The 112,942-nt window shown below is 71.8% G+C and carries 100 protein-coding genes and 1 pseudogene (1 of these 101 cut by a window edge); 48 read left to right on the top strand and 53 right to left on the bottom strand.

The genetic code is table 11. The features are described from left to right. The 4 genes from ACZ7CH_RS09080 to ACZ7CH_RS09065 all read right to left on the bottom strand — a co-directional run. A protein-coding gene (locus ACZ7CH_RS09080) for an amidohydrolase (RefSeq protein ID WP_360393745.1) crosses the window boundary here: on the bottom strand, window positions 1-1,166 show its 5' portion. It extends 382 nt beyond the left edge of the window; only the first 1,166 of its 1,548 coding nucleotides appear in the window; it begins with the start codon at window positions 1,164-1,166; the stop codon falls past the left edge of the window. Then, window positions 1,159-2,169, bottom strand: a complete 1,011-nt coding sequence (gene kdd / locus ACZ7CH_RS09075; protein WP_360393623.1) for an L-erythro-3,5-diaminohexanoate dehydrogenase — start codon at window positions 2,167-2,169, stop codon at window positions 1,159-1,161. The genes ACZ7CH_RS09080 and kdd overlap by 8 nt, the downstream gene beginning before the upstream one ends. 70 nt (window positions 2,170-2,239) lie before the next feature. Next, on the bottom strand, window positions 2,240-3,748 hold the full coding sequence (locus tag ACZ7CH_RS09070) for an alpha-amylase family protein (protein ID WP_470373517.1): 1,509 nt from the start codon (window positions 3,746-3,748) through the stop codon (window positions 2,240-2,242). Beyond that, window positions 3,745-4,704 carry a TIGR03885 family FMN-dependent LLM class oxidoreductase gene (locus ACZ7CH_RS09065; protein WP_470373516.1) on the bottom strand — a complete coding sequence of 320 codons (960 nt, stop codon included), beginning with the start codon at window positions 4,702-4,704 and terminating at the stop codon, window positions 3,745-3,747. The genes ACZ7CH_RS09070 and ACZ7CH_RS09065 overlap by 4 nt, the downstream gene beginning before the upstream one ends. A gap of 130 nt (window positions 4,705-4,834) precedes the next feature. On the opposite strand from ACZ7CH_RS09065, the gene ACZ7CH_RS09060 reads away from it, so the two are divergent. Next, a complete protein-coding gene (locus ACZ7CH_RS09060; protein ID WP_470373515.1) occupies window positions 4,835-5,230 on the top strand; it encodes an SsgA family sporulation/cell division regulator in 396 nt (131 codons plus the stop codon). Window positions 5,231-5,290: 60 nt separating this feature from the next. Here ACZ7CH_RS09060 and ACZ7CH_RS09055 read toward each other — a convergent pair whose 3' ends face one another. Next, entirely contained in the window at window positions 5,291-5,851 is a 561-nt protein-coding gene (locus tag ACZ7CH_RS09055) for a GNAT family N-acetyltransferase (protein ID WP_470370294.1), read from the bottom strand. After that, window positions 5,848-6,312, bottom strand: a complete 465-nt coding sequence (locus ACZ7CH_RS09050) for an FxsA family protein (protein WP_360393610.1) — start codon at window positions 6,310-6,312, stop codon at window positions 5,848-5,850. The genes ACZ7CH_RS09055 and ACZ7CH_RS09050 overlap by 4 nt, the downstream gene beginning before the upstream one ends. Before the next feature lie 129 nt (window positions 6,313-6,441). On the opposite strand from ACZ7CH_RS09050, the gene ACZ7CH_RS09045 reads away from it, so the two are divergent. Then, window positions 6,442-7,830, top strand: a complete 1,389-nt coding sequence (locus tag ACZ7CH_RS09045) for a KamA family radical SAM protein (RefSeq protein ID WP_470373514.1) — start codon at window positions 6,442-6,444, stop codon at window positions 7,828-7,830. 756 nt (window positions 7,831-8,586) lie between these two features. Here the strand turns inward: ACZ7CH_RS09045 and ACZ7CH_RS09040 are convergent. Continuing rightward, a complete protein-coding gene (locus tag ACZ7CH_RS09040; RefSeq protein WP_470373513.1) occupies window positions 8,587-9,045 on the bottom strand; it encodes a DDE-type integrase/transposase/recombinase in 459 nt (152 codons plus the stop codon). Between the two features lie 103 nt (window positions 9,046-9,148). Beyond that, complete coding sequence (locus ACZ7CH_RS09035; RefSeq protein WP_458431621.1) at window positions 9,149-10,069, bottom strand: alpha/beta hydrolase; 921 nt, start codon at window positions 10,067-10,069, stop codon at window positions 9,149-9,151. Between the two features lie 107 nt (window positions 10,070-10,176). Between ACZ7CH_RS09035 and ACZ7CH_RS09030 the strand changes: the two genes are divergently transcribed. Together ACZ7CH_RS09030 and ACZ7CH_RS09025 are read left to right on the top strand one after the other, a co-directional pair. Next, window positions 10,177-11,028 (top strand): helix-turn-helix domain-containing protein, encoded by an 852-nt coding sequence (locus tag ACZ7CH_RS09030; RefSeq protein ID WP_458431620.1) that lies wholly within the window; start codon window positions 10,177-10,179, stop codon window positions 11,026-11,028. Between the two features lie 20 nt (window positions 11,029-11,048). Then, window positions 11,049-11,667: pseudogene (locus ACZ7CH_RS09025) on the top strand (IS5 family transposase); the annotation flags it as partial. A gap of 275 nt (window positions 11,668-11,942) precedes the next feature. Here ACZ7CH_RS09025 and ACZ7CH_RS09020 read toward each other — a convergent pair. The 3 genes from ACZ7CH_RS09020 to ACZ7CH_RS09010 all read right to left on the bottom strand — a co-directional run bounded on the left by ACZ7CH_RS09020 (window position 11,943) and on the right by ACZ7CH_RS09010 (window position 15,602). Then, complete coding sequence (locus tag ACZ7CH_RS09020) at window positions 11,943-12,323, bottom strand: hypothetical protein (protein WP_458431619.1); 381 nt, start codon at window positions 12,321-12,323, stop codon at window positions 11,943-11,945. Window positions 12,324-12,943: 620 nt separating this feature from the next. Next, on the bottom strand, window positions 12,944-14,143 hold the full coding sequence (locus tag ACZ7CH_RS09015) for a DegT/DnrJ/EryC1/StrS family aminotransferase (RefSeq protein WP_470373512.1): 1,200 nt from the start codon (window positions 14,141-14,143) through the stop codon (window positions 12,944-12,946). Continuing rightward, window positions 14,124-15,602, bottom strand: coding sequence for a hypothetical protein (locus ACZ7CH_RS09010; RefSeq protein WP_470372327.1), 1,479 nt, complete (start codon window positions 15,600-15,602; stop codon window positions 14,124-14,126). The genes ACZ7CH_RS09015 and ACZ7CH_RS09010 overlap by 20 nt, the downstream gene beginning before the upstream one ends. 333 nt (window positions 15,603-15,935) lie before the next feature. On the opposite strand from ACZ7CH_RS09010, the gene ACZ7CH_RS09005 reads away from it, so the two are divergent. Continuing rightward, complete coding sequence (locus ACZ7CH_RS09005; protein ID WP_470373511.1) at window positions 15,936-16,895, top strand: radical SAM protein; 960 nt, start codon at window positions 15,936-15,938, stop codon at window positions 16,893-16,895. Beyond that, window positions 16,895-17,959, top strand: coding sequence for a Gfo/Idh/MocA family protein (locus tag ACZ7CH_RS09000; RefSeq protein WP_470373510.1), 1,065 nt, complete (start codon window positions 16,895-16,897; stop codon window positions 17,957-17,959). The genes ACZ7CH_RS09005 and ACZ7CH_RS09000 overlap by 1 nt, the downstream gene beginning before the upstream one ends. Before the next feature lie 104 nt (window positions 17,960-18,063). Here ACZ7CH_RS09000 and ACZ7CH_RS08995 read toward each other — a convergent pair whose 3' ends face one another. From ACZ7CH_RS08995 to ACZ7CH_RS08975, 5 genes are read right to left on the bottom strand one after another with little or no spacing between them, the layout of a single operon-like run. Then, window positions 18,064-19,371 carry a UDP-glucose dehydrogenase family protein gene (locus ACZ7CH_RS08995; protein WP_470373509.1) on the bottom strand — a complete coding sequence of 436 codons (1,308 nt, stop codon included), beginning with the start codon at window positions 19,369-19,371 and terminating at the stop codon, window positions 18,064-18,066. Next, window positions 19,364-20,578, bottom strand: coding sequence for a hydroxymethylcytosylglucuronate/cytosylglucuronate synthase (locus tag ACZ7CH_RS08990; protein ID WP_470373508.1), 1,215 nt, complete (start codon window positions 20,576-20,578; stop codon window positions 19,364-19,366). Before ACZ7CH_RS08990 ends, ACZ7CH_RS08995 begins: the two co-directional genes overlap by 8 nt. After that, on the bottom strand, window positions 20,575-21,123 hold the full coding sequence (locus ACZ7CH_RS08985; protein WP_360393571.1) for a nucleoside 2-deoxyribosyltransferase: 549 nt from the start codon (window positions 21,121-21,123) through the stop codon (window positions 20,575-20,577). Before ACZ7CH_RS08985 ends, ACZ7CH_RS08990 begins: the two co-directional genes overlap by 4 nt. Window positions 21,124-21,154: 31 nt before the next feature. Then, on the bottom strand, window positions 21,155-22,102 hold the full coding sequence (locus ACZ7CH_RS08980; RefSeq protein ID WP_458431614.1) for a phosphotransferase: 948 nt from the start codon (window positions 22,100-22,102) through the stop codon (window positions 21,155-21,157). An 11-nt stretch (window positions 22,103-22,113) separates the two neighbouring features. Continuing rightward, window positions 22,114-23,358 carry a DegT/DnrJ/EryC1/StrS family aminotransferase gene (locus ACZ7CH_RS08975; RefSeq protein WP_360393565.1) on the bottom strand — a complete coding sequence of 415 codons (1,245 nt, stop codon included), beginning with the start codon at window positions 23,356-23,358 and terminating at the stop codon, window positions 22,114-22,116. Window positions 23,359-23,514: 156 nt separating this feature from the next. Here ACZ7CH_RS08975 and ACZ7CH_RS08970 point away from each other — a divergent pair, with 156 nt between their 5' ends. Together ACZ7CH_RS08970 and ACZ7CH_RS08965 are read left to right on the top strand one after the other, a co-directional pair. After that, a complete protein-coding gene (locus ACZ7CH_RS08970; protein ID WP_470373507.1) occupies window positions 23,515-25,143 on the top strand; it encodes an ABC transporter transmembrane domain-containing protein in 1,629 nt (542 codons plus the stop codon). Continuing rightward, window positions 25,140-26,888 carry an ABC transporter ATP-binding protein gene (locus ACZ7CH_RS08965; protein ID WP_470373506.1) on the top strand — a complete coding sequence of 583 codons (1,749 nt, stop codon included), beginning with the start codon at window positions 25,140-25,142 and terminating at the stop codon, window positions 26,886-26,888. Before ACZ7CH_RS08970 ends, ACZ7CH_RS08965 begins: the two co-directional genes overlap by 4 nt. A 344-nt stretch (window positions 26,889-27,232) precedes the next feature. Here the strand turns inward: ACZ7CH_RS08965 and ACZ7CH_RS08960 are convergent, their stop codons facing one another. Then, complete coding sequence (locus tag ACZ7CH_RS08960; RefSeq protein ID WP_470372335.1) at window positions 27,233-28,243, bottom strand: streptomycin biosynthesis protein; 1,011 nt, start codon at window positions 28,241-28,243, stop codon at window positions 27,233-27,235. A 366-nt stretch (window positions 28,244-28,609) separates the two neighbouring features. Continuing rightward, window positions 28,610-29,581: a polysaccharide deacetylase family protein gene (locus tag ACZ7CH_RS08955; protein WP_360393553.1), complete on the bottom strand. Its 972-nt coding sequence runs from the start codon at window positions 29,579-29,581 to the stop codon at window positions 28,610-28,612. A gap of 154 nt (window positions 29,582-29,735) precedes the next feature. Between ACZ7CH_RS08955 and ACZ7CH_RS08950 the strand changes: the two genes are divergently transcribed. Together ACZ7CH_RS08950 and ACZ7CH_RS08945 are read left to right on the top strand one after the other, a co-directional pair. Further along, the gene (locus tag ACZ7CH_RS08950) at window positions 29,736-31,307 is read left to right on the top strand and encodes a putative glycoside hydrolase (RefSeq protein ID WP_470373505.1); all 1,572 of its coding nucleotides are present in this window, start codon (window positions 29,736-29,738) and stop codon (window positions 31,305-31,307) included. A gap of 104 nt (window positions 31,308-31,411) precedes the next feature. Then, a complete protein-coding gene (locus ACZ7CH_RS08945; protein WP_470373504.1) occupies window positions 31,412-32,551 on the top strand; it encodes a Vgb family protein in 1,140 nt (379 codons plus the stop codon). Window positions 32,552-32,577: 26 nt separating this feature from the next. Here the strand turns inward: ACZ7CH_RS08945 and ACZ7CH_RS08940 are convergent, their stop codons facing one another. Next, on the bottom strand, window positions 32,578-33,372 hold the full coding sequence (locus ACZ7CH_RS08940; RefSeq protein ID WP_360393545.1) for a MerR family transcriptional regulator: 795 nt from the start codon (window positions 33,370-33,372) through the stop codon (window positions 32,578-32,580). 78 nt (window positions 33,373-33,450) lie between these two features. Between ACZ7CH_RS08940 and ACZ7CH_RS08935 the strand changes: the two genes are divergently transcribed. The 8 genes from ACZ7CH_RS08935 (at window position 33,451) to ACZ7CH_RS08900 (ending at window position 43,648) form a co-directional block, all read left to right on the top strand. Further along, window positions 33,451-33,813: a nuclear transport factor 2 family protein gene (locus tag ACZ7CH_RS08935; RefSeq protein WP_470373503.1), complete on the top strand. Its 363-nt coding sequence runs from the start codon at window positions 33,451-33,453 to the stop codon at window positions 33,811-33,813. 38 nt (window positions 33,814-33,851) lie between these two features. Continuing rightward, window positions 33,852-34,640 carry an SDR family oxidoreductase gene (locus ACZ7CH_RS08930; RefSeq protein WP_470373502.1) on the top strand — a complete coding sequence of 263 codons (789 nt, stop codon included), beginning with the start codon at window positions 33,852-33,854 and terminating at the stop codon, window positions 34,638-34,640. Between the two features lie 78 nt (window positions 34,641-34,718). Then, a complete protein-coding gene (locus ACZ7CH_RS08925; RefSeq protein WP_470373501.1) occupies window positions 34,719-35,729 on the top strand; it encodes an alpha/beta hydrolase in 1,011 nt (336 codons plus the stop codon). 905 nt (window positions 35,730-36,634) lie between these two features. Further along, window positions 36,635-39,358 carry an AAA family ATPase gene (locus tag ACZ7CH_RS08920; RefSeq protein WP_470373500.1) on the top strand — a complete coding sequence of 908 codons (2,724 nt, stop codon included), beginning with the start codon at window positions 36,635-36,637 and terminating at the stop codon, window positions 39,356-39,358. Window positions 39,359-39,391: 33 nt separating this feature from the next. Beyond that, window positions 39,392-40,618 (top strand): class I SAM-dependent methyltransferase, encoded by a 1,227-nt coding sequence (locus ACZ7CH_RS08915; RefSeq protein ID WP_360393533.1) that lies wholly within the window; start codon window positions 39,392-39,394, stop codon window positions 40,616-40,618. A 2-nt stretch (window positions 40,619-40,620) separates the two neighbouring features. Next, a complete protein-coding gene (locus tag ACZ7CH_RS08910) occupies window positions 40,621-41,592 on the top strand; it encodes an NAD-dependent epimerase/dehydratase family protein (RefSeq protein WP_470373499.1) in 972 nt (323 codons plus the stop codon). 75 nt (window positions 41,593-41,667) lie between these two features. Further along, a complete protein-coding gene (locus ACZ7CH_RS08905) occupies window positions 41,668-42,234 on the top strand; it encodes a dTDP-4-dehydrorhamnose 3,5-epimerase family protein (RefSeq protein ID WP_458431601.1) in 567 nt (188 codons plus the stop codon). 19 nt (window positions 42,235-42,253) lie between these two features. Continuing rightward, entirely contained in the window at window positions 42,254-43,648 is a 1,395-nt protein-coding gene (locus ACZ7CH_RS08900; protein WP_470373498.1) for an NDP-hexose 2,3-dehydratase family protein, read from the top strand. A gap of 30 nt (window positions 43,649-43,678) precedes the next feature. Here ACZ7CH_RS08900 and ACZ7CH_RS08895 read toward each other — a convergent pair whose 3' ends face one another. Further along, window positions 43,679-44,788, bottom strand: a complete 1,110-nt coding sequence (locus ACZ7CH_RS08895; protein ID WP_360393524.1) for a DegT/DnrJ/EryC1/StrS family aminotransferase — start codon at window positions 44,786-44,788, stop codon at window positions 43,679-43,681. A gap of 247 nt (window positions 44,789-45,035) precedes the next feature. On the opposite strand from ACZ7CH_RS08895, the gene ACZ7CH_RS08890 reads away from it, so the two are divergent. Both ACZ7CH_RS08890 and ACZ7CH_RS08885 read left to right on the top strand, forming a co-directional pair. Continuing rightward, window positions 45,036-46,256, top strand: a complete 1,221-nt coding sequence (locus ACZ7CH_RS08890; RefSeq protein ID WP_470373497.1) for a macrolide family glycosyltransferase — start codon at window positions 45,036-45,038, stop codon at window positions 46,254-46,256. Continuing rightward, on the top strand, window positions 46,253-47,728 hold the full coding sequence (locus ACZ7CH_RS08885; RefSeq protein WP_470373496.1) for an AfsR/SARP family transcriptional regulator: 1,476 nt from the start codon (window positions 46,253-46,255) through the stop codon (window positions 47,726-47,728). The genes ACZ7CH_RS08890 and ACZ7CH_RS08885 overlap by 4 nt, the downstream gene beginning before the upstream one ends. A 210-nt stretch (window positions 47,729-47,938) precedes the next feature. Here ACZ7CH_RS08885 and ACZ7CH_RS08880 read toward each other — a convergent pair whose 3' ends face one another. Then, window positions 47,939-49,549, bottom strand: a complete 1,611-nt coding sequence (locus ACZ7CH_RS08880; RefSeq protein ID WP_470373495.1) for an FAD-dependent monooxygenase — start codon at window positions 49,547-49,549, stop codon at window positions 47,939-47,941. Between the two features lie 142 nt (window positions 49,550-49,691). On the opposite strand from ACZ7CH_RS08880, the gene ACZ7CH_RS08875 reads away from it, so the two are divergent. From ACZ7CH_RS08875 to ACZ7CH_RS08795, 17 genes are read left to right on the top strand one after another with little or no spacing between them, the layout of a single operon-like run. Further along, window positions 49,692-50,438, top strand: coding sequence for a 3-oxoacyl-ACP reductase family protein (locus ACZ7CH_RS08875; RefSeq protein ID WP_360393512.1), 747 nt, complete (start codon window positions 49,692-49,694; stop codon window positions 50,436-50,438). A 55-nt stretch (window positions 50,439-50,493) separates the two neighbouring features. Continuing rightward, window positions 50,494-50,799 carry an acyl carrier protein gene (locus ACZ7CH_RS08870; protein WP_360393509.1) on the top strand — a complete coding sequence of 102 codons (306 nt, stop codon included), beginning with the start codon at window positions 50,494-50,496 and terminating at the stop codon, window positions 50,797-50,799. Next, complete coding sequence (gene fabZ / locus ACZ7CH_RS08865; protein ID WP_360393506.1) at window positions 50,796-51,275, top strand: 3-hydroxyacyl-ACP dehydratase FabZ; 480 nt, start codon at window positions 50,796-50,798, stop codon at window positions 51,273-51,275. The genes ACZ7CH_RS08870 and fabZ overlap by 4 nt, the downstream gene beginning before the upstream one ends. Before the next feature lie 7 nt (window positions 51,276-51,282). Continuing rightward, window positions 51,283-52,356 (top strand): aminomethyl transferase family protein, encoded by a 1,074-nt coding sequence (locus ACZ7CH_RS08860; RefSeq protein ID WP_470372347.1) that lies wholly within the window; start codon window positions 51,283-51,285, stop codon window positions 52,354-52,356. 46 nt (window positions 52,357-52,402) lie between these two features. Beyond that, the gene (locus ACZ7CH_RS08855) at window positions 52,403-54,676 is read left to right on the top strand and encodes a beta-ketoacyl-[acyl-carrier-protein] synthase family protein (protein ID WP_360393500.1); all 2,274 of its coding nucleotides are present in this window, start codon (window positions 52,403-52,405) and stop codon (window positions 54,674-54,676) included. Then, window positions 54,673-55,401, top strand: a complete 729-nt coding sequence (locus ACZ7CH_RS08850) for a nitroreductase family protein (RefSeq protein ID WP_470373494.1) — start codon at window positions 54,673-54,675, stop codon at window positions 55,399-55,401. The genes ACZ7CH_RS08855 and ACZ7CH_RS08850 overlap by 4 nt, the downstream gene beginning before the upstream one ends. Then, window positions 55,398-56,648: an FAD-dependent oxidoreductase gene (locus ACZ7CH_RS08845; protein ID WP_360393495.1), complete on the top strand. Its 1,251-nt coding sequence runs from the start codon at window positions 55,398-55,400 to the stop codon at window positions 56,646-56,648. Before ACZ7CH_RS08850 ends, ACZ7CH_RS08845 begins: the two co-directional genes overlap by 4 nt. Next, on the top strand, window positions 56,645-57,526 hold the full coding sequence (locus ACZ7CH_RS08840; protein WP_360393493.1) for an alpha/beta fold hydrolase: 882 nt from the start codon (window positions 56,645-56,647) through the stop codon (window positions 57,524-57,526). Before ACZ7CH_RS08845 ends, ACZ7CH_RS08840 begins: the two co-directional genes overlap by 4 nt. A 51-nt stretch (window positions 57,527-57,577) precedes the next feature. Beyond that, window positions 57,578-58,492 carry an ACP S-malonyltransferase gene (locus ACZ7CH_RS08835; RefSeq protein ID WP_360393490.1) on the top strand — a complete coding sequence of 305 codons (915 nt, stop codon included), beginning with the start codon at window positions 57,578-57,580 and terminating at the stop codon, window positions 58,490-58,492. After that, window positions 58,489-58,932, top strand: a complete 444-nt coding sequence (locus ACZ7CH_RS08830; protein ID WP_360393487.1) for a holo-ACP synthase — start codon at window positions 58,489-58,491, stop codon at window positions 58,930-58,932. Before ACZ7CH_RS08835 ends, ACZ7CH_RS08830 begins: the two co-directional genes overlap by 4 nt. After that, the gene (locus ACZ7CH_RS08825; RefSeq protein WP_360393484.1) at window positions 58,923-59,771 is read left to right on the top strand and encodes an ester cyclase; all 849 of its coding nucleotides are present in this window, start codon (window positions 58,923-58,925) and stop codon (window positions 59,769-59,771) included. Before ACZ7CH_RS08830 ends, ACZ7CH_RS08825 begins: the two co-directional genes overlap by 10 nt. Before the next feature lie 46 nt (window positions 59,772-59,817). Then, window positions 59,818-60,591 carry an alpha/beta fold hydrolase gene (locus ACZ7CH_RS08820; protein WP_458431593.1) on the top strand — a complete coding sequence of 258 codons (774 nt, stop codon included), beginning with the start codon at window positions 59,818-59,820 and terminating at the stop codon, window positions 60,589-60,591. Beyond that, window positions 60,588-61,103 (top strand): holo-ACP synthase, encoded by a 516-nt coding sequence (locus ACZ7CH_RS08815; RefSeq protein ID WP_360393479.1) that lies wholly within the window; start codon window positions 60,588-60,590, stop codon window positions 61,101-61,103. Before ACZ7CH_RS08820 ends, ACZ7CH_RS08815 begins: the two co-directional genes overlap by 4 nt. Then, a complete protein-coding gene (locus tag ACZ7CH_RS08810; RefSeq protein WP_458431592.1) occupies window positions 61,094-62,122 on the top strand; it encodes a right-handed parallel beta-helix repeat-containing protein in 1,029 nt (342 codons plus the stop codon). The genes ACZ7CH_RS08815 and ACZ7CH_RS08810 overlap by 10 nt, the downstream gene beginning before the upstream one ends. Before the next feature lie 13 nt (window positions 62,123-62,135). Next, window positions 62,136-63,074 (top strand): ABC transporter ATP-binding protein, encoded by a 939-nt coding sequence (locus ACZ7CH_RS08805; RefSeq protein ID WP_360393474.1) that lies wholly within the window; start codon window positions 62,136-62,138, stop codon window positions 63,072-63,074. Window positions 63,075-63,104: 30 nt separating this feature from the next. Beyond that, window positions 63,105-64,298 carry an ABC transporter permease gene (locus ACZ7CH_RS08800; protein WP_360393471.1) on the top strand — a complete coding sequence of 398 codons (1,194 nt, stop codon included), beginning with the start codon at window positions 63,105-63,107 and terminating at the stop codon, window positions 64,296-64,298. Then, window positions 64,295-65,443, top strand: a complete 1,149-nt coding sequence (locus ACZ7CH_RS08795; protein ID WP_360393469.1) for an ABC transporter permease — start codon at window positions 64,295-64,297, stop codon at window positions 65,441-65,443. The genes ACZ7CH_RS08800 and ACZ7CH_RS08795 overlap by 4 nt, the downstream gene beginning before the upstream one ends. A 149-nt stretch (window positions 65,444-65,592) precedes the next feature. Here the strand turns inward: ACZ7CH_RS08795 and ACZ7CH_RS08790 are convergent, their stop codons facing one another. From ACZ7CH_RS08790 to mbhE, 9 genes are all read right to left on the bottom strand, one after another. Continuing rightward, window positions 65,593-66,756, bottom strand: coding sequence for an FG-GAP-like repeat-containing protein (locus tag ACZ7CH_RS08790; protein ID WP_470373493.1), 1,164 nt, complete (start codon window positions 66,754-66,756; stop codon window positions 65,593-65,595). Between the two features lies 1 nt (window position 66,757). After that, window positions 66,758-68,071 carry a peptidoglycan DD-metalloendopeptidase family protein gene (locus ACZ7CH_RS08785; protein WP_470373492.1) on the bottom strand — a complete coding sequence of 438 codons (1,314 nt, stop codon included), beginning with the start codon at window positions 68,069-68,071 and terminating at the stop codon, window positions 66,758-66,760. Window positions 68,072-68,290: 219 nt separating this feature from the next. Beyond that, the gene (gene mnhG, locus ACZ7CH_RS08780) at window positions 68,291-68,599 is read right to left on the bottom strand and encodes a monovalent cation/H(+) antiporter subunit G (protein ID WP_360393461.1); all 309 of its coding nucleotides are present in this window, start codon (window positions 68,597-68,599) and stop codon (window positions 68,291-68,293) included. Continuing rightward, window positions 68,596-68,865 (bottom strand): MrpF/PhaF family protein, encoded by a 270-nt coding sequence (locus ACZ7CH_RS08775; protein ID WP_360393459.1) that lies wholly within the window; start codon window positions 68,863-68,865, stop codon window positions 68,596-68,598. Before ACZ7CH_RS08775 ends, mnhG begins: the two co-directional genes overlap by 4 nt. A 6-nt stretch (window positions 68,866-68,871) precedes the next feature. After that, a complete protein-coding gene (locus tag ACZ7CH_RS08770) occupies window positions 68,872-69,360 on the bottom strand; it encodes a Na+/H+ antiporter subunit E (RefSeq protein ID WP_470373491.1) in 489 nt (162 codons plus the stop codon). Window positions 69,361-69,374: 14 nt separating this feature from the next. Further along, window positions 69,375-70,751 carry a complex I subunit 5 family protein gene (locus tag ACZ7CH_RS08765; RefSeq protein ID WP_470373490.1) on the bottom strand — a complete coding sequence of 459 codons (1,377 nt, stop codon included), beginning with the start codon at window positions 70,749-70,751 and terminating at the stop codon, window positions 69,375-69,377. Between the two features lie 5 nt (window positions 70,752-70,756). Beyond that, a complete protein-coding gene (locus ACZ7CH_RS08760; protein ID WP_470373489.1) occupies window positions 70,757-71,194 on the bottom strand; it encodes a sodium:proton antiporter in 438 nt (145 codons plus the stop codon). Next, window positions 71,191-71,655 (bottom strand): MnhB domain-containing protein, encoded by a 465-nt coding sequence (locus ACZ7CH_RS08755; RefSeq protein ID WP_458431587.1) that lies wholly within the window; start codon window positions 71,653-71,655, stop codon window positions 71,191-71,193. Before ACZ7CH_RS08755 ends, ACZ7CH_RS08760 begins: the two co-directional genes overlap by 4 nt. Beyond that, window positions 71,652-73,940, bottom strand: coding sequence for a hydrogen gas-evolving membrane-bound hydrogenase subunit E (gene mbhE / locus ACZ7CH_RS08750; RefSeq protein WP_470373488.1), 2,289 nt, complete (start codon window positions 73,938-73,940; stop codon window positions 71,652-71,654). Before mbhE ends, ACZ7CH_RS08755 begins: the two co-directional genes overlap by 4 nt. 113 nt (window positions 73,941-74,053) lie before the next feature. Between mbhE and ACZ7CH_RS08745 the strand changes: the two genes are divergently transcribed. Beyond that, window positions 74,054-74,548 carry a cation:proton antiporter regulatory subunit gene (locus ACZ7CH_RS08745; RefSeq protein WP_360393443.1) on the top strand — a complete coding sequence of 165 codons (495 nt, stop codon included), beginning with the start codon at window positions 74,054-74,056 and terminating at the stop codon, window positions 74,546-74,548. A 10-nt stretch (window positions 74,549-74,558) separates the two neighbouring features. Here ACZ7CH_RS08745 and ACZ7CH_RS08740 read toward each other — a convergent pair whose 3' ends face one another. From ACZ7CH_RS08740 to ACZ7CH_RS08730, 3 genes are all read right to left on the bottom strand, one after another. Next, a complete protein-coding gene (locus ACZ7CH_RS08740; protein WP_470373487.1) occupies window positions 74,559-75,524 on the bottom strand; it encodes a universal stress protein in 966 nt (321 codons plus the stop codon). Window positions 75,525-75,575: 51 nt separating this feature from the next. Beyond that, window positions 75,576-76,046, bottom strand: coding sequence for a TraR/DksA family transcriptional regulator (locus ACZ7CH_RS08735; RefSeq protein ID WP_360393439.1), 471 nt, complete (start codon window positions 76,044-76,046; stop codon window positions 75,576-75,578). A gap of 125 nt (window positions 76,047-76,171) precedes the next feature. Next, window positions 76,172-77,380 (bottom strand): PucR family transcriptional regulator, encoded by a 1,209-nt coding sequence (locus ACZ7CH_RS08730; protein ID WP_470373486.1) that lies wholly within the window; start codon window positions 77,378-77,380, stop codon window positions 76,172-76,174. A 320-nt stretch (window positions 77,381-77,700) separates the two neighbouring features. Between ACZ7CH_RS08730 and ACZ7CH_RS08725 the strand changes: the two genes are divergently transcribed. Next, window positions 77,701-78,162, top strand: coding sequence for a hypothetical protein (locus ACZ7CH_RS08725; protein ID WP_470373485.1), 462 nt, complete (start codon window positions 77,701-77,703; stop codon window positions 78,160-78,162). On the opposite strand, the gene ACZ7CH_RS08720 is transcribed toward ACZ7CH_RS08725, so the two are convergent. Continuing rightward, the gene (locus ACZ7CH_RS08720; RefSeq protein ID WP_470373484.1) at window positions 78,112-78,984 is read right to left on the bottom strand and encodes a LysR family transcriptional regulator; all 873 of its coding nucleotides are present in this window, start codon (window positions 78,982-78,984) and stop codon (window positions 78,112-78,114) included. The two genes, ACZ7CH_RS08725 and ACZ7CH_RS08720, sit on opposite strands and share 51 nt — an antisense overlap. A gap of 138 nt (window positions 78,985-79,122) precedes the next feature. Here ACZ7CH_RS08720 and ACZ7CH_RS08715 point away from each other — a divergent pair, with 138 nt between their 5' ends. Continuing rightward, window positions 79,123-79,980, top strand: coding sequence for an NAD-dependent epimerase/dehydratase family protein (locus tag ACZ7CH_RS08715; protein WP_470373483.1), 858 nt, complete (start codon window positions 79,123-79,125; stop codon window positions 79,978-79,980). A gap of 12 nt (window positions 79,981-79,992) precedes the next feature. Here the strand turns inward: ACZ7CH_RS08715 and ACZ7CH_RS08710 are convergent, their stop codons facing one another. After that, entirely contained in the window at window positions 79,993-80,595 is a 603-nt protein-coding gene (locus tag ACZ7CH_RS08710; RefSeq protein ID WP_360393424.1) for a class F sortase, read from the bottom strand. Further along, window positions 80,592-81,704: a vWA domain-containing protein gene (locus tag ACZ7CH_RS08705; protein WP_470372362.1), complete on the bottom strand. Its 1,113-nt coding sequence runs from the start codon at window positions 81,702-81,704 to the stop codon at window positions 80,592-80,594. The genes ACZ7CH_RS08710 and ACZ7CH_RS08705 overlap by 4 nt, the downstream gene beginning before the upstream one ends. Window positions 81,705-81,915: 211 nt before the next feature. On the opposite strand from ACZ7CH_RS08705, the gene ACZ7CH_RS08700 reads away from it, so the two are divergent. Both ACZ7CH_RS08700 and ACZ7CH_RS08695 read left to right on the top strand, forming a co-directional pair. Beyond that, entirely contained in the window at window positions 81,916-82,470 is a 555-nt protein-coding gene (locus ACZ7CH_RS08700; protein WP_360393418.1) for a hypothetical protein, read from the top strand. A 109-nt stretch (window positions 82,471-82,579) separates the two neighbouring features. Beyond that, window positions 82,580-83,104 carry a hypothetical protein gene (locus ACZ7CH_RS08695; protein WP_360393415.1) on the top strand — a complete coding sequence of 175 codons (525 nt, stop codon included), beginning with the start codon at window positions 82,580-82,582 and terminating at the stop codon, window positions 83,102-83,104. A 108-nt stretch (window positions 83,105-83,212) separates the two neighbouring features. Here ACZ7CH_RS08695 and ACZ7CH_RS08690 read toward each other — a convergent pair whose 3' ends face one another. The 7 genes from ACZ7CH_RS08690 to ACZ7CH_RS08660 form a co-directional block, all read right to left on the bottom strand. Beyond that, window positions 83,213-84,175 (bottom strand): bacteriocin fulvocin C-related protein, encoded by a 963-nt coding sequence (locus ACZ7CH_RS08690; protein ID WP_470373482.1) that lies wholly within the window; start codon window positions 84,173-84,175, stop codon window positions 83,213-83,215. A gap of 295 nt (window positions 84,176-84,470) precedes the next feature. Next, entirely contained in the window at window positions 84,471-85,742 is a 1,272-nt protein-coding gene (xynC, locus tag ACZ7CH_RS08685) for a glucuronoarabinoxylan endo-1,4-beta-xylanase XynC (RefSeq protein ID WP_470373481.1), read from the bottom strand. A gap of 222 nt (window positions 85,743-85,964) precedes the next feature. After that, window positions 85,965-87,131, bottom strand: a complete 1,167-nt coding sequence (locus ACZ7CH_RS08680; protein WP_470373480.1) for a cellulose-binding domain-containing protein — start codon at window positions 87,129-87,131, stop codon at window positions 85,965-85,967. Between the two features lie 277 nt (window positions 87,132-87,408). Further along, window positions 87,409-87,909 (bottom strand): methylated-DNA--[protein]-cysteine S-methyltransferase, encoded by a 501-nt coding sequence (locus ACZ7CH_RS08675; RefSeq protein WP_360393400.1) that lies wholly within the window; start codon window positions 87,907-87,909, stop codon window positions 87,409-87,411. 76 nt (window positions 87,910-87,985) lie between these two features. Continuing rightward, the gene (locus tag ACZ7CH_RS08670; protein WP_470373479.1) at window positions 87,986-88,156 is read right to left on the bottom strand and encodes a hypothetical protein; all 171 of its coding nucleotides are present in this window, start codon (window positions 88,154-88,156) and stop codon (window positions 87,986-87,988) included. Between the two features lie 231 nt (window positions 88,157-88,387). Next, window positions 88,388-89,284 (bottom strand): TIGR03619 family F420-dependent LLM class oxidoreductase, encoded by an 897-nt coding sequence (locus ACZ7CH_RS08665; protein ID WP_470373478.1) that lies wholly within the window; start codon window positions 89,282-89,284, stop codon window positions 88,388-88,390. A 46-nt stretch (window positions 89,285-89,330) separates the two neighbouring features. Then, a complete protein-coding gene (locus tag ACZ7CH_RS08660; protein ID WP_470373477.1) occupies window positions 89,331-90,194 on the bottom strand; it encodes an NmrA family NAD(P)-binding protein in 864 nt (287 codons plus the stop codon). Between the two features lie 90 nt (window positions 90,195-90,284). Between ACZ7CH_RS08660 and ACZ7CH_RS08655 the strand changes: the two genes are divergently transcribed. From ACZ7CH_RS08655 to ACZ7CH_RS08640, 4 genes are all read left to right on the top strand, one after another. Further along, the gene (locus tag ACZ7CH_RS08655; RefSeq protein WP_360393390.1) at window positions 90,285-90,899 is read left to right on the top strand and encodes a TetR/AcrR family transcriptional regulator; all 615 of its coding nucleotides are present in this window, start codon (window positions 90,285-90,287) and stop codon (window positions 90,897-90,899) included. Window positions 90,900-91,011: 112 nt separating this feature from the next. Continuing rightward, on the top strand, window positions 91,012-94,188 hold the full coding sequence (locus ACZ7CH_RS08650; RefSeq protein WP_470373476.1) for a hypothetical protein: 3,177 nt from the start codon (window positions 91,012-91,014) through the stop codon (window positions 94,186-94,188). A 2-nt stretch (window positions 94,189-94,190) separates the two neighbouring features. Continuing rightward, window positions 94,191-98,240, top strand: coding sequence for a hypothetical protein (locus tag ACZ7CH_RS08645; RefSeq protein ID WP_470373475.1), 4,050 nt, complete (start codon window positions 94,191-94,193; stop codon window positions 98,238-98,240). A gap of 12 nt (window positions 98,241-98,252) precedes the next feature. Then, window positions 98,253-98,399, top strand: coding sequence for a twin-arginine translocase TatA/TatE family subunit (locus ACZ7CH_RS08640; protein WP_360393382.1), 147 nt, complete (start codon window positions 98,253-98,255; stop codon window positions 98,397-98,399). A 55-nt stretch (window positions 98,400-98,454) separates the two neighbouring features. Here the strand turns inward: ACZ7CH_RS08640 and ACZ7CH_RS08635 are convergent, their stop codons facing one another. From ACZ7CH_RS08635 to ACZ7CH_RS08620, 4 genes are all read right to left on the bottom strand, one after another. After that, a complete protein-coding gene (locus ACZ7CH_RS08635) occupies window positions 98,455-98,613 on the bottom strand; it encodes a hypothetical protein (RefSeq protein ID WP_360393379.1) in 159 nt (52 codons plus the stop codon). Window positions 98,614-98,683: 70 nt separating this feature from the next. Then, a complete protein-coding gene (locus ACZ7CH_RS08630; RefSeq protein ID WP_470373474.1) occupies window positions 98,684-100,072 on the bottom strand; it encodes an aminotransferase-like domain-containing protein in 1,389 nt (462 codons plus the stop codon). Next, window positions 100,051-100,371 (bottom strand): hypothetical protein, encoded by a 321-nt coding sequence (locus ACZ7CH_RS08625; protein WP_360393374.1) that lies wholly within the window; start codon window positions 100,369-100,371, stop codon window positions 100,051-100,053. Before ACZ7CH_RS08625 ends, ACZ7CH_RS08630 begins: the two co-directional genes overlap by 22 nt. A 55-nt stretch (window positions 100,372-100,426) precedes the next feature. Continuing rightward, entirely contained in the window at window positions 100,427-103,186 is a 2,760-nt protein-coding gene (locus ACZ7CH_RS08620; RefSeq protein WP_470373473.1) for a helix-turn-helix transcriptional regulator, read from the bottom strand. 177 nt (window positions 103,187-103,363) lie between these two features. On the opposite strand from ACZ7CH_RS08620, the gene ACZ7CH_RS08615 reads away from it, so the two are divergent. Continuing rightward, entirely contained in the window at window positions 103,364-105,772 is a 2,409-nt protein-coding gene (locus ACZ7CH_RS08615) for a hypothetical protein (protein WP_470373472.1), read from the top strand. Between the two features lie 89 nt (window positions 105,773-105,861). Here the strand turns inward: ACZ7CH_RS08615 and ACZ7CH_RS08610 are convergent, their stop codons facing one another. Then, entirely contained in the window at window positions 105,862-106,869 is a 1,008-nt protein-coding gene (locus tag ACZ7CH_RS08610) for a glycosyl hydrolase (protein ID WP_360393365.1), read from the bottom strand. 189 nt (window positions 106,870-107,058) lie between these two features. Here ACZ7CH_RS08610 and ACZ7CH_RS08605 point away from each other — a divergent pair, with 189 nt between their 5' ends. After that, entirely contained in the window at window positions 107,059-108,093 is a 1,035-nt protein-coding gene (locus ACZ7CH_RS08605; protein WP_470373471.1) for a LacI family DNA-binding transcriptional regulator, read from the top strand. 13 nt (window positions 108,094-108,106) lie between these two features. Here ACZ7CH_RS08605 and ACZ7CH_RS08600 read toward each other — a convergent pair whose 3' ends face one another. The 5 genes from ACZ7CH_RS08600 to ACZ7CH_RS08580 all read right to left on the bottom strand — a co-directional run bounded on the left by ACZ7CH_RS08600 (window position 108,107) and on the right by ACZ7CH_RS08580 (window position 112,404). After that, window positions 108,107-108,730, bottom strand: a complete 624-nt coding sequence (locus ACZ7CH_RS08600) for a UbiX family flavin prenyltransferase (RefSeq protein WP_470373470.1) — start codon at window positions 108,728-108,730, stop codon at window positions 108,107-108,109. Next, window positions 108,727-110,247 (bottom strand): UbiD family decarboxylase, encoded by a 1,521-nt coding sequence (locus ACZ7CH_RS08595; RefSeq protein ID WP_470373469.1) that lies wholly within the window; start codon window positions 110,245-110,247, stop codon window positions 108,727-108,729. The genes ACZ7CH_RS08600 and ACZ7CH_RS08595 overlap by 4 nt, the downstream gene beginning before the upstream one ends. An 81-nt stretch (window positions 110,248-110,328) precedes the next feature. Then, a complete protein-coding gene (locus ACZ7CH_RS08590; RefSeq protein ID WP_470373468.1) occupies window positions 110,329-111,225 on the bottom strand; it encodes a phosphotransferase in 897 nt (298 codons plus the stop codon). Further along, the gene (locus ACZ7CH_RS08585) at window positions 111,218-111,973 is read right to left on the bottom strand and encodes an HAD family hydrolase (RefSeq protein WP_470373467.1); all 756 of its coding nucleotides are present in this window, start codon (window positions 111,971-111,973) and stop codon (window positions 111,218-111,220) included. Before ACZ7CH_RS08585 ends, ACZ7CH_RS08590 begins: the two co-directional genes overlap by 8 nt. A gap of 5 nt (window positions 111,974-111,978) precedes the next feature. Then, window positions 111,979-112,404, bottom strand: coding sequence for a PPOX class F420-dependent oxidoreductase (locus ACZ7CH_RS08580; RefSeq protein WP_470373466.1), 426 nt, complete (start codon window positions 112,402-112,404; stop codon window positions 111,979-111,981). Window positions 112,405-112,942 lie beyond the last annotated feature (538 nt).

Genomic DNA, 112,942 nt, shown 5'->3' with positions numbered 1-112,942 from the left:
GCCAAGCGCGAGAAGGGGTTGAGCCCCACTCCGCGCTCGGCACCGAGCCGCTGCACGTACATGCCGGTCGGGCCGCCCCATTCGGCGTCGAAAAGCGGCTGCACCGAGGCGATGACGCCCCACCCGGCCAGCTGCTGGGCCTGTTCGGCCGAGACCATCTCGACGTGTTCGAGGCGGTGCCGGGCCGACGCCAGCGCCGGGGTGCCGAGCGTTTTCTCGGCTATTGCGAAGCCCTCGACCACGGCGGCCATGCCGGCGTCGCCGATGACGTGGAAGCCGGCCTGGATGCCCAGCTCCGTGCACTTCACCAGGTGGTCGGCGACCTGCCGGCCGGTCAGGTACAGCGCACCGGACGTGTCCGCGTCGGCGTACGGCTCGGCAAGCGCGGCGGTGCGGGAGCCGATCGCGCCGTCAACGAAGTGATCGCCAGCCAGGCCCTGCACGGGGACACCGGGCAGGTCGTGGTCTCCCCAGTAGGCCACGACCTGCGGGCCCTCGCCCAGCGCCAGCAGCTCGCGCAGGTCGTCCTCGCCGGAGATGTCCGGGCCGGCGCACTCGTGCACGGACGCGATGCCCATCGACGCCGCGTGGTGCAGGAACGCCAGCTGTGCCTCGCGGCGCTGCTCCGGCGTGATGGCGTCGCGTGCGATGCGTCGGACGTGATGGTGTGCGGCGCGCGCGAGGGGGCCCTCGGCGGAGTAGCCGTCAGCCGCGCGCGTTTCGTCCGTGACGAGGTTCGACGACACAAGTGCCGAGTGCACGTCGATGCGTGACAGGTAGACCCTCTTGTCGCCAGCCGCCTCGTCGATCTCCGCACGCGTCGGAGGGCGGTTCTCCGGCCACCGCGTCTCATCCCAGCCATGACCCCACACGAGCGGGCCCTCGGCGTTGCGGACCTGGTCCAGCAACGCCTCCAGCGACGGCGTGCGGGTCAGGTCGACACCGGTCAGCAGCAGACCGGCCGAGGTGGCGTGGACGTGGGCGTCGACGAACGCGGGCGCGACGAAGGCACCGCCGAGCTCGACGACCTCGGCGTCCGGGTGCAGCGTGCGCCCGACCGAGTCCTGTCCGATCCAGACGACCACGCCGTCCGTGACGGCCATCGCCGTCGCATCCGGTGCGTAGATGCGGCCGCCGACCAAAAGTTGCGTACTCACGTCACGCAGTCTGCCTCTGCTCGAACAACGCCCGCACACCCGCCTGGGTGCGGACGAGGTCGAGCGCGAACGCGGCGTGACCTGGCACATAGCCGTTGCCGACCAGCATCTCGACGTCCGCGGCCAGACCCTCTGCTCCCAGAGCGGCGGCGCTGAACGAGGTCGCCATGGAGAAGAAGATCACGGTGCCGCCGTCGGCGGTCGCGAGGATGGCGCCGTGCTCGCACCCCGGCACGTCCACGCACACGACCGTCACGTCGACCTGCTTGCCCACGGCTTCGGCGACGGCGACGGGGTTGCGTGCGTCCGCGATCACGACCTCGTCCGCCAGGCCTGCCGCACGGACCTGTGCCGCTTCACGTTCCGTGGGCACCAAAGCAACCAGACGCGACGCACCGGCCTGACGCGCGGCCGCGAGGGAGAGCGACCCCGACTTGCCCCCACCACCGAGCACGAGCACGGAACCACCGGGGTGCCGGCGCACGACCCGGTCGGTCAACGCGGGCGCACCGCACACGTCGAGCACCGACAGCGCGAGCCCGGCGGGCAGGTCGTCGGGCAGCACGGCCGCGATCGAGCGCCCGAACAGCACCGCGGTCCCCCGGCACGGCACCTGCTCGTCCTCGCCGCTCCAGTCCTGCAGCCCGTCGGTGATCCGCAACGGCGTCAGCGTGAGGCTGACCAGCGTCGCGATCCGGTCACCGGCCTTGAGCCCGAGCGGCGAGGACGGTCCCACCTCCAGGACCGTCCCGAACAGCATGCCGCCCGAGCCCGTGACCGGGTTCTGCATCTTGCCGCGCTCGGCGACGATGTCGAGCACCGCCTGCCGCACCGCGTCCGGACTCCGGTGCGCCTCCCTGAGCTGCCGGAACGACGCCGCGTCCAGGTTGAGCCGCTCGACCGCGACGACGACCTCGTCGTCAGCGGGCACGGGTGCCGCGTCGAGCCGCCACGCCTGCTGCGGCAACACGCCCGCAGGTTCGAGGACACGGTGCAGTCCGTACGCGCTCACCTGAAAATCCTTCGGTCGACGACGCTGTCTCGAAGATATCTTCACGTGAGGCGTTAAGATCCCGCAAGTATCATTCAGGATTCACGCGGAACCAGCGGCAGTCGTAGGGCGCCAGGTCGACCTTGGCACCGGTCTTGGCCGGCTTCACCGTGCCGCCCGTCGCCAGGTCCGTGAGCACCCCGTCGACCGGGACGCGCACGGTGACCTCCCGGTCGGCGAAGTTGTGCAGGGCGATCACCGCGCCACCGTCGCAGTCCGCGCGGTGGGCGAACACGGTCGGATCGCCGACGTCGAGCACCTGCACGGTTCCCCACGCCAGCTCCGGGGCCTCGCGGTAGAGCTCGACCAGCTTGCGCATCCACGTCAGCAACGAGTCGGGGTCGTGGCGCTGCTTGCCCGCCTCCTCCCAGTCCATCGGCACGCGCACCGCGAGCCGGCCTTCGAGCGACAGGTCCTCCTCCAGGCCGATCTCCTCGCCGTAGAAGAGCACCGGCGTGCCCGGCAGCGTGAACAGCAGGCTGTAGACCATCCGGATGCGGCGCTGGTCCCCGTCGAGCATCCCGGGGAGGCGGCGGCGCAGCCCCCGGCCGTAGAGCTGCATCGAGGGATCCGGCCCGAACGCGTCGAAGACCTCCTGGCGCTCGTCAACCGGCAGCTTGTCCAGCGTCAGCTCGTCGTGGTTGCGGACGAACGTCGCCCAGTGCCCGTCACGCGGTGGCTGCGGGCGTTCCTGCAGCGCCTTGGCCAGCGGCCCGCTCGTCTGCCGCGCCAGCGCCAGGTACATCGCCTGCATGCCGACGAAGTCGAAGCACATGGTCAGCTCGTCGCCGACGCCCTGGCCGTAGAAGGCCATCGTGTCCTTGTACGGCAGGTTCACCTCGCCGAGCAGGACAGCTTCACCGTTGCGGCGGTTGAGGAACGCCCGCAGGTCGGTGAGGTAGTCGTGCGGGTCGGGCAGCTCGATCGCGTCGGACCGCTCCTGGTGCTCCAGCAGGAACGGGACGGCGTCGACCCGGAAGCCGCTCAGACCCAGCTCCGTCCAGAAGCCCATGATCCGCGCGATCTCGTCGCGCACGGCGGGGTTGGCCACGTTCAGGTCGGGCTGGTGCTTGTAGAAGCGGTGCAGGTAGTACTTGCCGACCTCCTCGGAGTACTCCCACAGCGAGCTCTCCTTGTCAGGGAACGTGATGCCCTTCGGCCCGTCCTCCGGCGGCTCGTCGGCCCAGACGTACCAGTCGCGCTTGTCGGGGTCGTGGAACCACGGGTGCTGGTCGGACGTGTGGTTGACGACGAGGTCGGCGATGACGCGCATGCCGCGGTCCCGTGCGGCGCGGACGAACTCCACGAAGTCGCCCAGCGAGCCGAGGCGCGGGTCGACGGCGTAGAAGTCGGTGATGTCGTAGCCGTCATCGCGCTCGGGCGTGGGGTAGAACGGCATCAGCCACAGGCAGGTGATGCCGAGCGCGTGCAGGTGGTCGAGTCGTTCGGTGGCGCCGCGGAACCCGTTGTCGGAGAAGGTCTCCACGTCCAGGCAGTAGAGGACGGCGTTCTTCCACCACACGTCCGAGGTGCGGATCATGCCGTCACCTCCGGCAGCACGTGCTCGCCGAACGCGTCGACGAACGGCACCAGGTCCTGGCCGACGTGGTGCAGGTAGATCTCCTCGAAGCCCAGCTCGGCGTAGTCGTGCAGGCGTTCGGCGTGCCACTTGAGGTCGTCGGAGATGTTGACGACGCCTTCGAGCTGCTCGGCCGTGACGTTCTCGGCGACCACGTCGAAGTGCTCCGGCAGCTCCAGGTCCCAGCACACCGGCGGGCGGAACACGTTCGTGCGCCACTGGTCGTGCGCGATCGCGCGAGCCGTGTCGAGGTCCTGCGCCCAGCTCAGGTGCACCTGCAGGTGCAGCTTGCCGCGCCCGCCCGCGTCCCGATAGGCGCCCGCGACCTCGCGCAGGCGTTCCGGTGCGGCGTTGACGGTGATCAGCCCGTCCGCCCACGACGCGCACCACCGCGCGGTCTCGGGGCTCACGGCGGCACCGATCAGCTGCGGCACCTCGCGGGGCAGGGTCCACAGCCGGGCGCGGTCGACGCGGACCAGGCCGTCGTGGCTGACCTCGTCGCCGTTGAGCAGCGCGCGGATCACCTCGACGCACTCCTCCAGCCGCCGGGTGCGGACGTCCTTGCGCGGCCAGCCGTCACCGGTGATGTGCTCGTTGCTCGCCTCACCCGTCCCGAGCGCGGCCCAGAACCGGCCGGGGTACATGGCGGCGAGCGTGCCGATCGCCTGCGCGGTGATCGCCGGGTGGTAGCGCTGCCCCGGTGCCGTGACCACGCCGAACGGCAGCTCGGTCGCCTGCAGCGCGGCACCGAGCCACGACCACGCGTACCCGGACTGGCCCTGCCGTTCGCTCCACGGCGCGAAGTGGTCGGAGCTCATCGCGGCGGTGAAGCCGGCCTCCTCGGCCCTGCGCACCGCGGTCAGCAGCTCGGCGGGGTGGATCTGCTCATGTGACGCATGGACGCCGTAAACGGTCATGCGACATCGGTACCCAGGACGAAGATCCAGGCAACCTCCGCTTCGGCGGCAACTCCCGGCGGGCGCGTTGAACCGATCCCGGCCGGCGCCCGTGTCCACGTCAGCACCTCGGAGCTGAGGAGGATCGGCGATGTACAACGAGACCCGAGTCGGGACGGCGACCGTTGTCCAGTTCATCCGGCCGGACGGCACGGTCGAACCCATGGACGTCGACCTCCACTACCGCACGGACGACCCCCACGCGGTGACGATGCGGTTCCACACCCGCGACCAGGAGTCCACCTGGCTCGTCGGCCGGGAGCTGCTCGCCGACGGGGTGCTGGCGCCGGCCGGGCTCGGTGACGTGCGGCTGCGCCCCGGTGACGGTGACGTGCTGGTCCTGGAGCTGGTGACCGAGGACTCGCACGCGGTGTTCCACCTGCCGGCCGAGGAGCTGCACCGGTTCCTGCAGTCGACCTACCAGGTGGTGCCGTCCGGGCGCGAGGTCATCGACTTCGACCTGCTGCTCAAGAACCTGCTGGCCTAGTCCCTGCCGGTCTGGTCCCCGCTGATCTGGTCCTCGCCGGTCTGGTCCCCGCCGGTCTGGTCACAGCCGCAGGCCGAGCACCAGCTTCTCCTCCACGGCGATCTGCCGGAACCCGAGGTGCTGCCAGAACCCGATCGCGTGTGTGTTGTGGCGGCGCACGTGCACGTGGACGCCCTTCTCCAGGCGTTCGAGCACGGCACGCACGAGCTTGCCGCCGTACCCCTTGCCCGTCGCACGCGGCAGCAGGTTGGCGTGCATGTGCGCGGGATAGTCGATGGCGAGCATCGGGTCGACGCGCGCCGGGTTGTGGATGTGGCGGACGACCCGGTTCGCACTCGGTGTCATCGGGTAGCGAACGCGCAGGTCGGGCCACCAGTCGCGGTCCAGTCGGTCCTCGAACGCGAGGCTGTCGGCCGTGCCGATCGCGTAGCCGCAGACGCCGTCGTCGTCCTCCGCCACGAACGCGAGGTCGGGCTCGAAGGCGACGTACGGGCCGACGTGGGCGTGACCGAGCAGGCGCGGGTCGTCGAACAGGTGGCGGGCGCCCCGGCCGCCGTTGCCGGTGTCGAGGCAGATGTCGTGGAGCGCGTCGAGGTCGGCGGGGTGGTACGCGCGGATCACGGCAGTTCGCGGCGTTCCGCGACGACCACGTGGTCCGCGTCGACCGTCACGACCTCACCCTCGACGACCTGACCGGGGCCGAAGCGGCGCTCGTGCTCGAACTTGAGCGCGGCGGCCTCCGCCTTGCGGGCGATGCGGCGGCTGACGAGCCGGCGCGTGGGCGGGAAGAGCAGGAACAGCGCGGCCACGTCGCTGACGAAGCCGGGCACCATGATCAACGCGCCGGCGGCGGCGATGAGCACCCCGTCGGCCATCTCCTGGTGCGGCTGCTGCCGCTTGAACACCGACTCGGAGAACGCGGCCATCGTCTGCGCGCCCTGCCTGCGGACCAGCACGAGACCGACGAGCGTGCCGACCAGCAGCAACCCGATCATGGCCAGCGGGCCGATGGCGTTGCCGACGGCGAGCATGACCGCGACCTCGGCGAAGATCCCGGCGAGCAGCAGCGCGAAAAGGGGCATACCTCCACAACGCACGGACGCCCGCGGTTGCTCCCACGCCTCTTCGACCAGGGCTTGAGCCGAAATATTTACGGCACGCTAGCGGTGTGACAGGATATCTTTACGCGACCTCGACGCTGAGGAGTACGGATGACCGCGCTGCACGACGCCCCCACGGCGCTGGAGCGGCTGGACCGCCAGCCGTACACGTACGTCCGCCGTGAGCTGGTCGAGCCCGACTGGCGCCGGTTCCCCGGCTGGGCGCACGTGACCGAGGCGCAGTGGCGTGACGCCCAGTGGCAGCGGGTCAACTGCGTGAAGAACGTGAAGCAGCTCCGCAAGGTCGCGGGCGACCTGCTCACCGACAGGTTCTACGACGACCTCGCCAAGGACATGGACGCCTTCGCGACGATGTCGATGCTGATCCCGCCGCAGATGTTCAACACGATGGCGGTCGGCGCGGACCTCTCCCCCGACGCCTTCACCGAGGCGTTCCTGGCCGACCCGGTCCGCCGCTACATGCTGCCGGTCTCCTCCGACCGCGACCCGCGCTGGCCGTCGCACCCGCACTCGCAGCGCGACTCGCTGCACGAGGCGGAGATGTGGGTCGTCGAGGGCCTGACCCACCGCTACCCCACCAAGGTGCTGGCCGAGATGGTCTCCACCTGCCCGCAGTACTGCGGGCACTGCACCCGCATGGACCTGGTCGGCAACTCCACCCCGCTGATCGACAAGCACAAGCTGTCGCTCAAGCCGGTCGACCGCCAGGACCAGATGATCGACTACCTGAAGAAGACCCCCGGCGTCCGCGACGTGGTCGTCTCCGGCGGCGACGTCGCGAACGTGCCGTGGCCGCAGCTCGAGTCGTTCCTCATGCGCCTGCTGGACATCGAGACCGTGCGCGACGTCCGCCTCGCCACCAAGGCGCTGGCCGGCCTCCCCCAGCACTGGCTCCAGCCCCGAGTGGTCGAGGGTCTGGAACGCGTCGCCCGCACCGCCTCCCGCCGCGGCGTGAACCTCGCCATCCACACGCACGTGAACCACGCACAGTCCGTGACCCCCCTCGTCGCCGAGGCCGCCCGCACCGCTCTGGAAGTCGGTGTGCGGGACGTGCGCAACCAGGGCGTGCTGATGCGCGGGGTCAACGCCACCCCGGCCGACCTGCTGGACCTTTGCTTCGCCCTGCAAGGGGAAGCGAACATCCTGCCGTACTACTTCTACATGTGCGACATGATCCCCAACGCCGAGCACTGGCGCGTTGCCGTGTGGGAGGCGCAGGAGCTCCAGCACGCGATCATGGGCTACCTGCCGGGGTATGCGACGCCACGGATCGTGTGCGACGTGCCGTACGTCGGCAAGCGGTGGGTCAACCAGCTCGCCGAGTACGACCGTGAGCTGGGCATTTCGTACTGGACGAAGAACTACCGCACCGGGATCGAGCTCGAAGATCCCGAGGCGCTCGACCGCCGCTACCCCTACTACGACCCGATCTCCACGCTCGGCGAGGCCGGCCAGAAGTGGTGGGCCGACCAGACATGATGAGCCATGATGGGGCCGTTTTCGGGACATCCCCGAAGACGGCCCCATCGCCACGTTTTGCCTGTTCAGGCCCATTGTGACTCGTTAAGCTTCGACACCAAGGAGCCCAGAGAGTCCAAAATAGACGATCTTCACAGTCCACAGCGGACACACTTGGTCCGTCAATTGCCTAGTACGCGGTGACACCTCTCCTACCGTCACGCAGATACAGTCCCCTGCGACAGCGATCCCTCCACGCGGAGCAGTCAAGTCGCCAAGCCCGACGACATCCGACTCGTGTTTGTGCTGCTGTCCGCACACCACTCGCGCTCCGGAACGCTTCGATTTGGCGGCTCACTTCGAGTCAGGCCGGAGAGCGCGGCACGCCGATCTGTTGAACCTTCCGTCGGAATTCCTGGACGCGTGCGACGGTCGCCCTCCGTTCACACCGCTGAGCCGCGGTGGCAGGCGCTGACGCTGGCGATAGGATGACTGAGCGAATGGCTGGCGTAGATCTACTTCGCCCGAACAGGGGTGGCGATCAGTTTTACTATCGCTGAGCTGCCCGCCAGTCACTTCGACTTCCGCGCCCGAACTCCAAGCTGACGGAGATCCACGTTGAGGGTGCCGCAACCAGAGACTGAGGTTCACCCCGAACGGTGGACAGGGGCGTAAGAAGTTCAGGCAGCTGCTCGGAGTGACTTCTCATAGTCGCTGGGACTGCGCATCCCGAGCTTGGAGTGCCGCCGCGTACTGTTGTAGAAAATGACCCAATTGTCAATCGCGGCAACGAGTTCCGTCTTGGTGGCGTAAGACGTGCCGGTAGTAGTGCTCGTGTTTGAACGTCGACCAGAACGACTCCGCGGGGCTGTTGTCCCAGCAGATCCCGGTCGCGCCCATCGATCGGCGCAGCCCGTGCCGGAAACACGCCCGCGCGGTCAGGTTCGCCGTGTATTCGCCGCCGCGGTCGGAATGCAGGACTGTGCCACGACAGTCACCTCCACGGGCGGCCACCACGGCCTCGATGGCGGTGGTGACCATCTCGGCGCCGATGTGGTCGGCGACGCTGTAGCCGAGAACTGTGCGGGAGTGCCCGTCGCGGATCGCGCACAGGAACATCTCGCCCTCACCACAGGACAGGTACGTGATGTCGGTCAGCCACACGGCGTTCAGCCGGCTCTGGTCGAACTCGCGCTCGACGAGATCCGGCGGGAACGACGCGGACGGGTCGGTCACGGTCGTTCTCACCGTGAACGTGCGAGGGCTGATGCCCTCGATTCCGACATGGCGCTCGCCGCCCACGGGCAACGTGTTCGTGGGCGGTGAGCGTTTTCCCAGGTCAGGCGGCGTGCTGGGCGATCCAGTCGAGCATGGGGTGCGGGTTGCGCTGGAACTCCAGGTAGCCGTCCCAGCGGCGGTTGCTGCCTTCGATCCAGTGCAGGTGCTTGTCCTTCGTGGGCATCGCGTCGTACATCGACCGCACGTCGTGCGGGGTGACGAGGCTGTCGTCGCGGACCTGGTAGATCAACGTCGGTACGCTGACCGCGCCGGCCCAGGGCACCGGGTCCTGCGCGTCGAACCCGAGGCCGGTCACCAGCTGAATGCGGCGGTCGAGGTCGTCCACACGCACCGCGGGGATGCCCATGAGACCGAGCTGGTGGGTCATGATGACCTTGGTGGTCACCGGCTGGGCGGCCACGAGGGAGTCGATGCCCTCGAACGCGGCCGGGTCCTGGTAGGCGGCCGCGAACGTCGCGTTCGCGCCGAGGCAGCGGCTGAACAGACTGATCCGCATCGAACCGGTGTCGGTGCGGGTGCGTGCGTAGGTGAGGGAACCGATCACGTCGCGGGCCTCGTAGATGCCGCTGGAGGTGATGCCGCCGTTGGCGGACCCGCTGAAGCCGTGGTTGCGCAGGTCGTAGGTGAGGACGTTGTAGCCCGCGTCGTGCAGGATCTTGTAGTCCGGCATGAAGGGGATCTCGATGTTGTTGCCGCTGGGCGCCCAGATCGAGCACCACGGATCGAGGTGGCTGGGCAGGCCGGTACGGGTGAAGCCCATCGGGTGGTTCGCGATGACGAGCTTGTCGCCGGTGTTCGGGATGAACCAGCCTTCCAGCGGCACCCCGTCGCTGGCGGGGAAGGTCACGTCCTCGTACGCCAGCCCGAGATCGCCGGGGGTACCGATGACCGGGGCGCGCTGGCTGCCGCGGAAGTTGGCGGCGATCGCGTCGAGCATCTTCGACATCTGTTCTTCGTCCACGCGTCCAGCCTTGTCAGCGTGACCAGGCCGAACCAGGGGAGGCTGACCCCCCTCTCAGGGCACGTGACGCGTTGAAGCGCCGGTGCTGGTCCCTCATACTGGCTGCGATGGATCTTCCGCAGCTCGGCGCGTTCCTGCGCTCACGTCGCGACCGGGTGCGCCCCGCTGACGTGGGGCTGCCGATGGGTTCCCGCAGGCGGGTGACAGGCCTGCGCCGGGATGAGGTGGCCCAGCTCGCGCACGTCTCCACCGACTACTACATCGAGATCGAGCGCGGAACGGCTCAACCTTCATCGGCTGTTCTCGACGCCTTCGCCGAGGTGCTCAAAATGAGCGAGGACGAGCGCGCTCACGCGTTCACCCTCGCCGGGCGGCACCAGCCGCGCCGCTCGTCCGGGGCGGTCCTGCACCCCGCCATGCGGGATCTTCTCAGCCGTTTCGGGGACGACGTTCCCGCCTATGTCAGCACGGATCTGCAAATCGTTCTCGCGCAGAACGACGCGGCAGCCGAACTGCACGGCCCGATTCCCGAGTCCTCGGAGCTGACCGACAGCTACGTGTACCGGTGGTTCACTGATCCGGCCGTGCGGGCACAGTTCGATGAAAGCTGTCACGAAGCGGAAGCCGAGGCGCTCATCGCGGACCTGCGGATCGGTGTCGCTCGCCGCGGACCGGATGATCCTGATGCCAGAGCTTTGATCGAGGTGCTCACCGCGCACAGCTCCTGGTTCGCACGGCTGTGGGCTCAGCAGGACGTCGCCATCCGCCGGAGTGAGACGAAGAGACTGCGCCATCCACAGCGCGGTCCGATCGACTACGACTGCTACGCGTTGCTCAGCGAAGACGGGCGGGAACGACTCATCTGGTACGTGCCCGCGAAGGTTTTCGTGGCGGGTGCGGCGGACGATGGACGCGTGGGGAAGTGCACCGACCGCCGGTCATCTCCGCCGACGGTCTGAGCACGAGTCGTCAGGCCGCCTGGCGGCGGCTGCGGGACTGGCACCAGACGGGGGTCTGGCAGCGGCTGCACGAGAACCTGCTCGCCGAGCTCAACGCCGCGCACGCGCTGGACTGGTCGCGGGCGGTGATCGACGGCTCGCACGTCCGCGCCCTCAAAGGCGGCCCAAAACCGGGGCGAGCCCGGTCAACCGCGCCGGAACGGGCTCGAAGCACCGCCTGATCACCGAAGGACACGGCATTCCGCTGGCCGTGTCACTCACCGGCGGCAACCGCAACGACGTCACCCAGCTGATGCCGCTGATCGACCAGATCCCGCCGGTGCGCGGCAAACGCGGCCGGCCACGGTTCCGACCCAACACGCTGTACGCAGACCGCGGCTACGACCACGACAAGTATCGCACCCTGTTCCGCGACAAGGGCATCACACCGGTAATCGCCCGCCGCGGCAGCGAACACGGCTCCGGACTGGGCGTGCACCGCTGGGTCGTCGAGCAGACTTCGCGCTGCTGCACTGGTTCCGCCGCCTGCGGACCCGCTGGGAGATCCGCGACGACATCCACGAAGTCTTCCTCAGCCTGGCCTGCGGCCTCATCTGCTGGCGCCGCCTCCGCAACCTCCCATCGAGCCAGGAGTTCTGAGTCCAGCAGCGCCGTTACCGGGACTACGCAGGTGCAGCACCAATGGGTGCTCGTTTTGCTTGCGGACGCTTGCTCATTTCCCCAGCGGACCCCGGACGCGAGCCAGCGCCACCGATGGTCCCGCGCTTCCGGGCCGCGGAAAGCGCGGGACCATGAGGCCGTGCTGGTCGGGCTGCCCGCGATGACCACCGACACCGCCGAGCTTCAGCCCACTCGCAGTCTCCGTGCCGATCCGCTCGCGGCGCGGTGGATGGAGCTGCGAGACCTGACCGAGATCAGGTGGTGCTGACGGCGGTGCTGCTGCATCCCCTGCCGGGCACGCATACCTGCAGCGTGCCGGACAAGCCCTCGGGCAGGTCCAGGTTCTTCTGCCCGCACGGAGAACCCGCGCCACTGTCGGAAACCGAGTAGGTCCGTCCCTGCACGGTCAGGGTGGCGTTGACGTCGAGACCGTCCTCCCGGGTGTCACAGGCCCGCAGGACCTCCCCGTAGCTGTCGAAGTCCGCTCGCCCCAGAGAGCCGTAGGTGACCTGGTAAAGCGTCTGCACCCCGACCGGGGAAGCGGTGGCCGTCGTGGCCGCTACGAGCCCGGCCACCACCGCCATCACGGTCGTGGCGGCAATTCTGCCCCAATGCGGCATGTTCGTGATCTCCACTCTGTGGTCGGCGGACGCTTTCGTGCCCGCCACTCCATCAAGCCGCTTCCACCCCATCGTGTGAACCCTTCAGCGCCAGAACAACCCGATCGAGTATTGTTTGACTCCAACCCGTTTGGTGGATGCTTCTCCGTGTTGCCGTCACCCCACCTGCCATTCCAGGCAGGTCCGAATATCGGAACACGGAGCGCCGAGTTGCTGGGCGAACGCGGTCAGCGCGGCGTCTGGAGACCTGTCCCGTGGCTGCTCGTTGACGTCATGGCGGCCGGGCAGGCTTCGGTCTGGGTGCCGACGAGCGCGCGGCGCGCGTTGTGACCAGCCGTTCTCGGCGGTCTGCTCGCTGGATATGCCGTCCGCCTCCGCCGAGGGCCTGCCGACCCGCCTGCACGTGACCCGCGTGGCAGAGCCGAACGACAAGTTCGCCGGGCGACCGCGCGGTGCGGACGAGATCGAGTTGACCGCTGATGCCACCGCGCTCGCCGACCTGCTCGCGGCGACCCGAACCACCGCGTCCAACTCCGCGCCGGCCTCTGCCCCGCCGCGCTCCCCGCACCCTGGTCCGCCGCGCCGGTCTGTCGATCAGCTGTCGGTGTGGGCGGCGCGGGCGGCCGGGTGGCGGCTCACGGGCGGACGCGCCCCGAGGAGACCAGCTCGTCGAGCACCTCGCCCAGCCGCGTCATCCAGGCCCGCGGGCCGAGGAACATCTTGTGCGAGATGACGAACCCGGTGGTGTCCGCCGCCCGTTCCGCCTCCGGGCAGCCGTCGTTGCGGTGGTCGATCGGGTTGTCGAGGAACAGCGGGCGCCGGTACACCGGGTCGAGGTGGCCCTCGTGCGCCGACACCCCCTCCGCCGACAGCGCCTCGACGAGCTTGTCGCGCGACACCTGCTCCGGGTCCACCCGGAAGGGCACCGCGAACAGGCTCCACCTGGTCGTCGCCGCGGGCGGGGTCACCTGCTCGACCCCGTCCACGACGGTCGCGCGCAGCGCCTCCGCGTTGGCCGCCCGGTGCTCGACCTGCTCGTCGAGGCGGGGCAACCGGGCGCTGAGCACCGCGGCCTGGAACGGCGTGAGCCTGCCGTTGGTGGAGACCTCGTGCTTGTCCTGCTTGGGGGCTCCGCGCATCCAGAAGCCGTTGTGGTGGGCGAAGACCCGTCCGGCGACGGCCGGGTCGCGGGTGGCGACCGCGCCGCCCTCGCCCGCGGTGAGCTGCTTCTCCTGGTGGAAGGAGAAGGTGCCCGCGTCGCCGAACGTGCCGACCTGGCGGCCGCGCCAGGTCGAGCCCAGCGCCTGCGCGCAGTCCTCGACCAGGAACAGCGAGTGCCGCGCGCACAGCTCGCCGATCGCGTCCAGGTCGACCGGGATGCCCGCGAGGTGCACGACGAGCACCCCCACCGTGCGGCTGGTGACCCGCTCGGCCACCGACGCGGGAGAGATCGTGAAGGTCGCCGGGTCGATGTCGGCGAACACCGGGACCGCGCCCAGGCGCACCACGGGTGAGACCGAGGCGAAGAACGTCGACGCGGGCACGATCACCTCGTCGCCGGGACCGACGCCGAGTGCGGCGAGCGCGAACTCGATGGCGACCGTGCCGTTCGCCGTGGCGGTGACCTGCTCGGCCCCCAGGTAGCCGCCGAGCGCGGCCTCGAACCGGCCGACCTCGCCGCCGGCCCAGTCGCTGTCGCGGCTGCGCGACCACACGCCGGAGTCGAGGACCCGGCGCAGGCCGTCGAGCTCGTCGGGGTGCGTGCCCGGCCACAGGGCCTTGGCCTCGTTCGCGTCGAAGGCGGGGGTTCCGCCGTCAAGCGCTGGGGTGCGCATGGGTCTCCTCCTGGGGGCGGTGCGGGATGCGGCCGGTGGGACGGGCTGACTCGCCGATGCGCGGTGGCCTGCCCCGGTGCCTGGCGCGGAACCCGGCCAGCGCGCCGGCGAGGGCGTCCAGGCGCAGCAGGCGCACCCGGTCGCCGTCGACCCGCCAGTCCGAGGGGCGCAGGCCCAGCGCCAGGCACACCCAGCGCCACTGCTCGTCGGCGGCGTCGCGGCGCTTGCGCACCTTGCGGGTGAAGGCGAGGTCGCCGGAGAGCACGTCCTCGAACAGCTCGGCGTTCTCACGGGTGAGCCTGGCCGAGGGGCGGGCCAGCTCCAGCAGGTCGTGCGGGTCAGGGGACTTGATGCGCGCGGTGACGTCGGCGGAGAAGAAGTTCGCGTAGCCGCCGGACCGGTTGTAGGGCTCCACGTCGGCGGCCACCCGCAGCAGCCACCGCCGGGGCGAGCCCTCCGCCCTGGTGCGCAGCGCGCCGACAGTGCCCACCTCGGGGCGGAACACCGGCCCGTCCCAGCGGCCGCGCACGCAGCTGAGCCGCTCACCGAGGTCGACGTCCTCGCCGAGGCGGCGGTCGGGGGTGTAGCCGCCCATCGCCGCGAACGCCTCCGCGGTGATCGCGGTGTTCCAGCCGCTGGTCACCACCCGGTTCCAGGTGAAGTCGTAGTCGGGGTTGCGGTGCGGGTGCAGCGACTCGCGCATGAAGTAGGCCTCGGTGAAGTTCCACGAGCGGCGCAGCAGCACGAGCAGGTCGTTCTCGCACATGATCCACGGGCAGCGGTCCTGCTGGCCGCGCACGCCGTCCAGCGCCGGGTCGGCGTCGAGCGCGGCGACCTGGATGGCCAGCTGCCGGGGATCGAGCCACACCGTGTCGGCGTCCTCCAGCGCGAAGTACAGCGGCGCGCGCTGCCGGCCCCGCAGCGCCCTGACCGCGGTGATGTCCGCGCACAGCCGCCTGCACAGCGTCAGCGGGTACGGCTCGTCCGCGTCGAGCACCACGTCGACGAGGTGGAAGGCCGCGCCGACCGCGCCCGCCTCGGCGCGGAACCGCTCGAACACCGCGGCGGAGTCGTCCGGGTCCTCGCCCGCGAGCCGGTTGGTCAGCACCAGCACGTCGAAGCTGCCCGGCGGCAGCGGCGAGCCGTCGATGTCGCGCTGGTCGGCGTAGACGTCGAGGAAGCGGCGCAGGTACTCGGCCTCGAACCGGGCGGGCACCTGCACGCTGATCCGGCAACGCGGGTCCAGCGGGGGCAGCCGGTCGGCCAGGGCCAGCACCCTGGCACGGTGCGCCTGCGGCAGACCGTCGAAGTAGCGCCGCAGCTGCTCGCGCTCGCGCTCGACGTCGCGCCGGGGCGGGGCCAGGTCCTGGCCCATCAGACCCGCCGGTGTGCGCACGTAGGGTGCGCTGCCCGCGAGGGGGCCGAGGTTGTCCAGGTGGTCGGTCAGCGAGAGACCCATCAGCACCAGCCTTGTCGGTCGCGGCGGTCGGGCGATCGGACGCTAACAAGCGGCCGTGGCCGGGGCAAAGGCGCGCGTGTGGTGCTGAACAGTCCTTATGGAGCAACGGATGCCGGGTGCGGCACGCGATCTCACTCAGCGCGTCTGGCCAGTGTGGACGCAGGTCACGTCCTCACCCGTGCGCGCCCGGCGCCGCGCCTCGCCGACCACCGCGCGTGGCCGGCAATCATGTTGAACACCAACGGTGTGCACGGTGGCGGTCTTGGCCGCGTGCACCCGGCCCGCCTACCTTGCGGCCTTGAACCGCCCACCCCGCAAGGAGGTACCCCGACCATGGTGTCGCCCACGAGGCCGCAGACCGGCCTTGACCTGGTGTACTTCGGGTTGTTCGACAACTGCAACGCGCGCTGCAACATGTGCGACTGCTGGCTGTTGCCGCGCAGCACCCTCGGCGTCGAGCACTACCGCGAGGTCCTGGACAAGGTCCTGGAGCTCGCCCCGAAGTCGTTGCGCTTCACCGGCGGCGAGCCGCTGCTGCTGCACGGCCTGTCCGAGCTGGTGCGCCGCGCCACCGACGCGGGCACCAGGGTGTCGGTGATCTCCAACGGCCGCGTCCTGGCGTCCAAGGTCGCCGAGCTCGCCGGGGCCGGGTGCCAGGAGGTGGTGCTCAGCATCGACGCCGTCGGTGCGCGCCACGACACGATCCGCGACACGCCACAGCTGTTCGACCGGTGCGTGTCCGCCATGCGCCGCATGCACGAGGTCGGCCTGCCCTTCGGCGTCAACTCCGTGTTGCAGCGCATCGGCATCGACGACCTGGAAGAACTGGGCGACGTGCTGCTGTCGCAGCCGAGGCTGCCCGACTGGTGGCACCTGATCCCCATCCGCGGCGCGGCGGAGCAGCTGCCGACGCCGGAGCAGGTGCGGCGGGCCACCACGGTGATCGGGCGGTTGCGCGGCCGGTGCGCCGACGCCGGCGTGCAGCTCATCGCCCGCGAGGAGGGCTTCGCCGAGGACGACTCGCCGCACCCGTGCAGCGTGCCCACCTTCACCGCCTACGTCCGCGCCGACACCGGTGACGTGTTCGGCTGCAACATGCTCGTCTACGCCGACGCGCCGATCGGCAACCTGCTCACCTGGCGCCCGCGCGACGCGTGGAACAGCCTCAACGCCCTGTCCCTGCGGGCGCGCTGCGCGTCGGGGACCAACAGCGCCTGCGGGCGCTGCGACGTCAGCTCCCGCGTGATGAACCACTTCCTGCGCGAGCGCGCCACTGCCGTGGAGGTCTCCTGATGAGCGCACCGGTCGGCCTCGGCATCGTCGGGGCGGGCATGATCAGCCGCTCCTACGCCAAACACCTCGCCCAGCAGCCCTCTGTCCGGCTGGCCGCTGTGGCCGACGCCGACCCGGCGCGGGCCAGCGCGCTGGCACGTGAGGTCCCCGGACTGCGCGCGGTGCCCGTCGAGGAACTGCACCACGACCCGGAGGTCGCGGTCGTCCTCGTGCTGACACCGCCCGCCCACCACGCCGATGTCGCCCTCGCCGCCATCGCCGCGGGAAAGCACGTCTACACCGAGAAACCCCTTGGCGTTGACCGGACTGAGGCCGCCGCTCTGCTCGACGCCGCCGCCGCGGGCGGGGTTCGCGTGGGCAGCGCGCCGGACACCTTCCTGTCCCCTGCCTTCCAGTTCGCCAAGCGACTCGTCGACGAGGGCCGCATCGGCACGCCGGTGGGGGTCACCGCGCTGACCCTGAGCCCGGGGCCGGAGTGGTGGCACCCGGACCCGGCCTTCTTCTACCGGTCCGGCAGCGGTCCCCTGTTCGACATGGGCCCCTACCAGCTCAGCGCCCTGGTCTGCCTGCTCGGCCCGATCGCCGCCGTCTCCGCCGCCGCCGCGACGACCTGGCCCACCCGCACCGTGACCAGCGACCCGCTGGCCGGGTCCGTGGTCGAGGTCGAGACGCTGACCCACCTCTCCGCCGTGCTGGAGTTCGCGGGCGGAGCCGTCGGCACCCTCACGACCTCTTTCGACACCGCCGCCGATGTGTCCAGTTTGGACGTCCACGGCACCGAGGCGACGTTGCGCTGCCCCGACCCCAGCTCGTACGACGGACCCGTGCTGCTGCAACGGCGCGGCTCGCAGGAGTGGACGGAGGTCGAGCTGCCCGAGCCCGCCGGACCGCCGGTGCGGCGGGGAGCGGGTGTGGTCGACCTGGTGCGGGCGCTGCGGGAGGGCGGGCAGCACCGGGCCAGCGGGGAGCTGGCGCTGCACGTGGTCGACGTGCTCGACGCCGTGCTGACGTCGGCTGGAGAGGGGCGGCGGGTGCGGCCGGAGGGGCTGCGGACGCCGGTGTGACGCGCCGGCAGGCCCATCACGACCTGGGCAGCCGAGTGGCGGTCCCGCCCGAGGACGGGACCGCCACCTGTCCAGCCCACACCACCGGTCACCGGGCCGCGGACTCAGACCCCGATTCCCCGCCGGTCGAGACCGCAGCGGCGCAGCTGCTCCGGGTCGAGCTGGTTGCGGGTGTCGACGACCACGGTCCCGGCCATCAGGCCGGCCACGCGGTTCCAGTCCAGCGCCCGGTACTGCGGCCAGTCGGTGAGGAGCGCCACCGCTGCCGCGCCCTTGACGGCGAGGTCGACGTCGTCGACCAGGGTGATGCCCGGCAGTGGCGCGGTTCCGGGGGCGATGGCCGGGTCGTGGGCGACGACGGTCAGGCCGTGGGCCGACAGACGGGCGGCGACGGCCAGTGCGGGGGACTCGCGCAGGTCGTTGGTGCCCGCTTTGAAGGCCAGCCCCAGCACCGCCACCCGGTCGCCACCCGCTTCCCCGGCCGCGGTGCGGACCTTGTCCGCGATGCGGTCCTGGGTGGCGGAGTTGAGGTCCGCCGCGGCCCGCACCAGGGTCAGGTCCACGCCGCGGCGGTCGGCCAGGTGGAGCAGGGCCCTGGTGTCCTTGGGCAGGCAGGAACCGCCCCACCCCGGGCCGGGGCGCAGGTGGCCGGGGCCGATGCGCGGGTCGTGGCCCATCCCCTCCGCCACCGACCCGATGTCGCCGCCCACCCGCTCGCACAGTTCGGCGATGCTGTTGACGTAGGACAGCTTCAGGGCCAGGAAGCAGTTCGCGGCGTACTTGACCAGTTCGGCGCTGACCGGGTCGGTCACCACGACCGGGGCGGGCACCCCGGCGTAGACGCCGGCCAGCGTGGTGGTCCCGGCCGGGTCGTCGCACCCGATGACGAGCCGGTCGGGGTGCAGGAAGTCGGTGACGGCGGAGCCCTCCCGCAGGAACTCCGGGTTGCTGGCGACCGCGACGCCCGCTGTGCGCAGGCGGTCGCGCACGGCGTGCGTCGTCCCCACCGGAACTGTCGACTTGAGCACGAGGACGTCGCCTGCGACCAGTGCTCCGGCCACCTCGTCCACAGCGGACTCCACCGCCGTCAGGTCGGCCCGGCCGTCGGCGTCCGAAGGCGTGGGAACGCAGAGGAACACCGCCCGCGCGCCGGGAGCGCAGCCGCGCACGGCAGCCCCGGCCCCCAGCTCGAAGCGCAGCGACCCGTCGGCCAGGCCGGCCGCCACCAGCTCCGGCAGACCCGGCTCCAGGATGTCCACCCGGCCGGCGCGCAACCGGTCGACCTTGGCGGCGTCGACGTCCGCGCAGGCCACGCGGTGGCCGAGCGAGGCCAGGCACGCCGCAGTGGTCAGCCCGACGTACCCGGCCCCGATGACGACGACCGCGGTCGCCCGCCCGCCCCGCTCAGCCACGCGCTTGCGCGTCGACCGCGCGGTGCCGGTGCTCGCGCCCGCCGGTCGCCAGCACGATCTCGGCCACCTGCGCGGCCCCGGACGTGCCCAGCCTGGCTGCCAGCGCGCCCCAGTCGGTCCCGCCCGCGGCCACCGCCCGCAGCGCGTCGGCCAGCGCGGTGCGCAGCGCGGGGCGCACGGCTGCGGGCCGGGCGCGGGAGATGCCGCCGTAGACGACCTCCAGCGCCGCCTCCTCACCGCCCGCGCTGGCCGCGACGGCCTCCTCGTCGGTGAACACCCCCGCGGGCCAGCGCACGCCGAAGCGGTCGCCGACCGCGGCCCGGTGGAACCGGGCGTTGAAGACCTGGCTCAGGTTCTGCGGCGGCAGCGCCACCACCGGAACGCCCCGGCTGCTGGCCTCCAGCAGCGTGGTCAGCCCCGGCGAGGTCACCAGCACGTCGCAGCCGCCGTCGAGGCGGGCCAGGAAGTCCGCGCGGGCCAACGGCCCCGCCGACACCCGCAGCCGCTCCGGGGCCGAGCGGACGAGTTCCGCGGCCAGTTCGGCCGGTACGTTGCCGGCCACGTGCGCCTCCTCGAACCCGGTGTCGCGCAGCGCGGTGAGCACCGCGGGCACCACCAGGCGCGGGTAGGCGGCCCAGTCGGCGGCGTGCGGCGACCGCAGGCCGCCCAGGTTCACCAGCGCCCGGCCGCCCGCGCCGTGCCACCGCCCGGCGGGGACACCCGGCCCGCCGGCCGCCGCGTGCTCGACGACGGGGTCGACCCAGTGCAGCCGCTGGACCTGCCCCAGCACCTCCTCGCTGCCGGCGGGCAGCTCGAGGCAGCGCTGCGCGCAGTAGGCGGCCACGGCCACCGGGAACCCCGGCAGGTCGCCCCTGGTCCACAGGAACGGCAGGCTGTCGACGTAGGTCGTGGGCACACCGGCCGCGGTGCAGGCGTTGGCGATGGCGGGGTCGAGCACGACCAGCGCCGCGTCCACCTCCTCCTCGGCCAGCACCTCGGCCACCGCACCCGGCGTGGACACCTCGTGCACGGCGTCGATCCCGTGCCCGGCCAGCAGCGGGCGGCCCAGGCCGGAGCCGAGCAGCACCACCCGCCTCGGCCGGGGGTCGTCGGCGCGCAGAGCTGCCAGCACCGCGCTGAGCTTGCCCGCGCTGCCCCAGCCGAACTCCGCGGCCGCCACCGCCAGGGTGGGCGCGAGGGCGGTCATCCGACCAGCTCCGGCGTCGCGGTCCGCACGTAGCCGAGCGAGGTGTCCAGCGCGGTGCCCCGCCACGCCACCGGCGGCGAGCACTCCCTGGCCAGCTCCACCGTCGCCGCGGTGATCGCGTCGTGGGCCGAGGGGTCGAGGCCGTCGCGCACCACGAGCTCGCGCACCGGGGTCGTGGTGGACAGGCCCTGCACCATCTGGCTGTGCTCGACGCCCTCGTCGAGCACCAGCAGCACCGGCTTGTGCATGGCCGAGGCCCAGCCCAGTTCGAGGCAGACCCCGCCGGAGGCGGGCGTGCCCAGGTAGGCGCAGACCACGTCGGCGGTCTGCATGGCCCGGAAGTCGTTGGGCACGCACACCTCCGGTGGCAGCCAGCCCTGGCCCCAGCCCTCGTTGTGGTGGGCGTTGAACACCGGCAGGCCCAGGTCGAGGAAGGCCGTGCGCAGGCCTTCCAGCCGCTTGCGGGCCACCGGGTCCACGGTGCCGTCCGGCGCGAGCCACTGCGCGAACGGGGCGGCGAGGAACACGCGGAAGTCGTCGGTCATGTCGTCCTCCTGGGGACGGACGGCGCGCGGGTCAGTCCGTGGCGAACCCGCGCAGCCAGTCGTGTTGGCTGGTGAGCGCGTGGTAGGTCTGCAGCGAGCGGCACTCGGCGATCTCGAAGGCGTCCGGCCGCTTGCGGTGGTTGCGCTGGATGTACTCGGCGGCGTCCGCGGCGTTGAACACCCGCACCGCCAGCGGCAGCGCCGCCCGTTCCCGGTCCGACAGCGGGCGGACCCGCTCGTAGTCGGCCAGCAGGGAGCGCATGGCCGCGGTGTCGAAGCGGTCCTCGTCGTCGGTGGCCCAGGTGGTGAGCAGGGCGGCGACGTCGAGCACCACCGGGCCGGGGTAGGCCTCGTCGAAGTCGATCAGCCCGAGCACCCGGCCGCCCGCGTCGACGAGCACGTTCTCGTGGTAGTAGTCGTGGTGCACCGCGCCGTGCGGCAGGCCCGCGCCGAGCAGGTCGTCCACTTCGGACAGCAATGTGCGCAGCTCGCCCGCCAGCTCGCTCGCCCCTGCCTTCGTCGCCAGCGGGCCGCCGGCGTCCAGCTCGGCCAGCAGGTTCTGGATGCGGCCCCGGTCCGAGCGCGACCGGCGCGCCCCGGCGGGCAGGTCGGCCGTCGCCAGGTGCAGGCTCGCGGCCAGCTCGGCCACCGTGCGGCGGCTGGCGGGGGCGTCCTCGTCAATCGGCGAGCCGGGCACCAGCTCGAACAGCACGGCGTGCGTGCCCTCGTGCTCGACCCGCCGCGCGCCGTCCGCGGTGCGCAGCACGCGCGGGGTCGGGAAGCCGCGCTCGACCAGGTGGTCGATGAGGTCGAGCTCGACGTCGACCTCATCGGCCGGGGTCACCCGGTAACAGCGGAGCACGAATTCCGAGTTCACCGATGCGGTGAAGTTGTCGGCTCCCTGGTTGAGCGGTTCCACGGGCTTTCCGGCGAGCCCGTAGTGGTCGAGGACGGCGTCGAGGAAATTGTTCGTGATCACGTTTCCCGACCCTACCGCGAACCCGCCGCGGTCAATTGCGGGCCCTTGTCGTCGTAGCGGCCACCTTGGGCGGCGAACGCGAAGGCGGCGTCCTCGTTGGCCTGCACCCACTCCCACACCTTGAGCACGGCGCGGGCGCTGACCACGCCGTCGTCCGGCGTCATCAGCGGCCCCGACTCCAGGTCGACCGCGCGGCCGAGGTCGAGGTCGGCGACGGGGAACTCGCCCGCCCCGCCGACCCGCCCGCGCAACCACTCGATCGTGTGCAACGCGGCGTGCGGGGGCTTGGCGGAGACGTTCTCCCACTCCACCGCGCGCACGAACCAGTCGCGCAGCGGCAGGTACCGCGGCGGCAGCAGCACCACCTTGCGGAAGTACGAGTGGAACGCGACGTCCGGCGGCCGCTGCACTTCGAGGCCGCTGCCCGCGAGCTCGTCGTCGTAGGCGTCGGACACCGCGCGCCTGGCGGCCACCTCGGCGTCGAGCGCCTCCACGCCCTGGATGCCCAGCACCGCGCTCATCTCGGGCAGGTTGTAGGAGAAGCCCATCACCTTGTGGGTGAACCAGCCGTTGTCCTTGCCCTTGTTGGCGACTCGCCGCACGCGCAGTGCGAGCTCGTCGTCGTCGGTGACGACCATGCCGCCCTCGCCGGTGTTGATGTGCTTGCGGGGCGCGGCGAAGGAGAAGCAGCCGAGGGAGCCGAAGGTGCCCATGAGCGTGTCGCCCCACCGGGCGCCGTGGCTCTGGCAGGCGTCTTCGACCACGACGAGCCCGTGCCGCTGCGCGAAGGCGGTCAGCGCGGGCGCGTCGCCGGGGTAGCCGTACATGTGCACCGGAAGCACGGCCCTGGTGCGCGCGGTGACCTGGGCCGCCGCGGCGTCGAGGTCGATGGCCAGCGACCCCGGCAGGCAGTCGACCAGCACCGGGACCGCGCCGAGCTGCAGCACCGCGGTAGCGGCGGTGAAGAAGCAGCTGGTGGGCACCAGCACCTCGTCGCCGGGGCCGATGCCCGCCGCGGTCACCGCCGTGTGCAGCGCCGAGGTCCCCGAGCTGACCGCGATCGCGTGCCGGACGCCGAAGTGCTCGGCGAAGCGCCGCTCGAACTCGGTGCACCACCGGCCGCCGTAGAAGTCGCTGAGCGCCCCGTCCGCGAGCAGCTCGGCGACCCGCTGCCTGGTCGCCCCGGTCGGCTCGAACCGCGCGGTGATCTTCGCCGGACGCTGCGGCTCACCACCGAGAATTGCCAATGCACCCATGCGCTGGAACCTCTTCCGAAGAATGAGAATCGCACCGGCGGAGAATTCCGGTGCACATTCATGTCGAGTGCTTGTCCGCTGGGATTGATTTGAGTTTGAAGTAGGCTCTCGCAGGCTGTCAAGGCACCGCAGGCGAAGGGTCCAGGTGACGCGAATATGAATTCGGAAATCCATCGGAAGAACTTGACACCGCCTTTCCCGGGCACTAGCGGGGCGCGCTGGCTGGCCGGGGTGCTGCGCGCGCGGCCCGGCCTGGTCGCCGCGGCCGCCGGCACCTCGGCGTTGTGGGCGACACCGGGGGCCCTGCTGCCGTTGGTGGTCGGCGGCGGCGTGGGCGCCATCGACGCGCACGACACCGCGCGGGTGTGGTGGTGGGCCGCCGTCGCGGTTGCCCTCGGTGTGGCGCAGTCGGTCCTCAGCGCGGCGTCGGATCACTTGAACACCGGGCTGCGCCTGCACGGGGCAGAGCTGACCCAGCGGCTGGTGACCGCGCACCTGTCCAGGGTCGGCCCCGCCGTCCACAGCGCGACGACGGTCGGCGACGTCACCGCCGTCACTTCGTCCGATGTGGACTACATCGGCGCGGCGTGCAAGTCGGTCGGGCGCGCGTTCGGCACCACGGTCGGGTTCGCGGTGACCGCGGCCGCGCTGCTGGCCACGTCCGCCCCGCTGGGGCTGGCCGCGCTGCTCGGCGTGCCGCTCGCCGTCGTGTCGATCAAGCCGCTGTTCCGCCCGCTGCAACGGCGCAAGGCCGCCCAGCGCGGGCTGTTCGCCGCGGTGGGAACGCTCGGCGCGGACATCGCCTCCGGGCTGCGCGTGCTGCACGGCACCGGCGGTGAACGCCGCTTCCGCGCGCGGTTCGCCGCGGCCAGCGGCCGGGCCCGTGACGCCGGCGGCCCGGTCGGGCGCAGCGAGGGCGTGCTGTCGGCGGCCAACGTCGCCATCCCCGGCCTGGTCACCGTCGTCATCGTCTGGCTGGGCGCCAGGCTGGCCGTCGCGGGCGAGATCTCCGCGGGCGAGCTGGTGGCGTTCTACGGGGCATCGGCGTACCTGGTCATCCCGGTGACGACCGCGACCGAGGCCGTCGACGCGCTCTCCAGCGGCGTCGTCTCGGCCAACCGGGTGCTGGCCCTGCTGGCGATCGAGCCCGCGCTGACCGACGCCGCCGCACCGGTGCCACTGCCACCCGGCCCACTGTCCCTCGTGGACACCGAGACCGAGCTGGTGCTCGCGGCCGGGGCGCTGACCGTCGTCGCGGGCCCCGCTCCCGGCCTGGCCGACCGGCTCGCCCGCCTCGCCGACCCGGCCCCCGGGCAGGACGTGCTCGTCGGCGGCGTGCCGGTGCGCGAGGTGGCGTTGGGGCAGCTGCGTCGCAGGGTCGTGCTGGCCCGCCACGACGACCCCTGGTTCGCGGGTGTGCTGCGCGAGGAGTTGACCCCCGCGCACCCCGGGACGGTCGGACCGGCCGCGGCCGTGCGCGCGGCGGACGCCGACGACGTCGTCGACGCGCTCGACGGCGGGCTCGGGCACGCGGTCGGCGAGCGCGGCCGCGAGCTCTCCGGTGGCCAGCGCCAGCGCCTCGCGCTCGCCCGCGCGCTGGCAACCGACGCCGACGTCCTCGTCCTCGACGAGCCCACCTCCGCGGTGGACGCGCACACCGAGTCCAGGGTCGCGGCCGGGGTGGCCGGGCTGCGGCGCGGCCGCACCACCGTCGTGCTCAGCGAGAGCCCCCTGTGGGCCGGGGTCGCCGACCGGGTCGTCACCGCCGGGGCGGTGGCCCTGTGACCGGGCTGCCCACCGCGCCGCCGCGCGCGGTCCGCGACTGGGCCGTGGCCACCGCCCGCCGCCACGGCGGGCGCTTCGCCGTCGTCCTGCTCTGCTTCGGCCTGGCCACCCTGATCGGCCTGGCCCGGCCCAGGCTGCTCGGGGCCGTGGTCGACGGCGTCGGCTCCGGCGCCGGCCGGGGGCACGTCGACCTGCTGGCCTGCCTGCTGCTGCTCGCGGTGGTAGGCCAGGCCGCCGCCCGCGGCCTGGCCAAGGCCAGGTGCCGGGTCTTCAGCGAGACCGTCCTGGCCGACACCCGCGAACGCCTGGTCGACGACGCGCTCGCACTGCCGCTGGACGTGGTCGAGACCGCGGGCGCGGGCGACCTGCTCAGCCGCGCCACCAAGGACGTGTCCCGCGTGAGCCAGGCGGTGCGCGTCGCCGTGCCCGAGGTGCTGATCGCGGTGACGACCGTGCTGCTGACCACGGCGGCGATGCTGCTGACCTCGCCACTGCTGAGCCTGTGCCTGCTGGTGGCGCTGCCGGTGCTGGTCGCGGGCAACCGCTGGTACCAGCGCAGGGTCCCGGACGCGATGATCACCGCGCTCGGCCGGTGGGGTCGGGTGCAATCGACCGTCCACGAGAGCGTCGACGGCTCCCGTGCCGTGGAGGCGCTGTCGCTGGGCGGGCGCCGCCGCGACCTGGCCGATGCCGCGCTGGCGGACGCGCTGGCCGCCGAGCGCGGCATCCGGCGGCTGCGGGTGCGGTGGCTGGCCACGCTCGACATCGGTTACCTGCTGCCGATCGCGGTCGCCCTGGTCCTCGGCGGCCTCGCGCACGAGCGCGGCTGGGCCAGCCTCGGCGAGGTCGCCGCCGTTCTGGCCTACCTGCTGGCGATGATCACCCCGCTCAACGAGGCCCTGTGGTGGCTGGAGGAGCTGCAGGTGGCCTCCGCGGCGCTGCGCCGGGTCCTGGGCGTGAGCCAGGCCCGCGGCGCGGCCACCGTCCGCGACGGCTCGCCACCCGAGGGCCGCGACCTGGTGCTCTGCGGCGTGCGCTTCGCCTACCCCGGCGGCAAGCAGGTGCTGCACGGCATCGACCTCGTCGTCCCGCCGGGGCAGCGGCTGGTCCTGGTCGGGCCCTCCGGCGCGGGCAAGTCGACGGTGGGCAGGCTCATCGCCGGCATCGCCGCGCCGACAGCGGGCCGGGTGCTGATCGGCGGGGCGGACGTCGCCGCCATGCCGGACGACGTCCGCCGCGGCGAGGTCCTGCTGCTGACCCAGGAGAACCACGTCTTCGCGGGCACGATCCGCGACAACCTGACCCTGCCCGCCCGCCGGGGCGGCGGCGAGTTCAGCACCGAGGAGATCACCGCGGCGCTGACCGCGGTCGGCGCGCTCGCCTGGGTCGAGTCCACACCGGACGGACTGGACACCGCGGTCGGCTCCGGCGGGGCTCCCGTCCCACCCGCCGTCGCCCAGCGGCTGGCCCTGGCCAGGGTGCTGCTGGCCGACCCGCACACCCTGGTCCTCGACGAGGCCACCTCGCTGCTGGACGCGGGCACGGCCAGGTCCCTCGAACGCTCGGTGGACCGGGTCCTGGCGGGCCGCACGGTGATCGCCATCGCGCACCGCCTGCACACCGCCGCGGCCGCCGACCGGGTCGCCGTGGTCGACCGCGGCCGCGTCGTGGAACTGGGCGCGCCGGCGGACCTCGCCGCCGCCGACGGCCCCTACGCCCGGCTGTTGCGGGCCGCGCAAGGCTGAGCGGGCGCCAGCGGCGCGGTTCTGGGCCGGGCTCGGCGGGCTGGCCGACTGGCTGGTGCTGAGCCCGGTCGCCCCGGCGCGGTGGTGCCGGGGCGACCGGGCTCAGCGGGGCCGGTGCTCGGCCTGTTCCGCGAGGCTCGACGCGGCGGATGGCTGGGCGCGGCGGACAACTGCGCGCGCCCGGTTCCTGCCGCCGGTGCGGGGCGTTGGGTCGTCCCCGGTGCGCCTGGTCACGGCGTGGCGTGCCCGCACTGGCCGCCGTCGCGCTCGTCCGGGTGCCGTCGTCCGGTGTTGGCGGCCACCGGTGCGGTGCCAGGTGGCCCCCGCGGGAGCCTGCGCCGTTGTCAGGCTGGGCGTTTGCCGGTGTGGCGGCTGCCGGTGTGGCGCTGTTCGATGCGGGTCGCCAGGTCCGCCCACCGGCGGGCGCACTGCTGGGCGGCCTCGACGACCGCGTCGGCGCAGTGTTCGGGGAGCGAGTCGAGGATCGCGCTCCACCAGTCCGCGTCGGCGGAGGTGGCGGCCATCAGGCGGAGCATGTTGCGGCCGTTCTCGGTGTGCCGGACCGACGGGTCGTTCTTGAGGACGTCCAGGCCGCCGACCGGCCTCGGTGGCGGGCGGCGGGGCAGGGCCGGGGCGCGGTCGGGGGTCCTGGCCGGAACGACGTCGCGGCCGAGGCGCATGCGCTCGCGGACGTCCTTGACCGTGGCCACGGCGATGCCCGCTGTCCTGGCGATCTCGCGCAGGGACGCGCCGGGGTTGGCCGAGATCAGCTCCGCCGCCGCGATCCGGCCGGGAGCGGGGTCGACCGGCCTGCGCCTGCCGTCCTTGCCGACCCGGCTGGCCAACCGGGGAACCTCCTCGGTTGAACGGCGCAGCGCGGCCACGGTCTTGTTGTCCAGGCCGGTGGTCGCCGCGACCGCGCGGTCGGACCAGCCGGGGTGCGACACCAGCAGCCGCTGTGCCGCGGCGGTCCGGTCCGCCTGCGTCAGCGGCAGGCCGTGCGCGGCGTTCACCCCGACCGAGAGCGCGAACGCGTCGTCGGCCGAGCCGTCGAACCACCGCACCGCGATGGTCGCCGACCCGCGCAGCACCGCCGCACGCAGGCGGTGCATGCCGTCGACCACCCGCTTCGTCGAACGGTGCACGATGATGGGCGGGAATGTCGTCGCGGAATCAGCCAAACGGCGCACGTGCGCCATGTCCTCGCCACCACTGCGCGGCGAGTCGCCGGGAATGAGAGAAGCGGGCGGAACCATTTCCACTGTGTCGCCGACTCCCGGCAGGGCCGATGTCGACAACCGCGCGCCCGTCTCCTTGCCCGAGTCCGCTCCGCTGACCACGAATCGCCCTTCCACTGCTATAGTCCTGCATCCGCGCCAACACCACTGCGCGTTCGCTGCGCCCGCATCACCGTTCTGACCTGCGGTGATATGCCCACCAGCGTCGACCTCCGCTCATCCCATGTCTGTGTCCCCGCCAGCGAAGCAGCAATTCTTTCAGTCACCCGCGACCGCGCGGAACCTCCGATCGGGTGGCCTGACACCTCTCTCCAAATAAGGAGAATCGCCGTCGCGCATGCTTATTCCTGTGCGTTGCGACTATCCCAGGGGCACCTTGGAAACGTGCTGATAAATGGTGTGCAACCGGTGTCAACCAATTCGCGTTGAACACGGCCCGAGTGCCTGGGCCGGTCGGGGTGTTCCCCGGTGCCGAGCCGGTGTTCAGTACGAGTGGGCCATGGCCTGGTAGTCCGCCGCCACCGAGCGGGAACCGCCCTGGGGGAAGGCGATCCGGTCGCGCACCCCGTCGGAGGTGTAGCGCACGCTCGCGCCGGCGGCGAGCTTGTCGAGCCACACCGACGAGCCGAAGGCCGCCTCCTGGCCGGTCGGGCCCTGGGACCGGATGCGCGGGATGCGCAGCCGGTCGAAGTCGGCGGAGTACGGCGACGGGGCCGGGTTCGCGCCGACGAGCAGTGCGCCCGTGTACTCGTAGCCGACACCGTCCGCGCGGCCCTTGACGGCCAGCTCCTCCTGGACCGGGTGGACGCCGAAGGGCAGGGAGATGGTCACCGGCGTCGGCCCGGCCGCACGGATGGCGGCGTCGCCGCGGGCGATGTCGCGCTGGGCCTCCTCCGCCGGCGCAGCACCCAGGTTCGAGTGGGTCAGGGTGTGGTTGCCGACCTCCATGTCGTGGTCGGCCAGCCACGTCAGCGTCCGCTTGCCGCCGGGGTCCCCGAACGGGTCGCCGTTGACGTAGAAGCTGGCGACCGGGCGGAAGCCGGGGTGGCGGCCGGCGACCTCCAGCATGATCGCCACCGCCGTCCCGGGAACGGGTGTCCCCTCCGGAGTCAGCGCGAACTGCGTGGGGTGGCCGTCGTCGAAGGTGAGGACGACCGGGTGGGTGCCCGCCGGGATGTCGATCTCGCCGGAGGCGTACTCGGCCGTGGTGATCGGGACGTACCCCTCCCCGGCGAGGCGCTCCAGCTCGGCGCGGAAGTCGGCGGGGGTGCGGTCGTACACCGTCGCCGGGGTGTCGACGATGCGGTGGTACATCAGCACCGGGACGTCACCGAGCTCGTTGGCCGAGTACGTCCCGGGGTCCGGGGGCGGGGTGGTGACACGCTCCGATGAGGACGGTGCCGCCGCCAGGGGCGGCTCGGGAGCCGTCCCGCACGCGACCAACAAGACAGCCATCGCGCTCAGTGCGCCAACACGCCTACCAGTCACGTTCCCACGGTTGACGGCGATCCAGGCGGTCGCAACACGCGGACACGAACGTGTGCGTTTTGGTTGAAACGGACCTTGCTGGATACGCCACAGCGGAACGACATCGGCCGGGAGGGTGCGCATGCGATCTCGCAACAGCAGTCGCCGCAGCGTGTTGGTGGGGGCGGTCGTGCTCGTCGCGCTCGCCGTCGTCACCCCGTTGACCGTTCGCGCCTTCTCGGCCAGCCCCGTCGTGATGGGGGTGGACGACGGCGCCGTGCTGACGGCGGCCGCGGCGAAGGAGCTGGCGGTCACCCTGCCGGAGGGCATGGATCACGGCGAGGTGCGGCTGCTGCTCGACGGCAACCCGGTGTCCACCACGGCCGAGGGCAACCGGCTCGTGGTCACCGGCACCGAGCCGGCCGACGGCGAGCACGTCCTCACGGCGCAGTCCCCCGGCGCTGTGCCCCTGCTCCCCGACGACGAGGTGAGCAGGCGGTTCACCGTCGACAGCGCGCCGCCGGTCCTGACGGTCGACTCCGAGGCCGTGACCGACCTCCGCAAGCCCGTCGAGGTCAAGGGCAGGGCCGAGGGCGCGTCCGCGCTGAGCGTGGACGGCAAGCCCGTGGAGCTCGGCGACGGCGGCAGCTTCGCCGTGACCCTGCCGACGGCCGCGACCGCCCGCTTCGAGGCCCGCGACGTCGCGGGCAACGTCGCCAAGCAGGAGTTCGCCGTCAAGACGCGCCACCCCGGCATGCGCGCGGTGCACATGTCCGCGGCCGGGTGGTCGGCCACGGTGCTGCGCGAGCCGGTGCTGCAGATGATCAAGGAACGCCGCATCGACACGGTGCAGCTCGACATCAAGGACGAGAGCGGCGAGATCGGCTACCGCTCCCAGGTCCCGCTGGCGGGCGAGATCGGCGCCACCCGGGACTACTACGACGCCAAGGCAACGGTGGACGAACTGCACCGGCTCGGCGTGCGCGTGGTCGGCAGGCTCGTGGCGTTCCGCGACCCGGTCCTCGCCAAGGCGTCCTGGGAGTCGGGCAAGCGGGACCGCGTCATCCAGTCCTCCGCCGGCACCCCGTGGGCCGGCTCGTACGGCCAGTACTCGTTCACCAACTTCGCCAACCCCGACGTCGTCGCCTACAACGTGGAGCTGGCCGAGGAGGCCGCACGGCTCGGGTTCGACGACATCCTCTACGACTACATCCGCAAGCCGGAGGGCGCTCTGGAGCAGATGCGGCTGCCCGGCCTGGAGGGCTCCCCCGAGGACGCCATCGTCGACTTCCTGGCCCAGAGCCGCAAGGCGGTGCGGGCGCACGGGACGTTCGTGGGCGTGTCGGTGTTCGGCATCGCCGCGACCCGACCGGGCGCGGTCGCCCAGGACATCCCGAGGATGGCCGAGTACGCCGACTACGTCGCGCCGATGGTCTACCCGTCGCACTGGGGTCCCGGCGAGTACGGGGTCAGCCGCCCGGACAGCGAGCCCTACGAGATCACCAACCGGTCCGTGGCCGACTTCCTGAAGAAGGTCGAGGGCACCGGCAGCGAGATCATCCCGTGGCTGCAGGCGTTCAGCATGGGCGTCTCCTACGGGCCCAAGGAGGTCCGCGCTCAGATCGACGCCTCGAAGGCCGCGGGCGCGCCGTCGTTCCTGCTGTGGGACCCGGCCTGCCGGTACGACCCGGCCGCGCTGGAGCCGAAGAGCTGACGACTGCGCTTTTCAGGTGAAGGTTCACGGGGCCGTGTGGCGAAGCCGCTTTACTCGTTCTGGCAGCACGACCTGGCCAGACGGCGGATTCCCTGGAGTGGACCATGAGACCAGCACGGCACAGACGGTTGCTCGCGGTTGCCGCGGCGTTGCTCGCGTCGGCGCTCGTACCCGGTACCGCCGGCGCGGCGACGCCGATCACCGAGTACGGCCCGGTTCCCTCGTCACTGCCGGTCGGCGGTGTGTGCGAGGTGGAGTTCGACCACAGCGGAAACCTGTGGGTCGAGCAGTACCTGAGCAGCCAGGTCGCCCGGTTCGACCCGGCCACCGGGCAGTTCACCAACTTCTCCACGCCGATGCCGCTGTCGGTGCCCGGCGGCATGGACCTGGACGCGGCGGGTGACCTGTGGATGCCCCAGGTGACGGGCAACAGCCTGCTCCGCGTCGACACCGCCGACGGCTCCATGACCGAGCTCCCGCTGCCGTGGGCGGGCGCGTTCACCCCGCAACCGCTGGGGCTGCCGCTGCACAGCGGCCTCGGGTTGGCCAACGACCTCGCCCGCGGGCCGGACGACGCCCTGTGGTTCACGCTCGGCGGGCTGGACTCCATCGGCCGCTACGACCCGGCGACCGGGCAGTGGAGCAAGTACCGCGTGCCCGGTGAGGTCCTCGGTCAGGTCGCCGCGCTGTTCGGCATCATCAAACCGGGCCCTGGACGCACCGTCGTGTTCGACCTGCCGCAGCTGAACAAGGTCGCCACCCTCGACGTCGACACCCACCTGTTCACCCAGTACACGATGCCGACGCCGGCCTCCTTCCCCGTCGGCGTGCGCACGGCCGCGGACGGCACGATCTGGGTCGGCGAGTCCCTCGGCATGAAGATCGCCCGCATCGACCCCGCCACCGGGCAGATCACCGAGTACCCGTTGCTGGGCGTGGGCGGCCTGCTCACCGGCATCCTCAACGGGCTGGGGATCGGCAGCATCGGCAACCCGCTGCCGATGCCGGGACCGATCGCCGAGGCGAGCGACGGCAACATCTACTTCTCGGTCAGCTTCCCCGCGCTGTTCGGGCTGGGCAACCAGGTCGCCCGGTTCAACCCGGTCACGCACGAGGTCCGGATGTGGAGCACGCCGTCGTCGGCCTCCTACCCGTGCGACATCAACGTCCACCAACCCGGCGCGGTGTGGTTCGGCCTGCTGACCACCAACAGGGTCGGCAAGCTGGACATCAGCGCCACCTGACCAGACCTCCCACCGCGCCGGCCGCCTCAGGTGACGCGGAAGACGGGCCAGCCGATCTCGGTGCGCCACGCGGCGGGATCACCGGAGTCACGCGGGCCGACGGTGTAGACCTCCCGCACCGGCCCGGCCACCGACATCGCGTTCTCCACCACCCAGGCCCCGAGCTCGCCGTACGTGACGTCGGCGTTGTCGTGCTCGCCGACGTGGGTGGTGACGGCCAGTTCCGCGGCCGGGAGAACCACGGGGTGCACGCGTCCGGTGCGGGGTGGTGCCGCGGTGGGCAGGTAGAGCAGCGCGTGACCGCGTTCCTGTTCGAACAGGGCGTTGTCGTAGCAACCGCCGGGAGGTCCGGTCGCGGCGGAGCCGACGGCCGCCTCCAGCTCGGCCATCGCGCCCGCGAACCAGGACGCGATGTCACGACCTGCGACCACGGCCTCCACCGCCGCGACCGTCCTGGCCGGCTCCGCACGCAACTCGACGGCGATCGGCGCGGGATCGGGCCGGAGCAGGCGCCGCAGCGACACGACCGCGGCCCTGGTCCGGTCGAGCACGTCTTCGAGGCGCTGCAGGTGGTCCGCGACCAGTGCCGCCCGGACACCGGGGTCGGGGGTCCGCAGAATCCGCTGCACGTCGCTCAGGGGGACGTCGAGCTCGCGGAGCCGGTGGATCACCTGGGCGGTCGGGATCTGGTCGACGGCGTAGTAGCGGTAGCCGGTGCTCTCGTCCACCACGGCGGGCTCCAGCAGGGTCGCCTCGTGGTAGCGGCGCAGGGTCCGCACGCTCAGGTGGGTCAGACGCGAAAACTCCCCGATGGTCAGCACCCGTTCAGTGTGGACTCTCCCCCTGGGAGAGGGTCCACGGCTTGACCCTCCCGCGCCGTGAGGCGACACGGTGGGCTCATGACACAGCACACCGACCTCCCGTCCGACCTGCTCCCGGCCACCGTGCGCGATTTCTTCGCCGCCCACGTCGCCCGCGACGCCGACACCGCCTCGTCGTTCCTCACCGAGGACGCGGTGATCGTCGACCAGGACGAGACCTTCCGCGGCCGGGAGGAGACCCACGCGTTCCTGCGGGACGCCGGGTCCGAGTTCGAGTACACGACCGAGCAGATCGGCGCTCACCGCGTCGACGGCAGCCACTGGGTGGTGACCGTCCGGATCGAGGGCACCTTCCCCGGTGGTGTCGCCGAGCTCGACTACCGGTTCGCGTTGCGGGACGACCTCGTCGCCGAACTCGTCATCGCCAACCACGCAGCCTGACCGCGCCCGCGTCACATCGATCTTCAGTGGAGAGACAAATGTCAAGTTCGGATCGCGACCGCCTCGACGGTCGCCGGGCGCTGGTCACCGGCGGTTCGAAGGGCTCGGGCAAGGCCGTCGCCGAGAGGTTGCGGGAGATGGGTGCGGACGTCTTCGTGACGGCGCGGACGATGCCCGACGGGTACAAGCACCCCGACCGGTTCATCGAAGCGGACACGACGACGGTCGAGGGCACCGACGCCGTGGCCGCTCGGATCAGCGAGACCGGCGGCGCACTCGACATCCTGGTGCACGTCGTCGGAGGTGCGTCGACACCGGCCGGCGGGTTCGCGGTCATCACCGATGACCAGTGGCTCACCGAGCTGAACCTCAACTTCCTGGGAGCGGTGCGGCTCGATCGAGCGCTCCTCCCGGCGATGATCGAGTCCGGGTCGGGCGTGGTGCTGCACTTCACCTCGATCCAGCGCGAGCTGCCGCAGTACGACGCGTCCTTGGCTTACGCGGCAGCGAAAGCCGCGCTGCGCACGTACAGCAAGGGACTGGCCAACGAGCTCGCGCCGCGCGGCGTGCGGGTCAACGCGATCAGCCCCGGCGGGATCGAGACCGAAGCCTACGAACGGTTCGTGGACCGGATCGCCGAGGGCAACGGGATCACGCGGGAAGCAGCCAAGCAGACCATCTACGACTCCCTAGGAGGAGTACCGCTGGGACGGTTCGCGAACACCGAGGAGATCGCGGACCTGGTCGGGTTCCTGGTCTCGGACCGCGCCTCGGCGATCGTGGGCGCCGAGTACGTGATCGACGGCGGGACCGTCCCGACCGTCTGAGCCGAAACCCCTTCCACCTCATCGACGACCTGCGACTGCGGCAGGCGGACGTCCCGCCGCCTGCCGGTAGGAGAACCCATGACCACGCGGACAACGGAGCGGTCTTCCGGGCGGCCGGTCGGACCGCCGCCGCCCTTCGACCCGGAGCTCGCTCCCGTCGTCGAGGTGCTGAGCAGCCTGCGCCCTCCCGACGCGTACCGTCCGGACAACATCGCCGAGATGCGCGAGCCCGTTCCCGGGGTGGAGACCCCGACCGACGAGGTCCTCTCGCGCGGTGGCGCCTACAGCGTGCGGGAGCGGGTGGTGCCGGGACCGGACGGGGAACCGGACATCTCGCTGCTGATCTGCCTCCCGGTGCACGCGGCGACCCCGACGCCGGCGATCTACCACGTCCACGGCGGCGGCATGATCGTCGGGGACAACCGGTTCGGCCTGGCCGAGATGCTGGACCTGGCCGAACCCATGGCCGTGGTCTCGGTCGAGTACCGGCTCGCACCCGAGACACCCCACCCCGGTCCCGTCGAGGACTGCTACGCGGGCCTGGTGTGGGTGTCGGAGCACGCCCACGAGCTCAACATCGACCCCGGGCGCGTCGTCATCGGCGGTGTGAGCGCCGGCGGCGGCCTCGCGGCGGGTGTCACGCTGATGGCACGCGACCGCAACGGCCCGGCGGTCCTGGCTCAGCTGCTCCTGTCGCCGATGCTCGACGACCGCAACGACTCGCCCTCCGCGCGGCAGATGCGCGGCCTCGGCATCTGGGACAGCTCCTCGAACGAGACCGGGTGGAACGCGCTCCTCGGCGACGGCGTCCGCGGAGGACCGGACGTGTCCTCGTACGCCGCGCCTGCCCGCGCCGCGGACCTCTCCGGCCTGCCGCCCGCGTTCGTCGACGTCGGGTCGGCCGAGACGTTCCGGGACGAGGACGTCGCCCACGCGACCCGCATGTGGCAGGCGGGCTGCCACGTCGAGCTGCACGTCTGGCCCGGCGGGTTCCACGGGTTCGACGTCGTGGTGCCCCACGCCGTGCTCTCGCAGGACGCCATCGCCGCCCGAGCGGCGTGGCTGCGCCGTCAGCTGGCCTCCCGGTGAGGCGCTGAGCGGGACCGCTCGGGCGCGTCAGCGGCCGAGCGGTCCCGGGAGGCGTTCGAGCAGCACGTCCTCGTACTGCCGGTAGAGCCGCTGGCCGAACCCGCCTGGTGGTCCGAATTGGACGGTGACCGCCCCGTCGTCGTGGTGACGCGGGGAACGCCGGCCGACGACGACCTCGCCGAGCTGGTCGTGCCGGCGCCGTCCGGCAGGTGCTCGCCACGCCGTCCTATCGCGACAACGTGGCAACGTTGTCCAAGGCCTACCGGGTGATCAACGCATACCGGAAAAACCTCCGCAAGCGGAAGATTGTCGACGCAACCACGTGAACACGCCGTGGGTGCGCGGAAAATGGTCGGCCCCAGCGTCCACACCGGAGTCGACATATTCGGAGTTATGTCCGTTTCGCGGGAAGGATTCACCGTTCCGGCGGTGTATCGGTTACCCATGTCATTTGCCATGCACCGGCCCCGAGGCCACCTGTGGATCTTGGCCGTGGCCCGGACGCGCCGGGCGGCACCGGGGCGCCGCCCGGCGTGCGGCACTTCGGTGTCCCGTACCCGCCGCGGCGGCGTGACTACGGTTGCGACACGGATTCGATCAACACGATGATGTCCCGCCCAGGCTGTGCTACGGCATGCTCCGGAATCGCGCACCCGAGGTTCGGCAGACCGCGATTCGGCCGTACCGGTTAGCCCGTTCGCCGCCAATTGAGACGCGATCGGCCACATTCGGATTCGTGATTCCAATGGTTGCCAGGCGTGCCGCGAACACGTTTGGCCGCTGTTCTCGGGCGATGTCACCAAAGGCGCTGGACAAGCCGGGAAGCCGTGCTATAAAGCGTCCACTTGGGGTGAGCTGCAGCGGAAAGACCATCGGTGGCCATGTTGGAGGGAACTGGACGGTTGGTGCCGACAGACCATGGTGGTGCGCTTGCCGAGCTGGTCGGCCTGCTCGCGGAGTGCTCTGCGGGAACAGGCAGGCTCGCGCTGGTCAGCGGCGGTGTGGCCAGCGGGAAGACCGAGCTGCTGCAACGGTTCCAGCGGCACGCCGCCGCTTCGGGCGCGTTGTTGCTGACCGCGACCGGCGCGCCGGCCGAGCGTCCCCTGCAGGCGGGCGTCATCGACCAGTTGTTCCACGGCGCAGGTCTGCCGCCGGAAATAGCGGACCGCGTTTCCCACCTCATCACGCCGATTGCCGCGACCGTGACCGACCCCGGCGCGGACGTGCGGAGAATTCCTCATTCTTATGTGCGGCCCGTGCATGAACTGTGTCAAATTCTGCTCGAATTGTCGCGGGAAAGACCGGTCGTGCTGTGCGTGGACGACGTGCAATTCGCTGACAGTTCCTCGTTGCAGTTCATCCTCTACCTGCGACGGCGGATGAGAGCAGGACGGGTGGTCGTCGTGCTCGCCGAGTGGCAGCAGCCGCAGCCGACGCTGCCGCTGTTCCACGCCGAGCTGACCCGGCGGCCGCACCACCGCATCCGGCTCGCTCCGCTGTCGGTGTGCGGGATCGCCGAGCTGCTGCGCGACCGGGTGCCCGATCCCGACGCGCTCGCGCCCGCCTGGCACGGCCTCAGCGGCGGCAACCCCATGCTGGTCCGGGCCATGGTCGAGGACTTCGAGGCAGGGCACGAGATCGGTCAGGACCAGGTCGGTCCCGCGTTCAAGCGCGCGGTGCTGGAGTGCCTGCACCGCTGGGAGGCGGGGCTCCTCGAGGTCGCGCGCGCCATCGCCGTGCTCGGCGAGGAGCGGACCCCGGTCCTGCTCGGCCGGCTGGCCGGCACCACGCCCGAGGCCGTCGAGCAGGCGGTCGACGTGCTCACCGCCGCCGGTCTGCTGCTCGACGGCCGTTTCCGCCACCCCGGCGCGGGGGCGGCGGTCCTCGACAGCACGCCGGGTCCCGAACGGGTGCGGCTGCGCGCCCGTGCCGCCGAGCTGCTCTACCAGCGCGGTGCGGCGGCGGCCGTGGTGGCCGACCACCTCGTGGCCGCCGACCGGGTCGCGCCGGGCTGGCCGGTCTCCGTGCTGCGCATCGCCGCCGAACAGGCGCTCATGGGCGACGACGTGGCAGCGGCCGTGCGCTACCTGGAACCCGCGCTGCCCGTGGTCGAGCCGGACGAGCGGCTGGGCATCACCAGCGTCCTGGTGCGGGCGCTGTGGCGGGTCAACCCGGCCGCCGCCGTCGTGCACATGGAACCCCTGCACGAGGCGATGTGGGCCGGCCGGCTGCGCGGGCGCGACGCCATGACCGTCGTGCACCACGCGCTGTGGATCGGGGACGAGGCAACGGCCGTGCGCGCGCTCGCCGTGCTGAACCAGAACCCCGGCATGCTGGACGCGCAGAGCGCGGCCGAGCTGCGGATCGTCTGCCAGTGGTTCCACGGCCTCGACCCGGCGAGCGCCGTGGCCAGCGACGTGGTGGCCGACGCGGACCCGTGGGTGGCCGCCGCGCAGGCCATCGGCACCTTCTGGACCGCCGAGTTCCACCCCGACGCCATCGCCAGCGCCGAGCACATCCTGCGCAGCTGCCGGCTCGGCGACATGTCGCTGGAGGTCGTGCTCACCGCCCTGCTGATCCTGGTGCACAGCGGCCACCCCGACCGGGCAGAGCGGTGGTGCGACCGGCTCACCGCCGAGGCCGTCCGCGGCGGCGCGGTGACCTGGCAGGCGGTCCTGGAGGTCGTCCGGGCCGACATCGCCCTGCGGCGCGGGGAGGTGGCGGTGGCCGCCGCACGCGCCGAGACCGCACTCGCCCTGCTGCCGCACCAGGGCTGGGGCCTGTCCATCGGCTACCCGCTGGCCGTGCTGCTGGAGGCCAACACCGCGCTGGGCCGGCATCACGTGATCGCCGAGGTGATGCGGCAGCGCGTGCCCGACGCCATGTTCGCCACCGCCGCCGGCCTGCGCTACCTGCACGCCCGCGGCAACGGCAACCTCGCCGTCGGGCGGGTGCTCGCCGCCATCAGCGACTTCCAGAACTGCGGCACCCGGATGCTCGCGTGGGGCCTCGACCTGCCGGTGCTCGCGCCGTGGCGCTGCGGCCTCGCCCAGGCCAACCTCACCCTCGGCCGGCCGGAGGCGGCTCGCAAGCTGATCAGCGAGCAGATGCTGCTGCCGGCCGGCGACCGCCGCACCCGCGGTGCGGCGCTGCGGGTCCTCGCGGCCGCGGGCGAGCCCGCCGAGCGACCCGCGCTCCTGCGCGAGGCCGTGCGGCACCTGCGGCGGGCAGGTGACCGGGTCGAGCTGGCCCGTGCCCTGTCCGACCTGGGTGACGCGCTCGACGCCCTGGGCCAGCACGCCGAGGCGCGCGAGCTGTCCCAGATCGCGGTGGCCGAGACCGGGGCGTCGTGCCCCGGTGCCCTGCCCCTCCCGGCCGACTGGGGGGACGGCGACACCGGTGACGGGCGATCGGTCCTGAGCGACTCCGAGCTGCGGGTGGCCGAGCTCGCCGCGAAGGGCCACACGAACCGCGAGATCAGCGGAATCCTCTACATCACCGTCAGCACCGTCGAGCAACACCTCACCAGGGTCTACCGCAAGCTGGGCATGCGCAGCCGGGCGGACCTGCCGCGCCGCCTGTCCCAGCGGACCGGCGCCGGACCACGGGCCTTCGAAGCACGGGGGTGACCCGTGCCCCTCCCGAGTAGAAAGAACCCGCCAATGCCCAACCAGTCCACCTGCCGCGTCTGCGCAGGGACGGTCACCGAGTTCCTCGACCTCGGTCAGCAGCCGCTGTCCGACGCGTTCCGGCTGCCCGAGGACACCTCCGTCGAGTTCACCTACCGCCTCGCCGTGGGCGCGTGCGCGGACTGCGCGATGGTGCAGCTGATGGAGGAGGTGCCCAGGGAGAAGATGTTCCACCAGGACTACCCCTACCTGTCGCAGGGGTCCGCGGTGATGCGCGAGCACTTCCGCGCGCTGGCCGAGCGGTTCCTGAGCACCGAGCTGGCGGGCGAGGACCCGCTCGTGGTCGAGCTGGGCTGCAACGACGGCACCATGCTGCGCACCGTCGCGGCGGCGGGCGTGCGGCACCTGGGCGTGGAACCGTCCGGCGCGGTCGCCGACCTGGCCGCCGAGGCGGGTGTGCGGGTCCGCAAGGACTTCTTCGAGGAGTCCACCGCGCTGTCCATCCGCGACCAGGACGGTCCGGCCGACCTCGTGTACGCGGCGAACACGTTCTGCCACATCCCTTACGCGGACTCGATCCTGCGCGGTGTCGTGGCGCTGCTCAAGCCCGGTGGGGCGTTCGTGTTCGAGGACCCCTACCTCGGCGACATCGTCGAGCAGACCTCGTTCGACCAGATCTACGACGAGCACTTCTTCCTGTTCAGCGCCACCTCCGTGGACGCCATGGCCCGCCGGCACGGCTTGGAGCTGGTCGACGTCGAACGCCTGCCGGTGCACGGCGGCGAGGTCCGCTACACCCTGGCCCTGCCCGGTGCGCGCACCCCGTCCGCGGCCGTCGCCGCCCTGCTCGCCGAGGAGCAGGCGCGCGGCCTGCACGACCGCGCCGTCCTCGACGGGTTCGGCGACCGGGTCCGGACGATCCGCACCGACCTCCTGGCGTTGCTGAACGAGCTGAAGGCGAAGGGCGAGCGGGTCGTCGGCTACGGCGCGACCGCCAAGAGCGCCACCGTCACGAACCTCTGCGGCATCGGACCGGACCTGGTCGAGTTCATCAGCGACACCACGCCCGCCAAGCAGCACCGGCTGGCACCCGGCTCGGGCATCCCGGTGCGCCCGCCGGCCGCCTTCGCCGACCCCTACCCCGGCTACGCGCTGCTGTTCGCCTGGAACCACGCCGAGGAGATCATGGCCAAGGAGGAGGCGTTCCGCGCGGCGGGCGGCAAGTGGATCCTGTACGTGCCCGACGTCCACGTGGTGTGAGCGTGCCGGGAGAACTGAGCGGCGCTCTCGTCGCGGTGCTCGGCGGGTCGGGGTTCGTGGGTTCCGCGGTGTCCGCACGGCTGGCGGCGCGGGGCGCGCGGGTGCGGGTGGTGGCACGTGGTCCCGGCGTGCCGCCGTTCCCGGCCGAGGTCGTCGCGGCCGACCTGACCGAGCCCGGCGCGGTGGCCGCCGCGGTCGCGGGCGCGGATGTGGTGCTGCCGCTGGTGCTGTTCACCGGCGGCGGCACCTGGCGGGTCGCCGCCGGTGGCGATGCCGACGCCGCCAGGGTCAACGTCGGCATCGTCGCCGAGACCGTGGACTCGGCTCGCGGAACGGTCGTGTTCGCCGGCTCCACCTCGCAGGTCGGGCCGGGCGCGCCGGAGCGGATCGACGGCACCGAGACCGACCACCCCGAGTCGGAGTACGACCGGCAGAAGTGCGCCGCCGAACGGCTCGTGCTCGACGCGGGCGGCTGCTCCCTGCGGCTGCCCACCGTGTTCGGCCCCTCCCCCGGCTCTCCTGACCGGGGTGTGGTGACCGCGATGGCGCGGCGTGCGCTCGCGGGCGAGCCGCTGACCGTGTGGGGAGCCGGGGACGTGCGGCGCGACCTGGTGTTCGTGGAGGACGTCGCCGAGGCGTTCGCGGCGGCCGTGGCGCACGCCGACCGGCTGGCCGGACGGGCGTGGCTCGTCGGCTCGGGCACGGGCGTCCCGGTGCGGGCGCTGTTCGAGCTCGTCGCCGCCACCGTCGCGGAACACACCGGTCGCCCGGCCGTGCCGGTGCTGTCGGTGCCACCACCGCCGTACGCCACCGCGTCGGACTTCCACAGCCTCGTGGCCGACCCGGCCGGTCTCACCCTCGCCACCGGGTGGCGGGCCCGGGTTCCCCTCGCCGACGCGGTGTCGAGGACCGTCGCCCACCTGATTCAGTCCTCAGTGGACGGTCTGCGGCCGGACACCCCTAACCGCGGATAGGGGTTCCCCTAAGCTGGTTGACCACGCGGTTCGGGCCGCTGCACGCTGATCACCGTCCTGAGACGGAGGTCGTCGATGAAAGCCCGCGCACTCTCTGTCGGCGGGGCCTGGGAGTTCGAGCCCGAGGTGTTCCCGGACGACCGCGGCCTGTTCGTCTCCCCGTTCCAGCACGACGTGTTCGCCGAGGCGGTCGGTGCGCCGCTGTTCGCCGTGGCCCAGGCCAGCGCCAGCGTGTCACGCCGCGGGGTCGCCCGCGGCGTGCACTACGCCCGCACGGCACCGGGGTGCGCGAAGTACGTGACCTGTTCCCGCGGGCGGGTGCTGGACATCGTGGTGGACCTGCGGGTCGGCTCGCCGACGTTCGGCGAGTGGGACTCCGTCGAGCTGGCGGGCGACGGCTTCCGCGCCGTCTACCTCCCGCCAGGGCTCGGCCACGCGTTCATCGCCCTCGACGACCACTCCACCGTGCACTACCTGCTGTCCCGCGGCTACGAACCCGCGGACGAGCTGGCGGTGTCCATCGTGGACCCGGACCTGGCACTGCCCGTTCCGGCCGACGTCGTGCTGTCCGAACGCGACCGCGCCGCACCGGGCCTGGCCCTCGCGCGGGACACCGGACTGCTGCCGGTCCACGCCACCTGAGCAGAGGAGAGCACCCCAGGTGACCGCACCCACCCGCCGTCCTGCCCGGACGCGCCTGGCCGAGTCGATGCTCGCCGCGCGTGACGCCGACGCCGTGCACGCCTGGCTCGCCCGCACCGCGGAGCACAGCTGGATGAACGTCGAGCGCGTACCGCTGGACGGCCTCGCCGGCTGGCTCACCGAACCGGGCACCGGCAACCTGCGCCACCACACCGGCCGGTTCTTCAGCGTCGAGTCGCTCGCCGTCGACCTGCCCGGCGCGCTCGTGCCGCACTGGTCGCAGCCGATCATCAACCAGCCGGAGATCGGCATCCTCGGCATCCTCGTGCGGGAGGTCGACGGCGTGCTGCACTGCCTGATGCAGGCCAAGCACGAACCGGGCAACGCCAACGGCCTGCAGCTGTCGCCGACCGTGCAGGCCACCCGCAGCAACTACACCCGCGTGCACCAGGGCAAGCCCATCCCCTACCTGGAGCACTTCCGCGACACCTCCGGCCACCACGTCCTGGTGGACATCCGGCAGTCAGAGCAGGGCGCGTGGTTCTACCGCAAGCGCAACCGCAACATGGTCGTCGAGGTCGACGGCGACGTCGAGGTGCGTGAGGGGTTCCGCTGGTTCACCCTCGGCGAGATCGCCGGCCTGATGACCGTGCCGGACCTGGTGAACATGGACGCCCGCACGGTGCTGGCCTGCCTGCCCGGCGGCGGCGCGGCACTGGCCGCGGCGGCCACCGACCCGTTCAGCGAAGCCCTGGTCCGGTCGGGAGACCCGGCCACGCCCGGCGTGCACACCACCGGAGAGGTGCTGAGCTGGATCACCGAGGTCCGCACCCGCACCGACCTGCGGGTCGCCCTCGGCCCGCTGGCCGGGTTGCCGGACTGGACTCGTGAGAACGGCGTCATCGCGCACCGCAGCGGCGGGTTCTTCACCGTCGTGGGCGTGGACGTGCGAGCCGGCGGGCGTGAGGTCGGAGCGTGGTCCCAGCCGATGATCGAACCGGTCGGCACGGGGGTGATCGCGTTCCTGGTCAAGGAGATCGGCGGTGTGCTGCACGTGCTCACCCACGCACGCACCGAACCCGGCTACGCCGACGTGACCGAGCTGGCGCCCACCGTGCAGTGCGTGCCAGAGGCGCACGACCACCTGCCGGCGCGGCCCCGGTTCCTCGACGAGGTGCTCGGCTCGACCAAGATCCGCTTCGACGCCGTGCTGTCCGAGGAGGGCGGCCGGTTCCTCGGCGCCCGCAACCGGTACCTGGTCGTGGAGACCGACGCCGAGGTCGCGCGGGACGACCCCGAGTACCGGTGGCTGACCCTGCACCAGTACGAGGAGCTGCTGCGGCACAGCTTCTACGTCAACATCCAGGCCCGCAGCCTGCTGCTGTGCCTGCGCAGCCTCCTCCCGCGCGGGTGAGGCGGGCGGTGCCGCCCGCCACCGGCCCGGTCAGAGCGTCGCCAGCACCTGCTTGAGCGCGTCCACCACGTGCTCCTGCGTGTCCTGGGGCAGCGACGGGTACATCGGCAGCGAGAAGATCTCGCCGGCCACCCGCTCGGTCACCGGCAGGCTGCCCTCGGCGTAGCCCAGGTGTGCGAACCCGGTCATGGTGTGCACCGGCCACGGGTAGCTGATGTTCAGGTGGACGTCGTGCGCCTTCAGGCGTTCCAGGATGTCGTCGCGCCGCGGGTGGCGCACCACGTGGACGTAGTACGAGTGCGTGTTGCCCGGCGCGGTCGACGGCAGCACCAGGTCGGTGTCCGCCAACGCTTCCGCGTACCGCGCGGCCACCGCCTGCCGCGCCGCCACGTAGTCGTCCAGGCGGACGAGCTTGCGGCGCAGGATCTCCGCCTGCACCTCGTCGAGCCGGCAGTTGTGGCCGGGCGTCTCCACGACGTAGTAGGTCTTCTCCATGCCGTAGTACCGGTGGCGGCGCAGGTTCGCGTCCACCTCCGGGTTGTTCGTGATCGTCGCGCCGCCGTCGCCGTAGGCGCCGAGCACCTTGGTGGGGTAGAAGGAGAACGCGGCGGCGTCGCCCATCGACCCGGCCACCCGGCCGTGGTGGCGCGCGCCGTGCGCCTGGGCGCAGTCCTCCAGCACCAGCAGGCCGTGCTGCCGTGCGAGCTCCTGCAACGGTTCCATGTCCACGCACTGGCCGTACAGGTGCACCGGCAGCAGGACCTTGGTGCGCGGCGTGATCACCGAAGCCACCTGGGCGACGTCCATCAGGTAGGTGTCCGGGTCCACGTCGACGAACACCGGTGTGGCGCCGACGGCGTCGATCGCCAGCACGGTCGGCGCGGCGGTGTTGGACACCGTGACGACCTCGTCGCCGCGGCCGACACCGAGCGCCTGGAGCGCCAGGCGGAGGGCGTTCGTGCCGTTGTCCACGCCGACGCAGTGGGCGACGCCGTGGTAGGCCGCGAACTCCGCCTCGAAGGACGACACGCTCGGCCCGAGGACGAGCCTGCCGGAGGAGAACACGGTCTCGACCGCGTCGAGTATGTCCTTGCGCTCCATTTCGTATTCGCGCGAGTAGTCCCAGACGAGCGTGGCCATCGGCAGCCCTTTCGCTGTGGTCGGCTTCCCGGCCAGCCTAGGTCTGGCCCCCGGCTAGGGGGTAACCCCTAATCTGCAGGTCAGGGTGGCTGGAACCGACCCCCTGGAGGCAACCGGCGACCCGCTCGTCCGTGGCAGGGGAACAGGAGTGATAGGGGTGTCCAGGCCGCTTCCGGTCGCTTTACGGTGACCACGCTCCCGGCAGGGTCGCCGGATTCCAGCACAACAATCGGGGCGAGGACGACAAATGTCGCGGCATTTCCTGTTCATGTGCCACCCGGACCACGGGCACGTCATCCCGAACCTCGCGGTCGTCACCGAACTGGCCGCGCGCGGGCACCGGGTCACCTACCTGACCGCACCGAGCATGGCGGAGATCGCCGCCGAGGCGGGCGCCACCGTCGTGACCTACCCGTCCCGGTACCGCGACGCCGACTTCGCCCTCGTGGCGAACGATCCCGGCTACCTGATGGGCGTGCTGCTCGACGAGAGCGAGGCCATGCTCGCCACCGCGACGGCCGAGCTCGACGGCGACCGGCCGGACTGCCTGGTCTACGACACCTCGGTGCTCCACGGGGCCCGTGTGCTGGCCCGGCACTGGGACGTCCCCGCCGCGCAGGTGATCCCGGTGTTCGCCTCCAACGAGCACTTCTCCTTCCTCAACGCCATGTACAACCCCGAGTCCGACGCCGCGGAGCAGCCGGCCCGGGAACGGCCGAGGGAGATGCCCGAGTGGGTCGCCACCACGATGGGGCGCATCGGCGCGCTGTGCGCCCGCTACGGGGTGGCCGCCGCGCCGCACGAGGTGTGGTTCGAGGTGCCGCCGCTGAGCCTGGTCACCGTGCCGCGGGAGTTCCAGTACGCGGGTGAGACCTTCGACGAGCGGTTCGCGTTCGTCGGGCCGTGCGTCGGCGACCGCGGCTTCCTCGGGACGTGGACGCCGCCCGCCGGCGACCTGCCCGTGGTGCTGGTGTCGCTCGGCGCGGTGTTCAACGAGGACGAGGGTTTCTTCCGCACGTGCGTCGAAGCGTTCCGCGGCCGGCCGTGGCACGCGGTGATGACCACCGGCGGCGGTGTGGACCGCGCCTCGCTCGGCGACCTGCCGCCCAACGTCGAGGTGCACGACTTCGTGCCGCACGTGGCGGTGCTGGAGCACGCGGCCCTGTGCGTCACCCACGCCGGCATGGGCACAGTGATGGAGGCACTGCGGTCCGGCACGCCGATGGTGTGCGTGCCCGGTTCCGCGCTCGACCGGCCCACCGGGTGGCGGGTCCGCGAACTGGGCCTCGGCACCGTGCTCGACCCCGCCGGCCTCACGCCCGAGGCGCTGGTCGACGCGGTCACGTCGGTGCTCGGTGACCAGGAGATCGCGGCCAGGTCGGACCTCATGCGCAAGGCCGTCGCGGAGGCGGGCGGTGCGGCGCGCGCCGCCGACGAGGTCGAGAAGCACCTGGCGCGGTCGCGTTGACCCCCGCCCCTGCCGAGTTCGGCGTGCTGGGCCCGATCCGGTTCCTGCGCGCCGGCGTCGAAGTGCGGGTGGGCGGTCCCCGCGAGCGCGCGGTGCTGGCACGGCTGCTGTTCGACGCCAACCGCGTGGTCAGCGTGGACCGGCTCATCGAGGCGGTGTGGCACGGCGACCCGCCGGCCAGCGCACGCGGGCAGATCGCGATCTGCGTGTCCCGGCTGCGGCGGGCGCTCGGCGAGTCGGGCAGGGCCGTCGACACCGCGAGCCCCGGCTACGTGGCGCGGCTGGACGAGGACTCCGTGGACTGGTTGCGGTTCAACGGACTCGTCGGCAGGGCCCGGCCGCGCGCGGCGAGCGGTGACGTGGCGGGCGCCGCGGCGCTGTACCGCGAGGCGCTGGGGTTGTGGCGCGGTGTGCCGTTCGAGGACCTGCCCGGTCTGCGCGCGGAGGCGGTGTCGCTGCAGTCGGCGCGACTGGACGCGGTGGAGGCGTGCGCCGAGCTGGAGCTGCGGCTCGGGCTGCACCACCGGGTCGGCAAGGACCTGGCCGCGGTGGTGGCGGAACACCCGCTGCGCGAACGGGCGCGGGCGCAGCTGATGCTGGCCCAGTACCGGTCGGGCCGGCGGGCCGACGCGCTGCGCACCTACCAGGACGCCCGGCGGGTGCTGATCGAGCAGATCGGCCTGGAACCCGGTCCGGAGCTGCGGGAGCTGCACGAGCAGGTGCTGCGCGACGCGCCGGCGCTGCTCGCGCCGGTCCGCGTCGAGGTGCCGGCGGTGGCACCGTCCCAGCTGCCGCGCCAGGTCCTGCCGTTCGCCGGCCGGTCGGCCGAGCTGGCCGGGCTGGACGCCGCCCTCGCGCCGGGCACCGACGTGCCGGGCGTGGTCGTGCTGTCGGGCCCCGGTGAGGTGGGCAAGACGGCGCTGGCGCTGCGCTGGGCGCACCACCGCCTCGACCGGTTCCCGGACGGGCAGCTGCACTCCGAGCTGGTGGACGACTTCGGCCGCCCGGTGCCGCCGGCCGTGGTGCTCGACCGGTTCCTGCGGGCGCTCGGCGTGCCCGCGGCGTCCATTCCGGACGATCCGGGTGAGAAGGTCGCGCTGTACCGCAGCACGGTGTCGCACAAGCGGGTGCTGGTGGTGCTGGACGGTGCGGTGGACCACGCCCAGGTGCGGCCGTTGCTGCCCAGCGGCGCGCACACCAGGGCCATCGTCACCAGCAGGCACCCGATGGACGAACTGGTCGCCCGTCAGGGCGCGCACCGGGCGTTCCTGGAGCCGCTGACGGCGGACGAGTCGTGGCAGCTGCTGACCATGCTGCTCGGGAACGACTGGGTGGCGGAGGAACGCGGTGAGGCGAGCAGGATCGTCGGCTCGGCGGACGGCTTCCCGCTGCCGCTGCGCCGCGCGGCGGCGGGCGTCCGGCCGGCACCGCACCGCCAGGACCGCCGCTGGCTGACCGGCGTGCCCGCGTGACCGGTGCGGCCCGTCGAATCGCGCGACGTGCCCGCTTGACTGGTGCCACCCGCCAACCTCGCGACGTGCCCGCCTGACCGGTACCGCCCGCCAACCTCGCGGCATGCTCGCTTGAACGGCGCGGCGCGCCAAACCGCGCGACGTGCCCGCCTGACCGGTGCTGCCCGCCACACCGCGCGGCGGGCAGCACCACTCCGGCCAGTGGGCCGGTCAACCACGTGCGAGAACGGCGTCCACCGCCACTGACAGCGCGTCCGTCGACGCGGTGTCCGTGCTGCGCCAGGCCACGTGCCCGTCCGGCCGCACCAGCACCGCACCTGCCGCACCCACGCCGTAGACCGTGGCCCAGTCCGGTGACACCACCGCGGTCGAGCCGTCGGCCGACACCTCGACCGCGCTGATCGCCACCCCGGTCCGGGAGCCGGCCTCCTTCGCCGCCTGCGCCCAGCCGCTGCCCGCCGGGGTGAGCAGGACGAACCCCGCGCCGAACAGGTCCAATGTGGACAACACCTCCGCACCCCTGGTCAGCGGCACGTGCGGCGCGCGGTGGCCCGGTCGCGCGGTCGGGACGTAGGTCCGGTAGGGGTCCTCGACCACCGGTGCGCCGGTGCCGTCCGGCACGACGGCGGCGGAGTCGTAGTGGAAGCCGAGGACCAGGCCCTCGCAGCTGCGCCGGCCCGCCTGCTGCGCGATGGCCTCCTTCATGGACAGCTTGCCCTCCATCATCTGGAACGTGATGAAGGCGTTCGCCAGGCTCTCGCCGACGGTGCGCTCGCCGATCGGGTGGCGCTCGGCGTCGTAGGTGTCGAGCAGGGCCTCGCCGGCCGTGCCCGCCACCACCGCCGCCAGCTTCCACACCAGGTTGTGCGCGTCCTGGATGCCGCAGTTCATCCCGAACCCGCCCTGCGGCGTCGACACGTGCGCCGAGTCGCCCGCCAGGAACACCCGGCCCGAGCGGAAGCGCGTCGCGGTCACCGCCTGTTGCAGCCACGGCATCACGCCGACCAGCTCGACGTCCAGGTCCGGCACGCCGACGGCCTCGCGCACCACCTGCACGCAGAACTCGGGCGTGAAGTCGGCCTCGCTGCCACCCTCCGCCGGGTCGTAACCGGTCTGGATGATCCAGCGCCGCTGGTTGTCCACCGCCTCCACCGCGCACGGGATCGCGCTGCGGATGAAGTACAGCGCGCACATCCTGCCGGTCAGCAACGACACCAGGTCGGCGTCGAACATGATGCTGATCATGTGTCCGAGCGGTGGCGGGCCCTCGACGCCGATGCCGAGCCGTTCGCGCACGGTGCTGCGCCCGCCGTCCGCGGCGATGGCGTAGCGGGCGCGCACGGTGGCGCGGCCGGAGGCGGACTCGACCACGGCGTCCACACCGGACTCGTCCTGCTCCAGTGACGTGAGGGTGGTGGCGAACCGGACGTCCGCACCGGGCGAGCGCTCGGCCAGGCCGCGCAGCACCACCTCGAACCTGTCCTGCGCGCAGATGTAGGTGTACGTGGGGCTGTGCGGCGCGTCCTCGGCGAGCGGGGCGACCTCGCGGTGGAAGTCGTCCGCGGTCAGCGAGGAGCCGACGCCGACGGCCAGGCTGTCCTCGCGCGGCAGTCCGGCGCGCTCGACCTCCTCCCCCACTCCCCACGCCCGCACCAGCTCCATCGTGCGGGTGGACACCAGGCGCGCCTTGGGGAAGATCGACGTCCCCTGGTGCCGCTCCACCAACAGTGACGTCAACCCGTTGCGGGAGCACTCGATCGACGCGGCGAGGCCGACCGGGCCACCACCCACGATCAGGACGTCGACCTCGAAGTCAGCCATGAGCAGGAGCCTGCGACACCGCCGCGGGGACGTCAAGGAGGCGGATATCGAAGTGATAGAGCACTGAAGTCGCAGGTCAGTAGCGTTGCGCCGAACGACGGCGTGCACAGCGGGCAAGCCTTGGACAACGTGAGGGGGCACCATGTTCGCCGAAGGATCGGTCGCCGTGGTCACCGGCGGCTCGCGCGGGATCGGGCGGGCCGTCGTGGTCGACCTGGCGGCCCACGGCGTGCACGTCGTGGTCAACTACTCCCGCTCGGAGGAGCAGGCCGAGGAACTGGTCGCGCAGGTCGAGCAGAACGGCGGCAGCGCGAGCGCGGTGCGGGCCGACGTGACCGACGAGGACGCGGTGCGCGAGCTGTTCCGCTCCGTGCGCTCCGAGCACGGCCGGCTCGACGTGCTGGTCACCAGCGCGGGCGTGACGCGGGACCGGCACCTGGTCGCGATGAGCAGCGCCACGTTCCGCGAGACGATGGACATCAACGTGCACGGCACGTTCCTGGCCTGCCGCGAGGCGATGCGCATCATGCAGCACCAGCGGCGCGGGGCGATCGTGACCCTCAGCTCCGCGAGCGGCCTGGACGGCGGCTTCCCCGGCCAGACGAACTACGTCGCGTCCAAGGGCGCGATCATCGCGTTCACCAAGGCGCTGTCCTACGAGGCCGCTCCGCACGGCGTGCGCGTCAACGTGGTGGCGCCGGGGTTCGTCGAGACCGACATGACCAAGGTCATCCCCGCGAAGCTGCGCGACGACTACTCCTCGCGCATCCGGCTCGGCCGCATGGGCCGCCCGGAGGAGATCGCGAACCTGGTCACGTTCCTGGCTTCCGACAAGGCGTCCTACATCACCAGCGAGACGTTCGTCGCCAACGGCGGCGGGCTCGGCTGATCCCCCGGGCCGGAACACCCCCGAGCCGGACAACCCAGCGGACGGAAGGACAAGCGTGACCCTCGACGAACTGCGCGCCACGGCGGCCGCCCGACACGACACGTGCGCCCAGATCAAGAAGATGATCGTCTCTCGGCTCGACCTGCCGATCGAGCCCGCGTGGATCACCGACGACCAGCCGCTGTTCGGCCGCGGACTGGAGCTCGACAGCCTCGACGTGCTGGAGCTGTACGTGGCGATCGAGGCCGAGTTCGGCGTCGCCCTCTACGACAGCGACATGTCGGTGTTCGGTTCGGTGTCGCGCCTGGCCGACCACGTGAACCCGGCACTGGCCGAGCAGGCCTCGACCGGTTCGGCATGACCACCACCCGGGAGCCCGTGCGTGCGGGGACGTCGCTGACCAACGACCAGCTCCGGGAGGTCCTGCCGCACCGGTGGCCCTTCCTGCTGATCGACCGGGTCGAGAAGGTCGAGCCCGGTGTCGGCGCGGTCGGGATCAAGAACGTCGCGGCCACGGAGATGTGGTTCCAGGGGCACTTCCCGAGCGCGGCCGTGCTTCCGGGCGTGATCGTCGTCGAGGCGATGGCCCAGCTCGCCGGCGTGGTGTTCGCCCTCGCCGGCGCGGGGCCGATCGGCTACCTCGCGGGCGTGCGGTCGATGCGGTTCCGCCGCCCCGTCGTGCCGGGTGACCAGCTCGTCATCACCGCCGACCGCACGGCGGGAGCCCGCGGCTTCAGCGAGTTCAAGGTGAGCGCCAGGGTCGACGGCCAGATCGCCGCCGAGGGCACCATCACCATCGCCGACCCGGCAGCCACCAGCCCTACCGGAAAGGTTTGACACGCCAATGGAACCCCTGACGTCGCCGGTGAAGGCCGCGCACCCCGAGGGCACCGCGCACGGCACCGTCCTGGACGCCGAGGTCGCGCTCCGGTTCAGCACGCTCGACGCCGAGTACGAGGCGATCCGGGAGCGGGCCGCCCTGCTGGACCTGTCCGGCGAGCGGATCATCGAGCTCTCCGGCGGCGCCGCCGTCGACTTCGCGCAGAAGGTGCTGGCGCGCGACGTGGAGTACCTGACCGCCGAGCGCTGCATGACGAGCCTGGTGCTCGCCGAGGACGGCACCGTCGTGGACCAGGTCGTGGTGTGGGGCCGGGAGGACGGCCTGCTGCTGGAGTCCTCCACCGGCGCGGGCACCCGGCTGCTGGAGCACCTGCGCGCGCACGCCGAGCCCGGTGTGGAGATCACCGACCGCACGGACGAGTACGCGCTCTTCGGCCTGGAGGGCCCGTACGCGTGGGGCGTGGTCGGCCGGCTGATCGACGGCGAGCTGGCCGCGCTGCCGTTCGAGTCCGTTGTGGACAGCCAGTGGGACGGCGTGGACATCCTCTTCGCCCGCACCGGTGTGACGGGCGAGTACGGGTACAAGGTGCTGGTGCCGCGCGAGTCGGCCGAGCGGCTGTGGACCAAGGCGCTGGAGCACGCCGTGCCCGCCGGTCAGGACGCCGTGGAGCTGGCGATGCTGGAGGTGCGGCAGCCGGTCGTGCGCCACGAGGCGGGCGACGGCGTCGACGTGCTGGAGATGGGCGCGGGCTGGCTGGTGGACATCACCAAGGACGAGTTCGTCGGGCGTGCCGCCGTCGTGGCCGCCTTCGAGGGCACGGCCGAGCGCCGCACCGTCGGCTTCTCCGGCGGCACCGAGGTGCCCGCGCCGGGCACGCCGGTCACCGTGGGCGGGGAGAAGATCGGCGAGGTCGTCCACGCCGTGCACAGCATCGGGCTGAAGTCCTCCCTCGGCCTGCTGCGGCTGCCGCCGGACCTGGCCGCAGCCGGGCTCACGGTCACCGTCGGCGACACCGAGGTCGTCACGCTGACCAGCCCGTACGTCACGCCCAAGAGCTGGAGCACCCCGATCATCTGATCTGGTCCCCCGAGCGGTCGCCCGGGGTTTGCGAGGAGGAGCGAGCATGGCGCTGCGGCCAGTGGTCATCACCGGAGTCGGGGTGATCTGCGCGGCGGGCAGGGACCCGGAGGAGTTCTGGGCCCGGCTCACCGCCGGCGCGGGCGGCATCACCGCCGTGGACGACGAACGGTTCGCCGCGTTCGAGGCCAGGTTCGCGGGCCAGGTGCCCGACGAGTGGATCGACGCGCAGCTGCCGGCCGAGGACACCGGGCTGGACCGCACGGCCCGGCTCGCCCTCGTCGCCGCCCGGCAGGCGGTCAGCAGGGCGGGGCTGGGCGCGGCCACGCCCGCGGAGCTGCCCGGCGAGCGGTTCGGGTTGGTCCTCGGCAAGTGCCAGGCCACCCCGACCGCGGCGGGCGGCTACCAGCCCATGCACGCCACCGGTGACGTCATCGCGGGCAAGCTGGGCATGACCGGCCCGCGCGTCCTGGTCTCGACCGCGTGCGCGGCGGGCGGCAACGCGGTCGGCCTGGCCAAGGACAAGATCCTCACCGGTGAGGCGGACGTGGTGCTCGCCGGTGGCGTCGACCCGCTGCTGTTCGGCACCTACGCGGGGTTCGCGGGCCTGCAGGCCCTCAGCGCCCGCCCGTGCGGCCCCTACAGCCGCTCGGACGGCCTGAACCTGGGTGAGGGCGCGGCTTTCCTGGTCGTGGAGGCGCTGGACCACGCGCTGGCCAGGGGTGCGGAGCCGCTGGCGGAGGTCGCGGGCTACGGCCTGTCCGCCGACGCCTACCACGCCACCGCACCGGACCCGACCGGCCGCGGCGGCATCACGGCCATGCGCAGGGCTCTCGCCGACGCCGGTCTCGACACCGACGCGGTGGACTACGTCAACGGGCACGGCACCGGCACGCCCGCCAACGACGCCATGGAGAAGAAGGTCATGCGCGCCGTGTTCGGCGAGCGGGCGCCTCAGGTGCCGACCAGCAGCATCAAGAGCTTCATCGGGCACACGCTGGGCGCGGCGGGTGCGGTCGAGGCGGTGGCCAGCGTGCTGGCCCTGCGCACCGCGACCGCGCCGCCCACCATCGGGTTCACCGACGAGGCGATTGCGGAGTCCACTTTGGACTTCGTGCCGAACACCGCGCGTCCGCTGCACATGGACGTCGTGGTGTCCAACAACTACGCGTTCGGCGGCAACAACGCCTCGCTCGTGCTGCGCCGCCCCGGCGGCCCGCGCGAGTACGACGAGCTGCCGGCCACCGAGGTCGTCCTCACCGGCCTCGGACCGGTCACCGGTCTGGGCACCGGCATCGCCGAGGTCGCCGAGGCGGTCGCCAACGGCCGCACCGCGGTCGGCGCGGAGCCGTCGCTGGAGGGCCGCACGTTCGCGCCGCGCTCGCTGTGGCGGCACATGAACCACCTGTCCCGCATGGCGATCGCCGCCTCCCGGCTGGCCTGGGAGGACGCCGGGCTGAAGCTGCCCCGCGCCGCCCTGGACAACGTGGGCGTCGTCTTCGCCACCGCGGCGGGCTCGGTGGAGAGCACCGGCGGGTTCGACGAGAGCGTGCTGGCCAACCCGAACAAGCCCGCCGTGCTCAGCTTCTCCAACGTGGTGCTCAACGCCACCGGCGGCGCGGTGTGCCAGACCCTGGGCCTGCGCGGCCCGACCACGACGATCTGCAACGGCGGCGCGTCGGCGTCCATCGCGCTGGACTGCGCGGTGGAGATCATCCGGTCCGGCAAGGCGGACGTGGTGGTCGTGGTCGCCGCCGACGAGTCACCGCAGCCCGGCGACGGCGCGCAGGTCGACCCCTACGACCGCAACTCGGGCGAGGCGTCCGCGTCGGCGTCGGTGGCCCTGGTCGTCGAGTCGGCCGCGCACGCCGCCGCCAGGGGCGCGACCCCGTACGCGCGGGTGCTGAGCAGCGCCCACGCGAGCGCCGGAGCGGACGACGAGCAGGCCCTGGTGGAACGCGCCATCGCCGCACTGCCCACCGACGGCGTGGACCTGGTGGTCGGTGCGGCCACCGGCAGCGCGACCGACGAGGCGGAGGCGGGCGCGGTGCTCGGCGCCGTCCCGTCCGCCCGGCTCACCGCCACCGCGGGACTGACCGGTGACGCGGGAGCGGCCACCGGCGCGCTGAACCTGGCGCTGGCCGCGCTCGCGCTGCGCGACGGCGTCGCACCGGCCATCGCGGGACTGACCAGCCCCCGTGCCGGCACGGTCGAGTCCTACGTCACCAAGCCCGAGCTGCCGGCCAGGCCGGCCAAGGCACTCGTGCTCAGCGCCGCGCCCGGTTCGGTGCGCGGAGGAACCCTGCTGGGTGCGGTGTGACCGGCCTGCCCTTCGACGTGCTGGAGACCGACCGGCTGCTCACCACCACCCGGTCGGTGCGCCGCCGGCTCGACCTCGACCGGCCGGTGCCGCGCGCGGTGATCGAGGAGGCGCTGGAGATCGCCGTCCAGGCCCCGACCGCGAACGACCAGCAGAACTGGCGCTGGGTGGTGATCACCGAGCAAGCGGTGAAGGACCAGCTGGCGGAGCTGTTCGACATCTCCTGGCAGTTCCACCAGAAAGAGGTGTGGACGCGGTCCGGGCGCCGCCGCAACAACCCGCAGATGAGGAAGAACAACGCCTCGGCGGCCGCACTGGCCGAGACCATCGCCAAGGTGCCGGCGCTGGTGATCCCGTGCGTGCTCGGCCGTCCGCCGGACATCGGCGCGATCGACGCCGAGTGGCTCGGCTCCACCGGTACCCGCAACCTCGGCACCTGGCAGGAGGGCGTGCGGATCGGGGCCATGCGGGCCAGCAACTTCTACGGCTCGATCTTCCCCGCGGTCTGGTCGTTCCAGCTGGCCCTGCGCAGCCGCGGGCTCGGCAGCACGATCACGTGCATGCACCTGCCGTTCGAGCGGCAGGTGGGCGAACTGCTCGGGATTCCCGCCGGTGTCACCCAGGTCTGCCTGGTACCGGTCGCCTACACGATCGGCACGGACTTCCGCCCCGCCAAGCGGGTTCCGGCCAAGGAACGCACGTCCTGGGAGAGGTGGCAGGCATGACCGTCGAGCACACCGGAGTCGACGTCGTCGTGGTGGGCGGCGGTATCGCGGGCGCGTCCGCCGCGGCCAACCTCGTGCAGAACGGCCTGTCCGTGGTGCTGCTGGAGAAGCAGGAGACCTACCGGGACATCGTGCGCGGTGAGTGGATCGCGCCGTGGGGCCTGCGTGAGGCGCAGACGCTGGGCGTCGAGGAGGCGTTCGGCCTCGGCGGCGCGTGGGAGATCCGCGAGTGGACGCAGTGGGACGAGACGGTCGACCCGGCCGAGGCGGAGACCGTGGACATGACGCGGTTCGTGCCCGGTGTCGGCGGCCCCATGTCGTTCCCGCACCACGAGGTCTGCGCGCTGATGGCCGAGCAGGCGGAGGACGGCGGCGCGGAGGTGGTCATGGGCGCGCAGCGGGTCCAGGTCACCGCCGGAACCAGCCCGGAGGTCCGCTGGACCCACGCGGGGCAGGAACACCTGGCCAAGCCGCGCATCGTCATCGGCGCCACCGGCCGCGGCTGCACGGTCGGCCGCCAGGTCGGCGTGTCCATGGCGACCTCGGTGCACCACTGGGGCGGCGGGCTGCGGGTCACCGGCCTGGACGACTGGCCGATGGACGTGCAGGCGATGGGCACCGAGGACGAGAAGATGTTCATGGTGTTCCCGCAGGGCGACGGCAACGCGCGGCTCTACATCAACTTCCCCACCGCCAACCGGAAGCTCTACCAGGGCCCGGAGGGTGAGAAGCGGTTCATCGCGGACTTCGAGCTGGCGTCGCTGCCCGACCGCGGCAAGGCCGTCTACACCGCCGCGACACCGATCGGGCCGCTCAAGCTGTGGCCGTCGGTCGCGATGTTCCCCGAGCAGCCGATCGTCATGGACGGCGTGGTGCTCGTCGGGGATGAGGCGGGCAACGCCGACACCGTGCTCGGCACCGGCCTGTCGTGCAGCCTGCGCGACACCCGTGCCGTGTGCGAGGTGCTGACCGGTGGCGACGACTGGTCCCCCGCGGCCTTCGAGGGGTACCTGGCCGAGCGGAAGTTCCGGATGGACCGGCTGCACTTCGGCGCGGACATCATCGCCAAGCTGCACTGCGAGTTCGGTCCCGTCGCGGCCGAGCGCCGGCGCCGGGCGCGCGAGCTGATGGCGGACAACTTCGCCGCGTCGGTGACCGGCCTGCTCAACATGGTCCCGCCAGAGGACGTGCCGGAGTTCGGGTTCAGCGAGTTCTTCGCCGAGAGGCTGTTCAGGGAGAGGGCATGAGCGTCAAGGACACCCTGCTGACCGGGTCGGCACACGTCAACGGCATCGACATCGCCTACGTGGACAAGGGAGAGGGCGACCCGGTCGTGCTGCTGCACGGCTTCCCCGACTCGCACTACCTGTGGCGGCACCAGATCGACCCGCTGGTCGAGGCGGGCTTCCGGGTCATCGCACCCGACCTGCGCGGCTTCGGCGAGTCGGGCAAGCCGCAGGAGGTCGAGGCGTACGACATGCGCACGATCGTCAACGACGTCGTGGCGCTGACGCAGCACCTCGGCATCCCCAAGGCGCACATCGTCGGACACGACTGGGGCGCCGCCATCGCGTGGATGTACGCGTTCCTGATGCCGCGCCGCGTCGACCACCTCGCCGTGCTGTCGGTCGGGCACCCCGGTGTGTTCAGCACGCCGTCGATCGAGCAGCGCAAGGCCAGCTGGTACATGCTCTTCTACCAGTTCCCCGGCGTGAGCGAGCAGTTGTTGCGGCGCAACGGGTGGCGGCTGTTCAAGGAGATCATGGGCGGCGAGGGCGACCACCAGCGCTACCCGCGCGAGCTGGCCAAGCCGGGTGCGCTCACCGCGGCGCTGAACTGGTACCGCGCCAACCGCTCCCCCGAGTCCGAACTGCGCGTGGAGGGCAACTTCCCGCCCGTGCTCGCGCCCACCCTCGGCATCTGGTCCACGGGGGACAAGGCGCTGCTCGAAGAGGGCATGACGGGCTCGGTGAAGTTCGTCAAGGGCTCGTGGCGCTATGAGCGCGTCGAGGACGCCAGCCACTGGATCCCGCTGGACCAGCCGGAGATCGTCACCAAGCTGCTGCTGGGTTTCCTGGGCACCGAGAAGGCCGCGGCGGTGCCGTCCCGGCGGCGCCGGCTCTGACCGGCACCCGGCTCGTCGGCAAGGGCAGCGCAGAGGACTGGAGGTGCGCAGGTGATCGGCTTCGTGTTCCCCGGCCAGGGAACGGTCCGGATCGGCATGGGCGGCTGGCTGCGCCGCGACCCGGTGGGCGCGGCGGTGGTCGCGCGCGCCGACGAGCTGCTGCCCGAACCGGTGTCGGAGCTGTGCGCCCGCGGGCCGCTGGACAGGCTCGTCGACACCCTGCACGCGCAGCCCGCCGTGACCGCGTGCAACCTCGCCGCGCTCGCGGTCCTGCGGGACCGCGGCGTGGAGCCGGACGTCGTCGCCGGGCACAGCGTCGGTGAGATCAGCGCGCTGTGCGCGGCGGGCGTGCTCGACGCCGACACGGCGCTGCGCCTGGTCGCCGTCCGCGCCCGGCTCATGGCCGACCTGCCGGACACCGGTGGCATGACGGCCGTGCTGGGGCTGACGCCGCACCGGGTGGAGGAGCTGGCCGCCGAGGCCGCAGGGCCGGACGAGCCGCTGGTCGTCGGTCTGGAGAACGCGCCGGACCACACCGTCGTCTCCGGCGCGACCGCCGCCGTCGAGCGGCTCGTCGCGCTGGCCACGGCGGCCGGCGCCCGCAAGGTGGTGGCGCTCAAGGTGAGCAACGCGTTCCACTCGCCGCTGATGGCGGGCGCGCTGGACGGCTGGGCCGAGGCGGTGCGCGCGACACCGATGCGCTCGCCGCGCGTCCCGGTGGTCCCGAACACGACCGCCGAACCCACCACGGACCTGCCGACCATTGTGGACGCCCTGATCGCTCAGTTCACGGAACGGGTGCGGTGGACGGAGACCATGCGCGTGCTCGCCGACGCTGAGACGCTGGTCGAGGTCGGCGACAGCAAGGTGCTCACCGGACTGCTCCGCGGCGTCGGCACCGGCTGCGTCAGCATGGCCGACCCGGCCGCCGTGCGCAGGCTGCGCCGCCCGGAGCCCGCGGCATGACCGGGTGGGGCAGCGCCGCGGTCGCCTTCGGCGAGCTGACCGCGCCGTGGCAGCTGGTCGAGCCGATGCCGCTGGAGGTCGTGTTCACCCGCCCGGAACGGCTGCGGTCCGGCGCCGGCCGCACCCTGCAGCACTGGGCGGGCCGGCTCGCGGCCAAGTACGCCGTGCTGCGCCTGCTGGACGAGCCCGTGACCGCGGAGAACCTGGGTGCGGTGGAGGTGCTGCCGCTGCCCGCTCCCCTCTGCAGCCGCACGGCGGCCTGCCTGCACGGTCACCCGCCGGGTGTGCGCCTGATCGGCCCGCTGGACGGCAGGGAGGCGCCGGGCACCCGCGTCCGGGTCTCCGTGAGCCACACCGCCGACCTCGCGTTCGCGGTGGCGCTGACCTCCGCCCGGCTGGCCGAGGACCACGACCTGGAAGCGGTGACCGCATGGACCTGATCGAGACCGCCGTGCGGTGGGCAGCGGCCTGGCGCGAGCGCGACGCCGCCGCCATCGCCGGCGCGGTGGCGGAGTTCGCCGACCCGGACACCCCGGAGCCGGTGGCGGGCGCGGACCTCGTCGCGCACGTCGAGGCCGTGCTGACCCGGTTCCCGGACCTGGTGCTCGACTTCGCACCGGCCGCCGACGCGGGCGGCACCGCCGTGCTCACCTGGACCCTGACCGGCACGCACCGCGCCCCCTACCTCGGGATACCGGGCACGGGCGGTGCGGCGCGGGTGGACGGCGTGGACGTGCTGACCGTCGTGGACGGCGCGGTGCGCGTGCGGCGCCACTTCGACCGGGTCGCCCTGGCCTCGTCGCTCGGCCACACGGCGCGCTTCCTGCTCAGCCACGACGAGGTGCAGGAGTACGGCATCAGCGCACGCACCACAGTGGACAGAACCGACTACCCGCGGGTGCTGACGTTCACCTACCTGGACGTCCGCGACGACGTCGAGGGCGCGGAGGTCGACCTGCTCAGCACCGAGGTGGTCAAGTCGATGCGCGCCTCCAAGGGCTTCCTCGGCATGAGCACGTTCGAGATCGGCGCCCGCAAGTACACGATCAGCGCCTTCGACCGCCCGGAGTCGGTCCGCGCCGTGCACGCCCGGCCGCACCAGCGGTCCCTGCGGAAGTTCTTCCGCGGCGGCCTGTGCACCGGCGCGTACACCAGCGTGTGGGTGCTGGAGCGGGAGAGCTTCCACCTGCGCTGCCCCGACTGCGAGGAGATGGTCGACGCGGGCGCGGGCAGGACCTGCGCGTGCGGCACCACCCCGACCCCCGACCCCCTGTTCTGACTTCTCCGTTCCGACGCTCTGTTCTGACGATGCCAGGAGCTGCCCGATGACGGTCTTCACCGCCGACCACCGGCCCGCGGCGGGCGGGCGACCGCTGGTGGCCTTCATGTCCGCCCTGTTCGCGGGTGGCTGGATCTGGGACCACCCGTTCACCGCCCTCGCCGACGCCGGGTGGCCGGTGCTGCGCACCGAAGAGCCCATCTGCGGCGTGGACGCGAAGATCGCGGGTTCCATCGAACGCCTCGGGGACGCCCTGATGGAGTCCGTGGACGCGGCCGGCGCGGAGGAGGTCGTGGTCTGCGCGAACTCCCTGGGAGGTCTGGTCGCCATCGACCTCGCCGGCCGTTTTCCTGACCGGGTGAAGGCCATCGCGGTCAGCGGTGCGCCCGGCCTGAGCGCCGACCCCGACGTGGGCCTGAACATGGACCGGCGCGGCGACGTGCGGTTGCAGGGCGAGCAGTTCCGCGACCGCATGCTGGCCGCCCTCTTCCACGGTGAGCCGCTGTTCACCGACGAGCAGGTGGAGTCGACCGCGCAGCTGCTGCGCCAGGGTTCCGCGATGGTCGCGATGGCCCGCAGCATCCGCGCCACCAGGACCTACCGGGTCGACCCGGCGATGGACAAGGTCACCTGCCCGTCGCTGTACGTCTGGGGCCGCCACGACCGCATGACGCCGATCGAGCCGTGGCTCGAACTGGTGCCACGGCACGCGAACACCGAGTTCGTCACCGTCGAGGACTGCGGGCACATCCCGATGATCGAGCGCGGCGAGGTCTACACCGCCGAGCTGCTGCGGTTCCTCGGCGAGGTCACCGGGTGACCGCGCCGCCGATGCTGTTCGGGGTGGACGTGGTCGACGTCGCCAGGGTCACCCGCGCCATGTCCTACAGCGGGCCCGCCTACACCCGGCACGTCGCCTCCCCCGGTGAGCGGGACCTGCACGCCGACCCCGGCCTCGCCACCGCGGCCGCGGTGGCGGTGAAGGAGTGCCTCGTGAAGGCGGTCGGCGGCCGGCCGCGCGGGTTCTCCTGGCACGACTTCGAGGCGTGCGGCGAGGCGCCGCCGCCCGGTGCGGAGTGGGCGGACGCGCTGCTGGCCGCCGCCGTGCCCGAGGTCGAGGCGGCCACCAGGGTCTCGATGACCGAGCGGTGCGCCTACACCGTGTTCGGCGCCAGCGGTTCGGCCGCACTGGCGCGGCTCACCGAGCGGTCCGCGGAGCCCGGCGACGGCGCGGCCGTCGCGGGCATGGCCCGGTGGGGTTTCCGCGGTGACCTGATCGTCGCCCTTGCCATACTGATCGCCACGCCGAGAGGAGCGCTGCGATGTCCGTGACCGAGGTCACGACCGAAGTCCGCATTCACCCCGGGGACTCCGTCCAGGAAGCGCTCGACGGCTGCGCACCGGGCGCGGTGCTGCGCCTGGCGGAGGGGACCTACGAGGGCAGCCTGGTGATCGGCCGCCCGGACGTGGCGCTCATCGGCGCGGGCGCCGGCCGCACGGTGATCGTGCCCGGTGCCGTCGCGCCCAGTGCCGTGCCGGCACTGCACGACGCGCCCGCCGACGTGGTCAGCGGCATCACCGTGCACGACGTGTCCGGTGTGACCGTCGAGGGCCTGACCGTGCGGGGCTTCTCCGGGGCGGGCGTCTACGCGCACACCGCCACCGGCTTGCGGCTCGTCGACGTCGAGTCGGCCGGCAACGCGGTGTGGGGCCTGTACGTGCGCGAGTCGGCCGCGGTGGAGGTGTTGCGCTGCCGTGCGGAGGGCAGCCAGTACGGCGGTATCGCGCTGGCGTTCTGCCCGGCCGCCGACGCGGTGATCGCCGACAGCGAGAGCACCGCCAACGCGTTCGGCGTGTTCGTCGACAACTCCAGTCGCGCGCGGGTGCTGCGCAACCGCTGCCACGGCAACGCGGCGGGCGTCCTGCTGCTGCACCAGACCTACGAGGGTGAGCTGCCCGGCGGCGTCGCCGACGTGCTCGTCGCGGACAACGACATCACCGGCAACACCCTGGCCTCCGGTGGCGACGAGCCCGGCGTGCTCGGTTTCGCCGGACCGCCGATCTCCGGCGTCGGCATCGCCGCCATCGGCGTCCAGCGCGTCGCGGTCGTCGGCAACCGGTTGCACGGCAACGAACCCACCGGTCCGTCGGTCATGGGCGCCGCGCTGGTGCTGGCCTCGTCCGCGGACTGGGGCGGCTCCGACTCGACCGACAACTCCTTCGAGTGGAACACCATCACCGGCAACAGCCCGTTCGACCTGCAGATCGGCACCGACCCCGGCAACCAGCGCTTCCGCAACAACGTGGTGGGCGCCTCCCAGCCGGAGCGGATCGACGGGTGCGGATCTTGATCGAGAGGACGACATGACGCCTGCGCTGGTGTGCGAGCGCCTGGTCAAGCGCTACGGCGACAAGACGGTGGTCGACCGGGTCGGCTTCCACATCGACGAGGGGGAGGCGTACGGGTTGCTCGGTCCCAACGGGGCCGGCAAGACCACGACCATCTCCATGCTCGTCGGGTTGCTGCGCCCGGACGAGGGTTCGGTGCGGGTCGGCGGCATCGACGTCGACGAGGACCCGATAGCCGCCAAGCGGCTCATCGGGTACGTGCCGCAGGAGATCGCGCTGTACCCGGAGCTGACCGCCAAGGAGAACCTGCGCTACTTCGGCAGGCTCCACGGCCTGCCGCGGCGTGAGCTGACCTCGCGCATCGGCGAGGTGCTCGACCTGGTCGGCCTGACCGGTCGTGGTGACGACAAGGTGGACACCTACTCCGGCGGCATGAAGCGGCGCACCAACATCGCCGTCGCCCTGCTGCACCGGCCGCGCCTGCTCATCCTCGACGAGCCGACGGTCGGCGTGGACCCGCAGAGCCGCGTCGCGATCCTGGACCGCGTCGAGGCGCTGGTCGGCGAGGGCATGAGCCTGCTCTACACCTCCCACTACATGGAGGAGGTGGAGCGGGTGTGCACGCGGGTCGGGATCATCGACCAGGGCCGCGTGGTCGCCGACGGGACCAAGCGCGAGCTCGTCGCCGAACTGGGCGGCACGGACCGGGTGGAGCTGACGCTGGACGGTGACGTCACCGCGGCGTCCGAGAAGCTGCGTGCCGTGGAAGGCGTGTCCGAGGCGGTGGTCACCGGGTCGTCGTCGATCCGGTTGCTCGTCGCCGACGGGCGGCACCTGCTGCCCGCGCTGCTGGCCGCCGTCGGTGACGCGGGAGCGGTGACCGGTGTCGAGGTCGTCGAACCCGACCTCGAAGCGGCGTTCTTGCACCTCACCGGCAGCACCCTGCGGGACTGACGCGGACCGGGCTAGGGATGGGCGAAAACCTTGGGTAAGAGCACTTTGCGTGCCCTGCTGGTCGTGGGCGGCCATGAGCTGCGGTCGCGGCTGCGGGACGGCACGGCGCCGTTGATCGCGCTCGTCGCGCCGATCCTGCTCGCGACGATGTTCGGGTTGGCGCTGGGCGGTGACGACGACCCGCCGCTCAAGGCGACCATCGGCGTGGTCGACCTCGACGGCGGTGAGTTCCCGGCGAGCGTGCAGCGCGAGGCGCTGAACACCGACGAGCTCAAGGGCGTGCTGACCTTCCGCCAGTACCCGGACGAGGCCGCGGCGCGCCGTGCGGTCGACGGCGGCGAGTCGGGTGCGGCCCTCGTGTTCCCCGCCGGGTTCAGCGAGGGCGTCGGCGCGGGCCGCGGCGGGCAGGTGGCCGTGCTGGAGTCACCCGAGTCGCCGCTGGCGGGTGTGGTGGCGCGCAGCATGGTCGACCGGATCTCGGCCCTGGTCGAGGCCAGGACGCTGGCCGTGCGCGCCTCGCTGGAGGCGGGCGTGCCCGCTGACCGGGTGCAGCTGTTCGTCGAGGAGAACGGCAAGGCCGGGCCGGCGCTGTCATTGGTCGGCGACCCGGTCGCGGGCGGGCGGGTCGACCTGGCTGTGCACTACGGCGCGGGCATGGCGGTGATGTTCGCGTTCTTCGTCGTCGGCACCACCGCCCGCAGCCTGCTCAGCGAGCGGCAGAACGGCACGCTCGACCGGATGCGCGCCGCCCCGGTGCCACTGTGGACGGCGCTGGTGGGCAAGAGCGCGGTCGGGTTCGGGCTGGCGCTGGTCAGCATGTGCGCGACCTGGCTGTCGTCCGTGCTGATCTTCGGCGCGAGCTGGGGCAACCCACTCGGGGTGTTCGGGTTGCTGCTGGCGCACGTGTTCGCGGCGACAGCGATCGTGATGCTGGTGGCCAGCCGCGCGAAGACCGATGCGCAGGCCGACGGCTACACGCTCGGCGTGGCGTTCGTGTTCGCGTTCCTGGGCGGCAGCATCGTGCCCGTCTACAACCTGCCGGAGTGGCTGCGCGGCATCTCGCTGATCACGCCCAACGGGTGGGTGTCGGCGGGCCTGTCGGAACTGGCGGGCACCGGCGCGGGCCCGTCCGCCGTGCTCGTGCCGATCGCCGTGGTCACCGGCATCGGCGTCGTCGCGGGCACGGTGGCGTTGCTCGGCTTCCGCAAGGGCAGGTTCGCATGAGTCCCCGTCCCGTCACCGCGCTGGTGCTGGCCAACCTGAAGCGCCAGCTGCGCGACAAGGTCGGCATGTTCTTCATCGTCGTCATGCCGTTCGTGACGATCGTGTTCGTCGGTCTGGCCCTGGGTGGCGACGCGGCGGACGCGAAGCTGCCGGTGGCCGTGGTCGCCGACACCTCCGACCCGGTGTCGGCGGCCGTGGTCGCCGAGCTGGAGTCCGACCAGGCGCTGGAGGTGCGGCGAGCGGAGTCCGCGCAGGAGGTCCGCGACGACGTCCGCCGCGGCGAGCTGGCCGCGGGGCTGGTCGTGACACCGGGCGACACCGAGCTCGAACTGGTCATGACCCAGACCAGCGGCAGCGGCATGGCCGCGCGCAGCGAGATCGACGTGGCGGTCGGCAAGGTGGCGGCGGTGCTGGAGGCGACCCGCGCGGCACGGGCGGCGGGCGCGTCATCGGAGCAGGCCGAGCAGTACGTGCGCAAGGCGAAGGAGGAGTCGGTGGCCGTCACCGTCGCCTCGACAGGAGGCGACGAGCCCGCCAAACCGACCGGCTTCGCCTACACCGCACCCGCGAACCTGCTGCTGTTCACGTTCGTCAACTCGATGGCCGTCGCCGCCGCACTGGTCGAGAGCCGCCGCATCGGCATGGTCCGCCGCTCCCTGGCCGCACCGGTGCGGCGGAGCCAGGTGCTGCTGGGCGAGGCGCTGAGCCGGTTCGCGGTGGCGCTCGCGCAGTCCCTGCTGATCATCGTGGTGAGCCGGTTCCTGTTCGACGTGCGGTGGGGCGACCCGCTGGGCGTGGGCGTGGTCGTCGCACTGTTCTGCCTCATCGCCACGGGCGCCGCGATGCTGGTCGGCGCCTTGGTGCGCTCACCGCAGCAGGCACCGGCCATCGGTCCCCCGGTCGGCATCGTGCTGGGCATGCTGGGCGGCTGCCTGTGGCCGCGCGAGGTGGCCGGCGAGGTGCTGGGCACGATCGGCTACCTGTTCCCGCACTCGTGGGCGATGGACGCGCTGCTCACCCTGTCCCGTCCGTCGGCGGGGCTGGGGTCGGTCCTGGTCGAGGCCGGGGTCCTGGCGGGCATGGCGGTGGTGGTGCTCGGTGTCGCGCTGGTGGTGTTCCAGCGACGGGCGCTGGCGTCGGTGTAGGCGGGTGGGGTGTCGCCCCGGGCACCGGGACGCTCCCGGCGAACGGGTGGCCCGGATCTTGGCCGGCCTGCGCCGGTTCGGCCCTGTCGACCAGGTGCCGCGGGCACGGCGTGAGGCCGGCCCCCGCGAGGGGTGCCGGCCTCACGCCGTCAGTTCGCCGCCAGGTCCCAGCCGGTCCAGCCGTGCCCGATCTGCGTGCCGACGCCGAACCCGCCGGTCCCGGTGCCGATCCACTGCCAGAGCGTGTTGTCCGACGTGCGGATGGCCACGAGGTCGGCTTTGCCGTCGCCGTTGACGTCCATCGACGTCATCTGCCGGAACGCGTTCCAGCCCTGCCCGACCTGCACCGCGGTGGCGAAGTCGGCGCCGCTGCGCTTCCAGAAGAACAGCTCACCGGCGGTGTCGGTCGCCCAGATGTCGCCGTCACCGTCCCCGTCGGCGTCCGCGGCGGTGTGCCGGAACAGCGAAGCCCAGCCCGCACCCACGAGGTCGCGCTCGGCGAACCTGCCGTTGCCGCGGCCGACGTAGAGGTACATCTTGCCGCCGTCGCGGGCCAGGATGTCGGTTCGGTTGTCGCCGTTCACGTCGCCGAACGCGACGTTCTCCATGGACGCCCAGCCGGTGCCGACGGTCGCCGCCGCGGCGAAGGTGCCGTCGCCGCGGTTGTTCCAGTAGTAGAGCGCGCCGTTGCTGATGGCCCACAGGTCCGCCCAGCCGTCGGCGTTCGAGTCGCCGATGCCGATCCGGGTGAACTTCCCCCAGCCCACGCCGAGTTGCACGCCGGCCGCGAACCCGCCGCCGGCACGGCCCTTGTAGATCCACGCGTTGCCGTTCGGGTCCACCCCCAGCGCGTCGTCGTACTTGTCGCCGTTCACGCTCTTGGACGCAAGCACTGGCGCCGGTGGAGAGCCGATGGCCGCGCGGGCGTCGTCCACGAACTCCTTGTAGCGGCCGGACTTGTAGGTCGACCACGGCGTCCAGTCCGTGCCCTGGTCGGAGATCCGGTACGCCTCCCGCGCGTTGCACGCGGCGTTGTAGGCGCAGGAGTCGCTGACCTCGGGGTGCCAGTAGTCGTTGATCTGCCAGAGGCCGCGGTCGACCGAGCTGTGGCTGTCGCTGTTCACGTACCGGGCGAGCGGGTCACACCGGGACTCCGCCATGCCGACCGCCACCGCGACGACCAGCTTCTCACCGGTGAACCCGGCGGTGCGGCCGTTGGACACGCACAGGTCGATGTCACCGGCGGCCTGAGCGGGCAGGGCGAAACAGGTCAGAGCGGCGGCCGTGGCCAGGAGTCCGGGCAGGATGCGCACGTCAGTTCACCGCCAGGTCGAAGCCGGACCAGCCGTGGCCGATCTGCGTCGCCCTGCCGAACCTGCCCGCGCCGCCGCCCAGCCACTGCCAGAGCGTGTTGTCCGACGTGCGGATGGCCACGAGGTCGGCCTTCGCGTCGCCGTTGACGTCCATCGACACGACCTGGCGGAAGCCGTTCCAGCCGCTGCCGACCTGCTCGCCCGTCGCGTAGCCGCCGGAGTCCTTGCGCCAGAAGAAGAGCTCGCCCGAGCCGTTGGTCGCCCAGATGTCGCCGTCGCCGTCCGCGTCGGCGTCACCGCCCGTGTGCCGGGCGTAGCCCGACCAGCCCTCGCCGAGCAGCGACCGCGCGGAGAACGCGCCACTGCCCTGTCCGGTGTAGACGTACATCTTGCCGCCGTCGCGGGCGAGGACGTCGGTCTTGTTGTCCCCGTTGATGTCCACGAAGGACACGTACTCGTAGGCGTTCCAGCCGGGGCCGATCACGCGGGCCACGGCGAACGTGCCGTCGCCCCGGTTGTTCCAGTAGTGCAGCGAGCCGTCGCGGATGGCGAACAGGTCGGCCCAGCCGTCGGCGTTGGAGTCGTTCACGGCGATGCGCGAGAAGTCGTTCCAGCCGGTACCGATCTGGACAGCGGCGTCGAAGCCCCCGCCCGCCCTGCCCTTGTAGAGCCACGCGTTGCCGGAGGGGTCGATGCCGACCGCGTCGTCGTACCTGTCGCCGTTGACGCTCTTGGCCGCGCGGTTGACCGTGCCGCAGTTCTGGCTGACGTACGTCTCGGTGCCGCCGGCGTAGTCGAACGGGTCGCCGTGGAACGAGGCCGGCCGGATGTAGTCGGGATAGCTCTGGCCGCTTCCCCGGTTGCGGAACTCGAAGTGCAGGTGGGCGGACAGGCCCGAGGTGTTGCCGTCGGTGTTGCCGACCGTGCCGATCACCTGGCCCTGCCGCACGGTGTCGCCGTCGTGCACCGACTTCTTGTCGAGGTGCGCGTACAGCGTCGAATAGCCGCCGCCGTGGTCGATCTCCAGGTAGTTGCCGTAGGCGGAGGTCTCGCCACCCTCCGCGCTCACGGTGCCCGCCGCCGCGGCGAGCACGGGCTCACCGAGGTCCTCGTTGCCCGAGGTGCCGGACATGTTCCAGTCGATCTCGTTGTTGCGGTGCGCGCTGCTGGCACCGGAGTTGCCCACCCACGAGGTGCCGCAGATGAACGGCAGCTCGAGTGCGGGAGCGGCGGCCTGGGCGGTGGTGGGCACGAGCACCAGCGCGGCGACGGTGGCGATGACGCCGGCGACCGCGCTGCTGATTCTGAGTAACATCGCGCAATTTCCGTTTCTTCCGGGAGATGAATCCCTGGATTACACGGAAATGACCTACACGGACCCTACACGCGGCAGATGGCGGACTTCAGCCGGTCCACGGGCGACCACGCGTGTCGATCACGGTGACGTCCCGCAGAACGCCGAAGGCGACGAGCAAGGCCTTCGACCTCGAGACCTGCAAACAGCGTCAGGCTCTGACCTACCTCGACGCAGGCCCTAGTCCCCCTGGTCGCCCCGCCGCTGACCACGGCGGTGGGCCGCGCGGGCGATCGCGTGGCTGGACACGGGCGAGGTCAGCGCGATGAACACGATCGCGAGCACGGCGAAGGTGATCGTCGCGGCGTCCTCGGTCGCGACCGAGGACGCGAGGATCGCGATCACACCGGGACCGGTGGCCAACCCCTGGGCGTGCAGCTGGCCGTAGGTGCCGGGCAGCCGCAGGACGCCGACGAGGCTGATCGTGAGCAGCACCAGACCGAGCAGCAACAGCACACCGCCGACCACGTCGAGCACGACCGAGATCATCCGAACGGCCCTCCCCTGTCGAGGTACCGAGCCGTGGCCACGGTGGCGACGAAGGACATCAGGGCGAGCGCCACCGCGGCGTCGAGGTAGTACGGCTGGTCCCTCACGAAGCTCAGCAGGGCCAGCAACGCGATGACGACCACCGCCAGGAGGTCGAGTGCGACGATCCGCTGGAGCACGTCACGGGCGCGGGCCAGCACCAGGCCGCCGGCGACCAGCAGCAGTGTCACCCAGATGAGGGCGGGGACGATGACGAAGGCAGGCATGGGCGGTCAGGGGAACACGCGGCGCTGGCGCCGCTCGTAGGAGTCGGTCTGCGCGGCGATCACGGCATCGGGATCACGCGCGTCGAGCACGTGCAACAACATCGTCCCCTTCCGCTCGTCGATCTCGACGACGACGGTGTCCGGCACGAACCCGACCCTGATCCCCCAGGCCGCCGCGGCGGCCGGCCCGCTGGGCGGTATCGGCACCTCGACGAGGCCACCGTGCGGCAGACCTCGCCCGACGAGGCACCGCACGGTGTCCCACGTGCCCTTCGCCAGGTCCACGACCGTCCCTCCGATCAGCGCCGGCACACCGGCCAGCCTGCGCGGCAACGACGAGCTCGGCGCCGGCTGCGACGAGCTCACCCTGGCGGCTGCCACCACCACCAGGGTCGAGAGCACCAGGCCGGTGGCGACGTCCCCCGGATGCAGGCTCGTCAGCACCAGCAGGTAGATCGTGGTGAGCACGACGACACGGACCAGCAGTGCGAGCATCCCTACCTCCCTCGTCATCCCGGGGCACCGGCCAGCAGGGCGTCGACCGCCTGACCGCTGAGCGCGAGCAGCGGTTCCGGCCACAGGCCGGTGGCCAGCACGAGCAGGGCCAGCACGGCGGTGATCAGCCGCTGCGGCAACGGGCTGCGCGCACCGGCCGGCGGCGGGCCTTCGCGCCAGAAGCGGCGTTGGTAGACCTGGAACAGGTACACCAGCGAGAGCACGCTGCCGGCCACGAGGAGCACGACGAGCGCGACGCTGCCGGCCACGACCCCGGTGCGGAACAGTTCGAGCTTGCCGACGAACCCCGCTGTGGGCGGCACCCCCGCCACGCTGAGGGCCCCGATCGCGAACGCGGCGGCGACCAGCGGCCCGCGCGTCCCGGAGGCCAGGAACAGCAACGCCTTGTTCAGCGAGTTGACCACGCTGTAGAGCACCGCGGCGGTCAGCCCGACCGGTCCGCCCACCCCCAGGGCGACGAGCACGTACCCCACCTGTCCGATCGCGGAGTAGGCCAGCATCTCGGCGGTGTCGCCGCGACCGATGGCCAGCACCCCGCCGTAGACGATCGACGCGGCACCCAGGACGGCGAGCGCCACTCCCGTCAGCCGCAGCTGTTCCGGGAAGATCCCGGCGCCGAAGCGCAGGAGGCCGTAGGCGCCGATGTTCGCCACCGCACCGCTGAGGATGGCCGCGACGGCCGGCCGGGAGCCGGCGTAGACGGTCGGCAGCCAGAAGTGGAACGGGAACAGGCCCAGCTTCACGCTGAACGCGATGAAGAACCCGGCCGCGATGAGGATCGCGGCGTTGGGGTTCACAGTCAGCATGCGCTGGGCGACCTGGTCCATCGCGAGGGTTCCGGTCACCCGGTACGCACCGGCCACGGACAGCAGGAAGATGAAGGAGCCCAGGAGGTTCACCGCGGTGAACACCAGTGCGGCCCGCAGCTGGCGCCGTTTGCCCCCGTAGGCGCTGAGCGCGTACGACGCGGTCATGGCCAGTTCGAAGAAGACGTAGAAGGTGAACACGTCGGCCGTGACGAACAGACCGGTCAGCCCGGCGGCGAGCAGCACGACCAGACCGGGGAAGGTCCGTGACCGCACCCGGCCGATCGCCTCGTGCGCGGCGCCGGCCAGCAGCACGAGCACCGAGAGCCACGCGAAGGCGACGCCCAGTGCGTCCGCGCGCAGCACGATGCCGACGCCGGGCGCCCAGCCACCGGTGACGACCTCGCTGCCGCCCCCGGTGAACACCTCGACGGCGAGGACGCCCAGCACGGCGAGCGTCACCAGGAGCGACACGACGGCAAGCCAGGTCACCACGCGCCGGCGCCCGTCGAACGCGACGAGCAGGACACCCGAGACCCACGGCACGAGGAGCGCGACCGACATCAGCATCAGCGGACCAGCCCGTCCTCGGTGTGCGGCTCCCACTCCTCGTCGGGTCCGTTCTCGACCTCCTCGCGTTCGGCCCGCCGTTCCGCTTCCAGCCCGGCGTCGTGCTCGGACTCGGTCGCGGCCAGTTCGTCCTGCTCGGTGGTCCGGAAGACCACGATGGCCCGGTGCACCAGGGCGAGCAGCATCGCCACCGTTGCCAGGCCGATGACCAGGGCGGTCAGCGCGAGCGCCTGGGGCAGCGGATCGCTCACCAGGTCACCGGGCCGCACCGCGATCGCCGCCTGACCTCGGCTCAGGCTCGACGCGAGCAGCGTGACGACGGCGCACTGCGAGATCAACATGATGCCCGCCACCATGCGGATGAGGTCCCGTTTGAGCAGCAGGTAGGCGCCGGAACCGAACAGGACGGCGGCGGTGAGGGCGAAGGCGAGGATCACCGCGTGCGCTCCCCTCTCGGCCGGGCCAGGTGGTGCACCAGGATCGTCAGCACGCCGACGACCAGCAGGAACACCCCGATGTCGAACAGCAGCGGGGTGAACAGCTCCAGTGCGCCGATCTTGACGACGTGTTCTCCTGGGCCGGGGCGGTGCGACACCGGCGGCCGGCCGAGCGCGAGGGGGAAGAACCCGCTGGCGAGAGCGAGGAGCAGACCACCCACGGCGAGCTTCGGCGCGTGGCGCAGCAACGGCAGCGCGGACTCCGCCGCCTCGGCCCCGAGGGCCACGTAGACCAGCGAGATCGCGAGCGCCACGATCACCCCGGCGGCGAAGCCGTCACCCACCTCGGCGTAGCCCTTGACGATCAGCGCGGCCGCGACCACGACGCTGGGGCCGGGCAGCCGCCGGGCGACCACCCGGACCACGGAGTCCGGGGTGTCGTCGCCGTCACCGGGGCTCACCACAGCCGCCCGCGCCGGATCAGGGTGGCCACGCCGACCACCGCCGCGAGCAGGACGGTGATCTCCACCAGGGTGTCCAAGCCGCGGAAGTCGGCCACGATCACCGTGACGACGTCGCCGCCGTGCGCGTCCGGTGTGAGCCGGATGTGCTCCGCGGACACGCTGTCCGGCGCCGGCTGGGACAGGAAGCCCCACACCGACACGAAGACGGCGAGCCCTGCGACGGCACCCGCGAGTGCGTCGCGCCGGCGTCGCCTGCGCAGCGGGACGGCCGGGTCCCTCACCGGCTGGGCGTCGGGCATCCTGGCCAGTGCCGCGACGAAGACCAGGGTCAGCATGGTCTCGACCACGACGGCGACCAGTGCGACGTCCGGGGCGCCGAGCAACGCGTACTGCGCCGCCAGTGCGAAGCCGACCACGGACAGGGCCAGCGCCACGGCGATCCGGGAACGGGACCTGGCGATGACCGCGGTCGTGACGACGACCAGCCCGAGCAGCGGCAAGATCACCCAGTCGACCCCCGCGACCGGGCCGACGACGTACGCGCCCGCGGTGGGGGTGGCCGCGAACGCCAGACCGATCAGCACACCGGCCGGAACGAGCACCGCGGCGATGCTGGTGCGCAGGTCCCGCACCTCGCGGTCGTGCAGCACGGACGACAGCCGGTCCAGCCCGTGCAGCGCCGCCTCGTAGGCCCGTCTCGGTCCCCACCGCTCCCCCGCCGCGGCCACGGCCAGCGACACCCGGCCCGTGACCCGCGGCAGGGCCAGCAGCAGCCCGCCCAACCCCCACGCGGCGAGCGCCATCAGGTTCTCCGGGCGCGCGTCGAGGTGGTAGGCCGGGGACAGGGCGACCTGTTCTCCGGCCGAGACCCCTGCCGCGTCCTCCGCCAGCCGCGCGAACGGTTCCACCACCACACCACCGATCACCGCGACCACGGCCAAGATCGCGACGGGGGTGACGAGCAGCCCGGCGGAGGTGACCACCTCGCCGCGCCGGGGCCCGAGGAACAGCGCCGTCCAGAACCGGCCGATGTAGGCGAACGTCAGCACCGCGGCGAGAACGGCCAGCGCGGCGGTCATCGGTCCGTGCTCCAACGCCGCGGTGAAGAACAGCTCGTCCTTGAAGAACCCGACTGTCAGCGGCAGCGCGGCCAGCGTTGCCGACGCGGCTCCGGCCGCGACGGCGAGCACGGGCATGCGGCGGCCGAGGCCGCCCAGCCTGGACAGCCGGTCCTCGCCGGTGGCCGTGGTGACCGCGCCCGCGGTCATGAACAGAGCGCTCTTGGCCACGCCGTGCGCCAGCACGTAGAACGCCGCGGCGCCGTTGCCCGCGGCTCCCCCGATGCCGTACATCATGACCACGTAGCCGTACTGCGAGATCGTGGAGTACGCGAGCACCTGCTTGAGCCGGTCACGCCGCAGTGCCAGCACCCCTCCCACGACCACCGACGTCGCCCCGACGACCAGCAGGCCGGTCAGCACGGCCTCGGTGCGGGCCAGCAGCGGGTGCACCCGGCCGATCACCAGCACACCGGCCGCGACCATCGCCGCCGAGTGCAGGTAGGCCGACACCGGGGTGGGCGCCGCCATCGCCCTGGGCAGCCAGAAGTGCAGCGGGACCTGGGCGCTCTTGGCCAGCGCTGCCACCGCCAGCAACGCGCCCGCGACGGCGGTGGTCGTCGAGGAGTCGTTGTGCGCCAGCAACTCCGGGATGGAGAACGTGCCGTGCCGCGCGTAGAGCAGCACCGCGGCCACGAGCATCGCCACGGCCGCGATCACGGTGACGAGCAACGCCATCAACGCCGAGGTCCGCGCTTCGCGATCAGCCCGGTCGAACCCGATGAGGAAGTACGAGCACACCGCCGTCAGGTCGAAGAACACGAACACCAGCACGAGGTCCTGAGCGGTCGCCAGGCCCACCATGGACACGGCGAACAGCAGCATCCACGGCCAGAACCGCCACCGCTCCACCACCGATCGGCGCTGGTGCTCCAGGTGCAGGGTCAGGTAGCGCGTGCCGTAAGCGAAGACGAGGGCGCCGACACCGGTGGCCAGCAACCCGTACAGGGCGCTGAGACCGTCGAAGGTGAAGCTCAGCCGCAGATTCAGGCTCGGGGCCCAGGGGGCGGAGAACCCGCCGCCTCCGGCCAGCCAGCCGAGCAGGCACAGCACGAACCCCGCGGCCGCGGCGGCGCAGGCCGTCCACCCCTGCCAGTCGGCAGCCGGCTCGGCACGGGTCTCGCCGTCGTCAGGTGGTGCCGCGCCTCCGCTTCGCACGGTCACGGCAACTCCTTCCGCAGGCGGCGGACGCTCCCGACCGTACTGGGTCCCAGACGGGTGCGCATCCGCTGTGAGCGCGTGTTGCCCGGTACCAGAGCCTGTGCCAATGTCGAGTCATGGACGTCCCGGTGCGCAGGCGTGACTTGCCAGGGCTGGGCAAGCTGTTCGAGATCGGCTGCACGAGCGGTGGCCGAGTCGCTGTCGTCGTGCAGAACAACGGCACGCGTCACCTCTACACGTTCGAAGAGGACGCGGAGGCGGCCAGCAGTGCCGTGCAGCTCGACGAGCTCCAGGCGCGGACGCTCGGTGCCGTGCTCGCCGGTGTCTACTTCGAACCGGCCGGTGGCAACCACGACGCACCCGCCGTGTTCGGCGCGGTGGCGATCGACTGGCTGACCGTGGAGCCGGAGGCCCGGTCCCTGTCGGTCAGCGAGCTGGGGCTGGACGGCCACGCCTCGGCGACGCTGGTCGCCATCGTGCGGGGCGAGCAGACCGTCATGAAACCGGAGGGCCACGAGCTGACGCGCTCCGGCGACCAGCTCCTCATCGTCGGGCACCGCGCCGACATCGCGGAGGTCCGCGCCAGGCTGCTCGGCGCCGCACAGGGCTGAGTCCGCGGCCCTACCAGTTCGCCGGTGGGTCGCTGGCCGGGAACGAGTCGCGGCCCCACACCTCGACGAGGTCGACCACCGGCGGGTCGGCGCCGATCACCGCGACCGGGCAGCGAGCGCCGTCGACGACCTGCTGGCTGACCGAACCGAGCAGCATCCCGCGCCACGCGCCGCGACCACGGGTACCGATGACGACCAGCCGCGCCGCCGCAGAAGCGGTCACCAGCACGCGCTCGGCGGGACCGTCTTCGACGGCGGTGACGACGTCGAGGTGCGGATGTGCCCGGCCGACCGCTTCGCGCCCCTCCTCCGCGATGTTCCGCGCGGCGAGGAGCCGCCGGTCGGAACCGTCGCCCGCGGACACGTCCCCGCCCGTGGCGGTGACGATCAGCAGCCCGCTCGACGTCGCGGCGGCGTGGTCCGCGGCGAAGCGCAGTGCCGCGGCGGCTTCCGGCGAACCGTCGAACCCGGCCACCACCTCGGGTGTGGCACCGGCGGGCCGGGGGCGGCCGTCGGACCTGACCACGACGACGGGGCAGCGGGCGCGGGCCGCGACCGAGAAGGCCACCGACCCGAGGAGCACCGACAGGGCCCGGCCGAACCCGCGGCTGCCGACGACCAGCAGCCCGGCGCTCGCGGCGGCGTCGGCCAACGCGTCGGCCGGCGCGGTCGCCAGGGTCACGCCCGACACGTGCAGGCGGGGCTGGAGGGCCCGCGCCTCGGCCACACCCGCGGCGGTCACCTCCTCGTCGGCTTCCAGCCCGCGGGGTGACGGGTCGAGAAGACCGGGAGCAGGCCCGAGCGTCATCCCCGGGTAGTTCGCGGCGTTCATCACCACCAGCGGCACCCGCCGCCGGGCGGCTTCCTCGGCCGCCCACGCCAGCGCCACGCGGGCGTGCCGCTTGCCGTTGTAGCCGACCACGACCGGCCGCTGCCGGAGGTGACCGAGGTGCTGTCCCAAGTGGTCGGAGCTCATCGCTCACTCCCTTCTGGTGCAACAGGAGCCGGTTCGGCGGAGGTCATCCGGTCACCTGGTTCCGCTGGACGTCAGGCAGACCGATGAGTTCGGCCGGGTGGTGCCACGAGCCCAGGAGGAACGTGCTCGGTGCCGCCTGACCGGCCGACCACGACGGGACTGCTCGCCCGTGTCGTCGTGCCGGCAGGCCGGGCAGAGCCGCAGCTGCGGAATCGCCTCCAGCAGACGGAACGGGATGTCCGCGTGGCAGGTCTGGCAGCGGCCGTAGGAACCGATGTCGATGCGCAGGAGGGCGATCTCGATGTCGGTGAGCGCGATCCTGGCAGCGGCGGTGATCTGTTCGGTCACCTCGCGCAGGGCGTGGTCGCCGGGCAGGGGGGCCGGTGCGTCGAGCTCCGCGAGCTGCTCGCGCCGGAACGCCCTTTCCCGCTCCAGCCGGTCCTTCAACGCGGGCAGGTGGCCGGTGAGCCGGTTGTGTTGCGCGGTCTGCACGATCGACACGCTGTGCATGGCACGACGCACGTCAACCTCCTTCGTCGAGGACTTCGGCCGGTTGACATCAACTCTGCCCCGCGCACCCCGGGTTCGGCAGCGCGTCCGGCCGGTCAACTCGTCCGTGATCAGGTTGCCGACCGTCGGCAACCTGATCAGGCCCCGTCGGTGGTCTCGTCTCCCGGCCAGCCGAGCAGCCTCGCGCCCAGCACGCTGGTGTGCAGGGTGAACCGGTGGCCGGGGTCGGTGGGGTCGTAGCCGGTCAGCGCCTTGATCCGGCCGAGCCGGTAGGTGACCGCGCGCACGGACAGGTGCAGCCGCCGAGCGGTCTCGGTCGCCACGTCCCCGGTGGCGAAGTAGGTCTCCAGGGTGGCCAGCAAGGGCTCCGCACCGCCACGGGCCTTCCGGAGCGGACCCAGGACGGCGTTCACCAGGTCGACGATCGCCGGCTGGTAACGCACCAGCACGCGGTAGACGAGCAGCTGCTCGGCCCGGATCACCGGGGTGTCCAGGTGCAGCCGCGCCGCCATTGTCAGCGCTTCGCGCGCCTCCTCGTAGGAACGCGCGATGCCGTAGGACCCCGGATACGCCCGGCCCACGGCCACCCGCCACGGCCTGCCCCGCGGCAACCGGTCGAGCTCGGCGAGCATCAGCGAACCCAGGTCCAGCGCTTCGGACTCCCCCGGTGCGAGCACGACCACCAGTCCGTCCTTCGCCGCGACGAGGACGTCGCGGTCGCCGAGGAGGTCCAGCACGAGGCGTTCCAGCGAGCTCGTCGCGGCGTCGACGTCCGGCAGCCGCCGCCGCGGTGCGGCCAGCGCGACCTGGTGCGGCCGGGTCAGGTCCAGGCCGAAGGGTTCCGCGCGCTCCACGACGCCACCGACGTCGGCATCACCGCGCAGCAGATCGTCGACCAGCTCCCGCCGCAACGCCTCCTCGCGCCTGACCATCCGGCGCCGCGCCGAGTTGTACCCGTCCGCGAGGATCGCCACCGCGTCGGCGACCGCGTGCATCACCGCCTCGGCGGCGGCACGCACGACCTCGCTGTCGGTGGAACGGGCCACCACCGGGAGTTCCCGCCACAGCCGCCAGGACGCCGACAGGTACAGCTGCACCGCGGTACCGGCCGACACCCCCAGCTCCGCGGCACGGCGCCCGAGCGCCTCGACCGCCTCCAGCTCCGAACGCCGCGGCCGACGCCCGTTCGCGGCGGCGTCGGCGAGCAACGGCAGGAAGTCGCCCAGCAGCTCGACCGGCACGTCACCCGCCGCGGCACTCACGTCCCTGGCGACCGCGGCCAGCCAGGCGTCACCGAGCTCGTCCGGGTCCGCCTTCCGGCTCCTGCGCCGGCCCTTGGGGGTCATCGAGGCACCTCGCCACACTCCCGGCGGATGCTGATCGCTTGCCGCGTCATCGGAACCCCCGACCCGTCTCGAACCCGGCCCCGCCCGTCACGCGGCCCGCGCGACGAGGTCCTGACCTCGCGCCGTGCCGACCGGCTCGACAACGCTGTTGTGGCGCAGCTGAAGCCGATCGGCGAGCTCGCGCACATCGGGACCCCCGATGTTCGCCGGCCTCCGGCGCGACCATATGGGCGTTGCCGGGCGTCGGCAAACTGATCTCGCCCCACTCGACCGACGGGCGCTCCTGCCTTTCCCCGTCCTTGCACGCATGGTGGAAGCAGATGAGCACGCACATCTCGATCACACCATCGGAGGAAGAACTCACCACAATGGACACGAAGACGTCGTCGCCCGACTGCAGGGCACCGCTCGATCACGGCAACCCGTGGAACTCGGAACGGATCATCGCGCTCAGCCTGACGCCCGGAGCACCGATCAAGCACCTGGCCGTGTTCCTGGCGTCGGGCCTCGCGTTCCTCGTCGTCGGACTGCTCTCGGGCACGGTGTACTGGGTCCTCGGTGTCGTCATGTTCGCCATCGGGATCATCGCGCACCACATGTCACCTGTGCCGGCAGGACGCTCGCGCAAGGGTGCAGCTCCGGTACCTAGAAGGCCATCAGCGGGCAGAGCACCGGTGTCCCGACCGGCTTCCCCGCGCCGCACGGCGTCTCCGCCGTCGTGCTCGCCGGGATCAGGGCACCAGGCTCGCCGCGGCGTCGGCGAAGGTGTCGACGAGGGGTGACCGGCGGGTCGCGAGCCAGGCCAGGCACACCTGGTTCGGCGCGATGTCCTCGACCGGGATGCCGATGACGTCCTGGCGGGTGTAGAACAACGCCGCCGACCGGGGGATGACGCAGATCCCCGCTCCGGCGGCGACCAGTTCCAGCTTCTCCTCGACGCTGTCCACGCGCGGCACCTCCGGGCGGTCCCGCTTGCGCAGTTCCAGGGCGATGTCCCGCCACTCCGGGACGGCGGCGGGGTCCTGCAGCAGGTGCTCGTCGGCGAGTTCGGTGACCGACACGGACTCCTTCCCTGCCAGCCGGTGACCGGCGGGCACCACCACGACGCGGGGTTCGGTGAACAGCGGCCGCACGGTGAGCCCGCGCTGGTCGACCGGCAACCGGACGATGCTGACGTCCACGCGGCCGTCGTGGACGACCTCCACCTGGTCGTGCCAGCTCGTGCGCAGCAGCCGGACGCTGACCTCCGGCCGGTGGCGGGCCAGCGCCCGCACCGCAGGGGTGACCACGATGCCCGGCATGAAACCGACGGTGAGCACCGGCTTCGCCCCGGCCGCTGCCGTGACGCGCCGGTGCGCGGCTTCGGCCGCTGCCAGCAGGTCGCGGGCGTCGGTGAGGAGCTGTTCGCCCGCCGCGGTGAGGACCGTGCTCCGGCGGTCGCGGACGAACAGCGCCGTCCTCAGCTCGTCCTCGAGGGCGCGGATCTGGCGCGACAGCGCGGGCTGGGCGATGTGCAGCCGCGCGGCGGCCCGCCCGAAGTGCAGCTCTTCTGCCACGGCGACGAAATACCGCAACCTGCGCAGGTCGAAGTCCACGTCGCTCACCACCTCCGGTCCGATCGCCCCATCATCGCAGGCCGGTGATGCCGACGCGGCATCACAGCGCGCGGAACGGGTCTTGGACGCATCCCGGGTGCCGGGGCCACCGTGGAGGAGCAGCAGAACGCGGAGGAAGGAACAGTCATGAGGGTCTTCGTCACCGGTGGGTCGGGTTACATCGGCCGCGCGACGATCGGCGAGCTGGTGCGCGCCGGGCACGTCGTCGAGGCGCTCGCCCGCAGCGACCGCGCCGAGGCGACCGTGGCCGCGGCCGGTGCGAGCGCGGTCCGAGGAGCCCTGACCGACCTCGGCGTGCTCACCCGCGCCGCGGCGCGGGCGGAAGCCGTGGTCCACCTCGCCCAGGCCACCAGCGGAGAGGAGGACCTGGCGGCCGCCACCGCGATGCAGGACGGCGTCGGCGGCGGCACCTACGTGCACACCGGCGGCAGCTGGGTCCACGGCGACACCCACGGCGTGCAGGACGAGAGCGCGCCGTGGAACCCCCCGTCGATCGTGGCCTGGCGCAAGGCCGTCGAAGACGCGGTGCTGGCCAGGGCCGCTGACGGCGGACGGCCGGTCGTCGTGCGCCCCGGCCTGCTCCACGGCGGCGACAACCGCCTGATCGACATCTTCTTCGTCCAGCCGGGCAAGGAGAACGGCGCGATCCCGTACATCGGCGACGGCGGCAACCACTGGGCCCTCGTCCACGTCGAGGACCTCGCCCGGCTCTACGTGGCGGCGCTGTCGGCTCCGGCGGGCTCGGCGTACCTCGGCGTGAGCGGAACCAACCCGACCGCCAAGGAGGTCGCCGAGGCCTGCGCCCGCGGCGCCGGACTCGAGGGGAAGACCGCCTCCCTCGGCATCGAGCAGGCCCGCGAGCAGATGGGCCCGATCGCCGACGCGTTCGCGCTCGACCAGGAGCTCACCCCGGCCAAGGCGCGGCGCGAGCTGGGGTGGACGCCGGTGCACACCGACCCGCTGACCGAGCTCGCCGCCGGATGAACCCGGCGGCGGTCACACGAGGTCGGCGTAGGCGATGACGTTGTCCCCGTAGTCGCCGGTGGCCGAGTCGAAGGCGCCACCGCAGGTGATCAGGCGCAGCTGCGGTGTGGTGGTCTCGCCGTAGACGGTGTCGGTGGGGAAGCGGTCCTTGGGGACGCGGTCGACCCGGCTGATGGCGAAGGTCGCGGTGCTGGTGTCGTGGCGGACGACCTCGACGCGATCACCGGACTTCAGCTTGGCGAGGTCGTGGAAGATGCCGGGCTGACCGCGGCCGTCGACGTGGCCGAGCAGAACGGCGGGGCCGGTGTCGCCGGGTGCGGGGCCGTGTTTGTACCAACCTGCCTGGAGGGGTTGGTCCAGCGGTGGGACCTCGGCGGTGCCGTCGGGGTTGAGCCCCAGCGGGATCAGGGTGGAGCGGGCGCCGAGGGCGGGGATGCGCACCTCGACCGGTGCCGCGGCGGACGTCGTCGGTGGTTGCGCCGCAGCCGGTTGCGCGGCTGGTTGCGCGGCCGGACCGTCGTCGCCGGAGGGCAGGAGCAGACCGGCGGCGAGCAGGCCGGCGATCAGGAGTGCGGCCGCGGTGGCGGCGATGAGCGCGCGCTTGCGGGCGGTCACGGTGCCGCCGTGCCGTCGCCCGTGTCCACGCCCCCGCGCGGGATGACGCTGACCTGCCGGTTGCCGGGCAGTGCCGCCGTCGGCGGCGGGCTGCCGGGACTGGTCGGGGTGGCGCTGGTGGTCGGGACCGCCGTGGTGGTGCCGGGCGCGGGTTCGCGGATGATCACGTTGGTGCAGTCGGTGACCTTCCCCCGTCCCGCGTGGTCGGTGCCGTGGGCGGTGACGCACAACGGGTGGTTGCCCACGTCCAGCGGCGGGGTCTCGACGGTGTAGCGGACCTGGCGCGGACCGGGTTGGGGCAGCGCCGGGGTGATGTCGGTGATCGGCAGCTCCGGCCCGCCGTCCACGGTCAGCGTCAGGCGCTGCAGCTCGGAGGGGAACAACGTCCCCAGCACGGCCGGCAGGTCCCCCACCTCGGAAGCTTTGACGCACGTGCCACCGGTGGCGTCCGCCATCCGTTTGAGGCTGCGCGGGCCGTTGCCGCACTCGGCGTCCGGACCGAACGCCACGGTGTGGATGTCCACCCGCTCCGGCACCTGGGACAGCGCGCCCTCGAAGTTCTCCAGGGCGTGGTTGTCGCGGCCGTCGGACAGGAAGATCATGAGAGATCGGGGCTCCGTCGTCGCGTTCGCGGCCTCGGTGCCCGCCCTCAGACCGGCGGTGAAGTTGGTGCTGCCGTCCTGCCACTGCAGGGCCGCCAGCGCGTTCTGGAACTGCGGACCGGCGGCCTGCCCGGTCCAGAAGACCCGGCCGGTGGTGGAGAACGCGGCGAGGCCGACGGTGCCGACGCCCAGGTACGGCTGCTGCGCCACCTCCCGGTGGAACTGCGCGACGGCCTGCTTCTCCGCGTCCCACCCGGCCTGGCTGAGGCTGCCGGAGCTGTCCAGCACGTAGACCAGTGACGTCCTCGGCGTCGCGGTCCTGGTGCCGATCGACGCCGTGCCGACCACCGTGGTGGTGCCCTTGGGGATCACCGTGTCGGGCAGCGGCGTCTCGATGTCCACCGCGATGCCGATCCCACCGGGCAGCGTGCCGTCCACCGCACTCGCCGGCACACCGCCGGCCACCACCAGCACAGCGGCGGCCACCCCGGCTCCAAGCCTTCTCATCCGTCATGTCCTCACGTCGCGGAATTCGCCCTCCTTCAACGAGCCCGCGTCACATGCGGATATCCGCCGAACGGGTGTATTTCACGCAAAAACAAAAGGGCACCATCGCTCACGCCTGAGCGAAGAGAGCCAGCGGTTTTTCGCCCATTTGGCGCGCTGTTGCGGGATTACAGTGTGATCGGGCCAGGTCCCGGACGTGAGGAGGACTCCGATGGAAACAGCAGGTCTGTTGTCAATGGTGCGGCGGTCCCTGACGGGCGCCGTGGTCGCGGTCGTGATGGCAGCCGGACTCGTCGCCACAGCGTCCACGGCCCAGGCAGCGACCGAGCTGCTGTCCTGCACGGGCAGCGGCGCCAACACGTACCAGCCGGGGGTCACCGCGCAACCCGGGGTCGTCGCCATCAACTCCAGCGCCGACTACGGTTCCTGCGTCTCCACCGGGTCCCCCACCATCACCTCCGGCGGGTACGCGATCGTGGCCAACGGCCTGGTGTCCTGCTTCGGCGGCGGTGTTTCCATCACCGTGACCATCACCTGGAACACCGGCGAGACCACCACCGTGGCCGCAGTCGGGCTCGTGGTGCTGCGTCCCGCGAACGAGGTCGTCGTGGTCTACCAGGGCACGGTGACCGCGGGCAGGTTCACCGGGGCCACCGTCGTGATGACCGCGGCGCTGCTCAACACCACACCGGCCCAGTGCTTCACCCCCGAAGGCGTCACCGGCACCAGCGGCCCCGCGAACATCACCATCACCCAGCTCGCCTGACCTGTCCGCGGACAGCGTTCCAGCACAAGCCGTTCAGCCGATTGAGAGCGGATGAGCGAATCGCAAAACTGGATTCGCTCATCACCATTTTCGGAGAACGGGAATCCTCATGCGTCTGCGTTCATCGATCGTCGCCGTGGTCGGCGGGCTGCTCGGCGCCGCAGGGCTGTTCCACGTACCCGCTTCGGCGTCCGCGGTGGACGTCAACTGCGCACTGGGCACCCAGGTCGGCACCTACTCCCCCGGCATGACGCTGCTGCCCAGGCACATCGACTTCACCGCCACCGGCACGCTGGGCGGCTGCGTGTCCCCCAGCCATCCCGAGATCACCGGAGCGACCTTCACCTCACTGGTCAGCGGCACGTTCAGCTGCCTGGCCGGCTCCACCACCCACACCTCGGCCTACCACTGGAACACCGGGCAGAGCAGCACCGTCCGAGGTGGCTTCGAGGTCAACCTCAAGCCCGGCGGCACCACGGTGCTCGTCCTGACCGGCACCGTGGTCGACGGACTGTTCGCAGGCGCGACCGTCGTCCAGACCAAGGTCCTGCCCGCCACCGACCTCACCGCCTGCCTCACCCCTGAGGGCTTGACCAGCGTCAGCGGCACGGTCACCTTCACCGCAGTCCTCTGAGCCGCCGAACGCCTGGTACCTCCTCTGCCACACGCATGGCCCGTACTCCGGCGAAGTGGCGCTCGCCGGAGCACGGGCCAGGTGGTGCAACGGATCACGCTTGGCGCATCACCGCGTGCAGAGCCCGTTGCAGACGTACAGCCAGAACGCGCAGCAGTCCGTGATGAATGCGCAGTTGTGCAGCTGGTACTCGCAGTGGTCACTACCGGGGCACTCGTCGTGGCACTGGTCCGAGCAGGAGCAGGTGACGTCCAGGTCGTCGTCCTCCTCCACCGGGGAGGAGACCGGGTCTTGCACGGGACCGAGCGTGATGAGCATGGCGTTCGCCTCGTCGCGGCCGAACTGCCGGATGGCCTTCTGCCGCAGTTCCCGCAGGGTTCGGTCGAACTTCGAGCCCGGTTCGGGAACGGAGGTGAAGGTGCACTCGTCGCGCACGATGGCCGTCGCCCGGTCCAGCACCGCGGTTCCGGCCGGGGTCAGTCCCGCGGCGTTCGCACGGTACTGGCTGAGGTGGTCCAGCCAGAGCTGCCGCTTCGTCTCGGGCGGGAGGTGCGGGTAGATCTGCCTGCGGTAGGTCATCGGGTAGGTGGAGAAGTCCGCGTACTGGCGCGGCAGCCGGTGCATGTTCGCCTCGACCCACGCCCGCGACTTGGACCGGCCGCTGCGGGCGAACGCGGGTACCTGCCCGGTGACGGCCAGGCCGGCCACCACGGCGGCACCGACGCCGAGTTGCAGGAACTGCTTGCGCCCCATCACGTCGCCGGCGCCTTCGGCCGGAGGTGCTGCGGAGACGCGGAGCTGTCCGAAGGCCCGGACCACCCGGACCATCGAACGCAACCCCAGCCGTCGCACCAACGGCACGGCCATGGCCCGGCCCACCCATGCGCGGACCTCGTCCCCTTCGACCCGGAGGAGCGTCGGGGCCCACGGTGCCTCCGCACCCAGGGCCTGTTCCCGCCAGCGCCGGACGTCCGGGTTGCCCAGGGGGCGGACTTCGAGCTTTCCCTCGCAGGCCCGCTCGACCAACCGGGAGATCTGCCGGCACTGCCCGCAGGACCCGTCGAAGGCCAAGATCAAACGTGTTCGTGGTTCGTTCATCGTGCTAACCCCATCGTCGGCATGTCGCCTCGGCGCGGGGAACGTTCAGCGCCCCCTTTCACGGACAGGGGTGGACACAACCGCTGGTTCCCCGGAGCAGCAACCGTTTGCCGGACTGACGTCGGTAGGTCGATGATCACCGCAACGGACCGACGTTCCACCGAGACCGGGTTCATGGTTACTTCGCCGATCTTGGTTTGTCCACGAACAGTCTTTGTTCACGACGCGGCGGCGTTCTTCACGTTCGACGACGGGATTTGAACAAGCCTCAGTTCAGCACGAACGTCCTGATGCTGCGGGCCGGCAACTGGGCGTTGAAAGCCCCGTTGGACACGGTGAAGTCGTTGTAGTGCGCGAGGGTCGCGGTCGCGCTCGTCAGCCAGGTCGAGACCGTCGCCGAACCGGTGTCGCGCAGGGTGAACACGTGGTCCACCGGTGACGTGTTCTTGTTGATGGCGACGATCACGATCCGTGCCCCGCTCTTGAACGCCGAGATGTAGACGTTCGACTGGGGATTCGCGGTCGCGGTGATCCGCGAGTAGCCGGGGCGCACCCACTTCGAGAAGTGCGCCATGTTGGCGCCGCGCTTGCTGATCTGGCCGTCCTCGCGCATCGGGCCGTACGAGCGGCGGATGTACCACCACACATAGGTTTGGAAGCGGCCGTCCACCAGCGCGCGGTGGATGTTCTCCCCCACGTCGAGCGCCTGCGGCCACAGGTCGGCGGAGTCGGTGCTGTTCGGGTGGTAGACCTCGGTCATCCACAGCTCCTTGCCGCCGCCCTTCTGCTGGAACAGCGGGTAGGGGAGGTCCGCGGGGCGGGTGCCGTAGAGGTGCGCGCCGATGATGTCCACGTTCGCCAGCGCGGCGGGGTCGTTGAGGATGGGGTCGGTGAGGTTCTTGCGGTATTGGAACGACTCGGGGGCGATGACCCTGGCGTTGATCGAGCCCGCGTTCTCGCGGAGGAACCTGACGATCTCGGCAGGGGTCCACGCCGTCCATTCCTGGGCGTAGTCCGGTTCGTTCTGGACCGAGATGCCGTAGAGGTTCACCCCGTTGTTCGCCATGAATGCGACGAAGTCGTTCAGGTGCTGCGCATAGGCGCCGTAGGAGGAATACCGCAGACGTTTACCGCCGGAGAAGGTCTCGGTCATCGACGCAGGCGGGTTCCACGGCGACGCGATGACCTTGGCGCCGAGCTCGACCGCGCGCCGGGCCGTGGCGACCTCGCGGCTCCAGTTGGCGCGGTCCTCGTGGACGGGGATGCGCAGCACGGTGAACCCGAGCTGGCCCGCGCCGTTGCCGAACGCCGTCTCACGCTGGGCGGCAGTCAGATCACTGGTCCAGACGGTGTGGTTCATCCCGCCGAAGCCCAGGATCGTCTGCTGCACGTTCGACGGTTCGACGACCACCGAGGTGGCCGCCGCGGCCGGCGTCGCCCCCGCCGCCAGCACCGGCAGCGCGGCGCCCGCCACCAGCAGGGTCCGTCGCCGCACGGGCTGCGAACCCGCGGTGTCCGAGTGGTTTCGACGCTCTGCCATGACATCTCCAGGAAGTCGGCCTCAGGTGATTGGGAGCGCTCCCAGAATCAGTCCTAACAGTGGCGTAACACACAGTCAAGTCGAATGTCGTTCGATTGTGTCGAATTGCGGAGAAATTCAGCGCGGTGATTAGTCGATTTACGATTCGGCGATGGCGAGTCCTGACCGAGGTCGCGGGCGGCCGGCACGACCGGTCCCGATCGTGCCGGCCGCGCGGAGGACCTAGGAGCAGCCGACCCGTGACGCCGCCATCACGACGTCGTCGAACCACAGCGTGTCGTCACCGCTGCCGTAGCTCTCCCAGCCGAGCCGCAGATCGGTCAGTGCGGGCTTCCACCCGCTGCGGCGCAACCACTGCGCGTCGACGTCCGGAGTGGACACACCGTCCACGCGCAGACCCGGCACCTCGGTGCCGTTGACCCAGGTCCGCAGCTCCGAACCGGTGATCCCGAACTCCACGCAGGTCCACCGGTCCACCGCCAGCGGGGTGCTCTGGGCGACCCCGTTGGGGCTCTGCTCCGGCAACGTGGCGTCGTCGGACTCGCGGTTCCACTGCAGGGCGCGGTTCTGGCCGCCCATGCGCAGGTCCTTGCCGCCGTCGGCGGTGTCCTTCATCGCCGCGAACGTCACGTGCGCCTCCGGCAGCGCGGTGGTGTGCCGCACGTAGAACCGGGTGTACAGGCTGGATCCGGTCGTCTTCCTGGGCGTCGCGAGGAACACGTGGTTGCAGTAGCCGGCGCGGCCGTTGACGCGGATCGACTTGCTGCCGCTGCGCGCGGTCGAGCTGTCGACGGTCGCGGTGCCGGTTCCCTGGCAGTTCGGGAACGTCAGCGACCAGTCACCGGCCGGCGTCGTCCCCGTCTGGTTCTCGAAGCCGTCGCAGAACGCGCCGCTCGGGCAACCAGGGGGCGGTTCCTGCGAGGTGGTCGTCGTTGTCGTGGTCGTAGTTGTCGTTGTCGTCGTCGGTGGGTTGGTGTCGTTGCACCGCACGCCGTTCAGGGTGAAGTCCACCGGTGTTTCGTTGACGCCCTGGAAGGTCCCCTGGAATCCGAACTGGACGGACGCCCCGGTCGCGATGCCGCGGTTGAACGCCTGGTTCCGCGCGGTCACGACCTTGCCGGACTGCGTGACGTCGGCGCTCCACCCGGAGGTGACGCGCTGGTCGCCGGCGAAGGTCCAGGTCAGCGTCCAACCGTCGATCGGGGCGCTGTTGTTGGTCACCTTGACCTGGGCGACGAAGCCGTTGCTCCACTGGTCGACCTGGTACCCGACCGCGCACGCCGGCGCGTCGACCGCCTGGACGGACACGGGGTTCGTGATGATCACGGCCGTCATGGCGGCTGCCACCGCCGCCGCCATGATCGCGAGACCGCTCTTTCTCCGGCGCATGTGCTGCTCTCCTGTCGTGGTCGACCGATGGCGGCGGTGAAGGCGTGCATCGCGGCAGCTCTCGCTGTTGTGGTGCTGCTGGCGGAGAAAGCGAGCGCGGACCACAGGGTTCGCTCTTCTTGAGCGATAAAGCAAGGCCCATCCGGGTTACCGGGACACCGGAGTCGGCCGTATCGCCCTGCCGCACCGGCCAGTTGCCGCACCCCGTGCCCGCTGACTGGCCTGGCCGCTGCCCTGGCGAGCCCTTGCTACTGTCGGCCGCGGTCACCACCGGCCTTCAGAACAGGCGGCCGTCCTGCTCCGGTGGAGGTTCTTCGAGGTCGAGCAGGTAGCGCTTGCGGCTCAGCCCGCCCGCGTAGCCGGTGAGGCTGCCGCGGGCGCCGACCACGCGGTGACAGGGCACGATGATGCTGATCGGGTTCCACCCGTTGGCGTTGCCCACCGCCTGAGCGGCGCCCGGATCGCCGAGCTCGGCGGCCAACTGGCCGTAGGTCCGGGTCTGGCCGTACGGGATCGACGTCAGCAGCGCCCACACGCTCCGTTCGAACGCCGAGCCCCGGGGCGCCAGTTCGAGGTCGAAGCTCCGCCGCTGCCCGGCGAAGTACTGGTCGAGCTGCCGGCGGGGCTCGTCGAACGCTGAGGGATCGGCGTCACCGAGGTCGCCGAGGCGCGGAGGTCGCAGGTGGCCGTCGAAGTAGAGGCCGATCAGGGCCGAGCCCTCGCCGACCAGGGTCAGCGGCCCGACCGGTGAGTCGACGACGGTGTGGTGAACGTGCACGGTGAATCTTGGCCTGGTGCACCATGTCCTGCCAAACACGCTGCTCGCCGGACTGCGCCTCCACGAACTCGTCAGGTCACTTCTTCGGCGGAATCAGTCCCGCGCGGAACATCGCGATCACGGCGACGACGACGACCACGACCATCGGCAGGTAACGCAGCCAGAACTGGCCGGTCGCCTCTTCCAGAAAAGAGCCCGCCACACCTGCCAGCGCCCCGGCCAGCAGCAAGCCGAGCACGGCGAACACGCGGTTCCGTCGACTGGACACCTTCATGTCGGGATGATCTCCATTCGTCATCGAGTCCGTTTGCTGATCAGGTTGTAGCGCCCCATCGGCGCGGGTGGCCTCACGCCGGTCGGGTTTCCAGTCTGGTCGTAGCCGAACCCGGTCGGCTGACCGTTCGCGTTGGAAACTGTGTCCAGCAGCGCCTTCTGACCGGTGCGGGTACCGGCGATCGTCGGGCGGGTCCGTCCGCGCTCAGCGGCCGTTCTCCAGCACCGACTCGACCAGCTCCAGCACGTGGTCGACGTCGTCGGCGAGGTACATCAGGTCCACCAGCACGTGCCGGACCTCGGTCTCCGCCTCCACCCGCCTGATCAACGCGGCCACGTCGGCCACCGCGGTGGCGGAGCGGACCGACGGGTAGATCCGCAGGATCACGTCCAGCTCGGCCGGGTCGCGGCCCGCCTCGGCCGCCATGCCGCGGATCGTCGCCAGCGGGCGGTTCACCGCCGCCTCGACGTCGGTGGTGCGGGGAGGCACCAGCGCGGGCAGCCACCCGTCACCGCGCAGGGCCACCCGGCGCATCGAGGCGGGCGCGAACGCCGCCAGGTAGATCGGCGGGCGGCGCACCGGTTTCAGCGCGGCACGGGTCGCGGGCAGCGTCCAGTGCCTCCCCCGGTACTCGGCCGGGTCGGCGGTCCACAGCTGCTCCAGCACGTCGAGGGTCTCGTCGAGGCGGGTGCCGCGTTCGGACATCGGGACGTTCACCGCCTCGAACTCCTCCGGCGACCAGCCGATCCCCAGGCCGGGCACGAGCCGGCCGCCGCTGAGCACGTCGAGCGAGGTCAGCACGCGGCCGAGCAGCGCGGGCGGGTACCACGGGGCGTTGAGGACGTTGCTGCCGATGAGCACGCGTTCCGTGGCCGTGGCGGCAACGCTCAGCAGCACGAACGGGTCCAGGACGGCACGGAACTCGTCCGGGAAGCTCTCGGCCCCGTTGTGACCGGTCGTGGGGTTGACCGGCGACAGCAACCGGTCGATCACCCAGAGGCTGTCCGCTCCCAGCCCCTCGGCCGTGCGGGCGAACTCGGCCACCCGCGGCGCCTGCCAGGCCACCCCGCCCGCCTGCGGCAACGTGAAACCGATCTTCACAACGCCCCCGAACACAACGCCCCCGAACCCCGCACTGACGCGGCCATCAGCGGTTCACCGAGTCGCGCACGTAGTCGCGCAGCGTGCGCGGGGCACGGCCGAGCAGCTTGGTCATGATCTCGACCTCGGCGGGGTCGGTCCCGATCGGCGCCGCGCTGAGCAGCTCGAAGCTGCGGATCCAGTCCACGAGCTTCTGGCCGGAGAGCCTGCGCTCGAACGCCTTGCGCCACTCGGGGTTGGCACCGGTGTAGACGACCTCGCGGCCGAGTGCCTCCGCCCAGATCCGCGCGCTCTGCTCGCCGTTCAGCGACTCCGGCCCCAGCAACTGGTAGGCGCCTGCCTCGAACCCGGGGTCGGTGAGCGCGTTCGTGATCACCTCGGCGGCGTCGCGCAGGTCGATCCGGTTGACCCCGCCGGGGTGCAGCGGCGTCGGGAACACGCCCGCCTCGATGTCCGCGCGGAAGACCTCGTCGTTCTGGTCGAAGTTGGTGAGGCTGAACATGGCGGGCCGGGTGTCGGTGCTCGCCAGGAACGCCGCGAGCGCCAGCTTCGGCCCGTAGGCCGGGATGGCACAGCTCGCCGCCGCACGCGCCTCCTCGTCCTCGACGTGGAAGCCGCCGAACGCCAGGCGGGCACCCGCGCGCTGGGCCTCCTCACCGAAGACCGTGGCGATCTCGACCTCGTTGGTCTCGTGCGGCGACACGTAGAACGCCGAGTCGACGCCCTTCAGCGCCGCCGCGACGGACTCCCGGTCGGCCAGGTCGCCCTGCACGACCTCCACGGTGCCGGGCAGGTTCGCCCGTTCCTTGTTGCGCACCAACGCACGCACGTCCACGTTGCGGCGCACGGCCTCTTCCAGGACAAGGCCGCCCACGGTGCCGGTCGCTCCGATGATCAAGGTCTTCGTCATGGCACACTCCGTTGATTGAAAGTCAGTGACTTGTAATCAATGAATACCGTCTCGCTGACTTCGAGTCAACGAGCTGTTAGCGTGGAGCCCATGACCCGCGCCGCCTCCGCCGCCGCCACCAGGGAGAAGGTCCTGGCCGCCGCACGTGAGCTGTTCATGACCTCGGGCTACGACGACGTCAAGGCCGCCGACATCGCACGGGCGGCCGGCGTCGCGCACGGGTTGGTGTTCCACCACTTCGGCAGCAAGCAGGGCCTCTACGGCGAGGTGCTGTGCGCCATCGGGGCCGAGGTGCTCAACCTGCACGTCAGCGACCCGGCCGTGCCGCTGGGCAGGCGGATCCGCCAGTCCCACAAGGCGCACCTGACGTACCTGGCCGCCCACCGCGACCTGGCGCTGAACCTCTTGCTGCAGCCGTGGGGCGTCGAGGAGTCGTTCGACCGCGTGCGCGACGACGGCAACCGGAAGCTGTGCGAGAACCTGGGACTGGACTTCGCACGACCGGCGGTCAGGGCCGTGATGCGGATGTACACGACGGCGGCCGACCAGCTCGCACGCGACCACCTGTTGAGCGAGCACGCGTTCGACGTCGACCAGGTCACGGAGATGCTCATGACCGTGCTCGCGGGCGCGCTGCGGGCGGCGCGGATCGCCGACCCGTCGCTGGAGGTCGAGAAGGCGCTGGAGGAACTGGCGCAGCCCTAGCCCGACCGCCGCGGGCAGTGGCCCAGCACAGCTCGACCGGTAGTGGACCTGCCGCCCCGCACGACCTCACCCGAGGCTGGAACGCACTTCCACGACCCGGTGAGGACGAGCGATGAGCGATGACGAACGGCCGGCGCACGACGAGGACAAGACCGTCAGCCGCCGCCGGTTCCTGTACCTGACGGGTGCGGGCGGTCTGGTGCTGGCGGTCGCGAGGGCCGGCGGGACAGGACCCGGCGAGACGACGGCGGACGTCGCACTCACCGCCACCGCCACCCGCACGCTGCACCTGAGGCGCCGCGAGGACGCCCTCAACCTCAGGATCGACCTGTTCAACGCCGACCTGGCGGCGAACGGGACGGAGCTGCGCAAGGTCGCCGCGGGCAGTGCGTTCATGGTGGTGCACTTCCCGCCGCAGGCCGTGCTGGAGAAGCAGCTCGCCGCTCCGCTGACCAGTGGCGACCTGCCGCTCGCCACCAGGGTCGCCGGACCGAGCCGGCTGGCCTTCGACGTCACCTCCGCCCTGCCGATGGCCACGACGGTGGACGCCCTGCTGGCGTGGGCCGCGTTCACGCCGCGGCTGACCGCGACCGCCACCGCCACGCAGACCGCGTCCGCGCTCGTGGCGCCGATCGACACCGAGACGGCGCTGGAGATGCCGTGGCGGGTGCTGCTGTCCCCCGACGAGAACCAGGGGTGGCGGCACTCCGCGGGACCGGTGACGCGCAACGGGTGGACCGAGCTGTGGCACACCCGGCTCGCGGCCAAGACCGGTCAGGAGAACGCCGAGGCCCGTGCGCTGCGGGCGATCTGGCTCGCGGACCCGCAGATGGCGTCGTGGGTGCGCACTCCGTCGTCAGTGCCCGAAGCCGACGACGTCCTGCACGTGCTCGGGCCGAGGCAGCGGTTCGCGCTCGTCCGCCTGAGCGCCGATCCGACGCTGCGCACCGGGCTCGACCCGTCCCTGCCCAAACCCGTCGAGGCCACCGGGGTGGCGTTGAGCAGCCTCGGCGCGACCTTCGAAGCCGAGGGGACCTGGAGGTACCCGTCCACGAGCTCGTTGCAGCTCAAGGGATGGCAGCACAGGGCCAGTCTCGGGCGCGACCACCTGGTGCGCACCGAGAACGCGGGATTCCTGTTCCCGTACGGACATCGCGCCTCGCTGGTCGACGTCGCGGAACGCCGGTTCGGGCGCAGGCCCAACCCCGACGGCACGCCCGGACCGTGGTACGCCTACCTGCACCGGACCCAGCACATCGTCGTGCAGCAGACGAGACGCACCTACTGGGCCGACACCACGCTCGCACGGCGCGGGCGCGAGGTGCCGTTCGCCGCGATCGAGGTCCTCACGCGCATCACCCCGCCGCTGGCCACACCGCAGGACTTCGCCGGCGGTCGGATCGCCGCCTCGTTCATCCCGAAGGCCGCGTCGGCACCGACGGCGCCGCTCCCCTTCCACCTGCGCGGCGTTGACCACGACGGGCAGGAGGTCGACTTCACCGTTCCGGTGGTGTTCGTGCCGGACTCCACGACCACTTCGCAGAACGCGGACGACCTGCTCGACGCGATCCACACCGCCTACAACACCCGCACCACCACCGAGGTCCTCGCCCTGCGGGCCGCGGAGACGGGCGGGCACAAGGTCGCGCTGGCGCACCGCGGCACCTACCCGGCCGGCAGCACCGCGAGCAACGTGGACCGGATCGTGTTCGGCTCCGCGAAGACGACAGGCCAGGTTCCGTTCCACCCCGTGCTGGAACGGGCCGTGGTGCGGTTGCCGGAGGTCGCCGCGCTGACCGGCGGGGCGGTGGGGGCGACACCGTTCGAGTACGCCGAGGCCTACCTCGTCAACGGGATCGACCACTCCACGAACAACCCCGGCGGGGTCTACCTCGCGCTGCACCCGGCAGCGCCGCAGACACCGCTCGCGTTCTCGGCCGCCGCCACCGGTGGCATGGCGACGCCGAGCGGTGACATCAAAGCCATGTCCGCCAAGAACGGTCCGGTCACCGTCGTGCCGGTCGACGCGGCCAAGGAGGTGTACGACCCGGCGAAGATGTTCGGTGACGTCACCAAGGCCAAGGTGCTCGGCGGCGTTCCCGTCAAGGACCTGCTGCCCGCGCTCACCTCACCGCCGGCGTCCATTCCGGACAACGCCCCCAGGATGAGCCACCGGCTGCGCGACGACATCGGCGCCCACGAGTGGACCATGCTCTGGACGCCGAAGATCGAGGCGGGACCCAAGGCGCTGCCGGTGTTCGAGCCGCTGGGGACGACCGACCCGCTCACCGTCCTCGCCGTCTACACGCACCCGGTCGACGCGGGCGTCGAGTCCGGCTACCGCGTCAACGCCGAGCTGCGCGACTTCGCCCTGCACCTGTTCGGCACCACCGGGCCGCGGCGGATCATCTCGCTGGAGTTCGACTTCCTGCGGTACTCCTCTGGCAGCGGCAGCAAGACGGCCGTGGACTGCGGGCTGCGCGAGGTCAGCTTCCACAACGCCTTCAAGTACGTCGAGGAACTGGCCGAGCTGTGCTCGTTCCTGGGCAGCAAGCTGGAGATCACCGCGGGCACCGGTGGCGTCGAGGCGGGACTGCGGTTCGCGGTGCCGACGATCCCGCTGGGAGTGCTGCAGATCAGCGAGCTGACGGTGCACGCCGCCGTGGCCATCCCGTTCGACGGCAGCGCGGTGCGGGTGAACTTCGACCTGAACACCCGCGAACGGCCGTTCTCGTTGCGCATCTTCGGGTTCACCGGCGGCGGCTACGCCGGGGTGGCGCTCGGGGCCGACGGCCTGGAACGGCTGGAGGTCGGCTTCGTCTTCGGCGCGGCGCTGGCGCTCGACCTGGGCGTCGCCAGCGGCGGCATCGAGGCCCTCGGCGGCATCTCGTACCTGCTGGAGAAGGTCGAGGTCGTCGAGAACGGCACCGAGGTCGTGCGCCAGCAGGCCGGTCTCGCCGCCTACCTGCGGATGCGCGGCAGCCTGCGGTTCCTCGGCCTGGTGTCCGTGTCGGTCGAGTTCTACCTCGGCCTCACCTACCAGGAGAAGGCCGACGGCAGCTCGGTGCTCGTCGGCGAGGCGAGCATCACCGTGTCCATCGAGCTGTGGCTGTTCAGCGAGACGTTCACCGTCCGCACCCGCCGCGAGTTCGCCAAGACGCCCGCACCGTCGGCCCGGCGCGCGGCCCTCGCCGCCGCACCCGAGCTGCCGGCCCACCCGTTCGGCGCCGCCTTCACCCAGCAGGACTGGGCCGGGTACTGCGCCGCGTTCGCCCCCGTCGGAGCCTGATCATGAGCAAGCAGACCATCACCTGGACCGTCCTGCCCGGCGGGGTCACCGCCGGCCTGGACCTCGTCCGGTTCTCCGTGCACGTCGCGCCGCGGCTGCTGCCCACGGCCGGCTCCGCGCAGCTGAGCGCCTTCCCCGACTGGACCGACTGGCCCGCCAGGGTGGCCGCGGCAGCGTTCCAGCTGGAGTTCCCCGGTGTCCTCGACCAGAGCGGCAGACCCGTGCGCGCCACGGCCAAACGCGTGTCCACACCGGTGAGCCGGCACTGGACCGCGTTGTTCACGCCCACCTCGCACGTCCAAGGGCACGCGCTGACCCGGTTCGCCCGCCGGCGCATCCGCTCCTACCCCACCCAGCACGTGCGCGACTTCGTGCACCAGCGCTACGGGCGGTTCGGCGCGCGGTTCCCCGAGGAGTTCCCGACGCTCGACGAGCTCACCGCGAGCGACGCGTTCGGTGCCGTCGGGTTCGAGTTCGACGGCGACCACTCCGGACCCGGCCTGGACCGCAAGCAACGGCTGCGCGACCGGCTGGAGGCCCTGTTCAGCCTCGACCCGCAGGACCCCGCGCGGTGGGCGGTGCCGTTCCGGCCGGGCGACGCCTCGACCGCCGACGGTGTCGCGCTGACGTTCCTGCAGGCCGAGCGGTTCCACCGCAGGCGCGCGCCGGTGACCGGCGACCTGCCGCCGCTGGCCGCGCCGAAGCTGGACTTCCACCAGGCCGTCGCGATGACCCGCGAGCACCACCACCTCCAGCGGCTGCTGGGACTGGTCCTCGACTTCGAGTCGGCCGACCCGGCCGTGCTGAACCTGGTGCGCGGCAACGAGCGGGTCACCGGTGTCCGGGTGGTCACCGACCTGAAACCGTTGCTGGGCAGCGAGTCCGAGGTGCACGTGCGGCCGCTGATGCGCTGCCGGATCGGCAAGGGCGCACGGCACGTGTTCGCCGCGAGCCCGCTCGACACCGACAGCGACCTGCGCGACGGGCTGCTGCGGGTCGGCGAGACCGACCGGTTCGCCGTGGTGCAGGTCGACCCCGACGCCGCGGCGCTGGCCGTGCGGCAGTTCGCCGACACGGTCACCCGGCTGCGGGTCGAGCGCGGCGGGCAGGTGGTCAAGCGCAGTGCGACCACACCGGACGAGCACGCGCTGCCGGCGTTGCGCACGGCCGGCTTCTCGGTGAGCCGGCTGTCGCGGGCGGTCCGGCTGGCGCAGAAGGTCGAACGCGGCCGGCAGGTCAACGACGCGGCGTTCACCTCCGGCGGTGACAAGATCACCGACGACGTCGAGCTCACCGCCGACGACGTCGTGCGCGGCTACCGGTGGGACGTGCGCGACGAGACCGCCGGCCAGTGGTTCTCCCTGATGTGGCGCGATGGCGCGTACGTGTTCGTGCGCAGCGGTGACGAGAACGTGAAGGTGCTGGAGGAGACGGCCGCGCAGACCGCGCCCACGACCTCCGGTGCCGGCGGCGACGAGGACCTGTACCTGCAGGAGTCGCTGGTGCACTGGGCGGGCTGGAGCCTCGCCGTCGGCCGGCCCGGCAAGTCGCTGGCCGGCGACAACGGGCTCGCCGGCGGCAGCGGGTCGCCCGACCCGGACTTCCCGTTCCGCACCACGTTCGGTGCCCGTGCGCTGCCGCGGCTGCGGTTCGGGCGCCGCTACCGGCTGCGGGCGCGGGCGGTGGACATCGCCGGCAACTCGCTGACCACCGAGCAGGCCGACGCGCTCACCGACTCGGCGCTGAGCACCGCGGCGGAGACGTTCCGCCGGTTCGAACCGGTCTCCGCTCCCGAGGTGCTGCTGCGGTCGGTGCCGGGTGCGGCCGAGTCGCTGGAGGTGATGGTGCTGCGCGGCAACACCGGCAGCGACACGAACGTCGGCACCGCCGACCGGCACGTGCTGCCGCCGCGCACCACCGTCCAGGTCGCCGAGCAGCACGGCATGCTCGACCGGACCACCACCGGCCGGCCGGTGGACGCCGTCGCCTACGCCGACCTGGCCGCACGGGACGCCGCCGCGCTGGAGCAGCACGCCTCGGCGCGCACCCTGCCGGCACCCGCTGACCGGCACTGGTACTACGACACCGACCAGCTGCCCGTTCCCCACCTGCCGGAACCGCTGGCCCGGCGCATCCTCGTGCGCGGACTGCCCGGCGCCACCACGTCCACGACGATCACCGCGGCCGACCCGGCGACGTGGCCGAACGCCAAGGGCTTCCGCATCCGCCTCCAGCAGGGCACGGCGGGCTGGTCGTGGAACGGGACCGACCGCGTGCTGACCGTGCGGCTCATGCCGGGCGACAGCTACCGGCTCCAGCTCTCCGCCCAGTTCGACGCGGCCGACCTGGACCTGATGGCGCTGTGGCCGCTGGTCGAGCAGGGCGCTGCCGAGTGGAACGCCGCCCATCCCGGCAACCAGGTCAACGTGACCGCGCTGCGGCAGTCGGTCGTCGGCGGACGGCACTGGATGTTCACCCCGGCCAGGTCGCTGACCCTGACGCACGCCGTGCGCACCCCGCTCGCCGTACCGGGCATCGGCTCCGTCACCGCTCGGCGGCCGGTCGAGGGGCAGGCCGGCTCGACGCACGTGGTGCTCGGCCCGTCCGTGCAGGTCAGCCGCAAGAGCACCAGCAGCGTGGAGTTCGCCGGAAGCTGGCGGATGCCGGTGGACGACGGCGTCACGGAACCGGTGCTCGACCGCACGTTCCGGGCCGCGCCGATCACCGTGCCGGTCAGCCAGGTGCACGGGCCGGCGCCGGTGACGGAGACCCTGGAGTTCCAGGCACGGCACGAGTTCGGCGACACCAAGCACCGGCGCGTGCGGTACGAGGCGCGGGCGGTGACCTGCTTCAGCGAGTTCTTCCGCGAACGCAGGGAGGTCGCCTTCAGCGGCACGCAGCACACCCTCGGCGTGCCGGTCGACCCCGCCCACCTGGTCGTGGCCGACAGGGACACGCACCGGCAGTACCGGCAGGCCCCGCCGGGGAGCAGCCCGGAGCACGCGTCCGGCGACTACGTGGTCACCGACGCGGCCACCGGCACGTTCCGGCGCACCAACGGCGGCAACCTCACCACGGGCCGCACGCTGGAGGTGTCGTTCGTCCGCCCGGACACGCGCAGCGCGCCTGCGGTGCTGGAGCAGAACATCCCCAGCACCGCCCGTCCGGCCGCGCCCAGGATCCGCCAGGTCCTGCCGGTCTTCCGCTGGGAGAACCCGGCGCCGGGCCAGAGCGTGCGGCGCGGCGGCGGGCTGCGGGTGTACCTGGAGCGGCCGTGGTTCTCCAGCGGTGACGGGGAGAAGCTCGCCGTGCTCATGTGGCCGGACACGGTCAACGACGCACCGGAGCACCTGCGCAACGTCGTCACGGCCTGGGGCGCCGACGCGGCGATGCACTCGACCGTGATGCCCGACGACGTGACCGCGAGCTCGTTCCCGCAGGCCGCGATCTACGGCACGGGCATGGCGGTGCCGGAGTTCCCGGACACCCAGCTGAAGTTCGCCGCGTACGACGTGGCCTACGACTCGGCGCGCGGGCTGTGGTTCTGCGACATCCGCATCACCCGCACCGGTGACGACCCGCTGAAGAGCTACTTCCCGTTCGTGCGCCTGGCGTTGGCCCGCTACCAGCCCAGCTCGATCCCCGGCCACCACCTGTCCGCGGTGGCGACCGCGGACTTCACCCAGCTCGCACCGGACCGGGCGGTCGTGGTCACCGGCAGCGGCTCCACCCGGACCGTGCAGGTGACCGGTCCCGGTCCCTCGCTCACCCACTCGGGCCGTCCCAACGAGGTCAGGGTGACCGTGGAGCGGCAGCTCGACGGCGTGACCGACCCGGTGCTGCGCTGGCAGCCCGCCGGCGGTGGCTTCGCCACCACGATCTCCACCCCGGTCAACGACAGCGGCGTCCACACCTGGACCGGCACGGTCACGCTGCCCACCGGGGCCGGGGCGCTGCGGCTGGCCGTCGAGGAGTTCGAGGTCCACCGCGACGGCAACGGCGGCACCGCCGCCACCCGCCTGGTCCACACCGACACCGTCGCACTGTCCTGAAAGGAGTGTGCCGTGCCACTGGGCATGACGGAGATCCTGCTCGTGCTGCTCGTCGTGGTGCTGCTGTTCGGCGCGAGCCGACTGCCGAAGCTGGCCAGGTCCATCTCGGACGCCCGCAGGGAGCTGCGCCGCGGCGGCGATGACGACAGCAAGTCCTGACACGGCACGGCGCCGTCCCCCTCCGCAGAGGGGAACGGCGCCGTGCCTGCTCGTCTCAGGCGCTGCCACCGCCCTCGCCGCCACCGCCCTCGCGCTCGGCGTCCTGCTGCGCCACCGGGTCGGCACCGGTCACCGCTGCCGCCGGTCCCGCGGTGACCGCGAATGCCGCGGCCAAGGCCAGTGCGGCCGCCAGAACTGCTTTGCGGACGTTCATGAGAACCCCTCCCCTTCGTTCTTCCTGCGTTCGCCGCGCGGACTGCGCGGGAGTCGTCGAGCGGCCCGCACTACAGGCCGCACGCCCGGTCGGTGACGGCGTGGTCGGCGCGCAGCACGGTGGTGAGCGCGTCCAGTGCCGTGCGCAGCGCCCGGTCGGACAGGTGCCCGTGCCCGAACACCAGTGCGTTGCCCGCCGGGCGGCCGGGCAGGTGGTAGGCCGCCAGCACCGGCACCACCACGCCGCGCAGGCGCAGCTCGGCCTGCACCTGCGCGGCGCGGACGTGGTCGGGCAGGTGCACCACGACCACGCCCGGCACACCCGGTGCCGCGAGCCGCAGGGGCGCGAGAGCCGCGCGCACCAGGACGTCCTTGCGGGCGAACGACCGCTCCAGCCGCCGCAGCCTGCGCATCACGTGCCCCTCGGCCAGCAGGTGCGCCATGGCGGACTGCGCCACGGCGGAGGGCTGGTCGTGGCCGCGGCGCACGCTGCGCGTCACCTCGTCGGCGCGGCTGCGGTGCACCAGCACGTAACCGACGTGCAGCGACGGGTCGAAGACCGTGCGGAAGTCGCCCACCACCACGACCCGCGGGCCGGCCAGGTGCAGCAGCCTCGGCAGCGGTGCCGCGGACGGCGCGATGTGGTCCACCGCCACCGCCACCACGTACCCGTCCTCGCGCCGGGCCCAGTCGGCCAGCTGGCCGCGGCGCAACGCGGGCAGCACCGCGCCCGCGGGCACCTGCCCGTCAGGTGAGACCACGACGGCCGTGCAGGACGGCGGCACCACACCGGTCCACTGGCCGTCCCGGTCCGCGGGCAGCGCCACGGCCGTGGCCCCCGCGTACTCGACCGCCTGCCCCAGCGCGGGCGGTGCCGGGTCCTGCACCGCGACGCGTCCGCGACCGGCCAAGGCGGCCAGCACGTGCTGCACGCCCTGCGGCACACCGGTGGTGATCAGCACCTCGTGGTCGTCCGCCACCAGGCCGCGCGTGCGGCGCAGGTGCTCGACCACCGCCTGGCGCAGCTCCGGCAGCCCACCGGCGGGCAGGTCGCACGTCAGCGGCGGCTGGAAGCTCGCGTGCCGCCACGCCGCACGCCACGCGGCCAGCGGGAAGTCGTCGCGGGTGGCCTGACCGGGCGTGCAGTCGACCAGCTCGGCACCGGCCTTCGGCGCGGGCAGCGCGCGCACGGCGGCCGTGCGGCCCGCGACGTAGGTGCCCGAGCCGCGGCGGCTCTCCAGGTAGCCGCGCGAGTAGAGGATCTCGTAGGCCGCCAGCGCCACGCCGCGCGAGACGTCCAGCCGCTCGGAGAGCGTCCGGGTGGACGGCAGCCGGTGGCCGCTGGCCAGCTGACCCCGGTCGACCGCCGCGGCGAGCTGGTCGGCCAGCTGTTCCTGCAACGGCCTGCCGGTACCGCGGTCCAGCCCGATCGGGACCGTCAGGCTCTCCTGGTCGCGCATCGTTCCCCCTGTCCTGCGAACGCCTCCCCGGCCGCGTCCAGACCGACCCGCGTCGCCTCGACGATCCGCTCGAAGGGCACCCCGGCCCTGCGGAAGGTCAGCTCCAGGTGGTCCGGCGTGCCGCCGCCGAAGAGGCCGAAATAGGTGTCGTCGCCCGGTATCGCCAGGCAGCAGACGAATGCCGTGGTTCCCCTACCAGCGGCCACCACGGAGCACATCGCCGCGGCGACCTCCTCCGCGGCCGCGCCGGGCAGGTAGCACTCCACCAGGAACAGCTGACCCGCCGGCTCCGTCGTCATGCGGTCAAGCCTGCGGCGGGGACACCCCTGCGGGAATCGGGGAACGACCCCACAGTCAGTCCCGCGGCTCCCGCAGGAACCCCAACCGGCTCAGCTCGCGCCGGGTGCGCACACCGGTCTTGCGGTAGATCCGGCTCAGGTGCGCCTCGACGGTCTTGGTCGTCACGTACGCCGCCGCGGCCGCCTCGCGGTTGCTCAGCCCGCCGGCCACGAGCCGGGCGATGTGCAGCTCGGTCGCGGTCAGGCCGTGCTCGTCGTCGCGGCGCAACCCCAGCCGGCTCAGCTCCGTGTCGACCTCGGCCGCCCACTGGCGTGCGCCCAGCCGTTCGAACTCGTGCCTGGCGGCCAGCAGCAGCTCCCGCGCCAGGAGCTTCTCCTTGCGGCGCCGCAGGATCCGGCCGCGCACGAGGTCGGTGCGGGCGCGCTCGAAGGGCATCGGCAGCTCCGGCGCCGCCTCCGCCGCCTCCTGCGCGCCCGCCAGGTCACCGCGCGCCATCCGCACCACGGCGGCGGATCGGGCGGCCACCGCGGTGACCCACGGGCGGGGCGCGCGGTCGCGGCGCAGCTCCAGGTCCGCGAGCAGCGCCTCGGCCTCCGCGACCAGCCCCAGCTCCGCGCTCACCTCCACCAGGTCGCCGTACAATGAGCTGAGCGGGAAGTCGCCCAGCCCGACCGCCGCGCACAGCTCCAGCGCGGCGAGCAGGTGCTCCCTGGCCGCCGCCGGTTCGTGCCGGGACAGCTCGGTGAAGCCCAGCACGGCCCGCAGGTGCACGGTGACCCACGAGTCGTCGAGGTCGGTGGCGATGCGCAGCCCCTCCGTCGCCGCTTCCCACGCCTCGTCGTGGTCGCCGCGGTGGGCGTCGACGAGGGCGCGGGTGTAGAGGGCGTAGGCGACCCACGGTCGTTGTCCGGTCTGCTCGGCGGCGTCGACGGCTTCCGCTGCCTCCGCGGCGGCCAGTGACCAGTCACCCAGCCAGACGTCCAGCTCGGCCAGGTGCACCAGCTCGTGCACGGCGATCGCCTCGTCGCCCCGGTCCAGCGAGGCGCGGTGCGACAAGGCGAACTCCTGCCGCCCGCGCACCGGATCGGTGTACTTGGCGACCACGCGCAGCAGGCTGCGGGCCGCCCGCGCGTCCCGGTTCTGGGCCGTCGGCGAGACCAGCTCCGCTGCCCGCCGCAGGTAGTCGTGGTGCAGGCCCAGTCCGGCGAGCAGCTTGTAGTAGGCGCTGCTGACGAGGATGCACGCCACCAGGTCGTCGGGCGCCTCCTCCTCGTGGCCGGTGATCTCGTCGAGCGCCTGGTGGGTGTTGCGGTAGCGCTCGGCGGTGTCGTTCTGGCAGAACAACGACCGGCGCAGGTACGTCGTCGCGCGCAGCACCGGGTTGTCCCCCGCGCAGGCCAGCGCCTCGTCGCTGAGCGCGGTCGCCTCCACCGGGCCGCCGCCGAAGAACACCGCGACCGCGAGCTCCAGCAACGCCACCGCGCGGTGCGGGCCGGCGGGCAGATCGGCCACGGCGGCCTCGAACAGCTCGCGGGCCCGTTGCGCGTCCCCGGCGGAGAACAGGCACTGCGCGGCGGCGACCCGCAGCCCGGCCCTGCGTTCCGGTTCGGTGACGTGACCGGCCGCCAGCTCCCACAGCCGGGCCGCGTTCTCGAGCGCACCGCGCTGCTGGGCCAGGTGCGCGGCCTCGCCCAGGGCGTCGGCCACCTCGGGAGCGGGGCCGCTCGCCCCGAACGCCAGGTGCAGGGCGCGGGTCTCCGGGTCGTCCAGCACCTCCGCGAGCCGCCGGTGCACCCGGCGGCGGCGCCCGTTCGGCGCGGCCGAGTAGACGGCGGACCGCAGCAGCGGGTGCGTGAACCGGACGGCGCCCGCCAGCACCTCCACCACACCGTGGTCCTCCGCGTCGGCCAGCGCCTCGTCCGCCGACTCGGCGTCGCCCATGGCGCGGGCGACCAGGTCGACGGTGGGCTGCGCCAGCGCCGAGGCGTAGAGCAGGGCCTCCCTGCTGTGGGCGGGCAGCGCGACCATCCGGTCGGTGAGCAGCTCACCCAACGCGCGCGGGGTCGGCAGCGGAAGTCCTGGCGCACCACCGTCGTCCAGCACACCGGCGAGCTCCAGCGCGTAGAACGGGTTGCCGCCGCTGGCCCGCTGGAGGCGGACGAGCGTGGGCCGGGGCAGCGGCGCACCGACCGCACCGCGCACCAACCGGTGCAGCGCGCCGATGCTCAACCCGCTCAGCCGCAGGTGCACCAGGTGGTCCTGCCCGGCCAGCCCGAGCGGCGCGGCACCGCCGTCCCCGTCGCGCACGGACACCACGACCGCCACGCGTTCCCCGGCCAACCGGCGCACCACGTACGCGAGCACCCGGCCGCTGGACTCGTCCAGCCACTGCACGTCGTCCACGGCCAGCACGAGCGGTGCGGCGGCGGCCAGCGAGCGGACGACGTTGAGCGCGGCCAGGCACACCGCACGCTGGTCACCCGCGCCCTCGCCGGCCTGGCGGCGCAGCAGCGCCACCTCCAGCGCGGTGCGCTGTGGTTGCGGCAGAAGCGTGAAAGCGCTGTCCGGCAAGCGGTCGAACAGGTCGACCAGACCGCCGAACGCCAGCTGGGCCTCCGACTCGACCGGACGGCACGACAGGACCGTGCAGCCGCGCTCCGCCGCGTCGGCCAGCACCCGCTCCCACAGCGCGCTCTTGCCGATCCCCGCCTCGCCGGACAGCAGCAACCGCGCGGTGCGCTCCTGCGCCCGTGCGAGGACCTCCGCCGCCGCAGCGAGTTCGCGCTCCCGTCCCACCAGCTGCGAACCGGCCACGCTCCCCCTTCCGCCCGCCACAACGGTAATGGCGCCGGTGATCTCCCGCGCGGATTTTTCGGCGACCTCCCGCAGTGGTCCACCCCTTCCGCGGGGGCAGTGGGCCTGTCCGGTCCGGCGTCGCGCGGCGATCGTTGTGCTTCCAAGCCTTTTTCGACACCCGAGGAGTGGTGAGCGATGTCTGCAGCGAAGGCGCGTGCCCGGTGGGTGACCGCACTGGTCGTGCTCACCGCGAGCGGCCTGGTCACCGGCGCCCCGCCGGGAGCGCACGCCGCGCGAGGACCCGAGGCCTGCGCGCTGAGACCGAACCCGCACGTCTCCGACCGGCACCAGTGGCGCAGCTGCGTCTCCGTCTCGGCCGGGCTCGCCGCCCTGCCCGCCGTGGGCGAGTCCGCGGTGCTGACCGTGGAGGTCGCCGCCCAGTTCGCCCGCCCCGACGTGCGCGTCGAGGTGGACCTGCCGGCGGGCCTTGAATGGGAACAGGTGCCCGCGGGCCTCGGCAGCCGCCAGGTCACCCCGGCCACGCCCGCCGACCGCGGCGGGGTGCGCCGCGCCGAGGGTGGCACGGCGTTGGCCGCGGGCGGCACCCAGCGGTTCACCGGCCGGGTCAGGGCCACCGCGGCCGGTCCCGCCGACATCGCGGTGCGCGCGGTGTCCGCCGGTGACGAGCACTCCCCGATCCCCGCCGACCACGTGTACCTCACCGTCGCCGACCGCGGCGGCAAGTCCTCCCCCGGCATGGCGGGCTCCGCGCACACCACGACCGCACCGGCCGTGGTCACCGCCGGTCGCGTCGCCCCGCAGCTGACCCACCGCCCCGCCGCCACCACCCCCGCCAGGCCCACCGCTCAGGTCGAGGGGACCACCGCACTGGCCGGAACGGCCTGCGTCACCGGCGGCTGGGCCTACACCGACAACCTCGCCGTCGTCCGCAGCTCCCCCAACTACGGGGTGCAGGTGTGGGACCGCGACGTCAACGACGCCCACGACCTGCTCGGCGTGGTCGCCACCGACGGCGCGGGCAACTACTCCGTCTGCTTCGACAACACCGACACCGACGGCGGTCTCGCCAACGGCGGCCAGGACATCTACGTCCGGTTCGTCGCCGAGAACAACATGTGGCGGGTGCAGGAGACCGGCACCGGCACCGTCTACTCCTACGACAGCCCGGTCGCGGCCAACCTCGCCACGGGCACCACGCACAACTTCGGCCAGCTCCAGCCCGGTGACCCGCTGCACCAGCGCGGTGTGCAGGCCTACGACGCCATCAACGACTTCTGGAACTGGAAGCCGGGCGCCTGCTGGGACGCCAACGACGCCGGCGGCGCGACCTGCCCGCGGGTGGTCGTGAACTGGCGCTGGGACTCGGTCACCGGCACCTACTACGACCCGCCCACCCGGCAGATCCACCTGATGGCCAACGACCCGAACTCCCGCGACGTCACCGTGCACGAGGCCACGCACTCGGTGATGGACGACGTCTACGAGTTCAGCCCGGTGCCCGGCGCCGGTGGCCCGCACGGCGTCCACACCCACGGCACCGCGGGCCTGGCCTGGGTCGAGGGCTTCGCCGAGTGGACCCCCGTGCAGGTCTACAACGACCCGGTGTGGAACTGGGCGGACGGCAACTGGATCGACCTGGAGAGCGCCACCTGGGGCTCGACCTGGAACCCGTGGTGGGGCAGCTTCCCGTGGGAGAACGGCGACACCGTGGAGGGCCGCGTCGCCGGCGCGCTGATCGACCTGTCCGACAGCACCGACGAGGCACCGTGGGACCGGCTGGCCGAGAGCGGCCGCAACCCCGGCAACATCTGGACGACGTTCCTGAACCACAAGTCCAACACGTTCGCCGAGTTCTGGGCCCACCGCACCGCCGACGGCTTCAACACCGCGGCCGGCGGCGGCCTCGCGTCCCTCTACCAGAACACCATCGACTACACCTTCCGCGACCCGCTGGCCAACAACACCGCGGTGTCCCGGCCGACCCCGGTGCCGCACAACTTCTCCTTCAACACCACCACCAATGCGTGGTCCGTGGTGGCCTTGCGTTCACCGGCGGGCGCCGACTACGACCTGCGCGTGTACGACGACAAGGCCCAGACCGTGCAGAAGGGCGCGAGCCTGGCCGCCGGTGTCGTGGACTTCGTGGCGATCAACTCCAACTCGGGGACGACGCCGCTCGGCGACTTCTACCCGCGCGTCAACGCCTCCTCCGGCACCGGCGGCTACAGCCTGGAGCTGGCCCAGGGCTCGACCACGTTGCCCGCGGCGTCCGCGCAGTCCATCGCCATGTCCAGCACCAAGGTCGTGGCGGTGCGCGACACCAGCCTCACCGCGGGCGTGCCGGTGACCATCAAGGTCACGCCGGGCAGCGCCTCCCAGGACGCGGAGCTGTTCCTCGTCGGTTCGGTGGCCGGCCAGTCCGCCACCTACGTCCGCAGCCGCACCAGTGTCGCCGCCGGTGCCGCGATCGGCGGTCCCGGCGCGGTGGAGACCATCACGTTCACCCCGCCGGCCACCGGCTGGTACGGCGTGGTGCTGGTGAACAAGGCGGGTAGCGGGACCTACACCCTGCAACGCCTCTGACCGCACGGTCGTGACGCGGGCCAGAACCTCCTGGCCCGCGTCGCCGCCGGAGCCGGCGTCGTGGAGCGCACCGGCAGCACCCGCCGGCGCTACGCGCCCGGGATCGTGAACTCGCCCTGGTTCAGCGTGCGCGGGTGGAAGTAGGCGGTCTGGACCTCCGCCGCCGTGTTGTTGCCGCGCAGGTGCTCCGACCAGATCATGAAGTAGCTCCACCGGGTCTGGGCGTCCAGGAACGCCGCGCTCGGCGCCTTCCCGGTCTCGGCGAGGGCGATCGGCTTGCCGGCGGCGATGTTCTGGACCTGCTGGTAGTCACCGGAACTGGGCAGGCCCTTGTACCAGACGTCGAGGGACACGACGTCCACGTACTGCGCGCCGGGGTAGTACGCGGCCCAGTTGCCGGCGGGGTTGTCCTGGACGTTCCACACCCAGATGAGGTTGTCGAGCCCCTTGCCCACCAGGTGGTCGCGGGTGATCTTGTAGAGCTTCGCGCTGCCCTCCGGTCCCGGCCGGTTGCCCCACCAGTTCCAGGCCTCGTTCATCTCGTGCAGCGGCCGGAACAGGACCGGCACACCCGCGTTCTTGAGCTGCTGCAGGTAGGGCACGACCTCGTCCAGGCGGCGCTTCCAGGCGTTGTTGAGCGCGGTGCCGCTGGTGACCACCTCGGTGAACTGGCTCTGGCCGATCTGCGTCTTCACCCCGCCGTCGAACTGGCAGGTGCTCGGACCGGTGGGCGTGCACACGTGCCAGGTCAGGGCGACCAGGGACCCGTTGGCCCACTCGACCTTCGCCTGGTCGACCACCCGCTGCCGGTTCGCCACGTCCTCAGGCCGGAACATCAGGTCACCACCCCACAGTCCGGGGTACTGGCCGGTGATGTCCTTGACCTGCTGGGTGTACTGGCCGGGGTTGCTCGCCGGCTCCTTGTTGTGCTGACCGGACACGACGTACCGGCCGGTGACCGAACCCAGGTAGTCGATCACCTGCTGCCGTGACGACCTGGGGAACGCCTGCGCCGGCGGTGACACCGTGGCCAGGGCGGTCAGGACAACAACCAATGCCGCGCCGAAACGCTGCGGCGCTGTCTTCGTGTGTCGCACTCGCTCTCCTCCTCGTCGACCCCGCACCTCGTTCGGGCGGGACTGCGCGGTGGCTGCGGCGGCGAGCCGATTGACTAAAGCGCTTTATTTGTTTGTCTGCTCGAAGATAGACGCGTTCATCAGCTATGTCCATCGAACGCTTTAGCTACCTGCTAGGTTGAGATCACCAGCCAACGAGGAGGTCCGGGGTTGAAGCGGCCGACGATCTCCGACGTCGCACGCCGCGCGGGCGTGTCGATCAGCGCGGCGTCGTTCGCCCTCAACGGCCGCCCTGGGGTCTCCGACCGCACCCGTCAGCGCGTCCAGCGCGCTGCCGACGAGATCGGCTGGCACCGCAACAGCGCAGCCCGCGTCCTGTCCGGCGGCACCACGAACGTGATCGGTCTGGCACTCCCCCGCCCCGCCACGACCCTGGGCGTGGAACCGTTCTTCATGGAGCTCGTCAGCGGCATCGAGTCGGTGCTGGCCGCCCCCGGCTACGCGCTGATGATGCAGGTGGTGGCGAACGCCGACGCCGAGCTGGACGTCTACCGGTCCTGGTGGGGCGGCCACCGCGTGGACGGCGTGATCGTGGTCGACCTGCGCGCCGACGACCCCCGCATCCCCCTGCTGGAAGAACTGGCCCTGCCCACCGTCGTGGTCGGCGGCCCCACGGGCACCGGCACCCTCCCCCACGTCTGGGCCGACGACGCCGCAGCCGCCACCGACACCGTCGGCTACCTGGCCGCCCTGGGCCACCACCGAATCGCCCGCATAGCCGGCCTCCCCGACCTGCTCCACACCCGCCGCCGCGACGAGGCGTTCCGCACGGCAGCCGCGTCGTGCACCCTCGACTCGGCCGACGTCGTGCACACCGACTACACCGGCCTGGAAGGCGCGCAGGCCACCCGCCGGCTGCTCAGCTCCCCCACTCGCCCAACGGCGATCCTGTACGACAACAGCATCATGGCCGTGGCGGGCATGTCGGTGGCCGACGAGATGCGGCTCTCCGTTCCCGCGGACCTCTCGGTGGTGGCGTGGGACGACTCGCAGCTGTGCCAGGTGATGCGGCCGGCGATCACGGCACTGACCCGGGACGTGGCCGGGTACGGGGCGCGGGTGGCGCGGTTGATGCTCGACGTGATCGCCGGCGGGGACGTGGAGGGTGTGGTAGAGGTGCCGGCTCCTCGGCTCGTGCCGCGGTCGACGACGGCGTTCGCGCAGCGCGGCCTGAGTCCCCGCTGAGTGCCTGTTTCCCCTATGCCCAGCGGGGAAACGCTCCGGTGTCGAGGTCGAATAGATCCAGTACACGACCCACGGTGTGGTCCACGACGTCGTCGAGCGTCCGCGGGCGGGTGTAGAAGGCCGGCACCGTCGGCGCGATGATCGCACCGTTCTCAGTGGCCGTGGCCATGTTCCGCAGATGCGTCAAGGTGAGAGGCGTCTCCCGCACCATCAGGACCAGACGTCGACGCTCCTTGAGCGTGACCTCGGCTGCCCTGGTCAACAAGGTGTCGCACACACCGGTGGCGATCTGTGCCAGCGACTTCACGGAGCACGGAGCGACGATCATGCCCCTGGTGCGGAACGAACCACTGGAAATCGCGGCTGCCATGTCGGAGGGGCTGTGGTGGACATCCGCAAGCGCGGCGATCTCACGCACCGACAGGTCGCACTCGTAGGGCAGCGCCTTCCGGGCACCGACGGAGATGACCAGGTGGGACGGTATCTCCAACGTTCGCAGGACCTGGAGCAGACGGATTCCGTAGATCATCCCGCTGCCGCCGCTGATCCCGACCACCACGGGCAGGTCGCGGCCGCGATGAAGCTCGTCCAGGTGGCGACGGTGCTGCCCGTTGACACTCGGCTCCCCCATGGTCATGCGAGCGAACCTCCGTTGCCTGCCCGGCGGTCGCCGTACAGGTCGACGAGGACCTTGTGACGCAGCTCCACCGGGTAGTTGTCGGCGAACGCGGTGCTCCGCGACGCAAGTAGGTCAGCAGGGGTCAAACAGTCCAGCACTTCGACCGGGCCGCGTGCGGCCTTGCGTTCCGCGTCGTCGTAGGACACGACCCCCGCCGGGATCCGCTGGTCGGTGACGACCTGACGTCCGGTGGCAGGGTGGCACCGGGTTGCCCAGGCCCACATCAGATCGCGGTGGTCGGACAGCTCGATGTCCTGGTCCAGCACCATCAGCCTGTTGATCCACCAGCCCGCGTGAACGGCGCCAGGTGCCTTGCACACCTCCAGCACGCGCCGCGCCAACTCGGACGAGGTTGCCTTGGTGCGTTGCCGCCAGTCCGGTGCAACCGACACCGCGAGCATGGTGCATCCGCTTTCTGGAACGACCCAGGCGGACGTGATCGGCAGTCCGGCCGACCGCAGCTCGTTCAGGAGGACGGCAGCGATGGCGGGTCCGCAGATGGTGTGGTCCTCGTCCACGGGTTTGCCGCCGCAGACGACCGGCAGGATCGGGTCGTTTCGATGGGTGATCGCGGTGATGTGGTAAACCGGGCGCAACTTAGTACCTGAGCCGAGATAGCCGTGGTACTCACCGCTCGGTCCCTCCGGCCAGGTCTCGTCCATGTCCAGGTAGCCCTCGATGACGAGCTCCGAGGAAGCGGGAACGTCGACGTCCACCGTCTTGCACCGCACGGTCTTCATCGGCTCGCCGAAGTAACCACCGAGGAAGTCCGCCTCGTTCACGCCGTCGGGCAGGGGCATCCCGCCCACGAACAACGCCGCGGGCGGTGCTCCCTGCACGAGTGCGAACGGCATCGGCTCGCCTCGCTCCTGCCACATCCGGCGGATGACGTTGTTGTGCTGGTCCCCGCTGACCACACCCGTCATGCGCCGACCGTCGATCAGCATGGCGCGGGCGACCGACCAGTTCGTCCACTTCCGGTCAGGGCTGTTCAGCACGAAGATGCCCAGCGTGTTTATGTATCGGCCACCGTCTCCGACGTGCAGCAGCGGAACCGGCAGATCGGTCAAGTCCGCGTCGTCGCCGAGCAGGACGTTTTCCTGACAGGGCGCCTCTTGCACCACGACCGGGGCAATCGGATCGTTGCGCAGTGCGGCGGAGAGCTCTTCGACGATGCGCGGACCGGGTGTCGCAGGGTCCAATCCCAGCGCGACCGCGACTCTGGCCATCCTGGCACCGGGATCAGAGCTGTAGGCCAGAGGAGCGCCGGCCACGCGGTACCCGTCGTGGCCCAGGATGTTGGTGAACAACGGCGCCGGAGCACACGTCTCACTGCTGTGCCGGATGATCGCGCCGATCTCCAGGTCCGTGTCGACCTTCCAGTCGATCTCGCGCAGATCACCGAGCTCGTCCAACACTTCCAGGTAGTCGCGAAAGCTCCTGGAGCCGTTCCTCGGCTCGGGACGGATGGCCACGGCTGGTTCCCCCATCGTCTACAGCTCCAATTTGCGGCTGACCTCTGGACGCCCTGGCAGAGCATGAAGCAATTCCCGAGCTCACAAGAACGGGGTCCACCCGAGCCTGGAAGCTCCGGTGCGGATCGTCTCGATGCGGTTGACGACCTCGGCCAAGGTTGCGGGGCTCTGATGGGCGTTCTGCGCAAGCCATGCGATCAGCTCGATCTCAAGCGCATCCGCCAGCACCTCGTATCCCTCCCAGTCCTTCACGTCGAATCCGTATCCGCCGACGAAACCCCGATATTCGGCTGCGGTGTGCCACCCGAGTCGGTGGTGGTACAAGGCCACGGGCATGAGATCCAACTCCCGTGGTCCTACAGCCAAGGTGTCGAGATCTCCCAGAACAGGTGCTCCACGGTGGTCCAGGAAGACGTTCCACACGTTCGCGTCGCCGTGCACGACGCCTTGAGGGAGGGCGAACGAGAGGTTCTCGTACCTGGCCGCCAGGTCGTTCAGGAGGCCGTTGACGAACAACAGGTCCTCTTCGCTCAGTGCTTTCGCGCGATCGAGGCAGGTGCGTGCACGACGAAACGGGTCGGCGACTGGAAGATCAAGTTCCGGAGGTGCTTCCAGGGCGTGGAGATCGCGCAGCAAGCCGGCCAGGTCAGCAGGGCTGCCACGGCCGACCTCCGTGCTCACTGATTCCCAGAATGTGACGACGTGCCCGTCCAAGAAAAGGGGTTGGTCGACATCGAGCGCGCGAACAGCAGGAACGGACATCCGCGCGAGCCACCGGGCCGATCGCACTTCCCGGTCCGCCTGGGCCGCGCGGGCACTGCCGCGGCCGATCCGCGCTACGACAGAACGTGATCGCAGCCAGAACACGGCGTTCTCGCCGAGACGTATGAGCTCCGCATCGCCGGAGTCCAGGTCAATCGTCGAACAGGCCGCCTTCAGCACGCCCTGAGCCTGCTGAGCGTCGAACGGGTCATCCATCACAGGCAGCCACCTCGGCACCGATCACTCCGGATTGGACTCCCGCCGCCACGGTCGCGCGGTGTGATGGCGATCGATCGGGGCACAGCCCGAGAGCAGTTGCGAGCTGACGGAGGTCGGTCAAGCCCCCGGCGCCGTCATTGGACCTGTTCAGCCACACGCCGTGCAGGCCTGCGGAGTCCGCGGCCTGGGCATCGCTGAGCTTCTTGTCGCCGACGTAGGCGACGACGGCAGGGAGATGCCCCATCTCCGCGCATGCGCTCTGGAAGATCAGAGGATGAGGTTTCGACACGCCGGCGGTGTCCACTCCGACGATGCAATCAAACCGCGCAAGCAGCCCGGTGCGGCGAAGTTTGACTCTGGTGTACACGGAGTCGCTGTTGGTCACGATGCCCAACGGAATGTCCCCCAGTGCCGCCAACCCGTCGAGCACATCGGGAAACAGGGTCAGCGACGCTTCGTAGTGCCGGCGATAGCCCAAGAACCAGTCGTACGGATCGTCCAGCGGGGACAGTTCCAGCCAATCGATCATCGCGGCCGCAAGGGCGGTCGCCTGCCCGACGTAGTCGATCAGGCCAGCGAGATAGCGATCGAAGTAGTAGCCCTGCAACTCACCGAACCTTGCCACCGCGGCGGCGGGATCGCAGGCCACGGCCAATGACCGCAGGTAAGCGGTGATTCCGTCGCGTTCAGCTTTCCCGTAGTCGATCAGGGTGTCGTCTACGTCGAACAACACGGCTTTGATCATGCGACTTACCGCCGCACGAATATCTTGGAGGGCTCCACCCGCACCACTACCCGTTCCTCGCCGCGCTGCGATGCCCAGGGCTTGCCGCAGTAGGCGAGCGACAGTTCGTCGATCAGTTCCATCGCGCCGTCGGGCGTGATCGTGACCGTGCCCTGCACGTGAACGTAGCTACGTGGGCTTTCGGGATCAAACGCCATTACGCTCACCCTCGGGTTCGCTCGCAGGTGGCGGATCTTCACCCGGTTGCTGGCCGCGGAGAACAGCAACCGACCGTTGTCGTACTTGATCCAGACAGGGCTGGACTGCGGGTACCCGGCTGGACTGACGGTGCTGATCGTTGCAATGATCGGCGCCCGGAAGAGGCGTTCCATCTCGTCAGGTTCCGAAGAGGCGGAATCGAGCTTTCCGACCCCATACGACAGTCTGGACATGGAACCTCCTGAACCAAGATGTGTCGTCTGCTGCAACGAACTGTTCGTCCGATGCAGGCAGCCACGATGTGTTCGACTTCCGAGCCGGCCGGCGTGCGAGCTCACCGGTCCGACGAGCGCAATTCGCCTCCTGGAATCACAGCGGTTACAGGATTCTCTGTTGGGTGTGGACAGTGAACCAAGCGACCCAAGACGTGTCCAGAACTCATTCCAACTCTCGGAACACCTTTCTAAACGAGTTGAGTCCTCGCCACACGCTGTCGGCACTCGCAGGTCCGTCGTGTCGCTCATGCGTGTCGGGCACGACTAGAAGTTCCTCACAGATTGGTCAACTGCGGTGACTCAACGTTCATGGTCATCGACATTCACGAGGCGTCCCTCGGTCTGGCCACCTGCGCGATCCGCCACGACCGGCCAGGCACGCCGGGTCGAGTGAGTCACTTAGAGGTCCTAACAGAATGATCAACGTGGTGGCGTGCAGCATGTCGGATGTGGATCATGTTTGACCGTGAGGAGGGGTCAGTCGCCGCCGTGGATC

This window comes from Lentzea sp. NPDC037011, from assembly GCF_055607425.1.
This window is presented reverse-complemented; position numbering and strand designations above follow the sequence as displayed.

What these genes read in the sequence shown, in the direction of transcription:
- ACZ7CH_RS08915 (WP_360393533.1), top strand. Translation starts at nt 39,392, where the DNA reads ATGCCCAACCAGTCCACCTGCCGCGTCTGCGCAGGGACGGTCACCGAG.
- ACZ7CH_RS09030 (WP_458431620.1), top strand. Translation starts at nt 10,177, where the DNA reads ATGGATCTTCCGCAGCTCGGCGCGTTCCTGCGCTCACGTCGCGACCGG.
- ACZ7CH_RS08625 (WP_360393374.1), bottom strand. Translation starts at nt 100,371, where the DNA reads ATGACGACGGAGCCGGCGGGTCAGCTGTTCCTGGTGGAGTGCTACCTG.
- ACZ7CH_RS08830 (WP_360393487.1), top strand. Translation starts at nt 58,489, where the DNA reads ATGACCGGGTGGGGCAGCGCCGCGGTCGCCTTCGGCGAGCTGACCGCG.
- ACZ7CH_RS08715 (WP_470373483.1), top strand. Translation starts at nt 79,123, where the DNA reads ATGAGGGTCTTCGTCACCGGTGGGTCGGGTTACATCGGCCGCGCGACG.
- ACZ7CH_RS08845 (WP_360393495.1), top strand. Translation starts at nt 55,398, where the DNA reads ATGACCGTCGAGCACACCGGAGTCGACGTCGTCGTGGTGGGCGGCGGT.
- ACZ7CH_RS08795 (WP_360393469.1), top strand. Translation starts at nt 64,295, where the DNA reads ATGAGTCCCCGTCCCGTCACCGCGCTGGTGCTGGCCAACCTGAAGCGC.
- ACZ7CH_RS08895 (WP_360393524.1), bottom strand. Translation starts at nt 44,788, where the DNA reads ATGGCCACGCTCGTCTGGGACTACTCGCGCGAATACGAAATGGAGCGC.
- ACZ7CH_RS08615 (WP_470373472.1), top strand. Translation starts at nt 103,364, where the DNA reads ATGTCTGCAGCGAAGGCGCGTGCCCGGTGGGTGACCGCACTGGTCGTG.
- ACZ7CH_RS08930 (WP_470373502.1), top strand. Translation starts at nt 33,852, where the DNA reads ATGTCAAGTTCGGATCGCGACCGCCTCGACGGTCGCCGGGCGCTGGTC.
- ACZ7CH_RS08855 (WP_360393500.1), top strand. Translation starts at nt 52,403, where the DNA reads ATGGCGCTGCGGCCAGTGGTCATCACCGGAGTCGGGGTGATCTGCGCG.
- ACZ7CH_RS08990 (WP_470373508.1), bottom strand. Translation starts at nt 20,578, where the DNA reads ATGACCGCCCTCGCGCCCACCCTGGCGGTGGCGGCCGCGGAGTTCGGC.
- ACZ7CH_RS08785 (WP_470373492.1), bottom strand. Translation starts at nt 68,071, where the DNA reads ATGTTACTCAGAATCAGCAGCGCGGTCGCCGGCGTCATCGCCACCGTC.
- ACZ7CH_RS08840 (WP_360393493.1), top strand. Translation starts at nt 56,645, where the DNA reads ATGAGCGTCAAGGACACCCTGCTGACCGGGTCGGCACACGTCAACGGC.
- ACZ7CH_RS08860 (WP_470372347.1), top strand. Translation starts at nt 51,283, where the DNA reads ATGGAACCCCTGACGTCGCCGGTGAAGGCCGCGCACCCCGAGGGCACC.
- ACZ7CH_RS08745 (WP_360393443.1), top strand. Translation starts at nt 74,054, where the DNA reads ATGGACGTCCCGGTGCGCAGGCGTGACTTGCCAGGGCTGGGCAAGCTG.
- ACZ7CH_RS09065 (WP_470373516.1), bottom strand. Translation starts at nt 4,704, where the DNA reads ATGACCGTTTACGGCGTCCATGCGTCACATGAGCAGATCCACCCCGCC.
- mnhG (WP_360393461.1), bottom strand. Translation starts at nt 68,599, where the DNA reads ATGATCTCGGTCGTGCTCGACGTGGTCGGCGGTGTGCTGTTGCTGCTC.
- ACZ7CH_RS08955 (WP_360393553.1), bottom strand. Translation starts at nt 29,581, where the DNA reads ATGGCTGTCTTGTTGGTCGCGTGCGGGACGGCTCCCGAGCCGCCCCTG.
- ACZ7CH_RS08700 (WP_360393418.1), top strand. Translation starts at nt 81,916, where the DNA reads ATGGAAACAGCAGGTCTGTTGTCAATGGTGCGGCGGTCCCTGACGGGC.
- ACZ7CH_RS08825 (WP_360393484.1), top strand. Translation starts at nt 58,923, where the DNA reads ATGGACCTGATCGAGACCGCCGTGCGGTGGGCAGCGGCCTGGCGCGAG.
- ACZ7CH_RS08635 (WP_360393379.1), bottom strand. Translation starts at nt 98,613, where the DNA reads ATGAACGTCCGCAAAGCAGTTCTGGCGGCCGCACTGGCCTTGGCCGCG.
- ACZ7CH_RS08645 (WP_470373475.1), top strand. Translation starts at nt 94,191, where the DNA reads ATGAGCAAGCAGACCATCACCTGGACCGTCCTGCCCGGCGGGGTCACC.
- ACZ7CH_RS08820 (WP_458431593.1), top strand. Translation starts at nt 59,818, where the DNA reads ATGACGGTCTTCACCGCCGACCACCGGCCCGCGGCGGGCGGGCGACCG.
- ACZ7CH_RS08705 (WP_470372362.1), bottom strand. Translation starts at nt 81,704, where the DNA reads ATGAGAAGGCTTGGAGCCGGGGTGGCCGCCGCTGTGCTGGTGGTGGCC.
- ACZ7CH_RS09050 (WP_360393610.1), bottom strand. Translation starts at nt 6,312, where the DNA reads ATGCCCCTTTTCGCGCTGCTGCTCGCCGGGATCTTCGCCGAGGTCGCG.
- ACZ7CH_RS08890 (WP_470373497.1), top strand. Translation starts at nt 45,036, where the DNA reads ATGTCGCGGCATTTCCTGTTCATGTGCCACCCGGACCACGGGCACGTC.
- ACZ7CH_RS09045 (WP_470373514.1), top strand. Translation starts at nt 6,442, where the DNA reads ATGACCGCGCTGCACGACGCCCCCACGGCGCTGGAGCGGCTGGACCGC.
- ACZ7CH_RS08905 (WP_458431601.1), top strand. Translation starts at nt 41,668, where the DNA reads ATGAAAGCCCGCGCACTCTCTGTCGGCGGGGCCTGGGAGTTCGAGCCC.
- ACZ7CH_RS08775 (WP_360393459.1), bottom strand. Translation starts at nt 68,865, where the DNA reads ATGCCTGCCTTCGTCATCGTCCCCGCCCTCATCTGGGTGACACTGCTG.
- ACZ7CH_RS08580 (WP_470373466.1), bottom strand. Translation starts at nt 112,404, where the DNA reads ATGTCCAGACTGTCGTATGGGGTCGGAAAGCTCGATTCCGCCTCTTCG.
- ACZ7CH_RS08725 (WP_470373485.1), top strand. Translation starts at nt 77,701, where the DNA reads ATGAGCACGCACATCTCGATCACACCATCGGAGGAAGAACTCACCACA.
- ACZ7CH_RS08970 (WP_470373507.1), top strand. Translation starts at nt 23,515, where the DNA reads ATGAATTCGGAAATCCATCGGAAGAACTTGACACCGCCTTTCCCGGGC.
- ACZ7CH_RS08985 (WP_360393571.1), bottom strand. Translation starts at nt 21,123, where the DNA reads ATGACCGACGACTTCCGCGTGTTCCTCGCCGCCCCGTTCGCGCAGTGG.
- ACZ7CH_RS08695 (WP_360393415.1), top strand. Translation starts at nt 82,580, where the DNA reads ATGCGTCTGCGTTCATCGATCGTCGCCGTGGTCGGCGGGCTGCTCGGC.
- ACZ7CH_RS08660 (WP_470373477.1), bottom strand. Translation starts at nt 90,194, where the DNA reads ATGACGAAGACCTTGATCATCGGAGCGACCGGCACCGTGGGCGGCCTT.
- ACZ7CH_RS08650 (WP_470373476.1), top strand. Translation starts at nt 91,012, where the DNA reads ATGAGCGATGACGAACGGCCGGCGCACGACGAGGACAAGACCGTCAGC.
- ACZ7CH_RS09070 (WP_470373517.1), bottom strand. Translation starts at nt 3,748, where the DNA reads ATGATCCGCACCTCGGACGTGTGGTGGAAGAACGCCGTCCTCTACTGC.
- ACZ7CH_RS08600 (WP_470373470.1), bottom strand. Translation starts at nt 108,730, where the DNA reads ATGACCATGGGGGAGCCGAGTGTCAACGGGCAGCACCGTCGCCACCTG.
- ACZ7CH_RS08875 (WP_360393512.1), top strand. Translation starts at nt 49,692, where the DNA reads ATGTTCGCCGAAGGATCGGTCGCCGTGGTCACCGGCGGCTCGCGCGGG.
- ACZ7CH_RS08590 (WP_470373468.1), bottom strand. Translation starts at nt 111,225, where the DNA reads ATGGATGACCCGTTCGACGCTCAGCAGGCTCAGGGCGTGCTGAAGGCG.
- ACZ7CH_RS09015 (WP_470373512.1), bottom strand. Translation starts at nt 14,143, where the DNA reads ATGCGCACCCCAGCGCTTGACGGCGGAACCCCCGCCTTCGACGCGAAC.
- ACZ7CH_RS08765 (WP_470373490.1), bottom strand. Translation starts at nt 70,751, where the DNA reads ATGTCGGTCGCGCTCCTCGTGCCGTGGGTCTCGGGTGTCCTGCTCGTC.
- ACZ7CH_RS08935 (WP_470373503.1), top strand. Translation starts at nt 33,451, where the DNA reads ATGACACAGCACACCGACCTCCCGTCCGACCTGCTCCCGGCCACCGTG.
- ACZ7CH_RS08680 (WP_470373480.1), bottom strand. Translation starts at nt 87,131, where the DNA reads ATGCGCCGGAGAAAGAGCGGTCTCGCGATCATGGCGGCGGCGGTGGCA.
- ACZ7CH_RS08805 (WP_360393474.1), top strand. Translation starts at nt 62,136, where the DNA reads ATGACGCCTGCGCTGGTGTGCGAGCGCCTGGTCAAGCGCTACGGCGAC.
- ACZ7CH_RS08740 (WP_470373487.1), bottom strand. Translation starts at nt 75,524, where the DNA reads ATGAGCTCCGACCACTTGGGACAGCACCTCGGTCACCTCCGGCAGCGG.
- ACZ7CH_RS08925 (WP_470373501.1), top strand. Translation starts at nt 34,719, where the DNA reads ATGACCACGCGGACAACGGAGCGGTCTTCCGGGCGGCCGGTCGGACCG.
- xynC (WP_470373481.1), bottom strand. Translation starts at nt 85,742, where the DNA reads ATGGCAGAGCGTCGAAACCACTCGGACACCGCGGGTTCGCAGCCCGTG.
- ACZ7CH_RS08950 (WP_470373505.1), top strand. Translation starts at nt 29,736, where the DNA reads ATGCGATCTCGCAACAGCAGTCGCCGCAGCGTGTTGGTGGGGGCGGTC.
- ACZ7CH_RS09060 (WP_470373515.1), top strand. Translation starts at nt 4,835, where the DNA reads ATGTACAACGAGACCCGAGTCGGGACGGCGACCGTTGTCCAGTTCATC.
- ACZ7CH_RS08945 (WP_470373504.1), top strand. Translation starts at nt 31,412, where the DNA reads ATGAGACCAGCACGGCACAGACGGTTGCTCGCGGTTGCCGCGGCGTTG.
- ACZ7CH_RS08585 (WP_470373467.1), bottom strand. Translation starts at nt 111,973, where the DNA reads ATGATCAAAGCCGTGTTGTTCGACGTAGACGACACCCTGATCGACTAC.
- ACZ7CH_RS08770 (WP_470373491.1), bottom strand. Translation starts at nt 69,360, where the DNA reads ATGCTCGCACTGCTGGTCCGTGTCGTCGTGCTCACCACGATCTACCTG.
- ACZ7CH_RS09010 (WP_470372327.1), bottom strand. Translation starts at nt 15,602, where the DNA reads ATGGGTCTCTCGCTGACCGACCACCTGGACAACCTCGGCCCCCTCGCG.
- ACZ7CH_RS08730 (WP_470373486.1), bottom strand. Translation starts at nt 77,380, where the DNA reads ATGACCCCCAAGGGCCGGCGCAGGAGCCGGAAGGCGGACCCGGACGAG.
- fabZ (WP_360393506.1), top strand. Translation starts at nt 50,796, where the DNA reads ATGACCACCACCCGGGAGCCCGTGCGTGCGGGGACGTCGCTGACCAAC.
- ACZ7CH_RS09005 (WP_470373511.1), top strand. Translation starts at nt 15,936, where the DNA reads ATGGTGTCGCCCACGAGGCCGCAGACCGGCCTTGACCTGGTGTACTTC.
- ACZ7CH_RS08630 (WP_470373474.1), bottom strand. Translation starts at nt 100,072, where the DNA reads ATGCGCGACCAGGAGAGCCTGACGGTCCCGATCGGGCTGGACCGCGGT.
- ACZ7CH_RS08975 (WP_360393565.1), bottom strand. Translation starts at nt 23,358, where the DNA reads ATGGGTGCATTGGCAATTCTCGGTGGTGAGCCGCAGCGTCCGGCGAAG.
- ACZ7CH_RS08880 (WP_470373495.1), bottom strand. Translation starts at nt 49,549, where the DNA reads ATGGCTGACTTCGAGGTCGACGTCCTGATCGTGGGTGGTGGCCCGGTC.
- ACZ7CH_RS09000 (WP_470373510.1), top strand. Translation starts at nt 16,895, where the DNA reads ATGAGCGCACCGGTCGGCCTCGGCATCGTCGGGGCGGGCATGATCAGC.
- ACZ7CH_RS08655 (WP_360393390.1), top strand. Translation starts at nt 90,285, where the DNA reads ATGACCCGCGCCGCCTCCGCCGCCGCCACCAGGGAGAAGGTCCTGGCC.
- ACZ7CH_RS08810 (WP_458431592.1), top strand. Translation starts at nt 61,094, where the DNA reads ATGTCCGTGACCGAGGTCACGACCGAAGTCCGCATTCACCCCGGGGAC.